Source organism: Streptomyces tritici (assembly GCF_048500665.1).
In the GTDB taxonomy this organism is placed as follows: Bacteria; Actinomycetota; Actinomycetes; order Streptomycetales; family Streptomycetaceae; genus Streptomyces; species Streptomyces tritici.
This window is the reverse complement of the sequence record NZ_CP183183.1, coordinates 6,658,727-6,770,558: the sequence shown is the minus strand read 5'-3', so window position 1 is coordinate 6,770,558 and position 111,832 is coordinate 6,658,727. Positions and strand designations below refer to the sequence as shown.

The 111,832-nt window shown below is 74.1% G+C and carries 101 protein-coding genes and 2 pseudogenes; 57 read left to right on the top strand and 46 right to left on the bottom strand.

The annotated features are described in order from the left end of the window. Positions 1-35: 35 nt before the first annotated feature. Both ACNJ93_RS31100 and ACNJ93_RS31095 read right to left on the bottom strand, forming a co-directional pair. Complete coding sequence (locus ACNJ93_RS31100) at positions 36-317, bottom strand: hypothetical protein (RefSeq protein ID WP_418960796.1); 282 nt, start codon at positions 315-317, stop codon at positions 36-38. A gap of 298 nt (positions 318-615) precedes the next feature. Next, a complete protein-coding gene (locus tag ACNJ93_RS31095; protein WP_418960795.1) occupies positions 616-786 on the bottom strand; it encodes a hypothetical protein in 171 nt (56 codons plus the stop codon). Between the two features lie 132 nt (positions 787-918). Here ACNJ93_RS31095 and ACNJ93_RS31090 point away from each other — a divergent pair, with 132 nt between their 5' ends. After that, on the top strand, positions 919-1,122 hold the full coding sequence (locus tag ACNJ93_RS31090) for a hypothetical protein (protein ID WP_418960794.1): 204 nt from the start codon (positions 919-921) through the stop codon (positions 1,120-1,122). A 77-nt stretch (positions 1,123-1,199) separates the two neighbouring features. Continuing rightward, positions 1,200-1,436, top strand: coding sequence for a DUF6480 family protein (locus tag ACNJ93_RS31085; protein WP_418960793.1), 237 nt, complete (start codon positions 1,200-1,202; stop codon positions 1,434-1,436). A 91-nt stretch (positions 1,437-1,527) separates the two neighbouring features. Here the strand turns inward: ACNJ93_RS31085 and ACNJ93_RS31080 are convergent, their stop codons facing one another. The 3 genes from ACNJ93_RS31080 to ACNJ93_RS31070 all read right to left on the bottom strand — a co-directional run bounded on the left by ACNJ93_RS31080 (position 1,528) and on the right by ACNJ93_RS31070 (position 4,526). Further along, positions 1,528-2,223, bottom strand: coding sequence for an HAD family hydrolase (locus ACNJ93_RS31080; RefSeq protein WP_418960792.1), 696 nt, complete (start codon positions 2,221-2,223; stop codon positions 1,528-1,530). Between the two features lie 108 nt (positions 2,224-2,331). Then, positions 2,332-3,435, bottom strand: a complete 1,104-nt coding sequence (locus tag ACNJ93_RS31075) for a carboxylate-amine ligase (RefSeq protein WP_418960791.1) — start codon at positions 3,433-3,435, stop codon at positions 2,332-2,334. Between the two features lie 161 nt (positions 3,436-3,596). Beyond that, positions 3,597-4,526 (bottom strand): SigB/SigF/SigG family RNA polymerase sigma factor, encoded by a 930-nt coding sequence (locus ACNJ93_RS31070; RefSeq protein WP_418960790.1) that lies wholly within the window; start codon positions 4,524-4,526, stop codon positions 3,597-3,599. Positions 4,527-4,809: 283 nt separating this feature from the next. Between ACNJ93_RS31070 and ACNJ93_RS31065 the strand changes: the two genes are divergently transcribed. From ACNJ93_RS31065 to ACNJ93_RS31040, 6 genes are all read left to right on the top strand, one after another. Continuing rightward, a complete protein-coding gene (locus tag ACNJ93_RS31065) occupies positions 4,810-5,355 on the top strand; it encodes a DJ-1/PfpI/YhbO family deglycase/protease (protein WP_418961588.1) in 546 nt (181 codons plus the stop codon). 33 nt (positions 5,356-5,388) lie between these two features. Beyond that, the gene (locus ACNJ93_RS31060; protein ID WP_418960789.1) at positions 5,389-5,577 is read left to right on the top strand and encodes a CsbD family protein; all 189 of its coding nucleotides are present in this window, start codon (positions 5,389-5,391) and stop codon (positions 5,575-5,577) included. 124 nt (positions 5,578-5,701) lie between these two features. Then, entirely contained in the window at positions 5,702-6,115 is a 414-nt protein-coding gene (locus tag ACNJ93_RS31055) for a nuclear transport factor 2 family protein (protein WP_418960788.1), read from the top strand. Further along, positions 6,112-6,612, top strand: a complete 501-nt coding sequence (locus tag ACNJ93_RS31050; RefSeq protein WP_418960787.1) for a nuclear transport factor 2 family protein — start codon at positions 6,112-6,114, stop codon at positions 6,610-6,612. Before ACNJ93_RS31055 ends, ACNJ93_RS31050 begins: the two co-directional genes overlap by 4 nt. Beyond that, entirely contained in the window at positions 6,609-7,505 is an 897-nt protein-coding gene (locus ACNJ93_RS31045) for an alpha/beta hydrolase (RefSeq protein ID WP_418960786.1), read from the top strand. Before ACNJ93_RS31050 ends, ACNJ93_RS31045 begins: the two co-directional genes overlap by 4 nt. Continuing rightward, positions 7,502-8,365 (top strand): NAD(P)H-binding protein, encoded by an 864-nt coding sequence (locus ACNJ93_RS31040; RefSeq protein ID WP_418960785.1) that lies wholly within the window; start codon positions 7,502-7,504, stop codon positions 8,363-8,365. The genes ACNJ93_RS31045 and ACNJ93_RS31040 overlap by 4 nt, the downstream gene beginning before the upstream one ends. 6 nt (positions 8,366-8,371) lie before the next feature. Here the strand turns inward: ACNJ93_RS31040 and ACNJ93_RS31035 are convergent, their stop codons facing one another. The 5 genes and pseudogenes from ACNJ93_RS31035 to ACNJ93_RS31015 form a co-directional block, all read right to left on the bottom strand. After that, positions 8,372-8,839, bottom strand: coding sequence for a discoidin domain-containing protein (locus ACNJ93_RS31035; RefSeq protein WP_418961587.1), 468 nt, complete (start codon positions 8,837-8,839; stop codon positions 8,372-8,374). Beyond that, positions 8,822-9,610: pseudogene (locus tag ACNJ93_RS31030) on the bottom strand (Tat pathway signal sequence domain protein); the annotation flags it as partial. The gene ACNJ93_RS31035 and the pseudogene ACNJ93_RS31030, both read right to left, overlap by 18 nt. A gap of 118 nt (positions 9,611-9,728) precedes the next feature. Beyond that, complete coding sequence (locus tag ACNJ93_RS31025) at positions 9,729-10,427, bottom strand: DUF6766 family protein (RefSeq protein WP_418960784.1); 699 nt, start codon at positions 10,425-10,427, stop codon at positions 9,729-9,731. Between the two features lie 76 nt (positions 10,428-10,503). Beyond that, the gene (locus ACNJ93_RS31020; RefSeq protein ID WP_418960783.1) at positions 10,504-10,935 is read right to left on the bottom strand and encodes a hypothetical protein; all 432 of its coding nucleotides are present in this window, start codon (positions 10,933-10,935) and stop codon (positions 10,504-10,506) included. An 81-nt stretch (positions 10,936-11,016) separates the two neighbouring features. Beyond that, positions 11,017-12,198: an amidinotransferase gene (locus ACNJ93_RS31015; RefSeq protein WP_418960782.1), complete on the bottom strand. Its 1,182-nt coding sequence runs from the start codon at positions 12,196-12,198 to the stop codon at positions 11,017-11,019. A 136-nt stretch (positions 12,199-12,334) separates the two neighbouring features. Between ACNJ93_RS31015 and ACNJ93_RS31010 the strand changes: the two genes are divergently transcribed. The 3 genes from ACNJ93_RS31010 (at position 12,335) to ACNJ93_RS31000 (ending at position 13,932) form a co-directional block, all read left to right on the top strand. Next, on the top strand, positions 12,335-12,985 hold the full coding sequence (locus ACNJ93_RS31010) for a UdgX family uracil-DNA binding protein (RefSeq protein ID WP_418960781.1): 651 nt from the start codon (positions 12,335-12,337) through the stop codon (positions 12,983-12,985). 186 nt (positions 12,986-13,171) lie between these two features. After that, complete coding sequence (locus tag ACNJ93_RS31005; protein WP_418961586.1) at positions 13,172-13,726, top strand: SRPBCC family protein; 555 nt, start codon at positions 13,172-13,174, stop codon at positions 13,724-13,726. Between the two features lie 50 nt (positions 13,727-13,776). After that, complete coding sequence (locus ACNJ93_RS31000) at positions 13,777-13,932, top strand: hydrophobic protein (RefSeq protein WP_418960780.1); 156 nt, start codon at positions 13,777-13,779, stop codon at positions 13,930-13,932. Positions 13,933-14,024: 92 nt separating this feature from the next. Here the strand turns inward: ACNJ93_RS31000 and ACNJ93_RS30995 are convergent, their stop codons facing one another. Beyond that, positions 14,025-14,363: a DUF3040 domain-containing protein gene (locus tag ACNJ93_RS30995; protein ID WP_418960779.1), complete on the bottom strand. Its 339-nt coding sequence runs from the start codon at positions 14,361-14,363 to the stop codon at positions 14,025-14,027. Positions 14,364-14,469: 106 nt separating this feature from the next. Next, positions 14,470-14,858 (bottom strand): annotated as a pseudogene (locus ACNJ93_RS30990) (zinc-binding dehydrogenase); the annotation flags it as partial. Positions 14,859-14,943: 85 nt separating this feature from the next. On the opposite strand from ACNJ93_RS30990, the gene ACNJ93_RS30985 reads away from it, so the two are divergent. Beyond that, positions 14,944-16,293, top strand: coding sequence for a nicotinate phosphoribosyltransferase (locus ACNJ93_RS30985; protein WP_418960778.1), 1,350 nt, complete (start codon positions 14,944-14,946; stop codon positions 16,291-16,293). Further along, positions 16,290-17,165, top strand: a complete 876-nt coding sequence (locus tag ACNJ93_RS30980) for a potassium channel family protein (RefSeq protein ID WP_418960777.1) — start codon at positions 16,290-16,292, stop codon at positions 17,163-17,165. Before ACNJ93_RS30985 ends, ACNJ93_RS30980 begins: the two co-directional genes overlap by 4 nt. 19 nt (positions 17,166-17,184) lie before the next feature. Here the strand turns inward: ACNJ93_RS30980 and ACNJ93_RS30975 are convergent, their stop codons facing one another. Next, a complete protein-coding gene (locus ACNJ93_RS30975; RefSeq protein ID WP_418960776.1) occupies positions 17,185-18,015 on the bottom strand; it encodes a class I SAM-dependent methyltransferase in 831 nt (276 codons plus the stop codon). 240 nt (positions 18,016-18,255) lie between these two features. Between ACNJ93_RS30975 and ACNJ93_RS30970 the strand changes: the two genes are divergently transcribed. The 22 genes from ACNJ93_RS30970 (at position 18,256) to ACNJ93_RS30865 (ending at position 52,290) form a co-directional block, all read left to right on the top strand. Then, positions 18,256-18,459: an MbtH family protein gene (locus tag ACNJ93_RS30970; protein ID WP_418960775.1), complete on the top strand. Its 204-nt coding sequence runs from the start codon at positions 18,256-18,258 to the stop codon at positions 18,457-18,459. Positions 18,460-18,633: 174 nt separating this feature from the next. After that, entirely contained in the window at positions 18,634-19,629 is a 996-nt protein-coding gene (locus tag ACNJ93_RS30965) for a LysR family transcriptional regulator (RefSeq protein WP_418960774.1), read from the top strand. Positions 19,630-19,830: 201 nt separating this feature from the next. Beyond that, the gene (locus ACNJ93_RS30960) at positions 19,831-20,625 is read left to right on the top strand and encodes a thioesterase II family protein (protein WP_418960773.1); all 795 of its coding nucleotides are present in this window, start codon (positions 19,831-19,833) and stop codon (positions 20,623-20,625) included. Continuing rightward, positions 20,622-22,286 (top strand): condensation domain-containing protein, encoded by a 1,665-nt coding sequence (locus ACNJ93_RS30955; protein WP_418960772.1) that lies wholly within the window; start codon positions 20,622-20,624, stop codon positions 22,284-22,286. Before ACNJ93_RS30960 ends, ACNJ93_RS30955 begins: the two co-directional genes overlap by 4 nt. Next, complete coding sequence (locus tag ACNJ93_RS30950) at positions 22,276-24,165, top strand: amino acid adenylation domain-containing protein (RefSeq protein WP_418960771.1); 1,890 nt, start codon at positions 22,276-22,278, stop codon at positions 24,163-24,165. The genes ACNJ93_RS30955 and ACNJ93_RS30950 overlap by 11 nt, the downstream gene beginning before the upstream one ends. After that, the gene (locus ACNJ93_RS30945; RefSeq protein ID WP_418960770.1) at positions 24,162-28,778 is read left to right on the top strand and encodes a beta-ketoacyl synthase N-terminal-like domain-containing protein; all 4,617 of its coding nucleotides are present in this window, start codon (positions 24,162-24,164) and stop codon (positions 28,776-28,778) included. Before ACNJ93_RS30950 ends, ACNJ93_RS30945 begins: the two co-directional genes overlap by 4 nt. Continuing rightward, positions 28,775-30,043: a MupA/Atu3671 family FMN-dependent luciferase-like monooxygenase gene (locus tag ACNJ93_RS30940; RefSeq protein ID WP_418960769.1), complete on the top strand. Its 1,269-nt coding sequence runs from the start codon at positions 28,775-28,777 to the stop codon at positions 30,041-30,043. The genes ACNJ93_RS30945 and ACNJ93_RS30940 overlap by 4 nt, the downstream gene beginning before the upstream one ends. Continuing rightward, positions 30,040-34,170, top strand: a complete 4,131-nt coding sequence (locus ACNJ93_RS30935; protein ID WP_418960768.1) for a non-ribosomal peptide synthetase — start codon at positions 30,040-30,042, stop codon at positions 34,168-34,170. Before ACNJ93_RS30940 ends, ACNJ93_RS30935 begins: the two co-directional genes overlap by 4 nt. Continuing rightward, positions 34,163-35,419: an MFS transporter gene (locus ACNJ93_RS30930; protein ID WP_418960767.1), complete on the top strand. Its 1,257-nt coding sequence runs from the start codon at positions 34,163-34,165 to the stop codon at positions 35,417-35,419. Before ACNJ93_RS30935 ends, ACNJ93_RS30930 begins: the two co-directional genes overlap by 8 nt. Then, complete coding sequence (locus ACNJ93_RS30925) at positions 35,416-38,709, top strand: condensation domain-containing protein (protein ID WP_418960766.1); 3,294 nt, start codon at positions 35,416-35,418, stop codon at positions 38,707-38,709. Before ACNJ93_RS30930 ends, ACNJ93_RS30925 begins: the two co-directional genes overlap by 4 nt. Continuing rightward, positions 38,706-40,316, top strand: coding sequence for an AMP-binding protein (locus ACNJ93_RS30920; protein ID WP_418960765.1), 1,611 nt, complete (start codon positions 38,706-38,708; stop codon positions 40,314-40,316). Before ACNJ93_RS30925 ends, ACNJ93_RS30920 begins: the two co-directional genes overlap by 4 nt. Beyond that, on the top strand, positions 40,313-42,817 hold the full coding sequence (locus ACNJ93_RS30915; protein ID WP_418960764.1) for a non-ribosomal peptide synthetase: 2,505 nt from the start codon (positions 40,313-40,315) through the stop codon (positions 42,815-42,817). Before ACNJ93_RS30920 ends, ACNJ93_RS30915 begins: the two co-directional genes overlap by 4 nt. Before the next feature lie 48 nt (positions 42,818-42,865). Next, on the top strand, positions 42,866-44,119 hold the full coding sequence (locus ACNJ93_RS30910) for an ATP-grasp domain-containing protein (protein ID WP_418960763.1): 1,254 nt from the start codon (positions 42,866-42,868) through the stop codon (positions 44,117-44,119). Then, entirely contained in the window at positions 44,106-44,861 is a 756-nt protein-coding gene (locus tag ACNJ93_RS30905) for an HAD family hydrolase (RefSeq protein ID WP_418960762.1), read from the top strand. Before ACNJ93_RS30910 ends, ACNJ93_RS30905 begins: the two co-directional genes overlap by 14 nt. After that, positions 44,858-46,012 (top strand): hypothetical protein, encoded by a 1,155-nt coding sequence (locus tag ACNJ93_RS30900; RefSeq protein WP_418960761.1) that lies wholly within the window; start codon positions 44,858-44,860, stop codon positions 46,010-46,012. The genes ACNJ93_RS30905 and ACNJ93_RS30900 overlap by 4 nt, the downstream gene beginning before the upstream one ends. A gap of 34 nt (positions 46,013-46,046) precedes the next feature. Beyond that, positions 46,047-46,967: an NAD-dependent epimerase/dehydratase family protein gene (locus ACNJ93_RS30895; RefSeq protein WP_418961585.1), complete on the top strand. Its 921-nt coding sequence runs from the start codon at positions 46,047-46,049 to the stop codon at positions 46,965-46,967. 97 nt (positions 46,968-47,064) lie between these two features. Next, complete coding sequence (locus ACNJ93_RS30890; RefSeq protein WP_418960760.1) at positions 47,065-47,703, top strand: GNAT family N-acetyltransferase; 639 nt, start codon at positions 47,065-47,067, stop codon at positions 47,701-47,703. A 342-nt stretch (positions 47,704-48,045) separates the two neighbouring features. Next, positions 48,046-49,464 carry a sensor histidine kinase gene (locus ACNJ93_RS30885; protein ID WP_418960759.1) on the top strand — a complete coding sequence of 473 codons (1,419 nt, stop codon included), beginning with the start codon at positions 48,046-48,048 and terminating at the stop codon, positions 49,462-49,464. A gap of 1 nt (position 49,465) precedes the next feature. After that, complete coding sequence (locus tag ACNJ93_RS30880; protein WP_418960758.1) at positions 49,466-49,873, top strand: roadblock/LC7 domain-containing protein; 408 nt, start codon at positions 49,466-49,468, stop codon at positions 49,871-49,873. After that, positions 49,870-50,226, top strand: a complete 357-nt coding sequence (locus tag ACNJ93_RS30875) for a DUF742 domain-containing protein (RefSeq protein WP_418960757.1) — start codon at positions 49,870-49,872, stop codon at positions 50,224-50,226. The genes ACNJ93_RS30880 and ACNJ93_RS30875 overlap by 4 nt, the downstream gene beginning before the upstream one ends. Beyond that, positions 50,207-50,827 (top strand): GTP-binding protein, encoded by a 621-nt coding sequence (locus tag ACNJ93_RS30870; protein WP_418960756.1) that lies wholly within the window; start codon positions 50,207-50,209, stop codon positions 50,825-50,827. Before ACNJ93_RS30875 ends, ACNJ93_RS30870 begins: the two co-directional genes overlap by 20 nt. After that, on the top strand, positions 50,824-52,290 hold the full coding sequence (locus ACNJ93_RS30865; protein ID WP_418960755.1) for a cytochrome P450: 1,467 nt from the start codon (positions 50,824-50,826) through the stop codon (positions 52,288-52,290). The genes ACNJ93_RS30870 and ACNJ93_RS30865 overlap by 4 nt, the downstream gene beginning before the upstream one ends. 137 nt (positions 52,291-52,427) lie before the next feature. On the opposite strand, the gene ACNJ93_RS30860 is transcribed toward ACNJ93_RS30865, so the two are convergent. The 9 genes from ACNJ93_RS30860 to ACNJ93_RS30820 form a co-directional block, all read right to left on the bottom strand. Beyond that, on the bottom strand, positions 52,428-53,060 hold the full coding sequence (locus ACNJ93_RS30860; RefSeq protein ID WP_418960754.1) for a DUF305 domain-containing protein: 633 nt from the start codon (positions 53,058-53,060) through the stop codon (positions 52,428-52,430). A 94-nt stretch (positions 53,061-53,154) separates the two neighbouring features. Beyond that, positions 53,155-54,663, bottom strand: a complete 1,509-nt coding sequence (locus ACNJ93_RS30855) for an ABC transporter permease (RefSeq protein ID WP_418960753.1) — start codon at positions 54,661-54,663, stop codon at positions 53,155-53,157. Continuing rightward, positions 54,660-55,337: an ATP-binding cassette domain-containing protein gene (locus ACNJ93_RS30850; RefSeq protein WP_418960752.1), complete on the bottom strand. Its 678-nt coding sequence runs from the start codon at positions 55,335-55,337 to the stop codon at positions 54,660-54,662. Before ACNJ93_RS30850 ends, ACNJ93_RS30855 begins: the two co-directional genes overlap by 4 nt. 41 nt (positions 55,338-55,378) lie before the next feature. Further along, a complete protein-coding gene (gene pspAB, locus ACNJ93_RS30845; protein ID WP_418960751.1) occupies positions 55,379-55,957 on the bottom strand; it encodes a PspA-associated protein PspAB in 579 nt (192 codons plus the stop codon). A gap of 20 nt (positions 55,958-55,977) precedes the next feature. Further along, positions 55,978-56,901, bottom strand: coding sequence for a zinc metalloprotease HtpX (gene htpX, locus ACNJ93_RS30840; RefSeq protein WP_418960750.1), 924 nt, complete (start codon positions 56,899-56,901; stop codon positions 55,978-55,980). 13 nt (positions 56,902-56,914) lie between these two features. Continuing rightward, positions 56,915-57,193: a PspA-associated protein PspAA gene (gene pspAA / locus ACNJ93_RS30835; protein WP_418960749.1), complete on the bottom strand. Its 279-nt coding sequence runs from the start codon at positions 57,191-57,193 to the stop codon at positions 56,915-56,917. Further along, positions 57,190-57,954 carry a PspA/IM30 family protein gene (locus ACNJ93_RS30830; protein WP_418960748.1) on the bottom strand — a complete coding sequence of 255 codons (765 nt, stop codon included), beginning with the start codon at positions 57,952-57,954 and terminating at the stop codon, positions 57,190-57,192. The genes pspAA and ACNJ93_RS30830 overlap by 4 nt, the downstream gene beginning before the upstream one ends. Positions 57,955-58,207: 253 nt before the next feature. Beyond that, a complete protein-coding gene (locus ACNJ93_RS30825; RefSeq protein WP_418961584.1) occupies positions 58,208-58,453 on the bottom strand; it encodes a DUF2933 domain-containing protein in 246 nt (81 codons plus the stop codon). 58 nt (positions 58,454-58,511) lie between these two features. Further along, positions 58,512-58,706 (bottom strand): SHOCT domain-containing protein, encoded by a 195-nt coding sequence (locus ACNJ93_RS30820; protein WP_418961583.1) that lies wholly within the window; start codon positions 58,704-58,706, stop codon positions 58,512-58,514. Positions 58,707-58,979: 273 nt separating this feature from the next. Here ACNJ93_RS30820 and ACNJ93_RS30815 point away from each other — a divergent pair, with 273 nt between their 5' ends. The 3 genes from ACNJ93_RS30815 (at position 58,980) to ACNJ93_RS30805 (ending at position 63,352) form a co-directional block, all read left to right on the top strand. Continuing rightward, complete coding sequence (locus ACNJ93_RS30815; protein WP_418960747.1) at positions 58,980-61,790, top strand: heavy metal translocating P-type ATPase; 2,811 nt, start codon at positions 58,980-58,982, stop codon at positions 61,788-61,790. Between the two features lie 163 nt (positions 61,791-61,953). Continuing rightward, complete coding sequence (locus ACNJ93_RS30810) at positions 61,954-62,424, top strand: MarR family winged helix-turn-helix transcriptional regulator (protein ID WP_418960746.1); 471 nt, start codon at positions 61,954-61,956, stop codon at positions 62,422-62,424. A gap of 52 nt (positions 62,425-62,476) precedes the next feature. Further along, on the top strand, positions 62,477-63,352 hold the full coding sequence (locus ACNJ93_RS30805; protein WP_418960745.1) for an oxygenase MpaB family protein: 876 nt from the start codon (positions 62,477-62,479) through the stop codon (positions 63,350-63,352). On the opposite strand, the gene ACNJ93_RS30800 is transcribed toward ACNJ93_RS30805, so the two are convergent. Beyond that, positions 63,300-63,881 carry an SgcJ/EcaC family oxidoreductase gene (locus tag ACNJ93_RS30800; RefSeq protein WP_418960744.1) on the bottom strand — a complete coding sequence of 194 codons (582 nt, stop codon included), beginning with the start codon at positions 63,879-63,881 and terminating at the stop codon, positions 63,300-63,302. The genes ACNJ93_RS30805 and ACNJ93_RS30800 overlap by 53 nt on opposite strands. 205 nt (positions 63,882-64,086) lie before the next feature. Between ACNJ93_RS30800 and ACNJ93_RS30795 the strand changes: the two genes are divergently transcribed. After that, positions 64,087-64,350 carry a hypothetical protein gene (locus ACNJ93_RS30795; RefSeq protein WP_418960743.1) on the top strand — a complete coding sequence of 88 codons (264 nt, stop codon included), beginning with the start codon at positions 64,087-64,089 and terminating at the stop codon, positions 64,348-64,350. A gap of 78 nt (positions 64,351-64,428) precedes the next feature. On the opposite strand, the gene ACNJ93_RS30790 is transcribed toward ACNJ93_RS30795, so the two are convergent. Beyond that, on the bottom strand, positions 64,429-65,808 hold the full coding sequence (locus ACNJ93_RS30790; RefSeq protein ID WP_418960742.1) for a TerD family protein: 1,380 nt from the start codon (positions 65,806-65,808) through the stop codon (positions 64,429-64,431). Positions 65,809-65,970: 162 nt separating this feature from the next. Between ACNJ93_RS30790 and ACNJ93_RS30785 the strand changes: the two genes are divergently transcribed. Further along, positions 65,971-67,170, top strand: coding sequence for a cytochrome P450 (locus ACNJ93_RS30785; RefSeq protein ID WP_418960741.1), 1,200 nt, complete (start codon positions 65,971-65,973; stop codon positions 67,168-67,170). 14 nt (positions 67,171-67,184) lie between these two features. Beyond that, the gene (locus ACNJ93_RS30780) at positions 67,185-67,403 is read left to right on the top strand and encodes a ferredoxin (RefSeq protein WP_418960740.1); all 219 of its coding nucleotides are present in this window, start codon (positions 67,185-67,187) and stop codon (positions 67,401-67,403) included. Between the two features lie 61 nt (positions 67,404-67,464). On the opposite strand, the gene ACNJ93_RS30775 is transcribed toward ACNJ93_RS30780, so the two are convergent. The 4 genes from ACNJ93_RS30775 to ACNJ93_RS30760 all read right to left on the bottom strand — a co-directional run bounded on the left by ACNJ93_RS30775 (position 67,465) and on the right by ACNJ93_RS30760 (position 72,487). Next, complete coding sequence (locus ACNJ93_RS30775) at positions 67,465-68,331, bottom strand: NAD(P)H-binding protein (protein ID WP_418960739.1); 867 nt, start codon at positions 68,329-68,331, stop codon at positions 67,465-67,467. Between the two features lie 55 nt (positions 68,332-68,386). After that, positions 68,387-70,081, bottom strand: coding sequence for a serine/threonine-protein kinase (locus tag ACNJ93_RS30770; protein ID WP_418960738.1), 1,695 nt, complete (start codon positions 70,079-70,081; stop codon positions 68,387-68,389). 78 nt (positions 70,082-70,159) lie between these two features. After that, positions 70,160-71,884, bottom strand: a complete 1,725-nt coding sequence (locus ACNJ93_RS30765) for an acyl-CoA dehydrogenase family protein (protein WP_418960737.1) — start codon at positions 71,882-71,884, stop codon at positions 70,160-70,162. 36 nt (positions 71,885-71,920) lie between these two features. Further along, on the bottom strand, positions 71,921-72,487 hold the full coding sequence (locus ACNJ93_RS30760) for a PadR family transcriptional regulator (RefSeq protein WP_418960736.1): 567 nt from the start codon (positions 72,485-72,487) through the stop codon (positions 71,921-71,923). Between the two features lie 111 nt (positions 72,488-72,598). Here ACNJ93_RS30760 and ACNJ93_RS30755 point away from each other — a divergent pair, with 111 nt between their 5' ends. Further along, positions 72,599-73,330 (top strand): hypothetical protein, encoded by a 732-nt coding sequence (locus ACNJ93_RS30755; protein ID WP_418960735.1) that lies wholly within the window; start codon positions 72,599-72,601, stop codon positions 73,328-73,330. 12 nt (positions 73,331-73,342) lie between these two features. On the opposite strand, the gene ACNJ93_RS30750 is transcribed toward ACNJ93_RS30755, so the two are convergent. Then, a complete protein-coding gene (locus ACNJ93_RS30750) occupies positions 73,343-74,377 on the bottom strand; it encodes a PucR family transcriptional regulator (RefSeq protein ID WP_418960734.1) in 1,035 nt (344 codons plus the stop codon). Positions 74,378-74,486: 109 nt separating this feature from the next. Here ACNJ93_RS30750 and ACNJ93_RS30745 point away from each other — a divergent pair, with 109 nt between their 5' ends. The 3 genes from ACNJ93_RS30745 to ACNJ93_RS30735 all read left to right on the top strand — a co-directional run bounded on the left by ACNJ93_RS30745 (position 74,487) and on the right by ACNJ93_RS30735 (position 77,376). Continuing rightward, positions 74,487-75,386 carry an alpha/beta hydrolase gene (locus tag ACNJ93_RS30745; protein WP_418960733.1) on the top strand — a complete coding sequence of 300 codons (900 nt, stop codon included), beginning with the start codon at positions 74,487-74,489 and terminating at the stop codon, positions 75,384-75,386. A 126-nt stretch (positions 75,387-75,512) separates the two neighbouring features. Then, positions 75,513-75,998, top strand: a complete 486-nt coding sequence (locus ACNJ93_RS30740) for a VOC family protein (RefSeq protein WP_418960732.1) — start codon at positions 75,513-75,515, stop codon at positions 75,996-75,998. Between the two features lie 22 nt (positions 75,999-76,020). Then, on the top strand, positions 76,021-77,376 hold the full coding sequence (locus ACNJ93_RS30735) for a radical SAM protein (protein ID WP_418960731.1): 1,356 nt from the start codon (positions 76,021-76,023) through the stop codon (positions 77,374-77,376). Between the two features lie 29 nt (positions 77,377-77,405). Here the strand turns inward: ACNJ93_RS30735 and ACNJ93_RS30730 are convergent, their stop codons facing one another. Then, positions 77,406-78,068: a DUF998 domain-containing protein gene (locus tag ACNJ93_RS30730; RefSeq protein ID WP_418960730.1), complete on the bottom strand. Its 663-nt coding sequence runs from the start codon at positions 78,066-78,068 to the stop codon at positions 77,406-77,408. Between the two features lie 159 nt (positions 78,069-78,227). Here ACNJ93_RS30730 and ACNJ93_RS30725 point away from each other — a divergent pair, with 159 nt between their 5' ends. The 3 genes from ACNJ93_RS30725 to ACNJ93_RS30715 all read left to right on the top strand — a co-directional run bounded on the left by ACNJ93_RS30725 (position 78,228) and on the right by ACNJ93_RS30715 (position 81,005). Then, positions 78,228-78,770: an HD domain-containing protein gene (locus tag ACNJ93_RS30725; RefSeq protein ID WP_418960729.1), complete on the top strand. Its 543-nt coding sequence runs from the start codon at positions 78,228-78,230 to the stop codon at positions 78,768-78,770. Positions 78,771-78,824: 54 nt separating this feature from the next. Further along, positions 78,825-79,049 (top strand): twin-arginine translocase TatA/TatE family subunit, encoded by a 225-nt coding sequence (gene tatA, locus ACNJ93_RS30720; RefSeq protein WP_418960728.1) that lies wholly within the window; start codon positions 78,825-78,827, stop codon positions 79,047-79,049. Positions 79,050-79,352: 303 nt separating this feature from the next. Continuing rightward, positions 79,353-81,005 (top strand): adenosine deaminase family protein, encoded by a 1,653-nt coding sequence (locus ACNJ93_RS30715; RefSeq protein ID WP_418960727.1) that lies wholly within the window; start codon positions 79,353-79,355, stop codon positions 81,003-81,005. A 64-nt stretch (positions 81,006-81,069) separates the two neighbouring features. On the opposite strand, the gene recQ is transcribed toward ACNJ93_RS30715, so the two are convergent. Next, entirely contained in the window at positions 81,070-83,061 is a 1,992-nt protein-coding gene (recQ, locus tag ACNJ93_RS30710; protein ID WP_418960726.1) for a DNA helicase RecQ, read from the bottom strand. A 181-nt stretch (positions 83,062-83,242) separates the two neighbouring features. On the opposite strand from recQ, the gene ACNJ93_RS30705 reads away from it, so the two are divergent. Next, positions 83,243-83,737, top strand: coding sequence for a GreA/GreB family elongation factor (locus ACNJ93_RS30705; RefSeq protein ID WP_418960725.1), 495 nt, complete (start codon positions 83,243-83,245; stop codon positions 83,735-83,737). A gap of 131 nt (positions 83,738-83,868) precedes the next feature. On the opposite strand, the gene ACNJ93_RS30700 is transcribed toward ACNJ93_RS30705, so the two are convergent. From ACNJ93_RS30700 to ACNJ93_RS30690, 3 genes are read right to left on the bottom strand one after another with little or no spacing between them, the layout of a single operon-like run. After that, the gene (locus ACNJ93_RS30700) at positions 83,869-84,495 is read right to left on the bottom strand and encodes a DUF1345 domain-containing protein (protein ID WP_418960724.1); all 627 of its coding nucleotides are present in this window, start codon (positions 84,493-84,495) and stop codon (positions 83,869-83,871) included. Positions 84,496-84,521: 26 nt separating this feature from the next. Beyond that, positions 84,522-85,334, bottom strand: a complete 813-nt coding sequence (locus ACNJ93_RS30695; protein ID WP_418960723.1) for a family 1 encapsulin nanocompartment shell protein — start codon at positions 85,332-85,334, stop codon at positions 84,522-84,524. Beyond that, on the bottom strand, positions 85,334-86,326 hold the full coding sequence (locus tag ACNJ93_RS30690) for a Dyp-type peroxidase (protein ID WP_418960722.1): 993 nt from the start codon (positions 86,324-86,326) through the stop codon (positions 85,334-85,336). The genes ACNJ93_RS30695 and ACNJ93_RS30690 overlap by 1 nt, the downstream gene beginning before the upstream one ends. A 214-nt stretch (positions 86,327-86,540) precedes the next feature. Here ACNJ93_RS30690 and ACNJ93_RS30685 point away from each other — a divergent pair, with 214 nt between their 5' ends. Further along, positions 86,541-87,263, top strand: coding sequence for an SMI1/KNR4 family protein (locus tag ACNJ93_RS30685; RefSeq protein WP_418960721.1), 723 nt, complete (start codon positions 86,541-86,543; stop codon positions 87,261-87,263). 11 nt (positions 87,264-87,274) lie between these two features. On the opposite strand, the gene ACNJ93_RS30680 is transcribed toward ACNJ93_RS30685, so the two are convergent. Further along, positions 87,275-89,818 carry an ATP-dependent Clp protease ATP-binding subunit gene (locus ACNJ93_RS30680; RefSeq protein ID WP_418960720.1) on the bottom strand — a complete coding sequence of 848 codons (2,544 nt, stop codon included), beginning with the start codon at positions 89,816-89,818 and terminating at the stop codon, positions 87,275-87,277. Between the two features lie 369 nt (positions 89,819-90,187). Here ACNJ93_RS30680 and ACNJ93_RS30675 point away from each other — a divergent pair, with 369 nt between their 5' ends. After that, positions 90,188-91,474 carry a YhgE/Pip domain-containing protein gene (locus ACNJ93_RS30675; RefSeq protein WP_418960719.1) on the top strand — a complete coding sequence of 429 codons (1,287 nt, stop codon included), beginning with the start codon at positions 90,188-90,190 and terminating at the stop codon, positions 91,472-91,474. Positions 91,475-91,486: 12 nt separating this feature from the next. Here the strand turns inward: ACNJ93_RS30675 and ACNJ93_RS30670 are convergent, their stop codons facing one another. Next, positions 91,487-92,245, bottom strand: coding sequence for a TetR/AcrR family transcriptional regulator (locus ACNJ93_RS30670; RefSeq protein WP_418960718.1), 759 nt, complete (start codon positions 92,243-92,245; stop codon positions 91,487-91,489). Positions 92,246-92,370: 125 nt separating this feature from the next. On the opposite strand from ACNJ93_RS30670, the gene ACNJ93_RS30665 reads away from it, so the two are divergent. The 3 genes from ACNJ93_RS30665 (at position 92,371) to ACNJ93_RS30655 (ending at position 96,313) form a co-directional block, all read left to right on the top strand. After that, entirely contained in the window at positions 92,371-93,570 is a 1,200-nt protein-coding gene (locus tag ACNJ93_RS30665; protein WP_418960717.1) for an FAD-dependent monooxygenase, read from the top strand. A 58-nt stretch (positions 93,571-93,628) separates the two neighbouring features. Next, complete coding sequence (locus ACNJ93_RS30660) at positions 93,629-94,378, top strand: class E sortase (RefSeq protein ID WP_418960716.1); 750 nt, start codon at positions 93,629-93,631, stop codon at positions 94,376-94,378. 309 nt (positions 94,379-94,687) lie between these two features. Continuing rightward, positions 94,688-96,313, top strand: a complete 1,626-nt coding sequence (locus ACNJ93_RS30655) for an ABC-F family ATP-binding cassette domain-containing protein (protein ID WP_418960715.1) — start codon at positions 94,688-94,690, stop codon at positions 96,311-96,313. A 16-nt stretch (positions 96,314-96,329) separates the two neighbouring features. Here ACNJ93_RS30655 and ACNJ93_RS30650 read toward each other — a convergent pair whose 3' ends face one another. Then, entirely contained in the window at positions 96,330-97,955 is a 1,626-nt protein-coding gene (locus tag ACNJ93_RS30650) for a poly(3-hydroxybutyrate) depolymerase (RefSeq protein WP_418960714.1), read from the bottom strand. Between the two features lie 130 nt (positions 97,956-98,085). Between ACNJ93_RS30650 and ACNJ93_RS30645 the strand changes: the two genes are divergently transcribed. Further along, on the top strand, positions 98,086-100,212 hold the full coding sequence (locus ACNJ93_RS30645) for a protein kinase domain-containing protein (protein WP_418960713.1): 2,127 nt from the start codon (positions 98,086-98,088) through the stop codon (positions 100,210-100,212). On the opposite strand, the gene ACNJ93_RS30640 is transcribed toward ACNJ93_RS30645, so the two are convergent. Next, positions 100,094-101,371, bottom strand: a complete 1,278-nt coding sequence (locus ACNJ93_RS30640) for an MFS transporter (RefSeq protein ID WP_418960712.1) — start codon at positions 101,369-101,371, stop codon at positions 100,094-100,096. The two genes, ACNJ93_RS30645 and ACNJ93_RS30640, sit on opposite strands and share 119 nt — an antisense overlap. Before the next feature lie 55 nt (positions 101,372-101,426). Between ACNJ93_RS30640 and ACNJ93_RS30635 the strand changes: the two genes are divergently transcribed. Together ACNJ93_RS30635 and ACNJ93_RS30630 are read left to right on the top strand one after the other, a co-directional pair. Continuing rightward, positions 101,427-102,170: an AraC family transcriptional regulator gene (locus ACNJ93_RS30635; RefSeq protein WP_418960711.1), complete on the top strand. Its 744-nt coding sequence runs from the start codon at positions 101,427-101,429 to the stop codon at positions 102,168-102,170. A gap of 25 nt (positions 102,171-102,195) precedes the next feature. Then, on the top strand, positions 102,196-103,671 hold the full coding sequence (locus ACNJ93_RS30630; protein WP_418960710.1) for an oxidoreductase: 1,476 nt from the start codon (positions 102,196-102,198) through the stop codon (positions 103,669-103,671). On the opposite strand, the gene ACNJ93_RS30625 is transcribed toward ACNJ93_RS30630, so the two are convergent. The 8 genes from ACNJ93_RS30625 to ACNJ93_RS30590 form a co-directional block, all read right to left on the bottom strand. Further along, entirely contained in the window at positions 103,622-104,407 is a 786-nt protein-coding gene (locus ACNJ93_RS30625) for a pyridoxamine 5'-phosphate oxidase family protein (RefSeq protein ID WP_418960709.1), read from the bottom strand. The two genes, ACNJ93_RS30630 and ACNJ93_RS30625, sit on opposite strands and share 50 nt — an antisense overlap. A 156-nt stretch (positions 104,408-104,563) precedes the next feature. Then, positions 104,564-105,106 carry a flavoprotein gene (locus ACNJ93_RS30620; protein WP_418960708.1) on the bottom strand — a complete coding sequence of 181 codons (543 nt, stop codon included), beginning with the start codon at positions 105,104-105,106 and terminating at the stop codon, positions 104,564-104,566. A 70-nt stretch (positions 105,107-105,176) separates the two neighbouring features. After that, complete coding sequence (locus tag ACNJ93_RS30615; protein ID WP_418960707.1) at positions 105,177-106,550, bottom strand: aldehyde dehydrogenase family protein; 1,374 nt, start codon at positions 106,548-106,550, stop codon at positions 105,177-105,179. Beyond that, positions 106,547-107,551 carry a proline racemase family protein gene (locus ACNJ93_RS30610; protein ID WP_418960706.1) on the bottom strand — a complete coding sequence of 335 codons (1,005 nt, stop codon included), beginning with the start codon at positions 107,549-107,551 and terminating at the stop codon, positions 106,547-106,549. The genes ACNJ93_RS30615 and ACNJ93_RS30610 overlap by 4 nt, the downstream gene beginning before the upstream one ends. Before the next feature lie 16 nt (positions 107,552-107,567). Next, a complete protein-coding gene (locus ACNJ93_RS30605; protein ID WP_418960705.1) occupies positions 107,568-108,479 on the bottom strand; it encodes a dihydrodipicolinate synthase family protein in 912 nt (303 codons plus the stop codon). A gap of 42 nt (positions 108,480-108,521) precedes the next feature. Further along, positions 108,522-110,210: an FAD-dependent oxidoreductase gene (locus ACNJ93_RS30600; protein WP_418960704.1), complete on the bottom strand. Its 1,689-nt coding sequence runs from the start codon at positions 110,208-110,210 to the stop codon at positions 108,522-108,524. Continuing rightward, positions 110,191-110,511 (bottom strand): (2Fe-2S)-binding protein, encoded by a 321-nt coding sequence (locus ACNJ93_RS30595; protein WP_418960703.1) that lies wholly within the window; start codon positions 110,509-110,511, stop codon positions 110,191-110,193. The genes ACNJ93_RS30600 and ACNJ93_RS30595 overlap by 20 nt, the downstream gene beginning before the upstream one ends. A gap of 138 nt (positions 110,512-110,649) precedes the next feature. Further along, a complete protein-coding gene (locus ACNJ93_RS30590) occupies positions 110,650-111,813 on the bottom strand; it encodes an NAD(P)/FAD-dependent oxidoreductase (protein WP_418960702.1) in 1,164 nt (387 codons plus the stop codon). Positions 111,814-111,832 lie beyond the last annotated feature (19 nt).

The window sequence follows — 111,832 nt, the reverse complement described above, 5'->3', positions numbered from 1 at the left end:
GGGGTCCGCTCAGTGTGTCCGAGCCGGTCCCCGGGTCAGGGTGCCGCCCCGCTCTGCGGACGGTGGAGGGCGGTCAGCGGGCCGACGGCGGTGAGCGGTATGCCCAGTTCCTCACAGATCCGGCGGGCCCGCGACAGGGCGCTCAGGGACGCGGGCGAGGGATCGGAGGTGGGCAGCTGGACGCGGACGAGCCGGGGGCGGTGCGCCTGGACGAGGGCCTCGGCCTCCAGAACGGCCGCGGCCCTGCTCGCGACGTCGAGGTCACGCAGGAGCGACAGATGGAGGACGCCGTCCTCGACGACGTGGCTGATGAGCATGACGGTCTCCTTCCGCCGGCCGGCGGCACGGGGCCGTACGGCGTGCTCGGGGCAGGGCGGCCCGAGGCCGCTCGCCCGGTGTGCGGAGAGGCGTGCTGCATGCGTCCTTTCGGGAACGAGTCCGGGATCGGTTCCGGGGCGGACGGATCGCGTCCCCGGCGGCCGACCGGTGCCCGCTCGACGGGCACCCGGTGTTCCCGGCGCTGCGCCCCGGCTCGTAACGAACAGGCTAGGCAGACACAGGAGTGATCGCATGCGGACGCATGCGATCACTCCTGTGGGCGTCTTCTGCCGTCGGCTAGGACTCCTCGTCCTCCTTCTGGTAGGGAGGCGGGTCCACCGGGGGTTCGGGGTCATGCCATTCCTCGGCCCGCGTGGGGTGCCCGGAACGGACCTGACCCTCGACCTCCTTCTTGCGTTCGTCGTCCAGCCGGGGCCCGGACTTGTTGCTGCCGCGCTGACGCGTCATCGCCGTCCTCCTGCTCTTCGATGGCTCGCGGATGGCTCACTCCCCACGCGGCTACCCGGACGGGACGAATGAAACCGGCCGGGCGGGTCAGACGCCCCACGGAACCTTTTCGTCGGACGGCAGGAGACCGCGATGAGCAATCCGCAGACACCCCAGCAGCGGCGCAGCGGCCGCGGCGGCGCGACCCCTCAGGAGAGCGCGTCGCGGAAGGCCGGACAGTCGTCGGGCCCGCCGGAGAAGCGCGGCCGTCCGCACGGCACGGACAAGGGCGAGCGCGGCGGCGGCGAGGGCGGCGGAGTCCCTCCCGACCAGCGGGGACGCCCGGACTCCGACTGACCACGGGGCGCCGCCCGGTTCCCCGTCAAGGCGTGCGTGCCCGGCACGCCGGGCACGTGCTCTGAGAGGTGATGGTCATGACCGTCCCGAGCAATCCCGACCCCGACCCCCGCACCACTCCGGGCCTCGAGCCCGGCGGCGGCGTGCCTCCGGGCGAGACGCCGCCCGCGGAGACGGGGACGAGCACAGGCGTCGGCCCGCACCGGCGCCCGACCCGCGGCTGGGCCGGCGGCCCGCTGTTCGTCCTGGGTCTGATCGTCGTCGCCGTGGCGCTCTTCTTCGCGGTGTACGCCATCGTCCTGGCCACCCGCTGATCTCCCGCGCGGCGCACGTGCGGCCGGCCCGGTTCCGCCCGGGCCGGCCGCACGTGCGCCGCGGCGATCCGCGGTTTCGGGGCGAGTGGTCTCAGGACCGCGACGGCGGCCTGGACAGCGGGCCGGCGTCGATGCGCCGGAGCAGCTCACGGGGGTTCTGGCAGACGAGGACCGCGCCCGCGGCCTCCAGTTCGGCGCGCGAGATGCCGCCGGTCAGCAGGGCGATGCAGCGGACGCCCGCACGGCCGGCGGCCTCGACGTCCCACACCGTGTCGCCGATGAAGAGGGCGTCGTCCGGGTCGGCGCCGACCGTCCCGAGCGCCGCCTCGACGAGGTCGGGGGCGGGTTTGGTGGTGTCCACGTCGCCGCCCGAGGTGGCCGCCGCGATGACGTCCTCCGCGTCGAGCCGGCGGCGGATCGCGGCCACCTCCTCCTCGGAGGCGGAGCTGGCCAGGACGACCTGCCAGCCGCGTGCGGCCACCGCGCGCAGCAGCTCGGCGGCTCCGTCCAGCGGCTGCAGGACGTCGTACCAGGTCGCGTAGAGAGTGCCGTGCGCGTCGGAGAGGGCCTTGTCCTCGTCGCGCCGGCGCCCCTCGCCGAGCACCTCGTCCAGGAGGCGGTCGGAACCCATGCCGATGGCGCGGTGGATCCGCGCCATCGGCACGTCGTGGCCGTACCGGCGCAGCGCCTGCCACCAGGTGAGGGTGTGCAGGTAGTTGGTGTCGACGAGGGTTCCGTCGAGGTCGAACAGGGCGACGCCGCGGTCCGCCGTGCGGTCACCGGTCATCGCGTCCTCCTTCAGCGGACGTCATGGGCTTCTCCTTCTCCGGACGTCAGGGTCGTGGTGGTCGTGGGGCCGTGGTGGAGCGTCGCCGTCGCGTCCGCTCCGGGAGCGTCACGCGGCCGTGCTCGTCAGCGCGGCGAGCCCGTCCACCACGTCGGTGAACCGCCCGTGCCTGCGGTAGGCGGCGCGCTGCCGGGCCGCCCCGGCGCCGTGGGCGCGGATCCGCTGCCACTCGCGCCGTACGTGCTCGGTGTCGCCGACCGCGTCGAGGCCCGGCCGGGCCCGGGCGAGGAGCCGGTCGACCAGCTCGACGGCCGGCCGCGCCTGGCCGGTGTACGGGTCGATGCCGAAGCCGGACAGTCCGTGCCGGGCGGCCAGTTCGTGGGCCAGCATGAGGCGGCGGAGCGGGACCCGGGGCACGCGTCTGCCGTCGAGCACCTCGGCGAGCAGGGACGAGGCCAGGCCGCGGACGAGCGCGGCGAGCAGGACGACGGTGTGGACGTCGGCGTTGGCGTCGGCGACCCGGATCTCCAGGGTGGGCACGTGCTCGGAAGGCCGGGCGTACCAGTACAGCATGCGCCGGTCGAGCACGGCGCCGGTGCGCACCAGCTCGGCGACATGCGCGAGGTACTGCGCCTCGTCGAGGTGCGGGGCGGGGCCCACGGTGGGCCAGCTGGCGTACTGGACGGAACGCCAGCTGTCGAAGCCGGTGTCGCGGCACCGGGCGAAGGGCGAGTTGGCCGTCAGGGCCTGGAGGACCGGCAGCCAGGGCGCCATCCGGCTGGACAGCGCGAGGGCGAGTTCCCGGTCCAGGGTGCCGACGTGGACGTGGCAGCCGCAGACCACGCCGTCCGTCCTGCTGAAGCGGGACGCGAACCGGTCGGCCATGGTGTGGTAACGCTCCGTCTCGGTGATCGTCAGCGGCCGCTCGGGCGGTACGGCGGGCACCCCTGTGGCGACGGGGCGGCAGCGTTCCCGCGTCGCGCTCCGGGCGACGACCCCCCGCATCCAGGTCAGCTCGTCGTACAGGTCGCGGCAGGCGGCCGTGGGCCGGGAGGCCGTCTCGACCTGGGCGTTGAAGAACTCCGTCTGGACCTGTGCGCCGAGTTCCCCGCGCGCCGCGGCGATGACCTCCGGGCCGCGGTCGACCGGGGCACGGCTGCCTCGATCCACGAGGATGAACTCCTCCTCGACTCCCATCGTCAGGATCTTCATGGCTGCTCCTCGTGTCGGCCTGCGACTACCCGCCCTCGGCGGCCCCACCCGTCCCGCGTGCCCTCTCCTGCGGCTCCGGTCGCGACGGCCGGGCGCACGACGGCAAGGGGCCGGCCCGCGGAGACCGCGGGCCGGCGGGAAGGCGGGCCTGGGGGCTGCGGTCAGCGACCCGTCGCGCCCGCCGAGGAGGGGCGGCAGGGGCCGTCGTCGAGGAGGCCCGCCCGGAGCTGCTCGAGGATGCGGATGAGCAGCCGCGAGATGTGCATCTGGGAGAGTCCGAGCCGTTCCCCGATCTCGCTCTGCGTCAGCCCCTCGCCGAAGCGCAGGGAGAGGATGCGGCGGTCCCGCTCGCCGAGCTGGGCGATCAGGGGCTTCAGGGAGGTGAAGTCCTCGATCAGCTCGTACGCGGGCTCGGCGCGGGCCAGGCGCCGGGAGCCCTCCCGGGGGCCGTCCTCGGCGTCCTCGGAGACCTCCAGGGAGCGCGCCGTGTAGGCGCGCGAGGCGAGCTCGCCCTCGGCGACGCGTTCCTCGGGCAGGCCCAGGTGGGCGGCCACCTCGGCGCGGGTCGGGCGGTGTCCGAGCCGCTGTTCCAGGACGTCGGCGGCCTTGGCCATGTCGACGCGGAGTTCCTGGAGGCGCCTCGGGACGCGCACGGCCCAGCTCGTGTCGCGGAAGAACCGTTTCATCTCCCCGACGACCGTGGGCAGGGCGAACGCGGAGAACTCGACGCCGCGCAGGGGATCGAACCGGTCGATGGCCTTGATCAGGCCGATCGTGCCGACCTGGACGATGTCCTCACGCTGCTCGGGGCGGTTCCGGAAGCGGCGGGCGGCGAAGCGCACGAGGCTCAGGTTGAGCTCCACCAGGGTGTTGCGGACGTAGGCGTGCTCGGGGGTGCCTTCCTCCAGTTCCCGCAGGCGGAGGAAGAGGGCCGCGGAGAGGGTCTGGGCCCGGTCCGTGGACACCTCCGTCGGCTGGTCGATCTCGGGCAGGCCGTTCAGCGCCTCGCGGCGGATCTCCGCGGCCGGCACGTCGGCCTCCGGCGGCCCGGTGGACTGCTGGGCGGTGGGGCGAACCCTTGCAGGGGACATGAGGCTCCTTCGACGGTGGCGATGGGCTGCGCCGCGGCGAGGGCCGCGGCGGGGTCCGTCGGTCGAGCGTCCTGACGGAACCATTCCCGATACCGGGTGGTTTGACACGGTTCCTCCGGATTACTTCGCCGGTCGCACGACCGGACACGTTCCGCGCATGAACCCCGCCGATGCGGGCAGCGGCGCACGGAAAGTACCTTTTGTTCCGTCCCCACGGCACCTCGGATGCGCCCGGTGCCCGGCTCGGTGACCCGGAAGGAGTGACATCGTGACGCTCGAAGGAATGAACGTTCTGGTCCTCACCACGAATTACGGCACGGAGCAGGACGAGCTCAGCAAGCCGATGGCGTCCCTGCGCAAGGCGGGCGCCCGCGTCACGGTCGCCGCACCCCGCAACGAGCCCGTCCTGACCCTGGTCTCGGACCGGCGGCCGGGAGCCGTCGTCGAACCGGACACCGTTCTCGACGACGCCGACGCACGGGACTACGACGCCGTCGTGGTGCCCGGCGGCACGGTGAACGCCGACCGGCTGCGCACCGACGACCGGGCGCGGAAGCTCGTGGCGGACTTCGCGGAGGCGGGCAAGCCGGTGGCGGCGGTGTGCCACGGCCCCTGGCTCCTCGTGGACAGCGGGGTGGTCCGGGACCGCGAGCTCACCTCGTACCCCTCGCTCCGTACGGACCTGGAGAACGCGGGGGCGAACTGGCGGGACGAGGAGGTCGTCGTCGACACCTCCGGCGGCCACCCGCTGATCACCTCCCGCAGGCCCGGCGACCTCGACGCCTTCACCACGGCGATCACCAAGGTCCTGGAGGACCGCGTCCATTGACCCACGGATCGGCAGCGACGAAAGGAACCGGTCATGCGCAAGGGCGACGTCCAGAAGAACAAGGGAAAAGCGAAGGAGGCCACGGGCAAGGCCACCGACGACACCACCCAGGAGATGGAGGGCAAGGCCGAAAAGATGACGGGCAAGGCACGTGAGGGCATGGAGAAGGTCGCCCGCCGTGCCAAGTCGGCAGGCCACGACACCAAGAAGCGCGCGTCCTAGACCCGCGCTCCCCGGGAAGGCGCGCCCTCGGACGTGCCTTCCCTCTCGTGCCTGCATGATCCTGCACGGGACCGTGCAGCCTTTCCCGCCCCATGGCGCCGGGCCGCTGGCGATGATGGCGCGCATGGAGCGAATGGACCGACTGGACGTCGTCGACACCTGCACCCGCATGGCCTGGTACGCCGATCACCGCGACTGGGACGCCCTCGCCGGAGTGTTCGCCGACAAGACCACCCTGGACTACACCAGCCTCGACGGCGGCGAGCCCGTCACCCTCACGCCGGCCCAGATCGTGGACGGCTGGCGGGCGGGGCTGGGCGCGTACGCCGCCACCCAGCACCTTCTCGGCAACCACCTGGTCACCGTCGACGGCGACCGCGCGGAGTGCACCGCGTCCTTCCAGGCGACGCACCGCAAGAGCGACGACTCGCTGTGGACGCTCGGCGGCACCTACCGCTTCGACCTGGCCCGCACCGCCGACGGCTGGCGCATCACCGGCGTGGTGATGACGGCCGTCTGGAGCGACGGCGAGCGATGAGCGCCCGGCGCCTCGCACTGACGGCGGCGGCGGTGCTGCTCACGGCGGGGACGGCGGGCTGCACCACGACGGGCGACGGCACGCCCGGGCCCTCCGGGAAGGGGCGGGGCGCCGCCGGGCCCGTACCGTCGTCCGGCGCGCCGGCGCCTCCGTCCGCCGCGACCGGCGCGCCGCGCGGCCCGCTGGATCCGGCCGCGCGGCGGTACCTCGACGCCGTGGCGAACCGGGACGCCGACGCCGTCGCGGCCGCCTTCGCCCCGGACGGGCTGGTCGTCGACGTCGGACGGGAGATCCGCGGCCGAGACGCGATCCGGAACTGGGCCGCGGCCGAGGTCGTCGGCGGCGCCTACACCCTGCTCGACCACACGCCCCACCCCGGCGGAACGACCCTGCTGGTCCGCTTCCGCCCCGGCGGCGCCGGCGACGGCTTCCGCGCCCGGTACCGCTTCGACATCACCGACGGACTGATCACCCGAGCCACGTTGGAGTACGCATGACGCGCACGAACAAGGTCACCTTCGACAGCGAGGGCGTCGAGCTGACCGGCAACCTCTTTCTGCCGGACACCGCGGACGCCGCCGGACCGCTGCCCGGCGTCGTGGTCGCCGGCACCTGGACCAGCGTCAAGGAGCTGATGGCCGACCGGTACGCCGAGCGGCTCGCCGCCCGCGGATACGCCGCGCTGTCCTTCGACTTCACCGGCTTCGGCGAGTCCGGCGGCGAGCCCCGGGACGTCGAGGACCCGGCCCGCAAGGTCCGGGACATCCACCACGCCGTCACCTTCCTCGCGGCGCACGACGCCGTCGACGGCGGCCGGCTGGGCGCTCTCGGCATCTGCGCGGCCGCGATGTACATGTCGGACAACACCGCGCACGACCCCCGGGTCCGCTCGCTGGCGCTCGTGGCCCCCTGGCTGCACGACGCCGCCGTCTGCGAGGACGCCTACGGCGGCGCGGAAGCGGTGGCCGAACGGGTCAAGGCCGGTCGCGAGGCCCGTGCCCGCTACGAGGAGACGGGCGAGGTCGACTACGTGCCGGTGGTCTCCGCCACGGACGAACGCGCCGCCATGCCCTACGACATCGACTTCTACCTCAACCCCGAGCGCGGCGGCATCCCCGCCTGGCCGAACCGCTTCGCCGTCATGTCCTGGGCGGACTGGCTCACTTACGACGCCGTCGCCCTCGCGCCGCGGATCGACCGGCCGACCCTGCTCGTGCACAGCGAGGACGCGGCGATCCCGGAGGGCGCCCGCCGCTTCCACGCGGGTCTCGCGGGGCCGAAGGACATCCTGTGGACGCAGGGCACCCAGTTCGACTTCTACGACACCGAGCCGCAGGTCTCCGTCGCCGTCGACGCGGTGGCCGCCCACTTCGGCCGGACGCTGTCGTGATCCTCGTCACCGGGGCCACCGGGAACGTCGGCGCGGAGGTCGTCCGGGCACTGGTGCGCGCCGGCGAACCCGTCCGCGCGCTGGTCCGCCGCCCGTCCGGGTCCTCCGGTCCGGCGGGGTCCGCCGACCCGGCCGGGCGGCCGGCGGCCGTCGAGGAGGCCGTCGGCGACCTGGACCGGCCCGACACGCTGGAGCCCGCCCTCGACGGCGTCCGCGGGGTGTTCCTGCTCCCGGGCTACCGCGACATGGACGGTCTGCTGGCCCGGATGCGAGGGGCCGGAGTGGAACGGGTCGTGCTGCTCTCCAGTCTCGCCACCGTCGCGAGCGACACCGACAACGTCCTGTCGCGGTACATGATCGACTCCGAGCGGGCGGTCCGGGATTCCGGCCTGGCCTGGACGTTCCTGCGGCCCAACGCCTTCATGTCGAACGCGCTGCGCTGGCTGCCGCAGCTCCGCGCCGGCGCGACCGTCAGGGACTCGTTCGGCACCGTGCCGGTCGCCTCCGTCGACCCGTACGACATCGCCGCCGTCGCCGTCCGTGCCCTGCTCGACCATGGCCACGCCGGGCGCGTCCATCCGCTGAGCGGCCCCGAACCGCTGCTGCCGGCGCAGCGGTTGGAGGTGCTGGGCGACGTGCTCGGGCGCGAGCTGCGCTTCCGGGCCCTGTCGGACGAGGAGGGCCGGGCCGAGATGGCCGCGTCGGGGGTGCCGGAGCCGTACATCCACGCGTTCTTCCGCTTCTACGGCGACGGCACCCTCGACGAGTCCCGGGTGTACCCGACCGTCGAGGAGGTGACCGGGACTCCGCCCCGCAGTTTCCGGGACTGGGCCCTCGCCCACCGCTCGGCGTTCGAGTGACGGGCTCTACGGCGCGGCGGCCGCGGGGGTCCCGTACACCTTGAACTCCCAGAGGGAGTAGCCGTACGGGGTGCCGCGCTGGGTGCCGAGCACGCGGACGTAGCGGGCGGTGCCGGTCACGGTCACCTCGTCGGTCCCTCCGTCGCCGGTGGTGGTGGAGTGGAGGTCGGTCCAGGCGGCGCCGTCCGGGGAGCCCTGGATGCGGTACGCCCGGGCGTGGGCCGCCTCCCAGTCGAGCCGGACCCGCGCGAGGGCGGCCGGGGCGCCGAGGTCGACGCGCAGCCACTGCGGGTCGGCCCCCTCGGCGGAGGCCCAGCGGGTGCCGGACGAGCCGTCGACGGCGCGGCCGGGCTCGAAGCCGGCGGCCTCGACGGACGAGGCGGTGGCGGGCCTGCCCTGGGAGAGCAGGGTCGGGGCGGGCGTGGGGCCGGGCGTCGGGGCGGGGCCGGTGCCGGTCAGCTGGTAGGCGCGCATGTCGCGCAGCAGCAGGTAGGTGTCGCGCAGCGAGCCCGAGGTGTCGCCGAGGGAGCGGTAGATGCCCCACTTGGGGCGGACCCGGTCGGCGAGGAAGGTGTCCACGCCGGTCTTCCTGGCGTCCACGACGGTGGTGCCGCCGTCCTTGACGACCCAGCGGACGGAGCCGGCCGTGCCGTCGCCGATCTTCATCTCGTACTCGATGTCGATCCACTTGTTCTGCAGCGGCGCGAGGTCCGTGCGGCCGACGAGGATGTCGCCCTCGAAGATCTTGTGCTCGATGGTCTGCACGCCGTTCACCCGGCGCAGCGAGGTCACGGTGATCGGGGAGGTGCCGGGTCCGGGCTGCTTGGTCTGCATGACGTGGGTGAACGTGGTGGTCGCCATGAGGGAGCTCGGGATGTACATGGAGTACGTGACCCGCCAGGTCTCGCCGGGCTTCCAGGAGAGGTACCCGGACGGGGTGCGGTTGCCGGTCACCTCCTGGCGCTGCCGGTCGGTCGCGATGTCCCGGTCTACCATGTGCATGTCAAATCGATAGTTGTCGCCGGAGACCTTGATGTGCGGCTGACCGCCGGGATGGGAGTCCGCGCGGTCGTCCTCGACGGTCTCGAAGGCCCCCAGCCCGTCGCTCGCCGCACTGGGCGACCAGCGGAGCGTCCAGGTGGCCGTCTCCCCGGCGCCGGCCGGGGCGGGGAGCAGCGCGAGCAGGGTGAGGGCGAATGCGGACAGGGCCGCCAGAGCGACCGGGATCACGCGCCGGGGCGTCATGCGCCACCTCCGGTGAGGGAGTCGTTGGGGACGCCATACTGCCGGGCCCGGACCCGGTTAGTAAAGGTTCCTGACAGTTGGCGCGGGAACGGGCCGGGCCTCCCACGGCCCCCGCGTCTCAGCCCTCGACACCCGTGGCGGTGTGCGGCGAGCCCACCGGCTTGGACTCCGGGGAGCCGCGCTGGCGCAGGTAGACGGAGAGAATCGCCATGGTCGCGACGGCCAGCAGCTCGGACTGCCAGTTCTGCAGCGAGCGGTTCCAGAAGTCCGCCGAGCCGAGGTACGTGACCCAGTCGAGGGGTTCCTGCAGTTGCCTCAGGCGCACGTCGTTGTACGCGGCGACGCCGGCGACCGACTGCGCCAGCCAGGACAGCAGGAACAGCGCGGCCATGGTCAGGCCGAGGGAGCGCGAGTACAGGGTCTGGCGCCAGTCCTTGGTGCCGGCCCAGCGCGGCGAGTCCTCCCGCGCGTGATCGCCCATGCGCTGGTACTCCTCGCTCTCGATGCCCGCCCGGTCCAGCGGCTTCGACTCCGGCGAGCCGTGCTGCAGCAGATGGACGGTGGCGAAGATGAAGAGGAAGAACTGCAGGAACTCGGACTGCCAGTTCTCGGTGACGTCGACGGCGAAGTCGGAGGACATCAGATAGTCCCCGAAGCCGATCCGCTGGAGCCCCTCGACGGCGAGCTGTTCGTTGAACTCGGCGTACCCGGCGACCGCCTGGGCGGCGACCACGAGGAAGAACCCCGCGCCGAACGCGAGGGACAGGGCGTTCGCCCCCCAGAAGCCGATGTGCTTGCCGTCGGCCTTCGGGCTCACCGGTGCATCAGTCCCATCGCCGTGAAGTAGGCGAGCCCGGCCAGGATCGTCACCAGACAGCCCACGAACATCACCTTCATCCGCTTCCCTTCAGCAGACAGTCGTACGGCTGGTCCCCGCCCTGCCGGTCGCAGCCGGCGGCGGTGATCCGCCATCCGTCGTCGAACAGGGAGAGAAAGAGCGTGTCGCCCTTCATGCGCAGCAGCGCCTGCCGGCCGTAGACCTCCACCCCGTCCGCCGCACCCGGCGCCGGCAGGCCCAGGGAGCGCAGCGCCGGGCCGCAGGGGTCCTGCTCGTCCGCCACGAGCTGCTCCCGGCTCACCGGAGCGAGCAGCCGGCAGGCGGCGGGGTAGTCCCGGGCGGACAGCGCGGCCGCGTAGGCCCGGCCCGTGCGCAACGCCCCGTCCTCACGCGCCGCCGGTGCGCCGCAGGCGCACAGGGCGGCCAGGGCGAGCACGCCGCCCGCCCGCACCGCTGCTTTTCGCATCATCGCCACGGTGCCATGCATGCCCGGAGGCGGGCCGCGCACGCGCACCGGTCGGCCGAACGGGTGGCCCCGCCGTGCACGGGACCGCCGCGGCGGCCGCGTTCAGTCGGTGTACGACTGCAGTTCGCCCCGGCGGCGGATGTCGAGCGTGGCGCAGTGGAACGAGCCGCCGAACGGCGCGTAGTGCATCAGGTCGCAGGGGATGGGCTCGAACCCCCAGCGCTCCAGCGCGCGGAGCATGTCGGTGTGGTGGCGCTCGGCGATCACCCGGTGCTCGTCGATCATGAGCACGTTCAGGCTGAGCCACTTCCCGCACATCGAGGTGAGCCGCAGCAGCGGCTCGTCGATCGGCTGCGGCTCGGGGGCGACCAGGACGTCCCAGGAGCGCAGCACCTCGGGGAGCCGGTCGACGTCGAGGTACTCGGGGTTGACCAGGACCTTGCCGGGCGCGAGCGGCAGGAAGGTGGTGTCGATGTGCATCGGGGTGGGGCAGCGGCTCTCGAACTCGTGGATGCGGTAGCCGGGGCCGAGGTGGCGGCGCAGCCACTCGATGCCCATGCGGTTGGTGACGTTGCTCGGCGTGACGAAGAGGTCCCGGCCCGCGCGGACGAAGTCCGCGGCGTCGAACACCGGCTCGAACTCGGTGACGAGGCGGCGCGGGGGCTCCCCCGGCCGCGGCGGCCGGTAGTCCGGGTCGTACAGCTCGTCCGTCAGCTGCGGTCGCGGCGCGGCCGTCCAGCGCGCGCCGCGCCGGAAGTAGTCCTTGAGGAGCGAGCGGTACGCGTGGGTCTCGAAGTAGCGGCACGGCCAGGCCATCGGGGTCTCGATGATCTCGTCGCCGATCACCAGCATGCAGTCGCGCGGGCAGGCGGTGCAGAAACCGCGCGAGGACCAGTCGGGGGTGCCGAACCGGCGCCGCTGGTCGACCGGATCGGGCCGGCGCACGGTGACGCCCAGCGAGCCCAGCAGCTCGATGAAACCGTCGAGTTCCTCCTGCGCCGGGCCGGTCAGCACCCGGGGGTAGCGGAACCCCGAGGCCAGTCCCGTCGCCCGCGCGGCCCGGGGCGGGATGTTGCAGGTGACGGCCGGATGACGGCCCGGGATGATCGCGCCGTCCAGCCGGCCGACGACGACCTCCTCCAGCGGATCCCACTCGTTGTGCGAACCGACCGGGGAGACGAGCGCCTCGGTGGTGCCGGTCGGCTCCGGCGCCTCCTGAGGGCCGGGCGGCCGCGCGGGGGCGGCGGTCGAGGGTGCGAAGGGCTGGTTCCGAAGGGCCGGCATGAGGGCCTCCCGCCGTCGGTCGGCTTCCGGGTACGCCACGGCGACTACCCCGCGCGCCGCGGGCCAGGCATGCGGTCCGGCAGTCCGGGCACCCGCCCCGCAGAGACCCGACCGGGCGGCGGAGGAGGCGACGCCCATGACCGGTGAACGGGACCAGACGGGCGAGCGGTACGACGCGACGCCGTACTTGCCGGCGCGCGGCGGACTGCCCGCGCACCAGCGGGCCGCGGCCGACTGCCGCGGCTGTCCGCTGTACCGGGACGCGACCGGGACCGTCTTCGGGCGGGGCGATCCGCACGCCCGGGTGATGCTGGTCGGCGAACAGCCCGGCGACCAGGAGGACCGCGAGGGCCTGCCCTTCGTCGGCCCGGCGGGGCGGCTGCTGCGCAAGGCGCTCGACGAGGCGGGCATCGACCAGGACGGCGTGTACGTCACGAACGCCGTCAAGCACTTCAAGTTCACCCGCAAGGAGACCGGCAAGCGACGGATCCACAAGCAGCCCAGCCTGCGCGAGACCCTGGCCTGCCGGCCCTGGCTGATGGCGGAACTCCGGCTGGTCGAACCCGAGTTGGTGATCGTCCTGGGAGCGACCGCGGGCCGCGCCCTGCTGGGCCCCTCGTTCCGCGTCGGCACCGACCGCGGCACGCCGATGCCGCTGCCGGACTCCGAGGACGGCACGCTGGTGCTGGCGACCGTGCACCCGTCGGCGGTGCTGCGGGCCGAGGACCGGGAGGCGATGTACGCGGGACTGCTCGCCGATCTGCGCACCGCCGCGGGGGTCCTGTGACGCTCGCCCCGACGATTCGCGGCTTCTGTCCGTGCCGGACTGCATGGGCCTGCCCTACCCGGGTACCCGCACTGTCGCCGGGCCGTGTGCAGGGGCCCGCACCATGGCCCCGCACGACGGCAACGCGCGGAGCCGGCCGTCCTCGTGACGGGCCGTGCTCCGCCAAGGCCGAGGGAGATGAACGAGATGGTGCACGACACGATCAAGGTGGACGCCCCGCTGCGCGAGGTCTACGACCAGTGGACCCAGTTCGAGGAGTTCCCGCGCTTCATGGACGGCGTGGAGTCGGTCGAGCAGCTGGACGACACGCACTGCCACTGGAGGACGAAGATCGCCGGGGTGACCCGGGAGTTCGACACGGAGATCGTCGACCAGCTTCCCGACGAGCGGATCTCGTGGCGCACGGTCGGCGGCGACACGAAGCAGAAGGGCGTCGTCACCTTCCAGCGCCTGGACGACATGCACACGCGGGTGACGCTGGCGATGGAGGTCGAGCCGGAGGGTCTGGCCGAGAAGGCGGCGTCGGCCGTCGGCATGATCGACAGCCGGGTCGAGGGCGATCTGCACCGCTTCAAGGAGTACATCGAGGGCCGCGGCGAGGCGACGGGCGGCTGGCGGGGACGCGTACGTCCCGGGGACGCGACGAGCGGCTCCGCGGACACGGGCCCGATGGGCCGCGGCGGGACGTCACCGGGTGGTCCTCCGGCGGAGCCCGGGCCGAAGGATCTGCCGCCGATGTGAGCGGGCGTCGTCGACGTCCGTCCGGGCCGGAGACACAAGGAGGTTCCGTCATGGTCCCGCTTCTTCTCGTCCTGTTGGTGATCCTGGTGCTGTTCGGGGCGGGGTTCGCCGTCGAGGTGCTGTGGTACCTCGCCATCGCCCTGCTCGTCCTGTGGCTGCTCGGCTTCCTGCTGCGCAGCGGATCGGGCCGCTGGTACCGATGGTGAGCGACACCGGCACCGCCGGACCGAACGCACCGCACGACGCCCGCCGTCCCTCCTTTCGGGAGGGACGGCGGGCGTCGCATTGCTCCGCCGGTTCAGGGACCGCGGCGGGGTGCGGAGCAGCGCCGGCACCAGCGGACCAGCAGGCAGGTCAGCCAGCCGACCGTGAGCGCCCAGACGACCGCGAACGCCCACACCAGCGCGGGCGAGCCGGTCTGGACGGCGCGCACCATCAAGGTGGCGGCCGTCGCCAGCGCGGCGGCCACGCCGAAGGCGAGCAGCCGGCGCCGCGCCCGGGGCGGCCGGGACCGCGTGGCCGTCAGACTGCGGCGCATCGTGCGCAGCTCGCGGTCGAGCGTCGTGTCGCGCCCGAGCGACTCCTCGATCTCGGACAGGATGCGCCGCTCGCGCGGCGAGAGCCGGACCTCGCCCATCACCCACACCTCCGGTACGGCCCGATCTCGGTCACGAGGCGGATACCCAGCCGCCCCGGCGCCAGACGTCCCCTCCCCCGGCCCCTCCCCCGGCCCCGGCGGCGGGTCACCCGGACTCCGGAGCCTCGGAGAGCTGCACGGCGGTGTGCTCGGGGCCGCCGAGGGCGACCTTGAGGGCGCCGGTGTCCGCCGCGCGGCCGAACACCTCGTACGCCTCCTCCATCCGCGCGAGTTCGAAGCGGTGGGTGATCAGTTCCCCGGCCGGCAGCCGTCCGGCCGCCGGCATGCGCAGCAGCATCGGCGCGGAGGAGGTGTCCACCAGTCCGGTGGTGATGGTGACGTCCTTGATCCACAGGTCTTCGAGGTGCAGCTCCGCGGGCTTGCCGTGGACGCCGATGTCGGCGACCCGGCCGCCGGCCGGACGGTCCGGGTGCACAGCTCGAAGGTCGCCGGGATGCCGACCGCCTCCATGGCGACGTCCGCGCCGAGTCCCTCCCCGCTCCCGGGCCGCCGCAACCCGGGCGGGGCGTCGCGGGCCCGTCCCCGTGCGGACCGCGGGACGGCCGCGCATGCTCGAAGCATGTCCGAGGTCACCAGCACCGACCTGTACGAGGTGACGATGGCGCTGTCGTACCTGCGGGAGGACATGCGGGCGCAGGCCACCTTCGGTCTCTTCGTGCGCGAGCTGCCGCCCGGGCGCGGCTTCCTCGTCGCCGCGGGGCTGGAGCCGGCCCTCGACCACCTCGCCCGCTTCCGGGTGGGCCGTTCCGACGTGGAGGCGTTCGCCGAGGTGCTGCGCCGGCCCGCGGCGGACCTCGAACCGCTGCACGGCCTGTCCTTCGACGGGGAGGTCCGCGCCGTGCCGGAGGGACGGCTGGTCCTGGCCGGGGAGCCGCTCCTGGAGGTCACCGCGCCGCTGCCGCAGGCCCAGCTCGTGGAGACGTCCCTGCTGTCCCTGGTCTGCCATCAGACCGCGGTGGCCTCCAAGGCGGCCCGGTGCGTGCTCGCCGCCGCCGGGCGGACGCTCGTGGACTTCTCGCTGCGCCGCACCCACGGCCCCGAGGCGGGGCTCCAGGCAGCGCGCCTCGGGGCGCTGGTCGGTTTCGCCGGGACCAGCAACGTCGCCGCCGCCCGCCGCTTCGGCATCCCGGCCGCCGGCACGATGGCGCACTCGTACATCGAGGCGTTCCCGTCGGAGGAGGCGGCCTTCCGGGCCTTCGCCCGCGCCCACCCCGGGCCGGTGACCTTCCTGGTCGACACGTACGACACCGACGCCGGCGTGGCGACGGCCGCGCGCGTGCTGCGCGACCTCCGGCTCGGCCCGGGCTGCGCGATCCGCCTCGACAGCGGCGACCTGGACGCGCAGGCCCGGCGGGCCCGTGCCGCGCTGGACGCGGCGGGGCTCGCGGACGTGCGGATCATCGCGAGCGGCGGCCTCGACGAGTACGCCGTCGACCGGCTCGTCCGGCAGGGGGCGCCGATCGACGCGTACGCCGTGGGCACGAAGGTCGGCACGGCCGCGGACGCGCCGTACCTGGACGCGGCGTACAAGCTGGTCGAGTACGACGGGCGGCCGGTGATGAAGCTGTCGCCGGGAAAGGCGACGGCGCCGGGCCGCAAGCAGGTCTTCCGCGGCCCCGGGCTGCGGGACGTGATCGGTCTGGAGAACGAGGAGCCGCCCGAGGGCACCGAACCGCTGCTGCGCACGGTGATGCGCGGCGGTCTGCGCACCGACGCCCCGGACACCCTGGCCGCCGCCCGCGCCCGCTTCGAGGCGGACCTCGCCGAACTGCCCGACGAGGCGCGGCGCGTCGACGGTCCGACACCGCCGGCGGCCACCCCGTCGACACGGCTGTCCGCGCTGACGGCCGTCGTCCGGCACCGGGTCGAGGCGCGCACGGGCCGCCCCGGAGGGCGGGCGCTCGCATGACGTGGCTGTCGACGTGCGCGGGCGCCGTGCTGGTCCTGTTCGTGCTGCGGGACGTCTTCCACACGCTCTGGCATCCGACGCGGCACGGCGGCCTGAGCCGGCTGGCGATGCGGACGGTGTGGCGGCTGTCGTCCCGCTTCGGCCGGCGGCTGCGGCCGACGGGCCTCGCCGGGCCCATCGGCATGATGACGGTCGTCGCGCTGTGGACGCTGACCGTGGCGGTCGGCTGGGCGCTTCTCTACTGGCCGCGCATGCCGGACGGATTCACCTACAGCGCGGGCCTCACCCCCGAGGAGCACTCCGGCCCGCTCGACGCCCTGTACCTGTCCCTGGTCACCCTGGCCACCCTCGGCCTCGGCGACGTCGCGCCGGCCACGGGCTGGCTGCGCGTCCTCGGGCCCGTGGAGGCGCTCGTGGGCTTCGCGCTGCTGTCGGCGACGGTGGCCTGGATCCTCGGGATCTACCCGGCCCTCGCCCGTCGCAGGGCGCTCGCCCTGCGGCTGTCCCATGTGCGCCGCAGCCCGGCCACGGCGCAGGCCCTCGACTCGGACGGGGGCGCGGCCCTCCTGGACGGTCTCGCCTCGGCCCTGTCGACGGTGACGGTCGACTTCCTCCAGTACCCGGAGTCGTACTACTTCTACGACGTGGACGAGCGCACCTCCCTGCCGGGGCAGCTCGGCTACGCCGTCGGCCTGGCGGACCAGGCGGCGCGCGCCCGCCATCCCGACGTCCGGCTGTCCGCGGCCGTGCTGCGCACGGCCCTGGAGGACCTGGCGGCCGTCATGGACGAACGGTTCCTGGGCGCGGGCCTGCCGCCCGAGCGCGTCTTCGCCGCCTACGCCGCCGACCACGGCCGGGACCGCCTGTCGTGAGCGGCCGAGGCGTGAGCGGCTACTCCGTGGGGCCCGCGGTCCCGCCGGGCTTGCGGCCCCAAACGGTGAGGAGGCCGGCGGAGAGGGCGGCGCAGTCGTCGGAGTCGAGGTAGCGCAGCGCCTCGTCGACGGCCGCGTCGTCGACCTCGCCGGTGGCGAGCATCGCCTCCCTGCTGCGCTCCCAGGTGTCCGCCCAGAACCGGCTGATGGGGCTGCCCGGCGACAGGGGCGGCACGTGGATCTCGGCGGCGACGGGCCTGAGGCCTGCAGCGCGCAACAGCCGCGGGTAGGAAGGCACCCAGGAGACGTCGGTGCCGATGGCGGTGCGCAGCCCCTGCCACATCGCGGGCATCACCGCGGTGTACGGGGTGCCCGGCGTCCGGTCGCTCGTCAGGTCCACCGCGTCGCCGAGCACCAGCAGCCCGCCGGGCTCGACGAGGTCGGCCAGCCGCGCGACGAGCCGTTCGTGGTCGGGCAGGTGCATCAGGACGAAGCGGGCGTGGACGAGCCGGAAGCGGCCGGGGGCGAAGTCCGGGTCGGTGAGGTCGGCCTCCAGCACCTCCAGGCCGGGCATGGGCCGCTCGGCGAGGAAGCGCACGTCGCGGTCCACGGCGAGCACGCCCGCCACGCCGGCCTCGTCCAGGAGCCGGCGCGAGACGGTCCCCGTCCCGGCGCCGACGTCGAGACAGCGCCAGCCGGGCCCGACGCCGAGCGCCCGGAGCCGGGCCAGGGTGAGGTCGTCGTAGGCGAGGGCGCCGTAGTCGATGCGCGCCCCTTCGCCGGCGCGTTCGGGCCGGAAGACGGCCTCGCCGTAACGCCCGGGCGCGGGAGTGCCCTCCCGTGGTGTCATGGCCGAACCTCTTCACGCGGTGGGGGCGGTGCGGGGCGGGCGTCCGGGCCCGCCAGACCGATCCTGCACGCCGGTCCGCCCGCGTGGCCGAGGCGCGCCGCCGCGCGCACCGATCGGCGCAAGGAGACGCGGGCGGCCGCCGGACCCCGGGCTTTGCTGAAAAGGATCTTGTGGGGGGCGGTGCCGGGCACGCAGGCTGAGGGCGTTTCGCAAGCCAGTCCAGTCGCGCAGGGGGTCACGGTGCAGAGCACGGATGTCGAGGGCCGGTACGTGGTCGTGGTGAACGACGAGGAGCAGTACTCCATCTGGCGCGAGGGGCGCGAGCTTCCCGCGGGCTGGCGGGAGGCCGGATTCGCCGGGGCGAAGGAGGAGTGCCTGGCCCACGTCGAGGAGGTCTGGACCGACCAGCGGCCGCTGAGCGTCCGGGGGCACTCCGCCGGCTGACGGACGGCCCCGCCTCGCGCGGGAGGGGTTCGCGCGGGTGCGTCCTCGGCGCACCCGCGCCTTTTACCGCCCGCCCCGATTGTTTTCGGCCATTCGACAGTATTGAGGTTTCGTCATGTTCCAGGTTCGTTTCTCCGGAGCGTCCGCGGCGGTCACGGGCGGGCGGCCACGCCCGTGAGCCGGCCCGGCCGCGTCGCGGGGTCGCTCGATCTGCGGCAGCTCGCCACCTTTCACCGCGTCGCCACGCTGCGGAGTTTCACCAAAGCCGCATCCGCGCTGAATTACGCCCAGTCCAGCGTGACCAGTCAGATAAAGAATCTCGAAGTGTCCCTGGGCGTGGATCTCTTCGAACGCACCCGGGGACAGGTGCGGCTCACCCCGGCCGGTGAGGAGCTCGTCCCGTACGCGGAGCGCATCCTGTCGCTCGTCGACGAGGCCCGGGAGAGGACGGCCGGCTGGGCGGAGCCCTCGGGCGTGCTGACCGTCGGGGCGATCGAGAGCCTCACCTCGTACCGGATGCCGCCGGTCCTGGAGTACTTCCACCGCCGGTTCCCGCTGCTGCGGCTCTCGCTGCGGCCGGGGTCGGCCGCGCAGATCTGCGAGGCGCTGCGGCAGGGCACGCTGGACATGGGCCTGTTCATGGACGCGCGCACGGAGCACGCGGGGCTGCACACGGAGGTGCTGCGCGACGAGCCGCTCGTCGCGGTCGCCGCGCCCGACCACCCGCTCACCCGGCTCTCCGGCGTCAGTACGGGGGACCTGGCGACGGCCCCGGTCCTGGTGCCCGAGCCGGGGGCCTGCTACCGGGGCCTGCTGGAGGCGGAGCTGACGGGGACGGTCGGCCCGCCGGGGCCCTCGATGCTGGAGTTCGGCACCGTCGAGTCCATCAAGCGCGGGGTGGCCGCGGGGCTGGGCGTGAGCGTGCTGCCGGAGTTCGCGGTGGCGGACGGCCTGGCGGCGGGCAGCCTGGTGGAGCTGGAGTGGCGGGCGCCGTTCACCGTCCGCACGCAGATCGCCTGGCGGCGCAGTCAGCGGGTCAGCCGGGCCATGCGGGCCTTCATCGAGCAGACGGGCATCGCCTCGGCGGGGAGCACGGCGGCCCCGGCCGCGGTCCCGGCGGCGGCCCCGGCGAGGAGAATTCGGGCCGATCGAATTCTTCGATGCCTCTGATCGGAAACGCCGGTCCGGGACCGATTGACCCTGTCGATCGTCATGATCAAGGCTGGTGCCGTCTCATGATCGACGAGGGACCGCAGACACATTCGGGGGCACGATGCGGCGGACGGTCAGGCATTTCAGGGTTGTCGGGCCCGAATGGGGCGGCGGCGCACACGACGGCGGAAAAACGGACGTCCTTACGGGAGTCCCGCGATGACGCGCGAGAACGCGCCCGAATTCGCCCGCTGGATCCGCCGTTTTCACCCCCGGCCGGCCGCGGAGCACACCCTGGTCTGTTTTCCGCACGCGGGCGGAGCGGCCAGTTACTACCACGGGCTGTCGGCGGCGCTCGGCCCCGACGTGGAGGCGCTGGTCGTCCAGTATCCGGGGCGGGAGAACCGTCTCTTCGAGGACCCGGCGCCCTCCGTCGAGTGGCTGGCGGACGCCGTGGCCGGCGTGCTGGAGGCCGGGGCCGTGGAGCGCCCGGTGTTCTTCGGGCACAGCATGGGGGCGATCGTCGCCTTCGAGACGGCTCGGCGCCTGGACCGTACGTCCGCCCGGCCCGCGGCCCTGGTCGCGTCGGCGTCCGCCGCGCCCTCGCACCCGGAACCGCGCGCGCCGCTTCTCGACGCGCTCGCGGACGAGACCGACACGGAGATCCTGGCCGGGATCATGGGGCTGGGCGGCACCGACACGGACGTGGCCGAGCACGCCGAGCTGATCCGGCTGGTCCTGCCCGCCGTGCGGGCGGACCTCTCGGCCCTGGCCCGGTACCGGGTCGCCCCGGACGCGACGGTGCGGTGCCCGGTCGTCGTGTACGCGCCGGAGGACGATCCGAGCGCTCCGGCGCGGGACGCGGCGCTCTGGGGGCGTCACACGGCCGGCGGCACAGCCGAGGTGCACCGCTTCGCGGGCGGTCACTTCTACTTCGCGTCCCTGGCCGGCCCGTTCCTCGACCGGCTGCGGCTGACGGTGCGCGCCGCCGGGACGGGGGTCGCGTTCGCATGACCTCCGGTGGATTCGTCGCCGAGGAGCTGGCCCGGTTCTGGTCGGAGCTGCTCGGCGTGCCCGAGGCGGAGCCCGGCGCGCGGTTCACGGCGCTGGGCGGGGACGGAGCGACCGCCGAGCGGCTCGTCGAACGCATCGACGAGGAGCTGGGCGTGCGGGTGTCCGCGGCCGAACTCCTCGACGCCGACACGCTGGAGGCCATGGCGGCGGCCGTCGGCAGCGCCATGCGGGCCCCGGCCTCCGGGCCCGGCGGCTCCGGGACGGCCGCTTCCCCGTCGGACGGCCCCCGGCCGCTCCCCGACGGGCCCGGGGACCGGCCCGCGCTCTCCTTCGCCCAGCAGCGGCTGTGGTTCATGCAGCAGATCGACCCCGAGAGCACCCTGTACAACGTCCCGACCGTGCTGCACCTGCGCGGCTCCCTGGACCGGGCGGCGCTCGGGCGGGCGCTCGACGCGCTGGTGGCCCGGCACGGCGTGCTGCGCACCACGTATCCGGCCCCGGCCGGCGTACCGCACCAGCTGATCGCCCCGCCCGCTCCGGTCCCGCTGCCCTGCTCCGACGTGTCGGGCGCGGGCGACCCCGAGGCGGAGGCGCGGCGGATCGCCGCCGAGGAGGCCCGGCGGGTGTTCGACCTCGCCGCCGGTCCCCCGCTGGCGGCCCGGCTCGTACGGCTCGCGCCCGACGACCACCGGCTCGTCCTGACGTTCCATCACATCAGCGTGGACGGCGCCTCGGTGGAGCTGCTCGTCCACGAGCTGGGCGCGCTGTACGGCGCGCCCGGCGGGCTGCCGGCCCCCGCCCTGCAGTACGCCGACTTCGCCGTCTGGCAGCGGGACCGGCTCGCCGGGGAGGCGCTCGACGCCCTGGTGGCACACTGGCGCTCCGTCCTCGGCGACGACCCGCGCGCCACGGAGCTGCCGACGGACGGGTCGCGGCCGCGCCAGAAGAGCTTCCGGGGCGCGGTCGCCCGCCGGTTCCTCGCCCCCGAACTGGTGCGGGCCGTACGGGGCTTCGCGCGCGACGCGCGGGCCACGGCGAACATGACGCACCTGGCCGCCCTGTACGCGCTGCTGGCCGGCTGGTCCGGGGCGGACGACGTGACGGTGGGCATACCTGCGGCCGGGCGGTCCCGGGCGGAGCTCCAGGACCTGGTCGGCTGTCTGATCAACATGGTGCCGGTGCGCGCCCGGCTGGACGGGGCGCCGGGCTTCCGGACCCTGGTCGGCCGGACGCGGACGGCGGTCCTGGACGCCGTCGCCCATCAGGACCTGCCGTTCGACAAGCTCGTCGAGGCGCTGGTCTCGCGGCGCGGCCGGGGGGATTTCCTGCCGGTGTTCCGGGTGATGTTCAGCTATCTCGGCGAGCGCCGTCCGCCCGTGTTCGCCGGACTCGGTCCGTGCGCCCTCGATCTGACGGGGCCTCAGGACACCGCGAAGTACGACCTCAGCCTGTACGTGGAGGAGCGCGGCGGGGACGCCGTGGAGCTGTCCCTGGAGTACGACACCGACCTGTACGGGGCGGCCACGGCGGCCCTGCTGCTCGACGCGTACGAGGGGATCCTCGCGCAGGCCGTCGCCGCGCCGGACGAGCCGGTCGCCGCCCTGCCCGCCGCCCGCGCCCTCGCCCCCGGCCACGAGAGGAAGACCGACCTTGACCGCTGACGCACGCGTCCCCGGCCCGGCCGCGGCCGCCGACGGCGAGCCCGGCACCCTGCACCGGTGGTTCGCGCACCAGGCGGCGCTGCGCGGCGAGGCCGTCGCCGTGACCGGCCCCGACGGGCAGCTGACGTACGCCGCGCTGGAGCGGGACGCCAACCGCCTGGCCCACCACCTGAGGTCGCTCGGCGTCGGCCCCGAGGTCCCGGTGGCGGTCTGCATGGAGCGGACCACCGGCCTGGTGACGGCGCTGCTCGCGGTGCTCAAGGCAGGCGGGGCCTACGTGCCCGTGGACCCGGCGAGTCCCGCGGAGCGCCGCGCGTTCCTGCTCGCCGACGCCGGGGCGGCGGTGCTCGTCACCGACCGCGCCGACGGTCCCGCGGGCGCGGCCGCCACGGTGGTGACCGGCCCGGGCGGCACGGACCTGTCGGGGTACCCGGCCACCGCCCCCTCCGACGGGGGCGCGCTGCCGGCGAACCTCGCGTACGTGATCTACACCAGCGGCTCGACGGGCACGCCCAAGGGCGTCATGGTGGAGCACCGCCAGGTCACGGCGCTGCTCACGGGCACCCGCGGCCGGTTCGGCTTCGGCCCGGACGACGTGTGGTCGATGTTCTCGTCCGCCGCGTTCGACGTGTCGGTGTGGGAGCTGTGGGGCGCGCTGCTCCACGGCGGCCGGCTCGTGGTCGTCCCGGACGACACGCGCCGCTCGCCGCAGGACTTCCACGCGCTGCTGCACCGCGAGCGGGTCACGGTGCTCAACCAGACGCCGGCCGCGTTCCGTCAGCTCGTGCGGTACGAGGAGGAGTCGCTGGAGCGGGGCGTGAAGCCCGCCGGACTCGCGCTGCGCGTGGTCGTGTTCGCCGGCGAGGCGCTGCCCCCGGAGACGCTGCGGCCGTGGCTCGACCGGCTCGGCGACTCCTGTCCCGAACTGGTCAACATGTACGGGATCACCGAGACGACGGTGCACTCCACGTACCGCCGGATGACCGCCGCCGATCTGGCGAGCCCGGCGAGCATGATCGGCGAGGCCCTCGACGGCTGGTCGCTGCGCGTGATCGGCCCCGACGGCGTCGAGGCCCCGGCGGGGACGCCCGGCGAGCTGTACGTGGGCGGGGCGGGCGTCGCCCGCGGCTATCTGGGCCGCCCGGCGCTGACCGCCGAGCGGTTCCTGCCGGACCCGGACGCCGCCGTGCCCGGCGCCCGCCGCTACCGCTCGGGCGACGGCGCCCGGCGCTCGGCGGAGGGCGGGGACCACGCGTACCTGGGGCGGCTCGACCACCAGGTGAAGATCCGGGGTCACCGGATCGAGCCGGGCGAGATCGAGCACGCGCTCGCCCGGCACCCGGCGGTCCGCGACGCGGTGGTGGCCGTGGACCGGGACACGGCCGGGGACCCGCGCCTGGTGGCGTACTGGGTGCCGGTCGCGGCGGGCGCCGGGGACGCGGCCGACGCCTCGGACCTGCGCGAGCACCTGACGCGGACGCTGCCGGCCTACATGCTGCCGAACCTGTTCGTCGTCCTGGACCGGCTGCCGCTGACCGTGAACGGCAAGGTGGACCGGCGGGCGCTGCCGGCGCCGGAGGCGGTGCGGCCGGACCTGGCCACCGGTTTCGCGGCGCCCGCGGGGCCGGTGGAGGAGGCCCTCGCCGGCATCTGGGCGGAGCTGCTGGCCGTCGACCGGGTGGGCCGCGACGACGACTTCTTCGAGCTGGGCGGTCATTCGATGCTCGCCACCCGGGCCGCGGCCGTGGCCAAGGAGCGGCTCGGCGTGCCGGTGACGCTGCGGATGCTCTTCGACCGGCCGACCGTACGGGAACTCGCGAGCGGTCTGGAGGACCTGCTCGCCGCACGCCACGACGACACCGACGAGGGGACCGCATGACCGAGGGGACCTACGGGACGGAGCTGCCGGAGCAGAGCGTCGCCATCATCGGGATGAGCGGACGCTTTCCCGGTGCCCCTGACGTCGACGCGCTGTGGCGGCTGGTCGTGTCGGGCGGCGACGGCGCGACCCGGTACACCGACGAGGAACTGCTCGCCGCCGGCGTGCCGCAAGCGGTCCTGGAGGACCCGGCGTTCGTCAGGTCCGGGTATCCGCTGGCCGGTCACGACCGCTTCGACGCCGCCTTCTTCGGGATGTCGCGGTCCGAGGCCGAGTTGACGGACCCTCAGCACCGGCTGCTGCTGGAGACCGCGTGGCAGGCGCTGGAGCGGGCCGGGTACCCGGCGGGCTCCTGCGAGGCCCGCACCGGGGTGTTCACGGGCGTGGCGGCCAACGGCCATCTGCGGGAGCGGGTTCCTCAGGACGGGCCGGACGGGCGGGTGTCGGACGAGATCCAGGCGGGGATCGGCAACGACCCGGGGATGCCGGCGCTGCGCGTCTCGTACAAGCTGGGGCTCACCGGCCCGAGTCTGACCGTGCAGACGGCCTGCTCGTCGTCGCTGGTGGGCGTGCACCTGGCGGTGCAGTCGCTGCTGTCGCGGGAGTGCGACCTGGCGCTCGCGGGCGGGGTGGCGGTCCGGGAGCTGGAGCCGAGCGGCTACCGGTACGAGGAGGGGGCGATCCTCTCCGCGGACGGGCGCTGTCGCCCGTTCGACGTGCAGGCGGGCGGCACCGTCTCCGGCGACGGGGTGGCCGTGGTGGTGCTGAAGCGGCTGGAGGAGGCGGTCGCGGACGGCGACCACATCCACGCGGTGATCCGGGGCTCGGCGGTCAACAACGACGGCTCCGACAAGATCGGGTTCACGGCCCCCTCGGCCCGCGGCCAGGCGGAGGTGATCTCCGAGGCGCTCGCGGTGGCCGGGGTCGAGCCGGGCTCCGTGCAGTACGTCGAGGCGCACGGCACGGCGACCCCGCTCGGCGACCCGATCGAGGTGCAGGCGCTGACCGAGGTGTTCGGCCCCGGGCTTCCCGCGGGCTCCGTCCACCTGGGCTCCGTGAAGTCCAACGTGGGCCACCTGGACGCGGCCGCCGGGGTGACCGGCCTGATCAAGGCGGCCCTGGCGCTGGAGCACCGGCACATCCCGCCGACCGCCCACTTCACCGCCCCGAACCCCCGGCTCGCCCTCGACAAGGGCCCGTTCCGGGTGGACGCCGAGGGCCTGCCCTGGCCTCAGACGCAGGAACCGCCCCGGGCGGGGGTGAGCGCCTTCGGCATCGGCGGCACCAACGCCCACGTCGTGCTGGAGGCCCCGCCGCGTGCCGAGACCGCCCCTGAGCCCGGCGGCTGGCAGGTGCTGCCGCTGTCGGCGCGGACCCCCGAGGACCTGCGGGCGGCCGCGGACCGGCTGGCCGACGCGCTCGACGCGGGATCCGGTCCGGGCCTCGCGGACACCGCGTACACGCTGCAGGTGGGGCGGGCGGCCCTCCCGCACCGCCGTACCGTCGTCGCCTCCGGCCGTGCCGAGGCCGTGGCCGCGCTGCGCGGGGCGCCGGCAGCGACGGAGCCCGCGGTGGCCGACGGGCAGGCCCCTTCCGTCGTGTTCCTCTTCCCGGGGCAGGGCGCGCAGTACCCGGGGATGGGCGCGGAGCTCTACCGCACCGAGCCCGTGTTCCGCGAGGCGTTCGATGCCTGCGCGGAGATCCTCAAGCCGCTGACCGGCTGGGACGTCCGCGAGGTCGTCTTCGCGACGGACGTGGAGGACCAGGCGGAGGCCGGCGCGCGGCTGCGGCGGACGGGGTACACCCAGCCGGCCGTGTTCTGCGTGGACTACGCCGTGGCGCGGCTGCTCGCCTCGTGGGGGGTGCGGCCGGACGCGATGACCGGACACAGCCTCGGCGAGCTCGTCGCGGCCTGCGTGGCCGGGGTGTTCGGGCTTGAGGACGCGTTGCGGGTGGTGGCGCGGCGGGCCGAGCTGATGCAGGAGCTGGCGCCCGGCCGGATGCTGTCCGCGCTGCTCGACGAGAAGGCCGCGGCCGAGCTGGTCGCGGGGACCGGCGCCGTGATCGCCGCCGTCAACGCGCCCGGTTCGTGCGTGGTGGCGGGCACCCCGGAGGAGGTCGCCGCGGCCCGGCGGCTCCTGGAGGAACGCGGCGTCGCGGTGAAGGAGTTGGAGACCTCCCACGCCTTCCACACCCGCCTGGTCGAGCCCGCGCTGCCCGGACTCGCCGAGGTGCTGCGCTCGGTGACCCTGCGCCCGCCGTCGGTGCCGTTCCTGTCGAACGTGACCGGCACCTGGATCACCGACGAGCAGGCCACCGACCCGGAGTACTGGGTCGCGCACACCCGGGAGCCGGTCCGGTTCGCGGACGGCCTGTCGACGCTGGCCCGGCGCGGCCCGGCCGTCCTGGTCGAGGCCGGGCCCGGCAGTCAGCTCACCGGCCTGGTGCGCAGCCATCACGAGCCGCGCCCCGTGGTGACGCTGCTGCCGCGCCCGCGCGGCGGGGCGCCGGCCGCCGAGGGCCGCACGCTCCGGGAGGGCCTGGGCGAGCTGTGGCGGCACGGGGTCGCGGTCGACTGGGCCGCGCTCCACACGGGCCGCGCCCCGCGCCGGGTGCCGCTGCCCGCCTATCCGTTCCAGGGGCCGGGCCACCTGCTGCCCCGGCTCGGCACGACGGCCGCGGCCGGAATCCGCACGGACCCGGCGCGCTGGACGTATACGCCGGTGTGGCATCCCGCTCCGCCGCCCGGTGAGCCGGCGGACACCCCGCAGTGCTGGCTGGTGCTCGCCGACGGACGCGGGATCGCCGGGGAGGTGGCCGCGGGGCTGCGCGAGCGGGGGCTCACGGTCGTCACCGTGGCGCGGGGCGACGTGTACGCCCGGACCGGGGAGCACGCGTTCACGGCCGACCCGGCGCGGACGGACGATCTGCCCCGCGTCGTCCGCGAGTTGCGCGCCGAGGGCCTGGACGTCGACCGGGTCCTGCACGCCTGGCTGGTCACCGGGCCCGGCGAGGACGGCCGGGACGCCGACGCCCGCCACGCCGACGCCCTGGACCGCGGTTTCCACGCCCTCGTGGGGCTCGTGCAGGAGCTGGACGCGTCGGGCGAGGACCGCCCGGTGCGGATCGACGTCGTCACCGACGACCTCCAGGCGGCGTACGGCACGGCCGTCGTGCGGCCCGAGCGGGCCACGGTGCACGGCGCGGTGACGGTGCTTCCGCAGGAGTACACCTGGCTGACCTGCCGGACGGTGGACGTGAGCCCCGGCGCCGGTCCGGACGCCCCGGCGGCGCTCGCCGGGCGGCTCGTCGCGGAACTGACCGGCCCGGGCGCCGAGTCGCCGGTCGCGTACCGGAGCGGGACGCGGCTGCGGCGGGCCTTCGCGCCGGTCGCGCTCGAGCCGGTGCCGGCGGAGCGGGCGTGGCCCGAGGGCGGCGGCTACCTGGTGACGGGGCTGCCCGGAGAGGCCGGCCTGGTCTTCGCCGAGCACCTGGCGCGGTCCGGGGCCCGGCTGCTGCTGGTCGGCGAGCCGGAGCCGCGGGCGGACGCGGCCGGGGACGGGGAGACGCCCGCGGACGTGGACGCGGCGCGGGAGCGGGCCGCGCGCCTGGCCGCGCTGCGGGAGGAGCGGAGCGACGCCGTGGCGTACCGGGCGGCGGACCTCGCGGACCCGGAGCAGGTCCGGGCGGTCGTGCGGGAGGCGCGGGAGCGGTTCGGGCCGGGCGGGCTGCGCGGGGTGCTGCACTTCCCCGAGGCCCGCGGTTCGGGCCTGGTGGCCCTGAAGGCGCGGGAGGACTTCGACGCGGTGCTCGCGGCGCGGGTCCGGTCCACGCTGCTGCTGGACGAGGCGCTGGCGGACGAGCCCGACACGTTCCTGCTGGCGGGCTCGGCGACCACGGGCGTCACCGGGGGCTTCGGCCAGTCGGAGAACGCCGCGGCCGCCGCCTTCCTGGACGCCTACGCGCACGCCGCGACGGCGGGCGGCCGCCGGGCCGTCGCGTTCGACGTGACCCAGTGGGCGTGGGACGACTGGTTCGAGCGGCAAATGGCCGGGCTGCCGGACGTACGGGCGCTGTACGAGCGGCTCCGCCGCGAGCAGGGCGTACCGGCGGACGAGGGTGTGGCCCTCGCCCGGGCCGCGCTGGCGGGCGGGCTGCCGCAGGTGGTGGTGTCCCGGGCGGACTTCCAGGACGTGCTGGCCGACGGGGCGAACCTCTCGGCGTCGGCGTTCACCGACGCGCTCGGCGGCGCGGAGGGCACGGACGACGCGTGGGATCCGGCGTCGGTGTGGCCGGACGACGAACTCGCCCAGTCGGTGGCCCGGATGTGGCGGGACATGCTCCGGGTCTCCCCGATCGGCCCGGAGGACGACTTCTACGAGCTGGGCGGGAACTCGCTGTTCGCCATCCAGATCGTGAGCCGGCTGCGCCGGGAGCACGGCGACTTCCCGATGAGCGCCGTGTTCGAAGCGCCGACCGTGGAGGGGCTCGCGGCGGCGATCCGGGCGCACCAGGCGGAGGCGATCGGTCTGGACGAGTTCGAGGCGCTGCTGCGCGAGGTGGAGGGCCTGTCGGCCGACGAGGCCGAGGCGAAGCTGCAGGAGGAGGCGTGAGCGTGCCGGAGGGAACGGCGGGGGCGGACGACGCCCGCGCGATGCGGGAACGGCTGGCGCGGCTGTCACCGAGCCAGCGGGCCGTGCTGGAGCGGTCCCTGCGGGAGCGGAAGCTGCGGGCGCCCGAGGAGCTGGACACCGGGAACCGGGCCCGCGGGCCGGTGCGGCCGGCGGCGCCGCGCCGGTCGCGGCGGCCGGGCAGCACCATGGACTTCAGCCTGTTCTTCTTCTCCGGCGACGGCACGGCGGCCGGACCGGGCAAGTACGAGCTCCTGCTCGACTGCGCCCGGTTCGCGGACCGCAACGGTTTCGGCGGGATCTGGGTGCCGGAGCGGCACTTCGTGGACTTCGGCGGCCTGTACCCGAACCCGTCGGTGCTCGCGGCGGCGCTCGCGGTGGTGACCGAGCGGATCCAGATCCGCGCGGGCAGCACGGTGCTGCCGCTGCACCATCCCGTCCGCGTGGCCGAGGAGTGGGCGGTCGTGGACAACCTGTCGGGCGGCCGGGTCGGCATCTCGGCGGCCTCGGGCTGGCACCCGGACGACTTCCTGCTGGCGCCGGGCGACGGTCAGGAGCGCTATCCGCGCCGCAAGGACGAGATGTTCGAGGCGATCGACGTGATCCGGCGGCTGTGGGCGGGCGAGACCGTGGACCTGCCGCGGGCCGACGGCAGCCCGCAGAGCGTGCGGTCGCTGCCCCGGCCGCTCCAGCCGGAGCTGCCGGTGTGGGTGTCCACCCAGGGCAGCACCGAGACCTTCGTCCGGGCCGGGGAGATCGGCGCCCATCTGCTGACGGGTGTGGGCGCGCAGTACCCGGCGCATCTGAAGGACAACATCGCCGCGTACCGCGAGGCGCGCGCCCGCGCCGGGCACGACCCGGCGGCCGGGCGGGTGACGGCGATGGTGCACGCCTTCGTGTGGCCGGACGACGAGGAGGCGCGGGAGCTGGTCCGGGGTCCGCTGACCGGCTACCTGAAGTCGTTCCTGGCGCAGCAGGACAGCTTCGACAGCGAGTTCGCCAAGCTGGACGAGGCGGAGCGCGACGTCATGCTCGACCGGGCCTTCGCGCGCTACTTCGACTCGCTGGCGCTGCTCGGCACCCCCGACAAGTGCGAGTCGCTGATCGAGGACCTGGTGGACCTGGGCGTGGACGAGGCCGCCTGCCTGGTCGACTTCGGCGTCGCGCCGGAGAAGGTGCTGAAGGGCCTGGAACTCCTCACCGAACTCAAGGACCGGTACCGGTCCGAGGAAGGGCGGCAGCCGTGACCGACCTCTCGTCCCGGCTCGCCGGACTCACCCCGGCGCAACGGGCCCTGCTGGACCGGAAACTGCGGGAGCGGGCCGCGCGGAGCGCGCCGGCGAAGGGCGCGGGCCCCGTCACAAGGCGCTCCGGCGGGAACCGGGTGCCGCTCACGGTGGATCAGGAACGGATCTGGCTCATCCACCAGTTCGACCCCGAGGACCCGGTCTACACGGTGTACTTCGCGTCGCGGTTCCGCGGCGACCTCGACACCGGGGCGCTGCAGCGGGCGGTGGACGCGTTCGTCCGGCGGCACGAGGCGATGCGCACGACGTTCGCGCAGGACGGCGAGAAGCCGGTGCAGGTGGTGCACCCGTCGATGGAGGTGCCGATCCGCCACGTGGACCTGCGGTCCGTGCCCGAGGCGGACCGCGAGGCGGAGATGCTGCGGCTGGCCACGGCGGAGCTGCGCGTGCCCTTCGACATCGTGACCGGCCCGCTGCTGCGGCTGACGCTGCTGAAGCTCGCCGAGGACGAGCACGTCCTCGTGGGCGCGGTGGACCACCTGGTCTGGGACCGGGGCTCGATGGGCATCTTCAACACCGAGATCGCGGAGCTGTACTCGGCGTACGCCACCGGCCGCGAGCCGAAGCTGCCGGACGTCGAGGTCCACTACCCGGACTACGCGGTGTGGCAGCCGGGCTGGCTGCGCGAGGAGATCGCCGACCGGCATCTGCCGTTCTGGAAGCGGCAGCTCGACGGCGCCGACCTCGTGCTCGACCTGCCGACGGACCGGCCGCGCCCGCCGGTGATGACCTCCCGCGGCGCCCGCCACCAGTGGCCCTTCACCCCCGAACTGACCCAGGGAGTAAGGGACTTGGCGAAGCGGGAGGGGGTGTCCGTCTTCGTCGTGCTGCTCGCGGCCTGGCAGGTGCTGCTGCACCGGCTCTCCGGGCAGGACGACATCGTCGTCGGCACCACCTCGTCCACCCGCGGCCGGCCCGAACTCGAGTCCACGATCGGCTACTTCCTCACCATGCTGCCGCTGCGCTCCACGCTGCGGCCCGCGACGACGGTGCGGGACATGCTGCGGGCGACGCGGACGACCATGCTCGGCGCGGTCGACCACAACGACATCCCGTTCGGCACGCTCCTGGACGAGCTGGACCTCGACCGCGATCCGAGCCGGACGCCGGTCTACCAGTCGTCGTTCGTGCTGGTGGACTTCCTCCACGAGGAGCAGGCGTCCATGGCGGGCCTGACGGTGGAGGAGCTGACCCTCGACAACGCGACCGCCAAGGACGACGTGATGCTGGCCGTCGCCGACGATCCGGCGGTGGCCGAGGACCACTTCCACTGCCTGCTGGAGTACAACACCGACCTGTTCGACGAGAGCACGATGGCGCGGACGGCCCGCCAGTACACCCGGATCGTCGAGCAGATGGTCGCGGACCCGGGCCTGGCCGTGGCGGATCTGTCGCCGGTCGGCCCCGAGGACGCGCACCGGATGCTGGTCGAGTGGAACCGCACCGGGGCGGAGCGCGAGCCGGGGCTGCGCCTGGAGGACCTGATCAGGCGTCGCGCGCTGGCCACGCCGGAGGCCACCGCGGTGACCTGCGGCGACGAATCGGTGACCTACGCCGGGCTGGTGGAGCGGGCCGGGCGGCTCGCCTCGTACCTGCGGGAGCGGGGCGTCGCCGAGGAGTCCGTCGTCGGCGTGTGCCTGGACCGGTCGGTGGACCTGGTGGTCGGGCTGCTGGGCGTGCTGATGGCGGGCGGCGCGTATCTGCCGCTGGACGCCGCCCATCCGCCCGCCCGGCTCGCGGACATGACCCGCGACGCGGGGGCCCGCCTGGTGCTGACCCGCTCGGAGTTCCTCGACGCGCTCGCGGACTGCCCGGGCGAGCGGGTCTGCCTGGACGCCGACGCGCGAGCCGTCGCGGCCGCCGCGCCGGAGCCGCCGCGGCTCGCCGGGTCCGAGGACGGGCTCGCGTACGTCATCTACACCTCCGGCTCCACGGGCCGCCCCAAGGGCGTGGAGGTCACCCACCGCAATCTGGTGAACCTGCTCCTGGCGATGGTCGACGAGGTGGGGCTGCGGCCGGGCGACGTGCTCGGTGCGGTCACCCCGGTCACCTTCGACATCGCCGGCCTGGAGCTGTACGCGCCGCTGGTCGCCGGGGCCCGGACGCACGTCGTGCGCAAGGAGGAGACGGTCGACGGGCGCCGGCTGGCCGAGGTGCTGGCCGAGACGGGTACGACCGTGCTCCAGGCGACCCCCGCCACCTGGCACCTGCTCGTCGAGGCCGGCTGGGAGAACGACGGCGGCCTGCGCGCCCTGGTCGGCGGCGAGGCACTGCCGCCCGCGCTGGCCGAGCGGCTGGTCCGCGGGCCCGGCCGCACCTGGAACGTGTACGGCCCGACGGAGACCACGATCTGGTCCACCGCGCACCGGCTGGACAGCGGCACGGAGCAGATCTCCATCGGCCGCCCGCTCGCCAACACCCAGGTGTACCTGCTCGACGAGCGGCTGCGCCCGGTGCCGGTCGGGGTGCCCGGCGACCTGTATCTGGGCGGCACCGGCGTGGCCCGCGGCTACCGCGGCCGGCCCGGTCTGACGGCGGAGCGGTTCCTGCCCGACCCGTACGCGGACCGGCCGGGCGCGCGGATGTACGCCACCGGCGACCGGGCGCGGTGGCGCGAGGACGGCACGCTGGTCTTCCTGGGCCGGGACGACGGCCAGGTGAAGCTGCGCGGCTTCCGGATCGAGACGGGCGAGATCGAGGCGCGCCTGGAGCGGCATCCGGCGGTGGCCCGCGCGGTGGCGCTGGTCCGCGAGGACCGGCCGGGCGACCGGCGTCTCGTCGCCTATGTGGAGCCCGAAGGCGAGGCCCGTCCGGCGCAGGAGGAACTGCGCGAACACCTGCGCGAGTTCCTGCCGGACTACATGGTGCCGTCGGCGATCGTGCGCCTTGACGCCTTCCCGCTGAACACCAGCGGGAAGATCGACCGGCGGGCGCTGCCCGTGCCGGTGGTCGAGCGCGGGGCCGGCGGCTACGTGCCGCCGCGCGATCCGCTGGAGCTGGAGGTCGCGCACGTCTGGGAGGAGGTCCTCGGCGTCTCTCCGGTGGGGCTGCACGACCGGTTCTTCGACCTGGGCGGCCACTCGCTGCTGGTGCTGCGCCTGATGGCCGAGATCGAGCGGCGGTTCGGCCGGCAGCTGCCCATGGCGGCGATCTTCCGCGGCGCGACCGTGGAGCGGTTCGCGCGGATGCTGCGCGAGGGGTACGAGGAGGAGGACGCGGTCCACCTCGTCGAACTGGGTCCCGGCACGGGCGCGGACGGCGACGGCACGGCGAAGGGCGCCCCGGTCTTCTTCGCCCACCCGGCGGGCAGCGAGGTCGTCTGCTACATGCCGTTCACCGAGCTGCTGGAGGGCGGCCGGCCGCTGTACGCACTCGCCTCCCCGCCGCCCGTGGACGGACGGCTGCCGTTCGACGGCTTCGGCGAGCGGGCCGCCGCGTACGCGGAGCTGATCCGCGGGGTGCAGCCCGAGGGGCCGTACACCCTGGTCGGCTGGTGCTACGGCGGCGCCAACGCGTACGCCGTCGCCGCCGAGCTGGAGCGAGCCGGGGAGCGGGTGTCCGTGGTCATGATGGACGCGCACCCGCCGGCGGTGGTGCCGGAGGGCGAGGAGCCCGACCGGGCCGACATCGTGGAGGCCGTCGCCGCCAACCTCCAGTGGGACTACGGCGAGGGGCTGAAGCCGGCCGCGGAGCTGCGCGGGATGACCGACGAGGAGCACCTCGACCATCTGCTGGGGCTGGCCCGCGCCTCGGACTATCTGCCGCCGGACGCCGGCCGGGAGCAGATCGCGCACGTGCTGGAGCTGTGGGAGGCCAACCTGCGGCTGCTGTGGAACTTCCGCCCCCGCCCGGTGTCGGGCCGCGTCACGCTGATCCGGGCGGCCGAGGAGACGCACGACCCCGCCGGGGCGTGGCGGGAGCTGACCGGGCGTGACCTGGACGTCCGCACGGTGCCGGGCAACCACTACTCGATGATGCGCCGTCCCCACATCGAAGGGGTCGCGCGCGTGCTCGACGAAGTGCTGCGGGACCAGGACGCCGCGACGGAAGGCCGCACTCATGCTTGAACTGCTCAAGGACCGGATGTACATCCGGTACTGGCTGGCCGTCGTGGCCTCGTTCCTCGGTGACGCCATCACCAAGATCACCCTGATCTACGTGGTGGCGACCGAGACGGAGAACCCCGTCCTGTACGTGTCCTTGGTCGTCATCGCGCAGATGCTGCCGTCCGGGGTGCTCGGCGCGTTCGTCGGCCCGCTGGCCGACCGGATGCCGGCCCGGGTGCTGATGGTCGGCTCGGACCTGGTCCGCGCCGTCCTCGCCCTGATGATGATCGCCGTGCGGGACTCGCCCGTACTGCTGCTCGTGCTGATCCTGCTGAGCGGTATCGGCAAGTCGTTCTTCGAGACCGCCCGGCTCACCGCGATCCCGCTGATCGTGCGCGGCCACAGCATCCCCACGGCCGTGGCCCTGTTCCAGTCGACGAACCACACCCTGAACCTGGTCGGCCCGGCGATGGGCGGACTGCTGCTCGCCTTCGGCAGCGTCACGACGGTGTTCGTCATCGACGCGGCGACCTTCGTCGTCTCGGCGCTGCTGCTCGCCAGCATGACGGTGCTGCGCGAGGTTCCCGTGGGCGGCGGCCCGCGCGAGCCCTACTGGCGGTCGCTGCGCACCGGTCTGCACGGGGTGCTGGCCGCGCCCTCGCTGCGCTTCCTGGCCGTGGTGCTCGTGCCGGTGATGCTCGCGCTCGGCCTGTTCAGCACCAACCTCAACTCCCAGCTGCTCACGGTGTTCGAGCTGGAGCCGTTCGACTTCGGCCTGGCCCAGGCGGCGTTCGGCGCCGGCTCGGTCGCCGGAGCCCTGCTCGGGCCGCCGCTGGTACGCCGCACCTCCGACCGGAAGCTGCTGATCGGGTCGATCGTGCTGTTCGGCGTCTCCCTGCTGCTGCTCGACCCGACGGGCCGGCTGCGGGACACGCTGGGCGTGCCGGTCGTGCTGGTGTGGTGCCTGATCGCCGGTCTGGGCTCGGGCCTCTTCCAGGTGCCGGTGGCCAACACCCTGCTCAGCGACATGCCGGAGCACCTGCGCGGCCGGGGCGTCGGCCTGTTCAACGCCCTGATGGTCAACTTCACCGTGCTCGGCGTGGTCCTCGGCGGTGTCACCGCCGACCTGGCCGGCGTCGCCGAGTCCATCGTCCTCACCGGGGCGCTGCTGCTGCCCGCCGCCCTCCTCATCGCCCTGTCCCCGCTGGGCCGTCCCCGCCCCGAGGCGGCGGGCCGACCGGCGCCCGTCGAATCGGACGTGACCTCGTGACCACGAGCCCCGAGGAGCTGCGCCTCCCCCTCACCCCCGCCCAGACGAGACTGTGGACCGCGGCGCAGCTGCGCCCGCGCGACCCGTTCCTCACGGTGCCGTTCGCCGTGGACCTCGACGGTCCGCTGGACCGGGAGGCGCTGGGCCGCGCGCTGGCGGAGCTGATCCGCCGCCACCCGGCGCTGCGCACCCGGATCACCCGGGGCGCGGACGGGGAGCCGGTGCAGTCAGTACGGGCCGCGGCCACGTCCGGCGGGGCCGGGTCCGGACGGGCCGAGGCCGCGGTCGCGTCCCGCGAGGCCGCGTCCGACCCGGCCGAGGCCGCGTCCGGCCTGCCCGTCGAGTCCGGCCTTCCGTCCCCGGAGTCCGTCACGCCTGCCGAAGCGGCCGCGCTCGCCGAGGAGTTAGCGGCCGAGCCGTTCGACCTCGACGGCGGCCCGCTGACGCGGCTGCGGCTGCTCCGCCTCGGCGACACGGCCCACCGCCTGCTCGTCGCCGTCCACCACCTGGTCTTCGACGGCGCGTCCCTCGCCCTCTTCGTCTCCGAACTCGCCGCGCTGTACGAGGCGTTCGCCAAGGGCGAGCCGTCGCCGCTGCCGGAGCCGCCCGTGGCGTACGGGGACTTCCTGGCCGCCAGGACCGCCGAGGACCTGCGGGACCGCGCGGAGCACCTGCGGTACTGGACCGGCCGGCTCGCCGGCGCGCCCGAGGTGCTGGAGCTGCCGGTGTCCGCGCCGCGCGGCCCTGCCGCGGGGCACGCCGGCGACCGGCGCACCACGCTCGTGCCCCCGGCCGTGGTGGACCCGCTGCGGAAGCTGGCGCGGGCGCGGCGGTGCAGCCTGTACATGGTGCTCAAGGCCGCCGTCGACGCGGTGCTGTCGGGGTACGGCACGACGGACGTGCTGACCGGCATGGCGCTGTCCGGCCGGGACAGCACCGAGGCCGCCGGGGTCGTCGGCTATCTGACCCGTCCGGTGGTGCTGCGCTCCGACCTGTCGGACGACCCGCAGTTCGGCGAGCTCCTCGGCCGGGTGCGCGGCGACCTGCTGGACGCCCTGGACCACCCGGACCTGCCGATGGACGAGGTGATCGACGCGCTCGCCGTCGGCCGGGATCCGAGCCACCACCCGCTGTACCAGGTCGCGTACACCCACCAGCCGGCCGCGCCCGCGCACCGGGCGGGCGAGCTGGTGTTCCGGGCGGAAGAGCTGCGGCTGCCGACGACCAAGGCCGATCTGGCGATCGACACGCTGGAGACCGACGACGGCGGGCTGCTCGCCCTGGCCGACTACCGCACCGACCTCCTCGACGGCGCCGACGTCGAGTTGCTGCTCGCGCGGCTGCGGACGGTCCTGGAGCGGGTGGGCGCCGATCCGGGCCTGCGGGTGTCCGCGCTGCTGCGGCCGGACGAGGCGGAGGTGCGGCGGTCGCTCGCGCGCTGGAACCCGCCGCGCGCGGCCGCCACGGCGGAGGCGTGCGTGCACGACCTGGTGGCCGCCCAGGCCGCCCGCACTCCGGACGCGGTCGCGGTGGCCTCCGGGCCGCGCACCTGGTCGTACGGCGAACTGGAGGAGCGGGCGGAGGAGTTGGCGGGACGGCTGCGTGCCCTCGGCGTGGGGCCGGAGGTCCTGGTCGGGGTGTGCGTGCCGCTGTCCTTCGACCTCGTCGCCGCCGAGCTGGCGGTGTGGAAGGCGGGCGGCGCGTGCGTGCCGCTGGATCCCGCGCTGCCCGCGTTCCTGCTGCGGATCGCGCTGGACGACGCGGGGGTGGACACGGTGCTCGCCGACCCGGTGGCCGCCCCGTTGTTCGACCGCACGAGGGTGCGGGTGCTGACCTCCGACCTCTCCGACGCGGTCCCCGCACCGACACCCGCACCGGCTCCCGCGTCCCCGGCGGCGGCCGGGCCGCGGAACGCCGCCGCGGTGCTCCGCACCTCCGGGACGACCGGCGAGCCGCTGCCGGTGGTGCTGGAACACCGGCAGCTCGCCTCCCGGTTGGCCTGGGCGGCGCGCGAACTGCCCGCCGACGTGCTGGAGTCCGTGGTCCCGCTGGGCGTCCCCGACGCGCCGGGCGCGGTGTTCGAGCTGTTCGCGCCGCTGGTGCGGGGCGGCCGCGTGACGCTGCCCACCGGTGAGGCGTCCGGCACGGTGTACGCGGCGCCCTCGCTGCTCGCTTCCCCCGACGGGACCGGCATCGGCGCGGCGCATGTGCTCGCGGCCGGGGAGCCGCTGGCGCCGGCGCAGGTCCGCGAGACGTACGAGGCCGGGGCGACGGGCGTGCACCACGTGTACGCGGCGGCCGAGACCGGCGGGCCCGCGCTGGCCGGACCGGTGGCGCCCGGCGCGGACGGGCCGGTGCCCCTGGGCCTGCCCGCGGACGCCACGGTGTACGTCCTGGACGGCGCCGGGGAGCCGGTGCCGCCGGGCCGCGTGGGCGAACTCCACATCGGCGGCGCGGCCGTGGCCCGTGGCTACGCGGGCCGGCCCGGACCGACCGCCGAGCGGTTCCGGCCCGACCCGTACGGCGCCGAGCCCGGCGGCCGGCTCTTCGCGACCGGCGACCTGGCGCGCTGTCTGCCCGACGGGCGGCTGGTGTTCGCCGGGAGGCGCTCCGAGAGGATCCGGGTGCGCGGGGTCCCGGTGGCGACCGTCGACGTCCGGGCGGCGCTGCTCGCGCATCCGGGCGTGGCACGGGCCGAGGTCGTCGTGGACGAGGAGGCCGCGGGGACGGTGGCCGCCGTGGTGGCCCGGTCCGGCGCGGTGCTCACCGCCGGCGTCGTGCGCGCGCACCTGGCGGGGACGCTGCCCCGCCGCATGCTTCCGGAGCGGCTGGAGGTCCTGGACGGGCTGCCGCTGCTGCCGAGTGGCCGGACCGACCGCCCGGCACTGCTGCGGGCGGTCGCGGAGGCGGCCGGGCGGCGGGCGGAGCAGGCCGCGGCCGGCGCGGCCGACCGGCCGGTGAACGAGACCGAGCGCCTGGTCGCGGACGTCTGGCAGCGGGTGCTCGGCCGGAGCGTCGGCCCGGAGACGGGCTTCTTCGACGCGGGCGGCAACTCGCTGCTGCTGATCCGGCTGCGGGACCGGCTGCGCGAGGCGCTGGGCCGCGAGGTCGAGGTGGTCGACCTGTTCCGGCACTCCACGGTGCGGGCGATGGCCGCGCACTTCGGCGGCGCCGAGGTGCCCGCGCCGCGGTCCGCCCCGACCGGCTCGGACCGGGGACTGGCCCGGCAGCAGGCCCTGCGGACACGGGCACGGGCCCGTGCGACACGTACCGGAGAGAGGAACCGATGACCGCCCGCCCGATGTCCGTACCCGATCCCGGCGACGCCGCGAACCAGCGCACGCTGTACCAGTGGTTCGAGGAGGCGGCCCTGAGCGTGCCGGACCGCCCGGCCCTGGAGCTCGGCGCCCGGGTGCTCACGTACGCCGAGCTGCGCGCCAGGGCACTGGCGCTGGCCGGGCGGCTCGTCCGCAAGCACGGCGGGGTGCCGCGCCGGGTGGCCCTCGTCGCCTCGCGGACCGTCGGCGCGTACGCGGGCTACCTGGCCGTGCAGCGGCTCGGCGCGAGCGTGGTGCCCCTGAACCCCGACCACCCCGCGCCGCGGAACCTGGACGTGGCGCAGCGCGCCGGCGTCGAGGCGGCGCTCGTGGACCCGCGGGCCGACGGGCTGTTCCGGCTGCTGCCCGAGCGGTACCGGCCGACCGTCCTCGAACTGTCCGACGACGACACGGAGGGCGACGAGCCGTTCGACGCGGACCTCCCTCCGGTCCCGGACGACCTGGACGCCGAGGCGTACCTCATCTTCACCTCCGGGTCGACCGGTCAGCCGAAGGGCGTGCCGATCCGGCACCGGCACGTGTCGCCGTACCTGGCGTACAACATCGACCGCTACGAGCTGGCGCCGGGCTGCCGGCACCCCCAGGTGTACGGGCTCACCTTCGACGTGGCCTGCTACGACCTGTTCGTCACCTGGGGCGGCGGCGCGACGCTGGTCGTGCCGTCGGTGGAGGAGCTGTTCCGCCCGGTCGACTTCATCGTGGACCGCGAGCTCACCCATTGGTCGTCGGTGCCGTCGGTGGTGCGCGAGGCGCAGCGGCTGGGCCATGTGCCGCGGGGCCGGGCGGTCACGCTGCGGCACACGTCGTTCGGCGCGGAGACGGTGACGCGGGAGAACGTGGAGCTGTGGCGCGAGGTCGCCCCGCACGCGCAGATCCACAACGTGTACGGGCCCACGGAGGTGGCGATCGGCTGTGTGGACCACCGGCTGACCGGGCCCAGCGCCGACTGGCCCGAGTACGCCGGCGGAGCCGTGCCGATCGGCCGGCCGTACCCGCACATGGAGGCGGTGCTGCTCGGCGAGGACGGGCTCCCCGCCGACGACGGCGAGCTGTGCCTGCGCGGTCCGCAGCGCTTCGACGGCTACCTCGACCCGCGGGAGAACGCGGGCCGGTTCCTCACGTACGAGGAGGGCGCGGGCCCCGCCGTGGTGCACGACGGCACCGGCCCGCTGACGGACCGCCACTGGTACCGCACCGGCGACCGGGTGCGCCGCGAGGGCGGGGTGCTCGTGCATCGCGGGCGGCTCGACCAGCAGGTCAAGGTGCGCGGCCACCGGGTGGAGATCGGCGAGGTGGAGGCGGTGCTGCGGCGGCACCCGCACGTGGTGGACGCGGCCGTGGTGCCGGTGCCCGCCGAGGACGGGGAGACGGAGCTGGCCGCCGCGTACGCCGGGCGCCCGGTGGACGCCGAGGCGTTCGACGCCTGGCTGCGCGACCGGATGCCGCTGCACATGGTGCCGTCCCGGCTGCGGCTGATGGACGGGCTGCCGCTCAACGACAACGGAAAGACGGACCGCAACGCGCTCGTGCGGATCCTCGGCACTCGGGAGACGTCATGACGGAAGCGCTGGACGCGACGGCCTGGTGGCGGGCCGCGCTGGACGGACTGGAGCCGCTGGAGCTGACGGCGGACCGCCCCCGCCCCGCCGGTCCCGGCGCGGAGCCGGGCACGGCGGAGCTCGTCCGCGCCGTGCCGGCGGCCACCGCGGACGCCGTGCGCAAGGCGGCGGCGGAGCACGGCGTCGGTCTGCCGGCGGCGCTGCTCGGCGGGTTCCGGGCCGTGCTGGGCCGGTGGGCCCGGAAGGACGACGTGGCGGTGGGCGTCCCGGCCGACGGGAACCTCGTGGTGGTCCGCACGCGCCTCGGCGACCTGTCCTTCGGGCCGCTGGCGGCGGCCGTGGACGCGGCCCTGGAGCAGGCCCGTGCGCGGGCCGGGGTCCCGTTCCCGGAGCTGGCCGCCGCGCTCGGCGCCGGGCCGGAGGGGTCGGGCGGTCACCATCCGCTGGTGCAGGCGGTGTTCGGGGCGGAGCCCGGGGAGTCCGGCGCGTACCGGGCTGCCGCCGGGAGCTGCCCGCCGGACCTGGCGCTGACCTGGGCGGAGGAGGAGGACGGCGGGCTGCGGCTCCGGTTGGAGTACCGGACCGCGCTGTTCGCCGCCGGGACCGCCGCGCGGTTCGCGGACGGGCTGCTGACGCTGCTGGCCGCCGCCGGGGACCGGCCGGACCGGCCGGTGCGGGAGCTGGACGTCGTCCCGGAGGAGGAGCGGGAGACCCTCCGGGCCTGGGGCCGCAACCCGGTCGCGTACCCCGAGGGGCGCACGGTCTGGGGGCTGTTCGCCGCGCAGGCGGCCCGGACGCCCGACGCGGTCGCCGTGGTCTTCGGGGACGAGGAGGTCACGTACCGGGAGCTGGAGGCGCGGGCCGGGCGGCTCGCCCGGCGGCTGCGGGGTCTCGGCGTGGGCCGGGACGTGCCCGTCGGGGTGTGCCTGACGCGCGGGTCGGGGCTCGTCGTGGCGCTGCTCGCGGTGCTGCGGGCGGGCGGGGCGTACGTGCCGCTGGACCCCGAACACCCGGTGGAGCGGCTGGCGTTCGTGCTCACGGACACGGCGGCCCCGGTCGTCGTCACCGAGGAGTCGCTGCGCGGGCGGCTGGCCGGGGAGCGGACCCTGGTCGTGGTGGACGCGCCTGAGGAGGCCGCGCCCGCCGACGGGGGCACTGAGGCCGAGCCGGCCGGCGCCGGTCCGGACGACCTCGCGTACGTGCTGTACACCTCCGGATCCACCGGCACCCCGAAGGGCGTGGCGGTGACGGTCGGTTCGCTGACCGGTCTGCTGCACGGGATGCGCGACGTGTTCCCGGCGCCGGAGAGCGACCGGGTGCTGTTCGCCACCTCGGCCGGCTTCGACATCGCGGCCGTCGAGGTGTTCCTGCCGTTGATCACCGGCGGGCGGATCATCGGCGCCGACCGGACGCAGGCGCGCGACCCGCGCGCCCTGGCCGGGCTGATCGACCGGCACGCGGTGACGCTCGTCCAGGCCACGCCGTCGGCGTGGCGGCCGCTGCTGGACGCGCTCGGGGACGGCCCGCGCCGGTTCACGGTCTTCACCGCCGGCGAGGCGCTGCCCGCGGAACTGGCGGCGCGGATGCTCCGCACCGGCCGCCGCGTCGTCAACGGGTACGGCCCGACGGAGACCACGGTGTACGCGACGCTCGCCGAGATCCGCGAGGCGTCGACGCCGGTCCCGATCGGGCGGCCCACCCCGAACACCGAACTGTCCGTGGTGGACGGGCACGGGCTGCCCGTCCCTGTAGGCGTGCCCGGCGAACTGCTGGTCGGCGGCGCGGGCGTGGCCCGGGGCTACCTGGGGCGGCCGGACTTGACCGCGGAGCGCTTCGCGGACGGGGTGTACCGGACCGGGGACCTGGTGCGCTGGCTGCCCGACGGGAACCTGGAGTTCCTGGGCCGCCTCGACCAGCAGGTCAAGCTCCGCGGCTTCCGCGTCGAGCCGGGCGAGACCGAGGCGGCGCTCCTCGCCCACGAGGACGTGGCCGCCTGCGCGGTGACCGTGCGGGACGACGCCGTGCCCGGGGAGCGGGTGCTCGTCGCCTATTGCGTACCGGCGGCCGGGCGGACGCCCGCGGTGACGGCGCTGCGCGAGTGGTGCGGGCGGACCCTGCCCGACTACATGGTGCCGGCCGTGTTCGTGTTCCTGGACGCCCTGCCGCTGACCGGCAGCGGCAAGACCGACCGTGCGGCGCTGCCCGCGCCCGGCGGGGACCGGACCGGCGCGGAGGCGGAGTTCACCGCGCCGCGCAACGCCGCGGAGCGGGCGGTCGCGCGTGTGTGGGCCGAGGCGCTGTGGGCGGACGAGGTGGGCGCGTACGACGACTTCTTCGCGCTGGGCGGCGACTCGCTGACCGCCACCCGGGCGGCCCTGAAGCTGCAGGAGGAGTTCGGTCTGGAGATCCCGGTCCAGGTGCTGTTCGCCTGCACGACGGTGGAGTCGCTCGCGCGGGCCCTGATGACGGTGCGCCGCGGCGGCGACTGGCCGGCGGTATGAGCGTCGTCCCCGTCCTGCCCTGCTCTCGCCCCTACAGAGGTGGAACCCATGAGTGACCGACCGGTGCTGCTGACCGTGTACGACACCGGCAGCCTCGCCCCGACGCGGCTGGCCGAGGCCGCCCGGCGCGCGGACTGCGCCCTGGTGTTCGTGGTGGCCGACACCGCGCACGCCCGGGAGATGATCCCGACCCTGGAGATCCTCGGCACCGTCGTCGACACGGCGGGGCGTTCCGAGGAGGAGACGGTGACGGCGCTGAAGGCGCTCGGCCCCTCCGGGATCATCACCTTCAGCGAGTTCCAGATCGCCCGCACGGCCCGGTTGGCCGCCGCGCTGGGTCTGCCGTACCACTCCCCCGCCGACGTGCCCGCGATCACGCACAAGGACCTGCAGCGGGAGCGGTTCGCCGAGGCGGGTGTGGACGCGGTCCGCTTTCGCACCCTGACCGCGCCGGACCAGGTCGACGAGGCGCTCGCGCACGTGGGCCTGCCGGCCGTCATCAAGCCGGTGGTCGGCGCCTCCAGCCGCAACACGCGGGCGGTCACCACCCCCGAGGAGTGCCGGGCGGCCGTCGCGGAGGTCTTCGACGGCTCGGGCGGCGGCCCGGTGGAGACGGCCGTGATGATCGAGGAGCTGCTGGTGGGCCGTCCCACGCCCGCCCCGTGGGGCGACTACATCGCGGTGGACTGCGTGGCCGTCGGCGACGACGTGCGTCCGGTCTTCGTGACCAGCAAGTTCGCGCTGGCCGAGCCGTTCCGGGAGCGGGGCGGCTACGGCGGCTGGTCGGTGGTGCCGGAGGAGGACGAGCGGGCCGTGCGGGACCTGGCCTGCCGGGCGGTGCGCGCGCTGAACGTCCACGGGGTGGCGGACGTCGAGATCAAGCTGACCGCCGACGGCCCCCGGGTCATCGAGGTCAACGGCCGGCTCGGGGCGTGGGTGGACGACCTGGCCGTCCGCTCGGGCACGTCCGATCCGGCGTACGTGGCGGTGGCGGCGGCCCTCGGACTGCCGTACGAGACGCCGGACGTGAAGCGGGACGGGCCGATCGCCTTCCACTATCTGATCGTGCCGCCCGCCGGGGCGCGGCGGGTGCGGGAGATCCGCAACGTGTCCGCGCTGCGCCGGCTGCCGCAGGTCGCCGGCGTCACGGTGCTCACCGAGCCCGGCGCGTGCGTGGACTGGCGGATCGGGGCGCGCGGCAACGTGGCCGCGGTCCTGGGCAGAGCGGCCGGCCACGAGGAACTGGCCGCGGCAATAGCCGCCGTCGAGGACGTCGACTGGATCAGCTATGACGCCGACTGAGCGCGAGGGAACGTTTCTCGTCTTCGACCTGGACGGCGTCCTGGTCGACACGCAGGACGCCGAGAACGGCGGACTGGCCCACGTGGGCGAGCTGATGGGCGTCACGCTCGGCAAGGAGCGGCGGGACGAGCTGTTCTCCGGCAAGAAGCTCCAGGAGTGCCTGGACCTGCTGGAGGAGCTGGCCGGGACCCCGCCGCCGCCGGACGCCGTGGCGCTCGCCCGGGCCCGGTGCGAGGAGCTGATCGGCGGCCGGCTCGAACCTCTCGCGGGCGTGGCGCGGGCGCTGGACCTGCTGGCCGCCCTGCCGGGTGTGTCGGGCATGTGCGTCGCGTCCAACAGCCCGCTGGAGCTCATCGAGCGGCGCCTCGCCCAGGCGGGGATCCTGCACCACTTCGGGCGGCGGCTGTACTCCGCGTACGAGGTGGACGCGTGGAAGCCCGATCCGAAGCTGTTCCTGGCCGCGGCCGAGCGCTCGGGAGCGGCCGTCGCGGACTGCCTGGTGATCGAGGACAGCCCGGTCGGCGTGGCCGCCGGCGTCGACGCCGGAATGCGGGTGCTGCAGTACGCGCCCGATCCGGCGGTCGGCGCGCACCGGGAGGGCGCACGGGTGTTCCGCTCCATGGCGGACCTCCCGGATCTGGTGGCCGAGGCCGTCTCCCGACGGTCCGCAGCCGCCTCCCTCGGCGCCCCCGGCTCTCCCTTCTCCCCCGACGTCGTCGTGACCCCGGAAAGGATCCGATGAACCACCCCGCGCACGAGGCACGCAAGGTCATGGTCCTGGGCGCCGGCGACATCGGCCGCCGCGCCTTCCACGAGCTGGCGCACAGCGACCGCCCGCGCGAACTGCGGCTGGTGGGCCGGGACGAGGAGGCGGTGCTCCGGGCGGCCAACCTCGCCCGGTTCTGCGCGATGCAGCGCGGTCACGCGCCCCGGGTCGGTCATGCCGTGACCGATCTGCGGGACGTGGCGCGCACCGCGGAGCAGATCGCCGCGTTCCGGCCGGACGTGCTGTTCCTGGCGGCGAGCTACCAGTCGTGGTGGGTGATCTCGACGCTGGAGGAGTCGGCGTTCCGGAGGCTGTACGCCGCCAACTACGGGCCGTGGCTGCCGATGCACCTGGTCCCGGCGATGAAGGCGATGGAGGCGGTGCGGCAGTCGGGGCTGAGACCGGTCGTGGTCAACGCCGCCTACCCGGACGCGGTGCACCCCGCGCTGCGGGGCGCGGGACTCTCGCCGGACCTGGGCATCGGGAACGTCGCCAACAACGTGCCGGGCATCACCGCGGCCGTGGCGGACGAACTCGGCCGCCCGGTCGAGGCGGTGGAGGTGCGGCTCGTGGCCCACCACTACGTCTCGCACCGCCTGTCCCGGCACGGCGACAGCGGACCGGCGGACCTGGGCCTGGGCGTCCGGGTGGACGGGCAGGACGTCACGGACCGCCTGGACGTGCCGGCGCTCCTGAAGCGGCTGCCGGAGCGGTACCGGCGCACCGGCGGGCTGCCCGGCCAGGCGATGACGGCGGCCTCGGCGCTGAGCGTCCTGGAACCGCTGGCCGACGGGCGGGCCGCGCTGGTCCACGCGCCCGGCGCGGGCGGTGCGGTGGGCGGCCAGCCGGTCGCCCTGCGGGCGGACGGCTCCTTCGAGCGCGTGCTGCCCGAGGGGATGACGCCGCGGCGGGCCGAGGACATCCTCCGCTCGGGTCAGGTGCAGGACGGCATCAGCGAGATCCGCGACGACGGGACGGTGGTCTTCGAGCCGTCGTCGATGGCGGTGCTGACGGAGGAACTCGGCTACGCCTGCGCCGAGATGAAGCTGTCGGAGGCGGAGGACCGGGCGCTGGAGCTCGCCGAGCGGTTCGCCGCGTACCGGTCGGCGGCCGGGACGGTCGCGTGACCGTGCGGGGAACGGGATCTCGGGGGTGGGCGTGGTGAGGCTGCTGGTGCTCGGCGGCACCGATTTCGCGGGCCGGGCGGTCGCGGAGGAGGCGCGGGACCGCGGCTGGGACGTGACGGTGTTCCACCGGGGCGAGCATCCGGCGCCGCCGGGCGTGACGGTGCTGCGCGGCGACCGTACGGCGCCCGGCGGGCTGGAGGCGCTCGGGCGGGGCGAGTGGGACGCGGTCGTGGACACGTGGAAGTCGGCGCCCCGGGTCGTCCGGGACTCCGCGCGGCTGCTGTCGGGACGGGCCGGGCGGTACGCGTTCGTGTCGAGCCGCTCCGTGTACACCTGGCCCGTGCCGGCGGGGCTCGGCGAGGACGGGCCGCTGGTGGACGGCGATCCGGACGCGGAGGCGACGGACTACGCGGCGGACAAGCGGGGCGCAGAGCTGGCGGTGGAACGGGAGTTCGGCGACGGGCGGTCGCTGCTGGTGCGCGCGGGCCTCCTGCTGGGGCCCCGGGAGAACGTGGGCCGGCTGCCCTGGTGGCTGGAGCGCACGGCGCGCGGCGGCCCGCTCCTGGCGCCCGGCCCGCGGGACACGCCCCTGCAGTACGTGGACGCACGGGACATGGCGCGCTGGATCCTGGACGCCCTGGAGTCGGGGCTGAGCGGCCCGTACAACATGGTGGGGCCGCCGGGTCACACGACGATCGGCGAGCTGCTCGACGCCTGCGTCGCCGCGACCGGCGGGCGGGCGCGGCTGGTGTGGGTCGGTCCGGAGACGCTGGCCGAGGCCGGGGTCTCGGGCTGGGAGGACCTGCCGATCTGGTGCCCGCCGGGCGGCGAGCTGCACGACGCGGTCCACCGCGCGGACGTGTCCCGCGCCCTGGCGACGGGCCTGCGCTGCCGGCCGGTCACGGAGACGGTCGCGGACACGTGGGCCGCGATGCGCGCCACGGGCGGGCACTGACCTTCCCTCCGTCGCCCTCCGTCGCCCTCCTTCGCGCACTTCCACGCCTTTTTTCGCACAACCCCAAGGCTTTTTCGTACACATGAGGAGATTCACCGTGCCCACCGACCGCACCGCCTACGCCCCCGGCGCCGACGCCGCCCCGGAGACGCGGGTGCCGACCGAGGTGCAGCGCCGGCCGCTGACCCGGGACGAAGCCCGGGTCGTCGTCGCCGAGATCAGGGACTCGCCGAAGATCACCGGGTACAGCCCCGCCGAGTGGACGGGCGGGCGCGACACGTTCGCACTGGTGCACGGCGACACCGGCGAGCTGGTGGGCGCGCTCCTCGTCCACCACCTGCTCGGCGACTGGTGCGAGGTCGCCGTCATGTACATCCTGAAGGAACACCAAGGGCAGGGCCACGGGCGGCGGTTGATGCGGGCCGCCCTCGACGCCCTGGCCACGTCGGGCAAGCGGCAGCTGATGTTCTTCACCCCCGGGCCCATTGCGGTGCTGGCCCGCGACTACGGCTTCCGGGTCTACGAGGACGAGGCCGCGTACTGCGCGCAGGGGCCGTCGCGGTGGTTCTTCCTGAAGGTCGTCTACAAGCTGCAGTGGCGCTGGAGCCTGTACCGGCTGCGGGAGATCCGGCGCAAGCGCCGGGTGCTCGACTGCGACTTCACCTTCCAACTGGGGGTGCTGGAGCCAGAGACGGCCCGGCGCAAGGCCGAGGAGTTTCGCAACGTCACAACCTGATCGCTCGATGACTTTTTCTGCCCATTGTTTTTTCGCTTTATTGGAAGGGATTGACTGAACGGAGCTTCCCTTTCAGCAACGGCACACACCAAACACGAACTGACTATGCTCCCCACATGTGTTGCGGTGCGCTCACAGCGAGTGAGCGACGCGGGCCGGCGCCTGGTTGCGAAACCGTGTTCCCGTCGGCGCATCGCGGCACCTCAGTCCGCTCATTCCTGACTGTCGAGGGACCCATTGATGGTTCGTGCAGGTTCGCCTTCCAGAGCTCGGCCGCGTGCGGGCTCCCCGGTGTGGCTCATTCCCCCGGGAGCCCTGGCCCTCGCTCTCGCCATAGGGCTGATGTTCTTCCCCGCTCAGATACGGACAGAGCTCGCCTGGTACGGCGTCACCGCGGTCGTCCTGACGGTCGTCACCTCCGCCGTGAGCGCGCGTCTGCTCAGCGCGGCGGACGCGGACCGTCATGCGCGGGCCCGCGCCGAGGTCCAGGCGTACTACGCGCAGCGGGAGGCCGCCCTCATGGGAAGCCTGTCCGACCAGCGGGCGACCGCCGTGTGGTTCGCCGAGGAACTGCTGCCCGCCGCCGTCGCCCGGCTGCACAAGGGCGATCCGGCCTCGGACATCATGCGCTCGGTGACCTTCGGCGAGCACCTCGACCCCGTGTTCACCGAGGCGCTCGAGAACGCCCTGCAGACGCTCCTGGAGGCCGTGCAGGCCGAGGAGAACACCCGTGACTCCTCGCAGCGCGCGCTCGTCGCCGTCGCCCGCCGGGTCCAGGCGATCGTGCACCAGCTCGCCAAGGACCTGCGGCAGATGCAGATCGTGCACGGCACGGACGTGGTGGTCTCCCGCGGTCTGCAGGACATCGACCACCGCAACGCCCTGATCGGCCGTCTCGCGGCCAGCATCGCGGTCCTCGGCGACGCCCGCCCCGGACGCCAGTGGTCCAAGGCCATCCCCCTGTACGACATCCTGCGCGGGGCCATGTCGCGCATCGTGGACTACCCGCGCGTGAAGCTGCAGTCCGTGACCGAGGTGGCGGTGGTCGGCCCCGGCGCAGAGCCGCTGATCCACCTGCTCGCCGAACTGCTCGACAACGCCACGACGTTCTCCCCGCCGCACACCCCCGTGGAGGTGACCGCGAGCGAGGTGCCGTCCGGCATCACGATCGAGATCGAGGACCGCGGCGTGGGGCTCACCGAGGAGGTCCGCCAGCGCATCGACCGCGTGATGACCCAGGCCGCCTCCGGCGTGTTCCTCGCGGGCCTGGGCGAGGTGACCCAGATCGGCCTGCCCGTCGTGGCCAGGCTCGCCCGCGAGCACGGCTGCGAGGTCGAGCTGCGCACCTCCGCCTACGGCGGCGTCCGGGCGGTCGTGCTCGTCCCCCGGCGCCTGATCACCACCGTGCAGAAGCCCGTCGTCCGGGCCATTCCGGAGCCCGCCCGCAGGCGGGTCGGCGGCCCCTCCCGCCCCGTACCGGTCACCGCTCCCCCGCCGCCGGCGCCGCTCTCCATGGCCGACCTCCCGGCCGGCTCCGGCGAGCCCGGGCGGACCGTCAACGGCCTCCCGCAGCGGCGCCGGGAGTCCCCCGTGCCCCGGCCCGTCGTGCGTACCTCCCCCACGCCCCCCGCCCCGCCGGCCTCCTCCCGCACCGGCACGACCCGTCAGCCGGGACTGATGTGGGAGGCGTTCAACGGCGAGAAGAAGCCGGCCGCCGAACCGTCAACTCCACACGTCGAGCCGTCAGATGAGGTCGAGTAACATGCAGCCACTGCCCAACATGGACTGGATGCTCAAGGAGCTCGTGGGCGGCGTCCCGTACGTACGGCACGTGGTCGTCCTGTCCGCCGACGGCCTGTGCATCGGGCAGGCCAACACGGCTCCCGACACCGCCGACGCCATCGCGGCGGCCTGCTCCGGCCTGCAGAGTCTGGCGCGGGCCATCGCCCAGATGTTCCCGCACGGTGACGGCACGACGCGGATGGTCGGCATCGAGGCCGACGGCGGCTACTTCTCCCTCATGGCGGCCGGGCCCGGCGCCTACCTCGCCGTGCTCGCCGACGAGGAGGTGGACGCCGGACTGCTCGGAGACCGGATGCGCACCCTGGTGGTCCGGATCGGCCAGCACATGACCAGCCCGCCCCGCGATGACGTCGGGCAGGCGATGTGACGTCTGAGAACCACGACGACTGGGACGAGGGAACTCCCGTTCCCCTGTACGTCATCACCGGGGGTTCGGGCCCCTCGGTGAAGACCTTCGACCTCGTCACCCTGATCGCCTCGCGGTCGGAGCCCGAACCCTCGATGCAGCCCGAGCAGGCGGCGATCCTCACGATGTGCCGCTACCCGCTGTCGGTGGCCGAGGTGTCGGCGTACCTGAGCCTTCCCTTCAGCGTCGTCACCGTCCTGCTGTCCCGGCTCGTCGACGACGAGCGGGTCGAGGCCATCGCACCGGTGCCCGTCGCGGCATTCCCCGAACGCAGCCTTCTGGAGGCGGTGATCCATGGACTACGCAAGCTCTGACGCGCCGCCGATGGGCCCACGCGACACCGACATGCTGCTGCCCCACGGCGCCCGGGGCGTCAAGGTCGTGATCGTCGGCGGCTTCGGGGTCGGCAAGACGACCATGGTCGGTTCGGTGAGCGAGATCCCGCCGCTGACCACCGAGGAGACCATGACGCAGGCCGGCGTCGGGATCGACCACAATCCCGGCGCCGAGGGCAAGAACACCACGACCGTCGCGATGGACTTCGGCCGGATCAGCATCAACCGGGAGCTGATCCTCTACCTCTTCGGCACACCGGGCCAGGAGCGCTTCTGGTTCCTGTGGAACGGGATCTTCGAGGGCGCCCTCGGCGCCGTGGTCCTGGTCGACACCCGCCGGATCGAGGTCTGCTTCGAGGTCATCACCCGTCTCGAGGACCGCCGCGTCCCGTTCGTCGTGGCCGTCAACGCCTTCCCCGAGGCCCCACACCACCCTGTCGAAGAACTGCGCACCGCTCTGGCCCTCAGCGACACCGTGCCCATCGTCACCTGTGACGCGCGCGACCGGTCGTCCTGCCGTGACGCCCTGCTGTCGCTGATGGTCTACCTGTGCACCCTCGCCGCCCAGGAGACCGTATGACCGTCCCGTCCCGACCCCACACACCAGACGCCGCCGGCCCCTCCGCCGCCGTGCCCCCGCCGGGGTGTCCGGCGCACGCGGCCACCGGCCCCGACGGCACGACCCGGCTCTACGGCGAGCTCGCGGCGACGGACCCCATGGGCCTGTACGAGAAGCTGCGGGCCGCCCACGGACCGGTGGCGCCCGTCCTGCTCGACGGCGACGTCCGCGCCTGGCTGGTCCTCGGGTACCTCGAGAACCGCGACGTGGCCACCCGCTCCACCCAGTTCTCCCACGACCCGCGGGTCTGGCACGGCTGGCGCAGCGGCGAGATCGACGCCGAGAACTCCCCGCTGATGCCGTTGATCGGCTGGCGTCCCGACTGCGTCTGCGCGGACGGCGAGGAGCACCAGCGGCTGCGCGGCGCCGTCACGGCCGGACTGAACCAGTTCGACCACCGCGGACTGCGCCGTCACATCACCCGCTTCGCGCACCAGTTGGTGGACTCGTTCTGCGAGAGCGGCAAGGCGGAGTTGGTGAGCCAGTTCACCGAGTACCTGCCGATGCTCACGCTCACCCACCTGCTGGGCATGTCGGAGGAGGACCGTCCGGAGCTGGTGCACGCGGCCCGCGACCTGTTCAAGGCCACGGAGACCTCGCTCGCCAGCAACGCGTACGTGCTGGAGAGCCTCGAACGGCTGGTCGTCGTGAAGCGGTCCCGGCCCGGTCAGGACATCGCCTCCGCGCTGATGGCGCATCCGGCCGGACTCACCGACGAGGAGGTCAAGCACCACCTGTGGCTCATCCTGCTCGCCGGGTACGAGACCACCACCAACCTCATGTCGAACGTGCTGCGCATGGTGGTCACCGACGAGCGGTTCCGCGGCTCGCTGGCCGGCGGTCAGATGACCCTGCCGGAGGCCGTCGAGCAGGTGCTGTGGGACGATCCGCCCCTTCTGGTGTGCCCGGCGCGCTGGGCCAACGGGGACACGACCTTGGGCGGACAGCAGATCAAGGCGGGCGACATGCTCCTGCTGGGCCTGGCCGCCGGCAACGTCGACCCGGCGATCCGGCCCGATCCGTCGGCCCCCGTCTACCACAGCCGGGCGCACCTGTCCTTCAGCGCCGGCAGCCACGAGTGCCCCGGTCAGGACATCGGCCGTGTCATCGCGGACACCGGCATCGACATCCTGCTGACCCGGCTGCCGGACATCGTGCTGTCCGTCCCCGAGGAGGAACTCGGCTGGCGCTCCACCACGTGGGCGCGGCATCTCACGGCGCTGCCCGTGACGTTCGCCCCGCGCTCCGCCCAGGGCCAGGAGGTCACGACGCCACTGCCGGCCCCGCCGCCGCCCACCGCGGGGCTGCCGCCTGAGCCGCCCGCCGGGCTGTGGGCACAGGCCGGCCCCGAGGGCGGACAGGTGCCCGCGCCCCGCGCCGCCTCGTGGTGGGTGCGCCTGGGACGGCTCCTGCGGGGGCGGTAGATCGTCGTGGCCGGGCACCCCGGTGGGCCTCTCAGGGGAGGCGTGGCGGGGTGCCCCGGTGTACCAGGCGCGGAGGCCGGACCGGAGCTGCGGCCTTCTGCCCGCCGCATGGGCACGGTCGCCTGCACCCGCCGGGCTCAGTCGGTGCCGAGCATCTCCTTCATCTGGGTGATCTCCGCCTTCTGGGCGGTGATGATGTCGTCGGCGAGTTCCTTGGCGGGGCCGTAGGCGCCTTCCTTCGTCTCGGTCTCGGCCATGGCGACGGCGCCTTCGTGGTGCCTGATCATCTGGGTCAGGAACATGGTGTCGAAGGCTTTGCCGGATGCGCCTCGCATGTCGTCCATCTGCTGGTCGTTCATCATGCCGGGCATGGACGAGGCGTCGCCGTGGTCCATGCCGTCCATCCCGTCCATGCCTCCAGGGACCTTTTCGCCCCAGGCCGTGAGCCAGGCGGACATCGTGGCGATCTCCGGTTCCTGGGCCTTCTTGATCTTCTCGGCGAGGGCCTTGACATCACTGGAGGAGGCCCGGGTTTCGGCCATGCCGGCCATCATGACGGCCTGGCGGTGGTGCGGGATCATGCCCTGGGCGAAGTCGACGTCCGCTTGGTTGTGCTCGCCTGCCGGGACCGAGACGGACGTGGTGGGGTTGGGAGAGGTGGCGGGAGAGCCGTTGCCGTTGTCTCCACAGCTGGTCAGGAAGAGCGCGGAGGCGGCGACTGCTGCGGCGGCCAGGGCGGTACGGCGGTACAGGGAGCGGGTGGTCTTCATGCGTGGCTCCTCAGGATGGAAGGGGACCAGGACATACCTGTACGCGCTGGGCAGCTCGTGTCGGCGGGTGCCACGCCGCCGAGGCGTCCGCCGGTCATGACGGCCGCCTGGTGCGGGCCGGGGCGATGGTGTGGCGGAACAGTGCGGTGGCGGTGAGGGTGAGTCCGGCCAGCCAGGCCAGGGCGATGAGCAGGGGGCCGGTTTCGTCGAAGCCCGGGGTGACGGCGGCGTCGATGAGGACGCGGCTGGAGCCGTAGCCGGGCAGGGCGTGCGCCCAGGTGGGCGGGTCGGGGTGGAGCATGGGGCTCTGTTCGATGCCCAGGTCGACGAAGGGCAGCAGGAAGGCGATCAGCACCCCGCCGACCCGTCCGAACAGCGGGCCCAGAAGGACGCCGATGAGGCCGTAGGTGAGGGCGAGCAGGACGTTCGCGGCGACGTAGAGGCCCCATTGGCGGGCGTCGAAGACGGTCGCGGTCACCGCGAGGGAGGCGGCGGTGGCCAGCAGCGCGCCGAGGACGACGACGGTCAGGCGGGAGGCGAGCAGGCTGCCGGGGCGGAACCCGGCGATGGCGAGGCGCTGGTCGCCTGTGCGGGCGTTGAGGACCGTGAAGAGTCCGGCGAGGGTGGCCAGGGAGGCGGTGGCGATCGGTGCCATGGTGCCGCCGTGGATGTCGGGAAGCCACGCCCGCTGGACGGTGGTGCGTCCGCCTTCGCGGACGGTCAGAGACGTGGACTGCTCGGGGGTGGTGACCACCGAGAGGAGGACGAAGACCGTCGGCACCGCGATGATCAGCACCCACAGCACCCTGTTGCGGCCGGCCTCTCTGAGCCCCGCGCGCACCCCCGCGGCCAGTTGGGCCCACGCCGAGCCGGGCCTGCCACCGTGTCGGGCACGGGCCGTGCGGCTGGTCGCGGAGATCACCGTCCAGCCGACCGCGGCGGCTGCCGCGGTCCAGGCCAGGGCCCAGCCGAGATCTCCGGGCCGGCCGCTGTGGCCGGAGGGCACGTCGACCATCCACAGCGTCACGAAGTGCGTCGGGAGCACCCGGGTCGCCGCTCGGTCCGCAGCGCCGAGGACAGGGCCGAAGAAGACGTCCAGGATCCACACGAACAGCACCAGTACGGTGCCGTTGACGGGGCTGGTCACCGTCGCGCCGATCAGCGCCCCGATGGCCAGGTAGATCACCGCGTACATCAGCGTTCCTGCCAGCACCCGCCCCGGATCATCGCCGAGCCCGGTTCTCAGCTGGAGGGCCAGCAGAGCTGCCGCCGCGGCCGTCACGGCCAGGACCGAGCCGGCGCCCATGCGTGCGGCCACCAGCCGGCGGGGCGCCAGGCCGGCGAGGATCAGCCGGCGATCAGCCGCGTGCGAAGCGCGTATCTGGAAGTACATGGCGATCGCCGCGATGAATCCCGCGGCCCAGCCTGCGGTGGCTGTCTGTACGGCGGGCCCGCCGGTGCCGCCGAGCAGCTCGGCCGCGTCCGCCAGCGGGCGTGCGGCCGCCACCACGAACACCACCGGAACCAGCACAAGCACAAGGAGGTTCACCGGCGTCCGGGCGGACTCGGCGAGAAAGCGACGCGCGAACGCCAAGACGGTCATCCGTGCACCGCCCTGCCGTCACGCAGTTCGACAATGCGGTCGAAGCGTTCTCGGTCCGTGACGAAGTGGCTGACGATCAGCACCGAGCGGCCCGCCTTGCGACGCCCGGCGACCAGGTTCCAGAACTTGAGGTACGTGTCGAAGTCGAAGCCCGCGTACGGCTCGTCCAGCAGAAGCACATCGGGATCGGCGAGGAGCGCCAGGCCCAGGTTCAGCTTGGCCAGGGTTCCGCCGGACAGCTGGTCCGCGCGGGTGCCGGCGTAGCGTTCGAAGCCGAGGGCTGCGTAGATCTCTCGGCGCGAACGTCGTTCCGCCTCGCGCGTCATGGCGTAGGCGTGGCCGAACAGCTCGAAGTGCTCGTCGCAGGTGAGGCGTTCGTAGACGACCGGTTGCTGCGGGCAGTAGCCCAGCCGTCCGGTGCGGGTCACGGTTCCGGCGTCGGCGGCGAGCGCACCGACCAGGATCTTCATCAGGGTGCTCTTCCCGGATCCGTTCTCCCCGACGATGCCGACCGCCTCGCCGGGAAACAGGGTGAGATCCACGCCCCGCAGCACCGGAGTCGTGCGGCGTACCGGCCACGGGCCGCGCCGGTACGCCTTCTCGATGCCGGCCGCCGCCAGCAGCGGGCGGGCGGTTCGCGGGTCGTCCCCGGAGCGGGGCTGGGGTTTGTTCACGTGGTCACCTCCCCGGGTCGGGTGGGCAGGCTTGCGTCGGATCACAGGCCGGGGGCGCCCCAGAGGGGGAACCAGCGGCTCAGGTCCTGCTCGATGCGCAGGTCGTCCTTGAGTACGGCCTTGACCTGGAGTTCCAGCGGGTTGTCGCGTGTGTTGCCGGGCAGCGGGGCGAACGGGTAGAAGGTGCCGCGCTTGTAGAGGTAGACGAGCGCGAGCGAGCGCAGTTCGGCGTCGTGGAAGGTGACCAGGGAACAGAGGAGGTGCGGGCCAAAGCCGCTGTCCTGCAGGGAGGTGTTGACCGCGTGGAGGTCGCTCACGAGGGCGGGCAGGTCGTCCGGTGGGCGGCGGGAGAGCAGCCAGGAGTAGCCGTAAGTGTCGTGGCTGAACTCCAGCGGGGCGCCGCCGCGTTCGGAATCGGCGGCCAGGAGGGCTCCCACCTCTTGCTGGACCTGGGCGAAGGCGCCGCCTTCGATCGCGGCGAAGCAGACCGAGCCCTCGCCGGTCGGGGTGAAGCCGATGGCGGCCTGGAGGGTGATCGCAGCCGAGGGCAGGGCGAAGAGCTGGTCCAGGTCGGGCCGGACCGGCTTGCTCCGGCCGAACAGCACATCCCAGAAACCCATAGGACCACCGTCTCCTTCGCTCAGTGCCTGCCGGGTTCGCCGCCCGCTTCGCCGAGCTGTGCGGAGAGCTCCGCGAGCGCCTCCAGCCGGCGTTCCAGGGTGGGATGGGTGGAGAACAGGTTGCCCACCGCGGTGCCGGGCCCGAGGGCGGGGGTGAAGAAGAACGCGTTGAACGCCTGGGCGGTCCGCAGGTCCTCGGTGGGGATGCGCGCGATGTCGCCGCTGACCTTGGTCAGCGCCGAGGCCAGCACGGACGGCTTGGCGGTCAGCATGGCCGCGGCCCGGTCAGCGGCCAGTTCGCGGTAGCGGGACAGGGCCCGGATGAGCAGGAAGCTGACGGCGTAGACGAGGGCGGACACGGCCATCACGGCCAGGAAGACGACGGCGGTGTTCTGGTCGCGCTGGCTGCGCCCGCCGAACAGCTGGGAGTAGAAGGCGAACCGGACGATCAGCCCGGCGATGACGCCCAGGAACGAGGCGATGGTGATCACCGCCACGTCGCGGTGGGCGACGTGGGAGAGTTCGTGGGCGAGGACGCCTTCGAGTTCCTCGGTCTCCAGGCGGCGCATGAGGCCGGTGGTCACGCAGACCACGGCATGGTCGGCGTTGCGGCCCGTGGCAAAGGCGTTGGGCAGGTCCATGTCGGAGACCGCTACCCGCGGCTTGGGCATGTCCGCGCTCGCGCACAGCCGGTCCACGACCCCGTGCAGCCGCGGCTGTTCCTCGACCGTGACGAGCCGGCCGCGCATGGCGTACAGGGCGATGCGGTCGGAGTACCAGTACTGGGCGCTCAGCAGGGCAGCGGCGATCACGACTACGAGGACGACGGACTTGAGCAGCACGATCAGCGCGGCGATGAACGCCACGTAGAGCAGTCCGAGCAAGAACATGGTGACCGCCATGCGGGCGGTCAGCTGCCGGTCGGGCTCGAACCTGCTGCGCATCGCCATCACCCCGTCAGCCTGGGATCAGGCCCTCGTCAGACAGCAGCTCGCGCACCTGCGGCAGGCTGGTCGACTCGTCGGGCAGCACCAGATCCGATGGAGTGATCCGCTCGTCGGGAAGCGGTGTGCCGAGGCGGCGTACGGCATCCAGCAGAGCCGACAGGGCAGACGCGAAAGCCGTCTCCTGACCCGCGTCGGCGGCCTTCTGCAGGGCGGAGTCCAGGTAGTTGAGCTGTTCGAGGTGCTCGTCGGCGATGTCGTACTGGCCCTCGCCGAGAATCCGCATGATCATGACTTCTCCTCCCGCTCCGGCCGTCGTGCACTGGCCACCGCCTGCGGAGCGGATCCCGCCGGCAGCTGTGTTTTCATCCTGGCCAGTTCGAGCTCCACGTCCCGACCTGCGGTGACACGCTCCAGTTCGGCCTGGATGTCGTCCCGGCCGGCCGGCAGGGTGGCGTCGTCCAGTGCTCCGGAGGCGATCAGTTCGTCCAGGGCGCCGGCGCGTGCCTGCAGCTGTTCGGTCTTGTCCTGGGCGCGCTGCATGGCCAGGCCCACGTCGCCCATCTCCTCGCCGATGCCGGTCACGGCTTCGGTGATGCGGGTCTGGGCCTCGGCTGCGGTATAGCTGGCCTTGATGGTCTCCTTGCGGGTCCGGAAGGCGTCCACCTTGCCCTCCAGGCGCTGGGCGGCGAGCGTGAGCTTGTCCTCCTGCTCCTTCAGCGACGTGTGCTCGGCTTGCAGGTCGGTGATCTGCGCGGCCACAGCGGTACGGCGGGTGAGCGCCTCGCGGGCCAGGTCCTCACGCCCGGCGGCCAGCGCCTGCTCGGCCTGGCCCTGCAGTTTGTCGGTGGACTGCTGGAGCCGGCTGAGCTGGAGTTCGACCCGCTTGCGGCTGGTCGCCACGTCGGCCACCCCGCGCCGCACGCGTTGCAGCATCTGCAGCTGCTGCTCGTAGGAGTAGTCCAGGACCTCGCGCGGGTCCTCGGCCTTGTCCAGCGCCTTGTTCGCCTTGATCCGGAACAGGGTGGTGATGCGTTGGGTGATGCTGGTCATGGTGACTCCTTGCTCGCCATGCATCCGTCGGGTGTGGCGGTTCAGGCCCCGGGCGCGCGGCTGCGTCACCGGCTCGTCCGCTGGTCACCGGCAGCCGAGCACCACTTCCCTTGTCCGGGCATGGATCCCGCGTGGCCGTTCGATCGTGTGCCGTCGGGCTCTTGCCGGTCACGGTCTGCTCCCGGAATGAGGTGCCGCTCGGTTCGCCGGGACGTCCCGGAGGGGTCTGCCGTGGCGTACACGGCCGGCCCGGTCAGGGCCGGCCGGATCCGGGGTGCTGGTGGTCGTGCTTGCGCATCGGATCGCGATCGTCCATGGGCCCGTCATCGCCGTGACCGCCCCCGTGCATGCCGCGCATCATGAAGAACATCATCAGCGGGCAGACGGAGACGACAGCCAGGAGAGCGAGCGTGCCCACGGGCACGCCGAGCGCCAAGGCGCCCACGAAGGCGATGGCGAGCGCGACCGCGTACAGACCGTAGTTCTTGTTGTTGTTCATCACGGCGCCTTCTTCCCGAGACAGCCGGTCCGGCCGGGCGCAGTTGAGTCGGCCGGGGTCAATGCTTGGTGGGTGGGCCGGAGCCGTGCAGCGCATCCAGGCGCCGCCGGTAGTCCTCCTCGTCGATGTCGCCGCGGGCGAACCGCTCAGCGAGCTGCTGCTCAGGCGAGGCGCAGCAGGGCGGGGAGTGGGCTCGGTGGCTGGGCTCAGTGTCCGCAGGAGCAGGACGGCGGCGGCGATGATCAGAGCCCAGAACGCGATCATGCCGGCCGACATCGCGAACCAGCCCCAGCCGCTGACGTCGTGGTCGAACCAGAACATCATCACGATCGCCTCCCCGGTGACCGGAAGGGCGGGGCTGCGAGCCCCGCTGCCCGCCTGGTCGTTCACCATCATGGTCACCCGGTCCCAGTCGTACGGTGCAGGGCCGGGTGGTCCCCGGCTGGTGGGCCGGTCAGCCCCTACCTGGTGCGGGTAGGGCAAGGGACGCTGGGAGGGAGCGCACACGCAAGGAGGGCGATCTGCCATGGGTGTCGCCGATGTCGTGGTCGTGATCCTGACCGCGGTCCTGATCGGAGGACTGGGCTGGTTCTTCTTCGGCCCGCGCAAGGCCCGCACCGCGCAGTTGGAGGGCGGCGTGCAGCGGGTCGAGGTGACCGTGCGGGGCGGCTACAGCCCCAACGTCATCAAGGTCCGCCAGGGCGTGCCGGTGGAGCTGGTCTTCGACCGGCAGGAGAGCGGGGAGTGCACCAACCGGGTCGTCTTCCCCGACCTGCGGGTCAGCGCCGGGCTGCCGGCCCATGCCCGCACCACCGTACGGATCAGCCCGGAACAGGCGGGCTCTTACGGTTTCGCCTGCGGGATGAACATGATCCACGGCACCCTGCTGGTCGAACCCGCGGACGGCCCCAGTGCCACGGAGGCCACGCCGGGCGGAGAGGGCCGGGGCGAGGCTCCCTCCGCCGCTGCCGGGCACGGTCTCGGCGAAGGCAGTGGAGCCGAGGCGGAGGCGGCCGAGGCCGCCGAGCGGCGCGCCGAGATCACGGACCTCACCCGCCGGGTCGCCGTCGGCGCGGTGCTCACGCTGCCGGTGCTCTTCGCCGTCATGGCCCACGAGCTGTTCGGCGCGGACTGGGTGCCGGGCTGGCTGCTGGACCACTGGCTCCAGCTGGCACTGATCACGCCGGTGATGTTCTACACCGGCTGGCCGATCCACTCCACCGGCTGGCTGACCCTCAAGCACCGCGGCGCCGACATGAACTCCCTGATCACCCTGGGGACGACGGCCGCCTACGGCTACAGCCTGCTGGTCACCCTCGCGCCCGGTCTGCTTCCGGAGGACGTGCGGGAGGTGTACTTCGAGGCGGTCGGGGTCATCCTCACCCTCATCCTGCTCGGCCGCCTGCTGGAGGCCCGCGCCAAGGCCGGCACCGGCGAGGCCATCCGTTCCCTCCTCGGTCTCCAGGCCCGCACCGCCCGCGTGATCCGCGACGGCACCGAGACGGAGGTCCCGGTCGAGGACGTGACGGTCGGCGACACGGTGGTGATCCGGCCCGGGGAGAAGGTCCCGGTCGACTCGGTCGTGCTGTCCGGGTCCTCGGCGGTGGACGAGTCGATGGTCACCGGCGAGCCGATGCCGGTCACCAAGCACGCAGGGGACACGGTCATCGGCGCCACCGTCAACACCACCGGCTCCCTGCGGGTCCGGGCGAGCAAGGTCGGCGCCGACACGATGCTCGCCCAGATCATCCGCCTGGTGCAGCAGGCCCAGGCGTCCAAGGCCCCCATCCAGCGGCTCGCCGACACGGTCTCCGCCTACTTCGTGCCCGCCGTCATCGCCATCGCCGTCGCTGCCTTCGCCCTCTGGTACACCGTCGGGCCCGCCCCAGCGCTCACCCTGGCGCTGGTCTCCGCCGTAGCGGTACTGATCATCGCCTGCCCCTGCGCCCTCGGTCTGGCCACACCCCTGTCCGTCATGGTCGGCACCGGGAAAGGCGCGCAGGCCGGCATCCTCATCCGCTCCGCCGAGGCCCTGGAGACCGCCCACAAGCTGGACACGATCGTGCTGGACAAGACCGGCACCGTCACGGCAGGCAGGCCCGCCCTCACGGATGTGCGCACCGCCAACGGCTTCCAGGAGAGCGAGCTGCTGGCGCTGGTGGCCGGGGCCGAGGCGGACAGCGAGCACCCGCTCGCGGGCGCGATCGTCGCCGGGGCCCGCGACCGCGGCCTCACCCCGCCTGCGGCAAGTGGCTTCGACTCGGTCACCGGCAAGGGAGTCCGGGCCAGCGTCGACGGCCGCACGGTCCTCGTCGGCACCGCCCGGCTGCTCGCCGACGCCGACGTCGACACCGGCGCCCTCACCGAGGTGGCCGCCGGCTTCTCCGCCGAGGGCAAGACTCCGGTCCTGGCCGCCGTCGACGGCCGGCCCGCAGGCGTCCTCGCCGTCGCCGACACCCTCAAGGACGACTCGGTCCAGGCCATCGCGGCCCTGCACCGGCTCGGCCTGCAGACGGTCATCATCACCGGTGACAACGCCCGCACCGCCGCCGCCATCGCCGCCCGGGTCGGCGTACGCCGGGTCCTGGCCGAGGTCCTGCCCGAACACAAGGCCGACGAGATCCGCCGCCTGCAGGCCGAGGGCCGCACCGTGGGCATGGTCGGCGACGGCATCAACGACGCCCCCGCGCTCGCCGCCGCCGACGTCGGCCTGGCCATCGGTACCGGAACCGACGTCGCCATCGAGGCCGCCGACATCACCCTCATCTCCGGTTCCCTGACCGGCGTCGTCACCGCCATCCGGCTCTCCCGCGCCACCATGCGCAACATCAAGCAGAACCTGTTCTTCGCCCTGATCTACAACGCGATCGGCGTACCGCTCGCCGCAGGCGCCCTCTACCCGCTGTGGGGCATCCGCCTCAGCCCGATCATCGCCGCCGGCGCCATGGCCCTGTCCTCCCTGTCCGTCGTCACCAACGCCTCGCGCCTGCGCCGCTGGCGCACCAGCCCGCTCCCGGCCGCCACCTCAGAGCCCGTGGAGCCCGAGGTGGAATCCGCAGCCGACCGCACCCCGGCCCCCACCACTGCCGCCGCACACGCACACCACCAGCCCGAGCCCACCATCGGCGAGGGACCCCAGCCCGGCGTCGAGGACAGTGCGGTCGATCCGGTGTGCGGCATGCGCCTGAACCCGTCAACCGCCGCCGAACGGCGCGACACCGACCACGGCAGCTACTTCTTCTGCTCCGCGCAGTGCGCATCCGCCTTCGACGCCCACCCGGACCACTACCTCACACCGGCAGGGAACAGGCCCCCGGAAGGAGGCGAGAACCGATGATCACGGCCGCCGCTCACGCGCCGCCGTCGCCGCCAAGTACCCCGCAGCCCGAGGGACCGGGACCACTCGCAGGCACTTGCAGGCGCTTTCTACCGGATCTGGCGGTTATTTTCCCCTGTGGCGTATCCTGGGCGGCAGACGCACCGGAAGGAGGCTGGGCCCGATGGCCGCCACCGACCCCGCGCTCACCGCCCTGGCGGACGGCTGGGACGCCCTCTCCGTGCTGCACGACCGGATCGAGACGCATCTCGAACGCGCCCTGCAGGCCCGGCACGACCTGAGCGCGCGGGAGTACGCGCTCCTCGACGTCCTCGCCCGCCAGCACGGCGGGGAGGGCGGGCACCTGCAGATGAAGCAGGTCGCCGATGCCGTGGTGCTGAGCCAGAGCGCCACCACCCGCCTGGTCTCCCGGCTCGAGGACCGGGGCCTGCTGACCCGGTACCTGTGCCCGACCGACCGGCGTGGCATCTACACCGACGTCACCGAGCAGGGCCGGAAGCTCCTGGAGGAGGCCCGGCCCACCCATGACGCCACGCTCCGTGAAGCCCTCGCCGAAGCCGCGCGGAACCCGGAGCTGGCCCCGCTGGTCGAGGCGGTGCGGACGATCGAGGCGCCGACGGCCGGCCGCCGGTAGCCGTCCCGTCCGCACCCTCCCGGGGAGGGAAGCGCAGCGCCATACTGGGGGCGTGAGTCGGTCTCTGCTGTCTCCGGGCGAGCTGCGCGAGCGGGCCGGCGACGTGCTGCTGCACCACGTCGCGGGTCCGACGGCGCACGAGAAGCGGGCCCGCATCCACGGGGCGCCCGGACCTCGTTGGTTCGGACCGGAGCGGCCGGTGCGGGTGGTGCACGCGGACGCCTCGATGTACGTCGGCGGGCTGGCCGCCCTGCTGCTCCAGTCGCTGCATCCGCTCGCGATGGCGGCCGTCGCCGCCCACTCCGGATTCCAGGGCGACCCGTGGGGCCGCCTCCAGCGCACCAGCACCTTCCTCGCCGTGACCACCTTCGGCACCGCCGAGGACGCGGCCCGGGCGGTGGAGCGGGTCCGGCGGGTGCACGCGAGCATCAGCGGGACGACGTCCGAGGGCGTGCCGTACCGCGCCTCCGATCCGCACCTGCTCGGCTGGGTCCACCTCGCGGAGGCCGAGTGCTTCCTGCGCGCGCACCTGCGGTACGGGCGGCGGCCGCTGGACGCGGCGGGCCAGGACAGGTACGTGGCCGACATGGCGCAGGTGGCGCGCCGGCTCGGCGTGGAGCGGCCCCCCGAGACCCGCGCCGAGCTGACGGCGCTGCTCGCCGCGTACCGGCCCGAGCTGCGGGCCACGCCGGAGTCCCGGGCGACGGCCCGGTTCCTGCTGTCCGAACCGCCGCTCCCGGCTCCCGCCAGGGTGCCGTACGCGTTCCTGGCGGCCGCGGCGGTCGAACTGCTGCCGCCCTGGGCCCGCGCGGAGGTCGGCCCGCCGCGCACCCTCCGCCTGATCCTCCCGCTGGCCCGCCCCGGCGGCCACGCGATCACCGCGGCCCTGCGCTGGGTGATCCCCCCGCCGCCGGTCCCGACGGGGTGACGCCCGCCTTCGCGGAGGGCGACCGTACGGGCTGAGGCAGCGTCACGGCGCGGGCGCGGCCCACGCCGAGGCGCTGGGCGAGCCGGGTCATGCCCTGCGACATCCGCGAGGGCATCGAGTCCGGCTCGGGGATGCCGACCGGCCGCTGCCGGCCGTTCTGGATCGCGGCGATCCGCCAGCCGTCCGGCGTGCGCACGCAGACGATGATCTGCCGGGACAGCCGCCGCCTGGGGAGCGTGCTGCGCCAGGGCATGAGCACCGAGCCGTTGCCGACGACCACGGCCACGGAGTCGGTGACGAAGCGGAGCGACTCGATCTCGCCGACCATCGCCGAACCGGCGATGACGCCGCGGAAGAGCTTGTCGTGGTTCTCCTGCAGCCGTTCCACCCCGGCCGCCCAACTGCCGTCGTACGACACGTAGTCGGCGTCCTCGGTGAACAGCCGGCCGAAGCCGACGGAGTCCGCCTCGGTCCAGGTCCTGCAGTACTCCGCGAAGAGGGCGCGGATCTCGGTCTCGCGAGTGTCCATGGGTACGTCACTCCCCCGCTCACGGCCCGTCCGGGCCCGGCTCGGCGTCCAGATATATTTCGTTCGTCCGAACGAAATATATGCACGCCCGACGGCCGGGTCAAGGGACGCCCGCAGGTTCGTGCGCCCCCTGGGCCGCTCGTAGGATGACGGCGCACGCGCCGTGCCACAGGGGCGAACGCGCGTGCCAGGAGAGGGGTGGGGCATGGCGCTGCCGGAGAAGCTGGCCCAGTGGGAGGACTGGGACGGTGCCGCCTTCGAGGTGGGGCGGGCGCTGGGAATCTTCGACGAGGAAGACTCCTTCACCTCCGTGAAGCGGGTGTTCTGGACGAACAATCCGCTGGGGAACGCCCTGCACGAGGTACTGCACCAGCTGACGGCCGCCGGTGTGCTGGAGTTGCAGGACGAGCCGGACATGCAGTTCCGCTGGTCGGCGTCGGGCGCGGCAGAAGCGAAGAAGGCGGGCTGACCACGCCGGGGGCACCGCCCCGGCGTGGCCGCCCGCCTCGCTGCTGTCGGTTTCAGGTCGCGGCGCCTCGGGTGCCGCTCACCACGACTCGTCGTCCGGGAGGTGCCCTCGGTCTCCCGTCCAGGGCTGTACCCGGGTCAGGCCCGCCGTCCACGGGCCGTCGGCCATCTCGAACTGGACGACCAACGGGCCCTCGGGCAGCGGGACGACCTCGCGTCGCCGGCCGATCTCGTTGACCACGTTGTCGTCGTCGGGCAGGGCCGTCGGGTCCTCGTGACCGGCGAGCTCGAAGGTGTTGACGATGAGGTTGTCCTCGCCTCGGTACTGGATGACCAGGTCCGCCACCCCCGCCGTGTGCAGCAGGACGTCGGGGCCGCGGAACTCCGCCTGCTCCTCCGTCAGGACGCGCGCCGCCGACAGCGGCAGCACCGCCACCCGCCACGGGCCCTCCGCCTCCAGCCGCATGCGCAGGGAGCCGTGCTTGGGGACATGGGTGAGCAGCCGGCCGTAGAAGTCGTCCTCGGTGCTGTTGACCAGGTAGTCCTGCTCCTTGTTGCGCCGGTTCAGGGTCGTCAGGCCGGTGTATCCGTCCCCGCGCACGGAGAGTTCGACGACGACGGGCCCCGGCGGGAGCCCGTCGACCGTGAGCACGTCGTTGTCGCGGCCGCTGAACAGGTGCGGCTCGAAGACCGCGCCGTACGTCCACGGGGCCGCGGGCCCGGGAGGCACGGGAGCGGACGGCGGTACGGGCGGCACCGAGGCCACGGGCGGGACCGGCGGCACGGGGGCCACAGGTGGTACCGGCGGCGCCGAGGCCACAGGTGGTACCGGCGGCACCGAGGCCACGGGCGGGACCGGCGGCGTGGGCACGGCGAAGGCGGGTGCCGCCGACGGCACCGGCACCTGCACCGGAACCGAGACCGGCGGCGGCACGTGCTGCGGTACCGGCCCCGCATGGGCCGGCGCCTCCGCCTGCGCGACCTCGACCCCGTGGTCCGTGGCCAGGCCCTCGATGCCGTTCTCGTAACCCTGGCCCACCGCGCGGAACTTCCAGCCGCCGGCCCGCCGGTACAGCTCGGCCAGGACCATCGCCGTCTCCCCCGCGGCGTCGGTCACCTCGTACCGCGCCACCGACGTGCCGTCGGGCGCGAACGCCTCGACGGCCAGTCCGGAGGCGTCCCGCATCGCCCGGCCGCCGTCCGTCGAACCGACGACCAGCACCCGGTCGATCTGCTCCTCCACAGCCGGCAGCGCCACGTCGAGCCACGCGCTCCCGGCGTCCTCGCCCGACAGCTGTACGGCGCCCGTCGGATGCGCGGGGGCGCCGTGGAACACCACGTCCGCGTCGCCCCGCACCGTCCCGGCCTCCGTGAGCAGCAGCGCCATCGCGTCCACGCCGCCCGTCACGGCGATCCGCAACGGCACGGACGGCACAAAGCCGTTGGCTCCCTTGATCATCGCCCCCACCGCGCCGCACCGGCCCTTTCCTCGAAGTCCCCACCCTTGTCGATCACGAGGTGATCCTCCATTCCTGTGGGACTCCGGGCAAGTGCCCCCGTTCCGGTGGTTTGGCCGAACTGCATGTAGACCGCATGGGTGCCTGAGGCATGTAGTGGAGGCATGTCGAAGGCCGTGGCGTTCCCCCAAGACCGCAGCTGTCCCTACCATCCCCCGACCGGCTATCCGCAGACCGACGACGAGCGCCCCCTGTCCCGGGTGACCCTGTGGGACGGGCGGGAGGTGTGGCTGGTGACCGGACACGGCACCGCCCGCGCGCTCCTCGCGGACCAGCGCCTCTCCACCGACAGCACTCGCGACGACTTCCCGATCCCGACCGAGCGCGCCGCGGGCCTGCGCCGACGGCGCCGGGCGGCGCTGCTCGGCCTGGACGACCCGGAGCACAACGCCCAGCGCCGGCTGCTGATCCCGAGCTTCACGCTCAAGCGGGCCGAGCGCCTGCGCCCGCGCATCCAGGAGATCGTGGACCGGCTGCTGGACGCCATGGTGGCCCAGGGGCCGCCGGCGGAGCTGGTGAGCGCGTTCGCGCTGCCGGTGCCGTCCATGGTGATCTGCGAACTGCTCGGCGTGCCGTACGAGGACCACGACTTCTTCGAGGAGCGGTCCCGCCGGCTGCTGCGCGGGCCGACGGCCGCGGACACCGAGCAGGCGCTCGCCGACCTGGAGGGGTACCTCGGCGAACTCGTCGACCGCAAGCGGAAGAAGCCCGGCGAGGGCGTCCTGGACGACCTGGTGGCGCGGGCGGAGGAGGAGGGCGGACCCGGGCGGGAGGAGCTGGTGGACCTGGCCACCATCCTGCTCGTCGCCGGGCACGAGACCACGGCGAACATGATCTCGCTGGGCACGTACACGCTGCTGTCCCACCCCGAGCGGCTGGCCGAACTGCGGGCGGACCCGGCCCTCGTCCCGGTCGCCGTCGAGGAGTTGCTGCGGTACCTGTCGATCGCGGACGGGATGCTGCGCGTGGCCCGCGAGGACATCCCGGTCGAGGGCGCGCCCGGGACGGTGGTGCGCGCCGGCGAGGGCGTGGTGTTCTCCACGTCCGTCATCAACCGGGACGCCGCCGCGTTCAGCGAGCCGGACACCTTGGACTGGGGCCGGTCGGCCCGGCACCACGTGGCCTTCGGCTACGGCATCCACCAGTGCCTGGGGCAGAACCTGGCCCGCGCGGAGCTGGAGCTCGCGCTCGGCACGCTGCTGCGCCGGCTGCCGGGGCTGCGGCTCGCGGTGCCCGCGGACGAGGTGCCGTTCAAGCCGGGCGACACCATCCAGGGGCTGATCGAACTGCCCGTCGCCTGGTGAGAGGAGCCCGTCGTATGCCCGCTCCCGTCACGATCGCCGTCGACCGTTCGGTGTGCATCGGCGCCGGCCAGTGCGCCCTGACCGCGCCGGACGTCTTCACCCAGGACGACGACGGCTACGGCACCGTACGGCCGGGCCGCGAGACCGCGGGCGGCACGATGCTGCGCGAGGCCGTCCGTGTCTGCCCGGTACGGGCGATCACCGTCCACGACGCCCGCGACCCCGGCGCCTGACGGCCCGCCGCACCCGGCCCCGGCACGAACTCCGGGACCGGGCGCGGCACTTCGCGCACGGCTACGCCGTGAACGCGTGCGCGTGCCGGGCGGCCCATGCGGCGAAGGTCCTGGCCGGGCGACCGGTGACCTTCTCGACGGTGTCGACGACCGTGTAGCCGACCTCCGGCGTGTTCCCGTACGCCTCCAGGAGGAAGCCGACCACCTCGTCGTCGTGCCCCGCCGCCCGCCACTGCGCGACGGCCTCGTCCTCGCTCAGCTCCACGAGCGCGACCTCGCGGCCGCGAGCGGCGCCGATGGCGGCGGTCTTGTCCGCGAGGGTCAGCACCTCGGGACCGGTGAGCACGTACTCCCGGCGGCCGTGGCCCTCCTCGGTGAGCGCCACGGCGGCGACCGCGCCGATGTCGCCCTCGTGCACCATGGCGCTGATCCGGTCCGCGAAGGGTTCGCGCACCTCGTCGTTCTCGACGATGCCGGGCGCCCACGCGAGGGCGTTGGCCATGAACTCGACGGGCATCAGCACCGTCCAGTCCAGCTCGTCGTCGGCCCGTACCGCGTCCTCCAGCAACGACGGCCCGCCGCCGTGCAGCACGGTGACCCGCCGTACGCCGGCGGCCCTGGCCAGTTCCAGGATGCGCGGCCCGGTCTCCAGCGGGGCGAAGTACGCGCCGCCGAAGGTGATCAGGTGGAGGCCGGTGACGCCCTCCAGTGCCGGGACCAGGGTGTCGGGTTCGGTCAGGTCGCCCCGCACCACCTCGACGCCGTCGGGGAACGCGGCCTTCTCCGGGTCGCGGGTGAGGGCGCGGACCCGGTGGCCGCGGTCGAGGAGTTCGGCGACGACCTGGCGGCCGACGGTCCCGGTGGCACCGGTGACGAGAAGCGTCAGGGCGTGGGGATCGGTCTGCGTGTGCTGCTGTGTCTGCGTCATGATCCGACCGTATGAGCCCTTGCGGACAGGTTCGGTCCGCAAGGGCGGGGCGGTTTCAGGAGGCGGGAAGCGTCGAGACGACCTTGCCGGTGGCGTCGACGGCGAGGTAGCCGCTGGCGTGGTACGCGTTGCTGAGGTAGAAGCGCAGCGTCGGGCGGTCCTCGTTGAACGTCCAGCGGTCGACGACGACGTACCGCATGGTGGGGTCGTCGACCTTGAGGTCGCGTTCGCCGCGCTTCATCAGCGCGGGGAGGTCGTCCCACGGCAGGGCGGCGGCGTCGAACGGCTGCTCGTCGGGATCGTCGGCGCTGATGGTGCCGCCGGGCCCGGTCTTCCGGGCCACGCCCCCGCGGTACTCGTACGCGTCGTAGGTCTTCGCGCCGGGCCGGGTGGGGATGTCGGCGAGGGCGTACTCCTCGTAGATCGTCAGGTCCTTCACCGTCGTGGTCCCGGCGGCCTCGCGGAACGCCGCGAGGACCGCGCGTACGTTGGCGGGGGTGAGGAGGCTCCCGCGCACCTCGGGCGCGGCGGACGGGGGCGTGGCGGAGCCGCTCCCGGAACCCGAGCCGGAGCCGGGGACGCGGGCCGAACTCGTCGGCGTCGCACGGCCCTTGGCTCCGGTCGTTCCGTCGCTGCCGTCGTCCCCGTCGGGGAGCAGCTTCACCAGGCCGACGCCCAGCACCGCGGCGAGCACGACGGAGGCAGCCACCATGGCGCCGCCCAGGCGCGGCCGCGCGGACCCGGCCGGCGGCACCGGGGCCGGCACGGTCGGCGGCCCGAAGCCGCCACCCGGCGGGGTCGGCGTCGCGTAGGCGGGGTGGGGGTACGGGCCGGGGACCGGGGGCGCGGGAACGGGCGCCGGCGCACCGGCCGCGGCGTGGGCGGCACCGGCCGGCGCGCCCTTCGTCGCCGCCTCCGCCTCGGCCAGCAGCCGGTCCAGGAGCGCCCCGTCCGGCCGCTGCGCCGGATCGCGGACGAGGAGCCGGGTCAGCACGGGCCCCAGGGCGCCGGAGCGCACCGGCGCGGGGATCGGGTCGTCGAGCACCGCGACCACGGTCGCGAGGCCGGTGGCGCGGCGCAGCGGGTGGTGGCCCTCGGCGGCCACGTACAGGAGCATGCCGAGCGACCACAGGTCGGAGGCCGGGTTGCCCTCCTCGCCGCGCACCCGCTCGGGGGCGATGAACTCGGGCGAGCCGATCAGGTCGCCGGTGGAGGTGAGCCGGGAGGTGGCCCCGTCGAAGGCGGCGATGCCGAAGTCGGTGAGCACGGCGCGGCCGTCGCGGCGGAGCAGCACGTTGGCGGGCTTCACGTCGCGGTGCTGGATGCCGGCGGCGTGGGCGGCGCGCAGGGCGGAGAGGACCTGGCGGCCGAGGGCGAGCACCTCGGGCACGGGCATCGGGCCCTCGGCGAGCCGGTCGTACACCGAGCGGCCCTCGACGAGTTCCATCACGATCCACGGGTGCGAGCCGTCCAGCGGGTCGACGATGTGGTGGATCGTCACCACGTGCGGGTTCGACAGCCGGGCCAGGGCGCGGGCCTCCCGGACGGCGCGTTCGCGCAGCTGGACGGCGAGGCCGGGGTTCGCCTCCTCGACGGCGGGGTCGGGCGGGCGGACCTCCTTGAGGGCGACCTCGCGGTCGAGGGCGATGTCGCGGGCGCGCCAGACGGTGCCCATGCCGCCGCTGCCGAGGCGGGATTCCAGTCGGAAGCGTCCGTCGACCAGGGGTCTTCGGTCGTCACTCGTGCTCATGAGCGGTCATCGTAGGCCGTGCCGGTGACGGGCCCGAGGGGGCCCGGCCCGTCACCCGGCACGGCCGCCCGATCCTGCTTACGGCGCCATCTCGTAGGCGCCGGACAGCGCCTCGACGCGCTGCCAGACGCGCGCGGAGCGCTCGGTGTCGACGACGGGGCGGCGGACCGCGCCGAGCGCCCACTCCTGCTGCGCCTCGGTCGCGGAGTCCTTGCCGTGCAGCTCGACCGCGTGGGCCGAGTAGTCGCGGACGAGGACGGCGAACAGCTCGTCGAGCACGTCGGCGTCGAGCCCGGTCAGGGCCGCCTGCTCCAGGACGAGCTGGGCATGGACGACCAGCGCGAACAGCTGGCCGACGGCGAGCAGCAGGTCGAGGTCCCGGCTCTGCTCCTCGTCGGGGGCGACGGTGGCGACGAACGTGCACAGCGCGTCGGCCTGCTCGCGGAAGCGGGCGACGTTGGGCAGGTGCGCGTACGCGTCGAAGGCGGGCCGCCAGTCGTGGAAGCGGACGGAGCCGAGGCCGCGGGCGGGGCCCTGGCGGAAGAGGAAGTCGTCGTCGGCCGCGTCGAGGCGGGTGGGGACGGCGGGGTACTCGACCGGCTCCAGGAGGTGGTTGCGCATGAACTTGAGGATCAGGGCCAGGTTGACGTGGACCGTGCCCTCCAGCTTCGGCAGGCCGCGGATCTCGACGGCGGCCTGGGCGAAGTAGTTGTCCTTCTCGAAGCCCTTGGCGGCGATGACGTCCCACATGAGGTCGATGACCTTCTCGCCCTCGGTGGTCACCTTCATCTTCGTCATCGGGTTGAAGAGCAGGTAACGGCGGTCGTCGGGGCCGGCGGTGCGGAAGTAGTCGACGGCGCGGTCGCTGAACAGCTTCATCCCGACGAGCCGGACGTAGGCGTCGGTGAGTTCGCGGCGCACGTGCGGGAAGGCGGTGACGGGCCGGCCGTACAGGATGCGGTTCTGCGCGTGGGTGACGGCCTCGTACATCGCGTGCTCGCAGATGCCGATGGAGGCGGTGCAGAGGTTGAACTTGCCGACGTTGACGGTGTTGAGGGCGGCGTCGAAGGCGGCGCGGCCGGTGTGCAGGACGTCCTCGGCGGCGACGGGGTAGTCCTCGAGCCGGAACTCGCTGACGTACTTGGACGAGTCGACGACGTTCTTCACGAGGTGGTAGTTCGGGTGCCGGCTGTCGGCGGCGAAGAAGACGTACGCGTCCGGGCCCTCCACGTCGGTGCGGCGGCCGAAGACCGAGACGAGACCGGCGGCGTTGCCGTTGCCGATGTAGTACTTGGAGCCGGTGGCGCGGAAGCCGCCGTCGCCGTCGGGCTCCAGGAGCATGTCGGTGGAGTAGATGTCGGCGCCGTGGGTCTTCTCGGACAGTCCGAAGGCGAACACCTCGCCCTGGGAGAGGAGTTCGGCGGCGCGGGCGCGGGCGGCGGGGTTCTCGCTCTGCCAGACGGGGCCCAGGCCGAGGATGGTGACCTGCCAGGCGTACCAGTAGTCCAGGCCGTAGAAGCCGAGGATCTCGTTGAGCGCGGCGATGCGGGCGGTGTCCCAGCGCTTGTCGCCCTCGTCCTCGCCGGCGGCGGAGGCCGGGGTGAGGAAGGTCGCGAACAGCCCCTCCTCGGCGGCGAAGGCGAGGAAGTCGCCGAGCCAGGCGCGGGTGCGGTAGTCCTCGATGAGCTGCCGCTTGCCCCGCTCCTCGAACCAGTCGACGGTGGCCCGCAGCAGCCGGCGGGTCTCCGGGTCGAAGTGCGCGGGGTCGTAGGTCCGCGGGTTGAACAGCAGCGCGTCGGCCATGGAAGGGTGCCGCCTTTCGGGGTGGGAGGTCGGGGTTCAGCTCTCGGAGCGGAACCGGTGGAGGGTGGCGAGCACGTCGTCGAGCCAGGCGGTCATCATGCGTTCGTACGCGATGCCGCCGCGCAGCACGACGTGCTGCAGTTCCCGCTCGGCGTCGTCCGGCCCGTAGGGGCCGCCGTCGGGGGCGTCCCCGAAGTCGCGGGCCTCACCGGCGAGATAGTGGTCGAGCCGTTCGGCGTGCGCCTGCCGGTGCCGCTCGACCTCGCGGATCAGGGCGCTCGGATCGTCGAAGGCGGCGCCCCGGATCTTGACGGCGAGGTCGTGCCGCACGGTCTCGGGCTCGATCGGGTCGTGCAGCCAGCTGGTGAGCGCGGCGCGCCCGAGGTCGGCGACGGAGTACTCCTTCTTGTCCGGCCGGCCCTGCTGCGGCACCTCGCGCACGTCGATCCAGCCGTCGTTCTCCATCCGCTTGAGGACGCGGTAGATCTGCTGGTGGGTGGCGGTCCAGAAGTAGCCGATGGACCGTTCGAAGCGCCGGGCCAGCTCGTAGCCGGAGCCCGGCTTCTCCAGGAGCGACACGAGGATCGCGTGTTCGAGCGCCATGCCCCGGGATCTTGCTATGCAACTCGTTGCATAGCAAGTCCGGGCCGCCCCGGTGAGACGCGGCTCACCCCGTAGGCTCGGTTTCGGCAACGTCGCGACGAGGAGGGAAGCATGAACTCCGCCGATGCGGACCGGCAGCAGCTGGACGCGGTCAGCGTGCTCAACGCGAAGACCACGCTCGTCCAGCTCCTGAGCCGGGCGGGGGTCTATTCGGGGGACGCGGAGGAGCTGATCGGGATCGTCGAGGCCGGGGCGCTGGCCGTTGCGCACCGTGAGGCCCGGGAGATCAAGAAGCAGGCGCCGCGGCAGAAGGGGGAGCTCTACGAGTCGGGGTGGCACGACGGGGCGCGGGCCGTCGCCGAGGAGCTCGGCGAGCTCTCGGAGCGGACACTGCGGCAGGCGGTGCGGGCGGACCGGGCGGACCCGGACGCCGGGGGCCGTACGCGGGTCGGCCGGATGGAGGTGGAGCGGGCGAAGGTGGCGGTGACGCCGCTGCATCTGACGTTCGCCGCGGAGTCCGAGCTGGACCCGGAGGTCTCCGAGCAGGTGCTGGTCGCCGTGCTCGCCACCATGACGGCCCGGGAGCGGGCCGGCTACCCGGGGCGGCTGACGGAGTACGCGGCGGCCCACCGGGCCCGGCTCGAGCGGCTGTTCGCGCAGTACGGGCCGGGCAGCGCCATCGCGATCCACGGCCGGTACTCGCTGCTCCACTCCCCCACCTGCATCGCCGTCCTGGAGAGGCTGGGCAGCGCGCCCGAGCCGCTGCGGGAGGAGTGGGACGCGGCCGAGCTGCCGCCGGCCTGGCTCGACGGTCTCGGCAGTGCCTGGGAGGCGGCCGCCTGACCGCGCGCCGGCTCAGCCGTCGAGCAGGCGCCACACGCACAGCGCCAGCCGGGCCCGGGTCAGCCCCGCCGGCGCGGTGAGGTCGACGCCGAGAGCCCTGCCCAGCGCGTCCACGCGCCGGGCGACGCTGCTGTGGTGCAGGTGGAGGAGGTCGGCGGCGCGGCGCAGGGACCCGGTGGCGCAGTACGCCTCCAGGGTCCGCAGCTCGTCGTCGTTCGCGGCGATGCGGGCGATGGCCGCCACGTCGGCGTTCTCCCGGCAGAGGGACTCCGGTACGGCGTCGAGCAGCGCCAGCGCGCCCAGGTCGGCGTAGCGGACGACGGGTTCGCGCGGGCCGGTGAAGCGGAGCGCGGCGCGAGCCTCGCGCCAGGACCGGTCGGGGGTGTCGGCGGCGCCGATGCCGGCGCGTACTCCGGCGGGGAAGCGCCCCGCGTCCACGGCGGTGGCCAGGATGACCCCGACGCCGGCGAGCGGCGCGGCCTTGACCGGGCGGGACGGGCAGATCTGCGCGCCGATCCGGTCGAGCGGCAGCTCGGAGCGGACGGCGACGACGCGGACGGGCAGGCCGGCGGCGAAGCCGAGGAGCCGCAGCGCCCGCGCCCGCGCCGCCTCGTCGCCGCCCTCGCTGATGACCAGTTCGACGAGCGCGGGATCGGCCATGGTCGTGCGCGCCGGGCCGTAGCGCTCGACGGCCGCGGCGGCGGCGATGGCGAGCCGGTCGAGGAGCACGTCGTCCAGCGGGCCCGGCGGGCCCGGGCGCTCCAGCCAGACGGCGCCGATCTCCTCGTCGTCGAGCGTGACCGGCGCGGTCGTCGACGCGGGCGCCGCGGGACTCTCGGCGGGCGTGCCCTGGGGCGCGACGCGGATCACCCGTCCCGTGCCGTGCAGCCGCAGCCCGGCCACGCACTCGGCGAGGCCGGCCGAGGAGCGGACGAGCGCGGGGAGGTCCACCCGACGGCGCATCAGCGTGTCGTAGAACGCGACGATGCGGAACGCGCCGTCCACGTACGGATCGAGTCCCGACAGACGTACGGCCAGTGCCTCCATGTCCGGAAGGATAGAGCGGGGTGCGCGCGCCGGACGGCGCGTTCTCCGGGCCGGATGCGCGACGGCCGTCGGCCGCGATGGCACCCGTCCGGCGGGCACGATGGCCGGCATGGATCCCGAACTCGAAGCCTTCCTCCCGTTCCTGCCGGACGTCGACCTGCGCGACCCGGCCGCCGCCCGCCGGGTGCTCGCCGAGCGCGCCGCCGCCATACCCCCGCCGGACCTCTCGCACCTCGACGTCGAGGACCTCACGGTGCCCGCCGACCCGGGCGTGCCGGTGCGGATCTACCGCCCGCGCGAGGGCCGGGGCGGCGCGATCGTCTGGCTGCACGGCGGCGGGGGCGTCTTCGGCGACCTGGACACCGAGCACCCGTGGGCGGGCCGGCTCGCCGAGGGCTCCGGGGCGACGGTGATCTCGGTCGGCTACCGGCTCGCCCCCGAGCACCCGTTCCCGGCCGCGCAGGACGACGCGTACGCGGTGCTGGCCTGGGCGGCCGGACACGCGGCGGAACTGGGGCTCGACCCGGACCGGATCGCGGTCGGCGGGCACAGCGCCGGCGGCGGAATCGCGGCCGCCGTGGCGCTCCGGGCCCGCGACGAGAAGGGCCCGGCGATCCGCTTCCAACTGCTGAACCAGCCGGGCCTGGACGACCGTCAGGAGACGTGGTCGGCGCGGAACTTCACCGACACGCCGTGGTTCGACAGCCACAAGGTCTCCCTCGCGTGGCGACACGTCCTGCGCGGGCGTCCGGCCACCGCGTACACCGCGCCGGCGCGGGCGACGGACCTGTCCGGGCTGCCGCCCGCTTACGTCGCGACGGCGGAGCTCTGCCCGAACCGCGACGAGGACATCGCGTACGCGCTGCGGCTCATGCAGGCGGGCGTCTCGGTGGAGCTGCACCAGTGGCCGGGCACCTTCCACGGCTCCCAGGCGCTGCTGTCGGCGGAGATCTCGCAGCGGCAGAACGCCGAACTGTGCGCGGCGCTGCGCCGCGGCCTCGCGGACTGACACCGCCTCCGGCCCCGTCCTGCCGCCGTTCGGGTCAACCGGCCCGCACGGCGGCGCGGGCGGCGCGGCCCGGGGATATCCATGGCCGCAGTCACTGCGCGAACCCGGAGCCGAAAGAGGAGTCCCATGGCGGTCAAGCCCGTTCCCGAGGAGTACCCGCGCGTCACCCCGTACCTGTGCGTCGACGGCGCGGCCGACGCGATCGACTTCTACGTGTCCGTGCTGGGCGCGCGGGAGCGGACGCGGATGCCGGCGCCCGGCGGGAAGGTCGGGCACGCCGAGCTTGAGCTCGGCAACGCGGTCGTCATGCTCGCCGACGAGTATCCGGACATGGGCTTCCGCTCGCCGAAGGCGGTCGGCGGCACGCCGGTCACCCTGCACGTGTACGTGGAGGACGTCGACGCGGTGTTCGCGGAGGCGCTGGCGCGGGGCGCCACGGAGCTGTCGGCGGTGAAGGACGAGTTCTACGGCGACCGGGTCGGGCAGTTCGAGGACCCCTTCGGCCACCGCTGGAGCGTCGCCTCGCACATCGAGGACGTCTCCGCGGAGGAGATGGAGAAGCGGGCGGCCGAGGCCATGCGGGGCATGGACCCCGGCGCGGGAAACGGCTGAGCGAACAGATAGGTTGTCCTGCATGAATGCGACGCCCACGCACAAGGACAGCCCGAGTCGGACCGCGCTGGTCGAGGAGCTGATGGGGCGGTTCCCGCACGTGCCGCGGGAGGCGGTGATCAAGGAGGACCTGCTGCGCGGCGGCATGGCCTTCGACGAGTCCGCGCTCAGCGGCACCGCGGACGGCGGCTCCGGGGACGTCAAGCCGAAGTCGTACTTCATCTTCTCCTTCGACCACCGCACGCTGCCGGAGCTGGGCGCCGCCGCGCTGAACCGCCCGCCGGAGGAGATCGTGCTCACCGGCGGCCCGTACGACCTGCGCCGCACGGTGGTGTCGGTGCGGGTCAACCCGGACTCGCCGTACGTGGTGCGCGGCGACGAGGAGGGGGCCCTCGGCCTCTACCTGGACGGCCGGCGGATCGCCGACGTGGGCCTGCCGCCGATGCCCGAGTACTACCGGCACACGCTGTCCAACGGGAAGTCGGTGATGGAGGTCGCCCCCACCATCCAGTGGGGCTACCTGATCTATCTGACGGTCTTCCGGGTCTGCCAGTACTTCGGCGCCAAGGAGGAGTGCCAGTTCTGCGACATCAACCACAACTGGCGCCAGCACAAGGCCGCGGGCCGGCCGTACACCGGGGTGAAGCCGGTGGAGGAGGTGCTGGAGGCGCTGGAGATCATCGACCGGTACGACACGGCCGGGACCTCCCGCGCGTACACGCTGACCGGCGGCTCGATCACCTCGAAGGTCGCGGGCCGCGACGAGGCGGACTTCTACGGCCACTACGCGCAGGCCATCGAGGAGCGCTTCCCGGGCCGGTGGACCGGCAAGGTCGTCGCGCAGGCGCTGCCGCGTGACGCGGTGCAGCGGTTCCACGACCACGGCATCCGGATCTACCACCCCAACTTCGAGGTGTGGGACCGCCGGCTGTTCCAGCTGCACTGCCCGGGCAAGGAGCGGTACGTCGGGCGCGACGAGTGGCACCGCCGGATCCTGGACTCCACGGAGGTGTTCGGACCGCGCAACGTGATCCCGAACTTCGTGGCCGGTATCGAGATGGCCGAGCCGTTCGGCTTCACGAAGGTCGACGAGGCGATCGCGTCGACGCAGGAGGGCCTGCGGTTCTTCATGTCGCACGGCGTGGTGCCCCGGTTCACCACCTGGTGCCCGGAGCCGACGACGCCGCTGGGCAAGGCCAACCCGCTGGGCGCGCCGCTGGAGTACCACATCCGGCTCCTGGAGACGTACCGGGCGACGCTGGAGGAGTTCGGTCTGAGCTCCCCGCCCGGGTACGGGCCGGCGGGTCCGGGGCGGGCGGTGTTCTCCGTCAGCTCGTTCATGGACAGCCTGGAGGGGCTGGAGCAGCCGGAGTCCTGAGGCGCACCCGGGGCGGGGCGGCCGGGGGCCTACTGTCTGCTGTCGGCCCCGTCGCGGTCGTCCCGTCCGTCCCGCTCCGCGGACCCGGCCGCCGACGCCGCGCCGTTTCGGGGCCGCTGCAGGCAGGAGGCGACGACGACCAGCGGCCACACGGCCTGGATGCAGGTCACGACGCGCTCCGCGACCCCGGCGAAGCCGTCGCGGTTCATCTCGTACACGAACCAGACCGCGGTCAGGCCCATCAGCGCCGTCGCCAGGCCCGACGGGGCGGGCCTCAGGCCCCAGGGCACGGACGCGCCGCCGCCGCGCACGGCGGCCAGCACCGGCCAGACGGCCAGCAGCAGGAAGCCGACCGCGGCGACCGACCCGTGCCGCAGCGAGCCTCCGCTGCTGGGCGCGGGGACGAGCGAGACGACCAGCGCCGCGACTCCCCCGCCGGCCAGGGCCAGCCGTCCGGCGCGTTCGGCGACGCGCAGTCCGTACGCGGTGAAGAGGTGGCAGACGCCCAGGCCGAACAGCGCGCCGGACATCACCCAGAACCCGGCCGCCCCGTACGCCGCCAGGACGCTGATCGTCTGCCGTACGGGGTCGTACGCCGCCCCCTCCAGATGCCCCGCGATCAGCCAGCCGCTGATCAGCAGCACGGGGGCGGACCCCGAGGAGACCAGGGCCCAACGTGGTACGGAATGCACCGAAACACGATAGAGCGCCGCAAACCTCTCCGGCGTGACGCGCCGAGGTGTGGCGTCCGGGGTTCTCAGGGCGCTGTCGCTGTGACAGCCTGCCGGTCAAGATCGTCCGCGTGGGCACGGCCGTGGTCCGCCCGGACAGCCGCTGAACGAGGAGTCCTCATGCGTCCGCTGCCCGACGAGGCCGCCGTGCTGCTGCGCGCCTTGGACGCGCCGCCGCGTCTCGTCGCCCATCTGCGCGCCGTGCACGACGTCGCGGCGCAGCTGGTGGAGTGGCTGGAGTCGGAGTGTCCGGCCCTGTCCTTCGACCGGGAGGCCGTGCTGTTCGGCGCGGCCACCCACGACATCGGCAAGACCGTGCACCGGTCCGAGCTGTCGGGTCCGGGTTCGGCGCACGAGGAGGCCGGGCGCGCACTGCTGCTGGACCACGGGGTGAGCCCCGCTCGCGCGCGGTTCGCCGGGACCCATGCGCGCTGGGACGCGGAGGGCGTGGCGATCGAGGACCTGCTCGTGAGCCTGGCCGACAAGGTGTGGAAGAACAAGCGGGTCGCCGAGCTGGAGGACCGGGTGGTGGCCGAGCTGGCCGGGGCGGCCGGACTGCCCGCGTGGGAGGCGTTCCTGCGGCTCGACGAGGTGCTGACCCGGATCGGGGACGGCGCGGAGGAACGGCTGGCCTACCAGGCGGCGCACCCCGTCGGCGGCTGACGCGGACGGGACCGGTAGATTCCGGGTGGCAGCGGCACGAGGAAGCGGAGAACGGTGTTCGGTATCAGTGAGCTGGCGATCCTCCTGGTCGTGGTCGCCCTGGTGTTCGGGGCGAAGAAGCTGCCGGAACTGGCCCGCAGCGCGGGCAGGGCGGCCCGCATCCTGAAGAGCGAGGCGCGGGCCATGAAGGACGAGGACGGCGCGCCGCAGCAGGCGACGTACACGGTGAAGGAGACCCGGCCGCTGACCGGACCCGAGTCGACGACCGCCGGCTCCTGACGTCGTCACCGGCCGGAACGCCGGTGCCTGGGTGAACGGGACGGCCGGCGGCGGAGGTCGAGTGCGCGGCCGACGAGCCCCGGACGTGGGGGACGGCGGTTCTCGTACGGGGCGGTGACTGTCTGAACGGGACGGCCGACGGCGGAGGTCGAGTGCGCGACCGACGGGGCCGCGGACGTGGCGGACGGCGGTTCTCGTACGGTCGGCGGACCCGTGTCCCGCGGGTCACTCGGTCGGGTGGTCAGGTCGTACACGCCGGGCGGCGAGCCGCCGGGGCGGGCGGACCGAGACGATCATGCTCGGGTGATCCACTCCCGAATCGCCGCGCGCCGACGGGCTGTTCCCGTCGCCGTGGCCGCTCTCAGCCTGTTGTCCCTGTCCTGCGCCCTGCCGGCGACGGCCCGGCCGGCCGCGCCGGGGCCCGCCGCGCCCGGTCCCGCCGCGCCCGGTCCCGCCGCGCCCGGTCCGGCCGCGCCGCAGCGCCCGCTCACCGCCGGAGAGGCCCGCGCCGACGCGTACCTGTCCGCCGTGCGCGAGCAGCCGGCCGCGGCCGCGGACTTCTTCCGCCGGCTGCCCAAGGGCGGCGAGCTGCACAACCACCTCTCGGGCGCCGTGTCCACGGAGTACCTGATCCGGCTCGCCGGCGAGGACGGTCTGTGCATCGACACCGCCACGATGACCGCGGTCGTCCCGCCCTGCGGGCCCGGCAAGCGGCCCGCGGCCGAGGCGCAGACCGACCCGGCCTTCCACGAGGCGCTGCTGCGGGCCTGGTCCATGGAGGACTTCCCGCCGGACGGCAACGGCCACGACCACTTCTTCGACACGTTCGGCAAGTTCGGCGAGGTGACCTGGCGCCATCGCGGCAAGCTGCTCGCGGAGGTCGCCGACGACGTGGCGCGGCAGAACCAGTTCTATCTGGAGACGATGGTCAGCCCGGCCTCCGACGGAGCGAAGAAGCTGGCCGCGGAGGTGGGCTGGGACGCCGACCTCGCGGCCCTGCACGGCAAGCTGCTCGCCGGCGGCCGGCTGGACGCGCTGGTGGCCGAGGCCCGCAAGGAGGCGGACGCCGGCGACGCCGAGTTCCGGGAGGCGGCGCGCTGCGGCACCGCGGAGGCGCGGCCGGGCTGCGGTCTGGCGGTGCGCTGGATCTCGCAGGTGTCCCGGTCCTCCGCTCCGGAGCGTGTGTTCACGCAGATCGCGCTCGGGATGCGGCTCGCCGAGCGGGACGGGCGGTTCGTCGCGATCAACCTGGTCCAGCCCGAGGACTGGGACGTCTCGCTGCGGGACTACAGCCTGCACATGCGCATGGTCGCCTATCTGCGCACCGTGTACCCGAGGGCCCATGTGACCCTGCACGCCGGTGAGTTGTGGCCGGGCCTGGTGAAGCCGGAGGACCTGGCGTTCCACATCCAGGAGGCCGTGGACGTCGCCCGTACGGAGCGCGTCGGGCACGGCGTCGACCTGGTCCACGAGACGGACTGGCGCAGGACGGCCCGCACGATGGCCGCCCGGGAGATCGCCGTCGAGGTGCCGTTCACCAGCAACGCCCAGATCCTGGGCGTGAAGGGCGCGGACCACCCCTTCGAGACGTACCGCGCCCACGGCGTCCCGGTGGTGCTGGCGACCGACGACCCGGGGATCTCCCGGATCGACATCAGCCACGAGTACGCGTACGCCGCCCGGACGTACGGGCTGTCGTACCCGGAGCTGAAGGACCTGGCCCGCGCCTCCCTGGAGTACGCCTTCCTGCCGGGCGAGAGCCTGTGGCGCGGCAACCCCACCGCGCAGGGCTACCGCCTCACCGGCGCCTGCCGGGGCGAGCGGCCCGGCGCGCCGGTCGGCTCGGAGGTGTGCCGGCGTCTGATCGAGGCCAGCCCGAAGGCGGCGACCCAGTGGCGCCAGGAGGCGGCCTTCGCCGCGTTCGAGCAGCGGGTGGCGCGGCCGGCGCGCGGCTAGGTCCGGCGTCGGTCGCGGAGCCCGGTCCGGGGTGGGACGCCCCGGACCGGGCTCCTTCGTCGTGTCACTCCCAGTCGTCCCACGGGGGGTCGATCTCCTCCGGGTCGAACGGCGGTTCGTCGTCGTCCGGCGGCAGTACGGGCCGCTTCCCGGCGGCGGGCGCGGGCTCGGTTGCGTCCCGTGCCGAGGCCGGGGCTTCGCCGCGGGCCTCGGCGAGGGTGTCGAGGACGCCCTGGGCGTACTTGGCGAGCTTGGCCTCGCCGACGCCGCCGACCGTGCCGAGCTCCGCGACGGTGGTCGGCACGGTGGTGGCGATCTCGCGGAGGGTGGCGTCGTGGAAGATCACGTACGCCGGGACGCCCTGCTCGCGGGCCGTGGCCGCGCGCCAGGCGCGCAGCGCCTCGAAGACCGGCACGGCCGCCTCGGGCAGGTCGACCGGGACGCGGGCGCCCTTGCCGCCGGAGCGGGAGCCGCCGGACTTCCGGGCGGCGGGGACCGGGGCGGTCTCCTTGCGCATCGGGACGGTGCGGCGGCCGCCGAGCACCTCGCCGCTGGCGTCGGTCAGGACCAGCGTGCCGAAGTCGCCCTCCACGGCCAGCAGCCGCTGGGCGAGGAGCTGGCGGATGACCCCGCGCCACTCCGCCGTGCCGAGGTCGGACCCGACGCCGAACACGGACAGCGAGTCGTGGTCGAACTGGATGACCTTGGCGGTCTTCTTGCCCTGGAGGATGTCGATGATCTGGGCGGCGCCGAACTTCTGCCGCCGCTCGCGGGCCAGGCGCCACACGGTGGACAGCAGCTTCTGCGCCGCGACCGTGCCGTCCCAGGACTCGGCCGGGGTCAGGCACGTGTCGCAGTTGCCGCAGGGCTCGGCGGACTGCCCGAAGTACGCGAGCAGGCGCACGCGCCGGCAGTCGACGGTCTCGCAGAGCGCCAGCATCGCGTCGAGGTGGGCGGCGAGGGAGCGGCGGTGGTTCTCGTCGCCCTCGGAGGAGTCGATCATCTTGCGCTGCTGGACGACGTCCTGGAGCCCGTACGCGAGCCAGGCGGTGGCGGGCTCGCCGTCGCGCCCGGCGCGGCCGGTCTCCTGGTAGTAGCCCTCGACGGACTTCGGCAGGTCGAGGTGGGCGACGAAGCGCACGTCCGGCTTGTCGATGCCCATGCCGAAGGCGATGGTGGCGACCACCACGACGCCGTCCTCGCGCAGGAAGCGGGCCTGGTTCGCAGCGCGGTCCCGGGCGTCCATGCCCGCGTGGTACGGGACGGAGTCGACGCCGTGCTCGACGAGGAAGGCCGCGGTCTTCTCGACCGAGGCCCGGGACAGGCAGTAGACGACGCCGGCGTCGCCGGCGTGCTCCGTCCTGATCAGTTCGAGCAGCTGCTTCTGCGGGCTGTTCTTGGGGACGATGCGGTACTGGATGTTGGGCCGGTCGAAGCTGGCGACGAAGTGCTTGGCGTCCTCCAGGGCGAGGCGCTGGGCGATCTCCTTGTGCGTGGCCTCGGTGGCCGTGGCGGTCAGCGCGATGCGCGGCACCTTGGGCCAGCGCTCGTGGAGCATCGACAGGGCGAGATAGTCGGGCCGGAAGTCGTGGCCCCACTGGGCGACGCAGTGGGCCTCGTCGATCGCGAAGAGCGAGATCCGGCCCCGGTCGAGCAGCCGCTGCGTCCCCTCCGTGCGCAGCCGCTCCGGGGCCAGGTACAGCAGGTCCAGCTCGTCGGCGAGGAAGGCCTGCTCGACGGCCTGCCGCTCGTACGGGTCCTGCGTGGAGTTGAGGAAGCCGGCCCGCACGCCGAGGGCGTTGAGCGCGTCCACCTGGTCCTGCATGAGCGCGATCAGCGGCGAGACGACGACGCCCGTGCCCTCTCTGACCAGCGCCGGGATCTGGTAGCAGAGCGACTTGCCGCCGCCGGTCGGCATCAGCACGAGGGCGTCGCCGCCGGCGACGACCTGCTCGATGATCTGCTGCTGCTCGCCGCGGAAGGAGTCGTATCCGAACACGCGGTGGAGCACCCGCAGGGCGTCGGAAAGGTCGGGTGAGGCGTCGGTGAGGGCCATTCGAAAAGCCTATCCGGCTCCGCCGACACCCCGGTCCGGACGACCGGGAACCTGTGGAAAACCCGGGGTCTCCACCGGCTGCCGCCGCCCCCGGGCCGTCACACGGTGCGCCTGATACGTTACGAAATGCCGGATTCCGATCCGGTGCGACGACCCTGCCGCCTGCACGACGGGAGCTGCGATGACCGGTGGACCCGAACCCATGAGCGCCGCCGACCGTACGGCCATCGAGCGGGAGCTCGCCGACCTGCGCCGGGAGCGCGACGACGTCGCCGCCACCCTGAAGGGCGGCGGCGGTGACGAGACCGGCGACCGCGCCGACCAGGCCGACGAGCTGATGCGCGGCACCGAGGCGGACCGTCTGGAGCGCCGCATCAAGGAGCTGGAGGCCCGGCTGGAGGAGGCGGCGGTCGCCGGTCCCCCGGCCGAGGACACGGTCGGCGTGGGCAGCACCGTGACGGTGCGGTTCGACGACGGCACCGAGGCGACCGTGCACATCGGCGAGGTCGCCGAGATGTACGACCCGGACATCGTGACCGCCGACAGTCCCCTGGGCAGCGAGCTGATCGGCCGCCGCGCCGGCGACACGGTCACGTACCGCGCGCCCGACGGGCCCCGCAGCGCCTTCGTGGTCTCCCTGGGGGAGCAGGGCGGCGGCCCGGCCGCCGCCTCCTGAGGCGCCGTGGCCGCGACGCGCGGCGCCTCTCCGACGGCGAGGCGTGCACCGCCGAGGAGAGCCTCTACGTGCGCGAGCCGTGGTGGCGCTCCTGAGCCCGCCTCTCGGTGCCGTCCCGGGCCGCGGATCCGTCAGCCGCCGAAGATGCCCACGACCAGGTTGATGGCGGTGGCGAGGGTGCTGGTGCCGAAGACGTACGACAGCAGGCAGTGGCGGAGGATGACGGCGCGGAGCGCGGCCGTGGCGACGCTGGTGTCGGAGACCTGGTACGTCATGCCGAGGTTGTACGAGAAGTAGAGGAAGTCGACGTACCGGGGGCGGTCCCGGTCGTTGAAGTCGATCCCGCCCTCGGGCGGCCGATAGTAGATGTACGCGTAGCGGGCCGCGTACATCAGGTGCAGCGAGGCCCAGGTCATGAAGACGCCCAGCAGCGCGAGCGCGGCGGCGGCCTGGCTCAGCGCCGACTTGTCGGAGACGAGCAGCACGCCGATGGCGCCGAGTCCGCACACGGCGGTGCTGACGACCGCGATCTCCTCGACCACCGGCCGGAACTCCTCGCGGCGGGCGTTGCGCTGGGTGGCGGCGGCGTCCATCGGCCACAGGGCGAACCAGCCGGTGACGACGAAGAAGGTCTCCGCCGCGGCGACGCCGGCGAGGAAGCCCAGCGCGGCGCTCTCGGTGGGCAGCGCGACCGCCGCGCCGACGGCGCCGCCGAAGAGCAGCGCGCCGACACCTCGGGCGACGGTGGACAGCGGCATGGGACCTCGCGGGGGTGAGGGGCGGCTCAGGCTTCGAGGACGACGACGGCCTCGTCCGTGTAGGGCAGGAAGGTCAGCGTCTCCTGCAGGTAGAGCTCGATGCCGTGGGCGTCGTGGGACGTGTAGCCGATGGCCACGTCCTGGCCGAGGAGCAGTTCGAAGTCGCCGCCGCGGGTCGACAGGACGAACGCGCCGCGCAGGGCGGGCGCCCAGATCGGGGCGCCGTCCAGCATCCGGCCGAGGTGGGCGGCGATCGGATAGCCGTGGTCGGAGGTCTCGCTGACGGCGGCGTACTCGTCGGCACCGAGCAGCAGCGCGTACGGGCCGTCGACGCCGGCCAGGCGCAGCGAGGTCAGCGCACGGCTGAGGGCGTCGGGGTAGTCGCGCGGTTCGGCGGGCAGACGGAGGACCGGGTTGGAGGAGCGCTCGCGGAGGCCCTCGACGCCCGCCGAGGCGTAGCCGTCGAAGATCATGCGGTCCTCGACGAAGGCCAGGCTGCGGGCGGCGTCCTTGACGGGCTGCCAGTCGGAGTCCTTCGCGCCACGCTCCACGTCGTCGACGGCGGCCCGGGTGACGGTGAACGGCACCCGCAGCTCGACGAGCGGCCGGGCGTCGCGGAGCCGGGCGGCCACGCCGGGCGCGGGCGGCGACAGCTCGGCGAGGTGTCCGGTGCCGGCGGCGGCGAACTCGGGTCCGGCCGCGTCGGGGACGTCGACGACGCGTCGGCCCGCGCTGTGGCGGCGGAAGGTGCGGCGGGCCTCCTCCTCGATCTCGGCCCAGGCCTCGGGGGTGATGGGGGCGAGTTCGCGGTGGAGGTTGTTCGTGCTCGGGGGCGTCATCAGGACCGGGCTCCTTTCAGGCTGCCGATGCCCAGGGAGACCTCTCCCTGGCGGGCGGCCGCGGCTGGCGGGGCGGGGAGGTCGTCGAGGAGGTCGGCGTCGGGCACGAAGAACAGGCCGCCGGTGACGGCCCGGGAGAAGTCGAGGATGCGGTCGGTGTTGCCGGGCGGGTCGCCGAGGAACATGTTGCGCAGCATCTGTTCGAGGACGTCGGGGGTGCGCGCGTAGCCGATGAAGTACGTGCCGAACTCGGCGCTGCCGACCTCGCCGAAGGGCATGTTGTCGCGCACGATCTCCCGCTCGGTGCCGTCCTCGTCCTCGACCTGGGTGAGGGCGACGTGCGAGTCGGTGGGCTGGACGCCCTCGGGCAGTTCGACGTTGGAGAACTTGGTGCGGCCGATGACGTGCTCCTGCTGCTTGACGGTGAGCGAGTCCCAGGCCGTCATGTCGTGCAGGTACTTCTGGACGAGCACGTAGCTGCCGCCGGCGAAGTCCGGGTCCTCGTCGCCGATGAGGACGGCGTCGGCGGCGGCGTCGCCCTCGGGGTTCTCGCTGCCGTCGACGAAGCCGAGGAGGTCGCGTTCGTCGAAGTACTTGAAGCCGTGCACCTCGTCGACGACGGTGAGCGCGGAGCCGAACCGGTCCACGATCAGCCGGGCCAGCTCGAAGCAGAGGTCCATGCGCCCGGCACGGAGATGGAACAGCAGGTCGCCGGGGGTGGCGGGGGCGCGGTGCCGGGGACCTTGCAGCGGCTGGAACGGGTGCAGGTCGCGGGGGCGCGGTCCGCCGACCAGCCGGTCCCAGGCGTCCGAGGAGATGCCGGTGACGAGCGTGAGCGTGTCGTCGGGGCTGCGGAAGGAGACCGACCGGGCGAGCCCCGACAGGTCCGCGAGGCCCTCGCGGACGGCGCGCTCGGCGCCGGGGGCGACGGTGGCCACGAGGAAGACGGCCGCCTTGGCGGGCGGCATGAGGACGGTCTGGGTGGCGGCCATGGGACTCCCGTCGGACCACGAGTACACGAACTGCGGGCAAGGCGCACGAAAGGGATGCACGGGGCGTGATCACCCTAGTCGGGGCACGGCGCGGCCGCAGCCCGACGGGCACCGCACGAGCCTCCGGCCCCGGTCCGATGTGACCTGCGCGGGCATGGGCCGACCTCCTCCCCTGGCTCTCCGCACCGCTGGGCGAGGCGGTAGCGTCCTCCGTGTGACGGACAGTCCTGATGTGGCGGTGGCTCTGCGAGGCGGAGTGCGGACGCGCTTCCACGCGTGGGAGTTCGTGCGCTGGTTCGCCGACGCATGGCTGGGCCGTCCGGTGGAGCCGGAGGACGGCTGCACCGCTGCCGAGTTGGCCGCGGTGGAGGCCGATCTCGGCTTCGAGCTGCCGGCCGCTCTGCGCGAGGGGTACGCGCTCTTCGGACGCCGTGACGACCTGACCCGGCAGCAGGACGCCCTGGTCGGGCTGTCCGGCCTCTCCGTCGACGACGCCGAGGGCGGCGTCCTGGTCTTCCGCCACGAGAATCAGGGCTGCGCCGCCTGGGGAATCCCGCTCACCCGGGTCGAGCAGGACGATCCACCGGTGGTGGTGGAATCACAGCAGGGCTGGCTTCCCTTTCTCGACCGGATGTCCCAGGCGTGGGTCGAATTGGTGCTGAGCGAGTCGCTCGTCGCCGCGGACCGCCTCTATGACGCCTGCGAGCTGCCCGACGCGCTGACGCACGAACTCCACTCCCGATACGCCCGGGTCGACCTGCCCGACCATCCCTTGTGGGTGAGCGAGGAGGACTCGCCGGTGCGCTGGTACGCGGCTCCCGGCCGTTTGGTTCGCCGGGACGGCCTTCAGGACCAGTCCTGGATCCACGCGCGCGGGCGCACGGTTCTCGATTTCGAGACCATCCGTGCGGAGCTCCCGGGCCCCTGGGTCGGCTGAAGGCGGTAACGTCACTCCTTTCCTGCGACGGCCCCGGCGGCCTCGGCGGCCTCGCCGTCCGCTCCTTCCCCCCTGCGGATCGTGCAGTGGAGGGAGTCGTCCTTCACGTCGGCGACGATGGTGTCGCCGGGGTTCGCCTCGCCGCCCAGGAGCAGGGAGGCGATGCGGTTGTCGAGTTCGGTCTGGATCGTGCGGCGCAGCGGCCGGGCGCCGAACTCGGGCTGGTAGCCGTGGGCGACGAGGAGCTTCTTGGCCGCCTCGGTGACCTCCAGCTTCAGGCCCTGGGCGTGGACGCGGTGTTCGCTGCGGTCCAGGAGGTGGTCGACGATGCTCGACAGGTTCTCCTCGGTGAGGCTGTGGAAGACGATGATGTCGTCGATCCGGTTGAGGAACTCGGGCAGGAACCGGCCGCGCAGGTCCTCCATGAGCTCGTCCTTCAGCTCGGCCGCATCGCCCTGGTGGGCCAGGATGCGGTGGGCGCCGATGTTGGACGTCATGATGACCACGCAGTGCCGGAAGTCGACGGTGCGGCCCTGGCCGTCGGTGAGGCGGCCGTCGTCGAGGATCTGCAGCAGCGTGTTGAACACGTCGGGGTGCGCCTTCTCCACCTCGTCGAACAGCACGACGCTGTAGGGGTTGCGGCGGACCTTCTCGGTGAGCTGCCCGGCCTCCTCGTAGCCGACGTATCCGGGAGGCGCTCCGACGAGGCGGGCGACGGTGTGCTTCTCCTGGAACTCGCTCATGTCGAAGCGGATCATGCGGTTCTCGTCGCCGAACAGCAGCTCCGCCAGGGTCTTGGCGAGTTCGGTCTTGCCGACGCCGGTGGGGCCGAGGAACAGGAACGAGCCGACCGGCCGGTTCGGGTCGCCCATGCCGGCGCGGTTGCGGCGCACGGCCTCGGAGACGGCGGTGACCGCCTCGTCCTGGCCGACGATCCTCGCGTGCATCTCCTGCTCCAGCTTCAGCAGCCGCTCCTTCTCGCTGGCGGTGAGCTGGGAGACGGGGATGCCGGTGCGGCGGGAGACGATGTCGGCGATGTCGTTGGCGGTGACCGAGACGACGCCCTCGCGGCGTTCCTCGATGCCCGCGAGTTCGGCCTCCACCTCGGCGATCTTCTGCTTCAGCTCGGACGCCTTCTCGAACTGCTCGCCGGCCACGGCCTGGTCCTTCTCGCGGCGCAGTTTGGCGAGCTTGTCCTCGCGGCTGACGATCTCGGTGGAGCGGCTCGCGCTGCGCAGCCGGACCCGCGCGCCGGCCTGGTCCATCAGGTCGATGGCCTTGTCGGGCAGGAAGCGGTCGCTGATGTAGCGGTCGGACAGTTCGGCCGCGGCGGCCAGCGCACCGTCGGCGAAACGGACCTGGTGGTGGGCCTCGTAGGCGTCGCGGAGCCCTTCGAGGATCTGAATGGTCTCCTCGACGGTGGGCTCCGGGATCATGACGGGCTGGAAGCGCCGTTCGAGGGCGGCGTCCTTCTCGACGTGCTTGCGGTACTCGTCGATGGTCGTCGCGCCGACGACGTGCAGCTCGCCGCGAGCCAGGGCGGGCTTGAGCATGTTGCCGGCGTCCATCGAGCTCTCGCCGCTCGCGCTGGCGCCGACGACGGTGTGCAGCTCGTCGATGAACAGGATGATGTCGCCGCCGGCCTGCTGGACGTCCTCGATGACCTTCTTCAGGCGCTCCTCGAACTGGCCGCGGTACTGCGCTCCGGCCACCATCCCGGACAGGTCGAGGGCGACGACCCGCTTGTCCTTCAGGGTCTCGGGTACCTCGCCTGCGACGATCCGCTGGGCGAGGCCCTCGACGATGGCGGTCTTGCCGACACCGGGTTCGCCGATGAGGACCGGGTTGTTCTTGGAGCGCCGGGAGAGGATCTCGACGGTCTGCTCGATCTCGTCGGCGCGTCCGACGACCGGGTCGAGCTTGCCGGCCTTCGCCTCCTCGGTGAGGTCCCGGCCGTACTCGTCGAGGGTGGTCGCGGGCTGCTGCGGCTTCGCCGCCGCAGCGGGCATGCCCTCGGAGCGGGCGGCCTGCTCGGTCAGTCCGCGCAGCTTGCGCACGTCCATGTCCTCGGCGCGCAGCAGGCGGGTGGCGCCGGAGTCGGGGTCCTCAAGGAGCGCGGTGAGGATGTGCTCGGGTCCGATGTAGGAGACGCCGGCGCCCTGCGAGTTGGCGTAGGCGGCGGCGAGGGTGCGCTTGGCGGCCGGCGTGAGGCCGGGCTCGGCGGAGGGCTCGCCGGACTCCTTGGGCAGCACCTCGGCGATCTGCTTGCCGAGGGTGTCCGGGTTCACCCCCGCCCGGGCGAGCAGTCCCCGGGACGGCTCGACCTGGGTGGCGGCCCACAGCAGGTGCTGGGTGTCGAGGTCGGACGTGCCGTCCTCGACCGCCTTCCGCGTCGCCAGGTTGAGGAGTTCGTGCGAGGACTCCGTCAGCAGCCGCCCGATCGGCACCCGCTGGACCGCCGGCGGCGAGGAGGCGGGCGACATGCCGAAGAACCTGTTGAGCAGCTCGCTGAAGGGGTCGGACGAACCGAAGGGGGAACCGAATGCCATCGACATGCAAAGCTCCTGATGAGCGAGTGGGGGCCCTCACCACTGAAACCCGAGGCCCGCCGCTCCGCAAACGGTGCGGACCACCGGGCTCCGCGCAGGCTCGGACGCCCGGCTCCGCGCGGGCGCGGGCGGTGGGTCAGCCGGGCAGCCGGGCGAGGAACTTCTGCGGGGAGACGGCCGGTCCGCCCGCTTCCGGGCCGGACCGGCGGCGCGGCGGCGCCCGACCCGGACCCGCAGCACGACCGGGCGTCAGCGGCGGCGCGACCGAGCCCGACCGGCGGCACGACGGAACGGCAGCGGCGGCACGACACGCCCGACATGCCCTTCTCCTCCCGGTTCGCCGGTCGGCGCGGTCCGCGCGCCGACGATGGCCGGATGAGCTCCACGACTCCCCCGCACTCCCCCGGCCGTCCTCAGGTCCGCGCCGCGGCCCTGCTCCGCCGTCCCGCGCTGTGGCTCGTGCCGACCGTGCTGTGCGCCCTGGTCACGCTGCTGCTGTCGCTGCTGTACATGGGCGGCATCGTCAATCCGAGCGACAGCCTGAACCGCCTGCCGATCGCGCTCGTCGACGAGGACGAGGGCCGGCCGCTCCCCGGTCAACGGGAGACCCTCGGGAAGCAGATCACCGACGCGGTCGCCGCCACGGAGGCCCGGGACGACACCGTGGACTGGCGGCGGCTCGACCGCGACGGGCTGGCGGACGCGCTGGCCGCCGGCAAGGTGTACGGCGCGTTCGTCGTCCCCGCGGACTTCACCGCGTCCGTCGCGGCGCTGAGCACCGAGCGGGCGAGCGCCCGGCCGTCGATCCAGGTGCTCACCAACCCGGGCGTGGGCAGCCTGGGGTCCAGCATGGCGACGCGGATCAGCGAGGAGGCGGCCCGGCAGGCATCGAAGAAGCTCGGCGGGCAGCTCACGGCGGCCGCCCGCGACGCCGATCCGCGGGCGCGGCTGCTGCTGTCCGACCCGGTCGAGGTGGAGACCCGGGTCGGCCACCCGCTCGGCGGCCACAGCGGCCTGGGTCTCTCCGCCTTCTACTACGCGCTGCTCCTGGTCCTCGCCGGTTTCATCGGCGGCAACACGATCAGCATGGGGGTCGACACCTCGCTGGGCTACGCGGACAGCGAGCTCGGCCCCTGGCACACGCGCCGGCCGACGGTGCCGATCAGCCGCACCCAGACGCTGGTCCTGAAGATGGCGATGACGGCCGGGATCTCCCTGGTGACGACGTCGCTGGTCATGCTGGGAACCGTGGTGATCCTCGGCATGGACGCCTCGCACCTGCCGATGCTCTGGCTGTTCTCGTACTGCGCGGTCCTCGCCGTCGGCCTCGGCGTGCAGGCGATCAACGCGGCCTTCGGGGGCATCGGGCAGCTGGTGTCCATGTTCGTGTTCATCGCCCTGGCCCTGCCGTCCTCGGGGGCCACGGTGCCGCTGCAGGCCACCCCCGGCTTCTTCCGGTTCCTCAGCACCTTCGAGCCGATGCACCAGCTCAGCTCCGGGGTGCGGGCCATCCTGTACTTCGACGCCCGCGCCGACGCGGGTCTCGCCCGCGGCTGGATCATGATCGCGGTGGGCACCGTCGGCGCGCTGCTGTTCGGCTTCGCGATGACGCGGTACTACGACCGCAGGGGCCTGCACCGGCTGACCCCGCAGCCGGAGTGACGCGCCGCGGGCTCAGCCGGCCGACCGCCCGTCGATGAGCAGGCCGAGTCCGTCGAGGATGCGGGCGAGGCCGAACTCCAGGGCCTGGTCCTGCCCGCCGTCCTGCGCGACGGAGGCGAGGGCGGCCCGGACCGCCGGGTACCGCTCTCCGTGCACGCGCATCAACGCACCCATGGTCGCGCCGAGTTGGGCCTCGGGTCCGCCGGGCTCCGGGCCGGCCGCGCGGGACTGCTGGACGATGCCGCGCACGTGCCCGGCCAGCAGGACCACCGCGTCCATCCGTTCGGCGCCGGTCAGTCCGGTGGCGTCCAGGGCGGCCAGGGCCCGTTCCATCCAGGCGAGTTCGCGCGGCCCGAGGACCCGGGGGCCGACGGTGGCGTCGAGGAGCCAGGGGTGGCGCCGGAAGACCTCGGCCATGTGGCGGGCCCACGCGTCGAGCCGGTCTCGCCAGCCGGTTCCCTCCGGGTCCGGGGCGGGGGCCTCGCCCAGCGCCGATTCCACCATCAGCGCGACGAGTTCCGCGCGCCCCGGGACGTAGCGGTAGAGCGCCATCTTCGTGACCCCGACGAGGGCGGCGACGCGCTGCATCGTCAGCGCGGCGAGCCCGTCGGACTCGGCGATCTCGATGCCGGCGCGCGCGATCCGCTCCAGGCTCAGCGCCCGCTTCGGCCCGCGCGCGGGCTGTGGCTGCGGCTCCCACAGGAGCCGTGCGGCGGCGCCCAGTCCGGCCTCTCCGGGCACCTCCGCGGCCCCGTCGCGCAGCTCGCCCATCGTCCGCTCCCCTCGTCCGCCTTCCCCGGGCCCCTGACCGTCCGCCCTTGCCAGGCGCCCAAAACTGCGTCTACCGTACACAGAAGAAAACAGCGTCCGTCGGACACAGTTTCAAGGGGGCTCCCATGCTCAACAAGAACGTGCTGATCTCCGGCGCCGGCATCGCCGGCCCGGCCCTGGCCCACTGGCTCGGCCGCCACGGCTTCCGGCCCACCGTGGTCGAGCTCGCCCCGGCCCTGCGCGAGGGCGGGCAGGCGGTCGACTTCCGCGGCGAGACGCATCTGACCGTCCTGCGGCGCATGGGCGTCCTCGACGAACTGCGCCGCATCCGCACCGGCGGCAGCCCGATGCGCTTCGTCGACGAGCGCGGCCGCACCTTGCTGCACCTGCCCGGCGAGTTCGCCGGCGGGGACGTCGAGGTGCTGCGCGGGGACCTGTCGCGCGTCCTCCACGAGCACAGCGCGCCCTGGACCGAGTACGTCTTCGGGGACTCGGTCACCGCCCTGCACGAGACCGCCGAGGGCGTGCACGTCACCTTCCGGCACGGCGCCCCGCGCACGTTCGACCTGGTCGTCGGCGCGGACGGACTGCACTCCCAGGTGCGCCGGCTGGCCTTCGGCCCCGAGGAGGACTACGTGACCCACCTCGGGTACTACGCAGCGACCTGGTCCCTGCCCAACCACCTGGGCATCCGCGAGGGCTCGGTCGGCTTCAACGCCCCGGGGCGGCTCGCGAGCGTGGGCGTCGACCACCGGGACCCCGCGAGGGCGGGGGCCTTCTTCGTCTTCGCCTCACCTCAGGTGGCGTACGACCGGCACGACCAGGAGCGGCAGAAGGCGCTGGTCGCCGAGGCGTTCGACGGGCTCGGCTGGGAGGTGCCGGGGCTGCTCGACTCGCTGCGGCAGGCCCCCGAGCTGTACTTCGACTCGATCAGCCGGGCGGACGTGCCGTCGTGGTCGGCCGGGCGCGTCGCCCTCCTCGGCGACGCGGCCTGCGGGGCGACGATCGGCGGCATGGGGACCGGTACCGGCGTCGTCGCCGCGTACGTGCTCGCAGGGGAGCTGGCACGGGCCGGCGGCGACCACCGCACGGCCTTCGCCCGGTACGAGCGCCTGCTGCGCGGCTACGCGGAGCAGTGCCAGAAGGGCGGCGACCGCACCGGCGCGTTCCTCGCCCCCGCCACCCGCACCGGGCTGCGCCTCCGCAACGGCCTGCTGAGCCGTCGCACCCTGCTGAACCTGATGCTCAAGGAGGGCGAGAAGGTGAGCACGGTCGTGCTCCCCGACTACGAGGCGGGGCCCCGGCCGGCGCCGGCGGGGGTGTGACGCGTCCGGCGCGGCCCGGGGTTTCCCGCCGGCGGTTTTCGGCGCATCCTGGAAGACCATGCTCCGTACACGCACCGCCGCCACCGCACTCGCCGCCCTGACCGTGGGTCTCGTCGTCGGATGCGCCGGCACGAGCGACGCCGGACGGCTGCCGGACGCCTCGAAGAACGTCCTGGCCTCGGCCTCCGTCCCCTCCATGTCCACGACCACGACCACGACCGCGCCCGCGGTCGCGGCGCCCTCCTCCACCCCCGCGGCGAAGCCCTCGCCCGAGCCCTCCCCGACGGTGCGGCCGCGCGCCGCCGAGCTGGACATCCCGTCGATCGGCGTGCGGGACCTGAAGGTCGTGCCGTACGAGGGGACCACGGACGACCGGCCCGGCACCGTCATCCAGGACCGCGGCGTCGCCGCCAGCCCGTACGGGAAGCGGGGCGGGGTCGGCCCCGGGGACGTCGGGAACTACCTGGTCACCGCGCACCGCCTGTCCGCCGGCGGCCCGCTGCGCGAGCTGCCCGCCGTCGAGGTGGGCGACTCGGTGCTGGTCACGGCGGGCGACACGGTCTACGAGTACGAGATCACCGCCACCCGCGAGACCTCGTTCCGCTCGGCCGCCTCCCTGGCCGCGCAGCGCGCGGCGGTCCCGGGCGAGCCGGGCGAGAAGCCGGCCAGGGCCATGATCACCCTCTCCACGTGCGCCACCCCCGAGGACAACGCGGAGGGCAACTTCTGGCGGGACGCCAACGGCAACCCGGAGCACCGGATCGACAAGATCGGCGTCCTGAAGGCGACCCGCCCCGCCGCACCGTAGCCGGGGGCCGTAGCCGGGGTCTGTCGCCGAGGCGCGCCGAAAAGGAGAGGCGGCCGCGCCCGGGGATGTCGTAGGGTCGGAGCGACCCCGTACGGCGGCAGGACCCGTACGCGACCGAGGAGCGAAACGTGGCAGGTGACGTAGACATCTCGGGGTGATCCCCGCGGTGCAGGCCACCGGCCGGCGCGTGAACGACGCGCTGCCGTGGGTGGCCGATTCCCGTCTGCCCTTCTTCCGCCTCCCGCAGTGCCGCGCGCCCCGGCAGAGCCGTACGCGGCGCGCCCTGCGGCGCACCCGAGGTCTCCCACCATGTCTCAGCACGCCACTGTCACCTGTTCCCGGCTGTCCTTCGCCTGGCCGGACGACACCCCCGTCTTCACCGACCTGTCCTTCAGCGTCGGCCCCGGCCGCACCGGCCTCGTCGCGCCCAACGGCGCCGGCAAGAGCACGCTGCTCGGGCTGATCGCCGGACGGCACCGGCCGGCCGCCGGCACCGTCACCGTGTCCGGCGTCCTCGGCCACCTGCCCCAGGACCTGCCGCTGGCCGCCGCCGAGCCCGCGCCGACCGTCGCCGAGGTGCTCGGCATCGCGCCGATCGTACGCGCGATCGACGCCATCGAGGCGGGCGACGCCGACGCGCGGCACTTCGAGGTCATCGGCGACGACTGGGACGTCGAGGAGCGCAGCCGGGCCGAACTGGACCGGCTGGGCCTCGGCGACGTGGCCCTCGACCGCCGGCTCGGCACGCTCAGCGGCGGTCAGATCGTCGCCCTCGGTCTCGCCGGGCAGCTCCTCAAGCGTCCCGACGTCCTGCTCCTGGACGAGCCCACCAACAACCTCGACCGGCGCATGCGGGAGCGCCTCCACGACGTGCTCGCCGACTGGCAGGGCTGCCTGCTGGTCGTCAGCCACGACCGTGAGCTGCTCGACCGGATGGACCGCATCGCCGAACTGGACCGCGGCGAACTGCGGCTGTACGGCGGGAACTTCACCACGTACGAGGAAGCCGTCCGCGTCGAGCAGGACGCCGCGGAACGCGGGGTGCGCGCCGCCGAGCAGGAGCTCAAGCGTGAGCAGCGGGCCATGCGGCTGGCACGGGAACGGGCCGAGCGCCGCGCCGGGAACGCCGCCCGGAACCTCAAGGACGCGGGACTGCCCCGGATCTTCGCCGGCACGATGAAGCGCGGCGCGCAGGAGGCGGCCGGGCGGTCGGGCCGGATGCACGCCTCGCGGGTCGACGAGGCCCGGGCCCGGCTGGACGAGGCGGGCCGGGCGGTCCGCGACGACCGGCGGCTCGTCCTGGACCTGCCGGACACCGACGTCCCGGCCGGCCGGACGCTGTTCACGGGGACCGGCCTGGCGGCCTCGCGCGGCGGCCGGGAGCTGTTCGCCGACGCCGACCTCGTCGTCCGGGGCCCCGAGCGCATCGCGCTGACCGGGGCGAACGGGGCGGGCAAGTCGACGCTGCTGCGGCTGCTCGGCGGGGAGCTGGAACCGGACCGGGGCGAGGTGCGCCGGGCCGAGGGCCGCGTGGCGCACCTGACGCAGCGGCTCGACCTCCTGGACCGGGAGCTGACGGTGGCGCAGAACCTCGCGGCCGCCGCGCCCGGGACGCCCGAGGCGGACCGGCTGAACCTGCTGGCCCGCTACCTGTTCCGGGGGGCGCAGGCGCACGTCCCGGTCGGTGTGCTGTCCGGCGGGGAGCTGCTGCGCGCCACCCTGGCCTGCGTGCTGCACGCCGAGCCGGCGCCCCGGCTGCTGCTGCTCGACGAGCCCACGAACAACCTGGACCTGGTGAGCGTCGGGCAGCTTCAGAGCGCGCTGACCGCGTACCGGGGCGCGTTCGTCGTGGTCAGCCACGACGAACGCTTCCTGGACGGGATCGCGCCGACCCGCCGGCTCGAACTGCGCGACGGCCGGCTGCGGGAGGCGTGACGCCTCCCGCGGAGCCTCACGCGTACACGACGGTGAGCGTCGCCCGGGTGTCGCGGTTGACGAACAGATAGGCCGCCGCGGTCTGGTTCTGTTCGAACCGCAGCCGCAGCTGGGTCCGCCCCGACCTGTCGATCGCCGCGAGCCCGGCGGCCGACAGGTCGGTGGAGGACCGGGAACCCGAGGCGAAGGCGGCGACCTCGGCCGCGCCGGGCGCGGTCGGGGCCGCGCCCCAGTCGCCCGGTTCGGGCGCGCAGCCGCCGAGGCAGCCGTGCTGGACGTCGACGAGGAGCCGGTTGCCCGGCGGGCTCGCCCACGGGTCGCCGGAGCCGGCGGACCGGGTCAGCGTGACGTACGCCCGGGCGATCCGCCGGTCCGCCGGGATGCGGGAGGTGTCGAAGGACAGCACCGTGCGGTTGTACCGGCCGTCGCTGCCGCGGCCGACGGCCAGTCCGTACGTGCCCTCCAGCGTGCCGAGAGCCGCACCGGAGCCGTCCGCGCCGGCCTTGACGTACCCGTCCTCGGCGTCGAGGCTCGGCAGGCTCACGCTGCCGGCGGGCGGCGGTCCCGGCTCGCCGCCTCCGCCGAGGGCGCGGACCATCGCCATGATCGTCTCGATCTGGTCGCCGCCGTGCCGGGCGTAGTCCGCGTCGCCGAGGTAACCCCACCAGTTCCAGCAGCCGTTGGGGTTCTCCAGGGAGGTGGTGGCGACGGCCTGCGGGTAGAGCACGATCAGTCCGTTGGTGTCGGCGTACTCGTTGAGGTACGCCTTGTCGACAAACGTCGTGCCGAACCCCTGGTACGAGTAGCCCTGCTTGCAGCCGTGCAGGGCCACCACGATCCGGCACACCGCCCCCTGCTCGCAGGAGTCGGGCGTGTAGACGAAGCCCTGGTCGTCCATGGAGATCGCGCGGGCGGCGCCGCCGGGCGCGTACGGGTTCTGGTCGAACCGGGTCAGGGTGCCGCCGGGCGCGGCGGCCGGCGCGGCGGGCGTACGGCCCAACAGGTGGCCGAGCATGTCTCGTTGGGGGTCGATCCCGCAGTCGTTGAGGAACGGGGTGGCGGTCGCGGTGCAGGCGTTCGGGCCGAGCGGACTGATCCAGGCGTGCCCGGCGGCGGTGCTGCGGTCGTAGCGGACGTCGGCGCCGAAGTGGGCGAAGTACTCGGCGAGGGCGGTGACGACGGGGCGTTCGACGGTCGAGTCCGACGCGCCGCTGAAGGCGTACACCCGGTCGCCGGCGAGCTGGGCGACGTCGTCGACCAGCCCCTGGGCCGACCAGTCGGCGGTGAGCTGCCGCAGCCTGGCCGCCTGAAGGTCCTGGGTGACCTCCATGCAGGCGTTGAGGGCGGTGGCGAGGCTGTTCTGGGCGCAGTACTGCGGGCCGGACGCGAAGGCGGCCGAGCCGTCGAACGTGCCGGAATAGGCGACATGGAGCTGCGTGGCCATGTAGCCGCCGGACGAGATGCCCGCGCTGTAGACCCCGTCGACGGGGTAGGACTTCAGCGTGCCCGGGACGGGGACGACGGAGGCGGCGCCGGAGACGGAGTCGGAAGCGGAGGCGGCGGGGCCGGGCGGGGCGAGGCCGAGGAGCGGGACGAGGAGCAGTCCGGCAAGGGTCCGGGCGAGGGTGCGCAGTGGGGGCACGGGTCCTCCCTATGGGGTGGCGGAGGGGTGACCGTACTGGCGTGCAACGCCTCGCGCGGATGGCGCGGAACGCCACAACAAACCGGATTGCCATGGGCGTTGCCGACCTGGACGGAGCATCGGCAGTCCGGTGGAGCGCACGGTCCCGGAGTTCGTAGGCTGGGTCACCGCAACACGACGACAGGGGGTCCTGGTGGCGGGTCGGGTGCTGGCTCGACGGTACGAGCTCCGGCAACTGCTGGGCAGGGGCGGGATGGGAGAGGTCTGGGCCGCTGACGACCGGCGCCTGCAGCGGCGGGTGGCGGTGAAGGTCATCCCCGACCACGCGTCGTCGCAGGAGATGCTGGACCTGTTCTTCCGTGAGGCGCGGACCGCCGGCGGGCTGTCGCATCCGGGCGTGGTGACGGTGTACGACCTGGGGCAGGAGGACGACGGCGCGGTCTTCCTCGTGATGGAGCTGGTCTCCGGCCGCGATCTGCGCTCGGTGCTGCGGCAGGACGGGCCGCCCGAGCCGGCCGACGCGGTCGACTGGATCGCGCAGGTCGCGGACGCCCTGGCCGCGACGCACGCGGCAGGCGTGGTGCACCGGGACCTGAAGCCGGACAACCTCATGCTGACCGGGTCGGGCCGGGTGAAGATCCTCGACTTCGGCATCGCCCGCTATCTGTCCACGGTCACGATGGCCAGCCGGGTCATCGGCACGCCCGCGTACATGCCGCCCGAGCGGCTGAAGGGGAAGACCGGCGACGGCCGCTCCGACCTGTACTCGCTGGGCTGCGTGCTCCACGAACTCCTCACCGGGCGCACGCCGTTCGGGGTGCTGGACTACCACGCGCAGATCTTCGCGCACATCAGCGAGACCCCGGAGCCCCCGAGCGCGTTGCGCCCCGGCCTGCCCGCCGCGCTGGACCGGCTGGTGGCGGACCTGCTGGCGAAGGACCCGGACCTGCGGCCGGCGTCGGCGGCGGAGCTGCGGGACCGGCTGCGCACGTGCCTCGCCCCGGCCCCAGGAGACGGCCGGGACGCGGCGGGCGGCGCGCGGACCGCCGATCCGGCGGATCTGGAGGCCCGCGGGCAGGCCGCCACCGCGGGCGAGCGGTGGAGCGAGGCGGCCGCGCTGTACGCCGAGCTCGCGGAGTACCGCGCCCAGGCGCTCGGCGAGGCGCATGCGGACACCGTCGACGCGCGCTACCACCACGCCTGGGCCCTCGGGAAGTCGGGCCGGCACGCGGAGGCCGTGCCGCTGCTCAACCGGGCCGTCGGCGATCTCACGCGCGTGAAGGGCCCCGAGCACCCGACGACGCTGACCGCCCGCCACCACCTGACGTGGAATCTGGGCAAGGCGGGCCGGCACGCGGAGGCGGCCCGCCAGTACGGAGAGTTCGTCGACGCCTACGTGCGGGTCTGCGGCCGGGACAACTCCGACACCCTCGCCGCCCGCTACGACCGCGGCTGGAACCTCAGCAAGGCCGAACGGCACGCGGAGGCGCTGCTGGTGTTCGACGACGTCCTGCCGGACCTCACACGGGTCAAGGGCGCGGAGCACCCGGACACCCTGGCCGCCCGCCACGACCAGGCGTGGAGCCTGGGGCAGACCGACCGGCACGCGGAGGCGGCCCAGCGGTACGACTCGTTCATGCGCGCGTACATCCGCGTGCGCGGCCCGGAGCACGAGGACGTGCTCGCCGCCCGCCCCGACCACGCCTGGAACCTCGGCAAATGCGGCCGACACGCCGAGGCGGTCCGCGAGTACGAGGACTTCATCGAGGCATTCCTGCGGGTCCGCGGGCCCGAGCACCCCAAGGCGCTGATCGCCCGGCACGACTACGCCTGGAACCTGGGCAAGTCCGGACGGCACGCCGAGGCGGCCGCCGAGTACGAGAGCTTCCTCGACGCGTACCTCCGGATGCGCGGGCCGGACCACGGCGACAGCCTGTCCGCCCGCCACGACCACGGCTGGAACCTCGGCAGATCGGGCCGGCACGCCGAGGCGGCGCGGCTGCTGGCCGCCGCCGCCCCGGACTTCGCCCGGGTGAAGGGCCCGGAGCACCCCGAGACGCTGGCCGTCCGCCACGACCTCGCGTGGAACCTGGGGCAGACCGGCCGGCACGAGGAGGCGGTCCGCGAGTACGACGCCATCATGGACGCGTACGTCCGGGCGCGCGGCGCGGACCACCAGGACGTCCGGGGGGCGTTCCAGGAACGGGAGTGGAATCGCGCCCGGCTTCCTTCCAGGTCCCGGATGTGGTGGCACTAGGGGCTGTCCGACGCAGGGCCCCGGGTGGGGTGGGTTCGGGCAGGGTCCGGAAGAGGAGCCAGCTCAGGGCGGGCATGGCGATCAGGGGGGTGAGGGCCGTCCTGAGGTCGGTGGTGTCGGCGAGGTGTCCCAGCAGGGGGCTGACGAGGCCGCCGACGCTGACGGTGAGGCCGAGGGTGACGCCGGCGGCGGTGCCGACGCGGGAGGGCAGGTAGTCCTGGCCGAGGGTGACCTGCAGGGAGAAGGGGACGTACAGGCCGGCGGAGGTGAGGGCCACGAAGAGGAACATGGCCGGTCCGGGTGCGTGGATCACTCCGGTGACGGCGGCGACGGAGAGCAGGTAGGACCAGCGGGAGACGCGGACGCGGTCGTAGCGGTTGGCCAGGGATCCGCCCAGGACCGAGCCGAAGGCGCCGCCCAGGAACAGCAGGAACAGGGCGACGGTCCCCGCGGTGGCGCTGCCCTCCATGCGCTGCTGGGCGTGGAGGGAGACGAAGGTGCTCAGGCCGGTGAAGACGACGGAGCGGAAGACGACCGCCAGGGACAGCCTTACGAACGAGGCCATGTCGTCCGCGCTGCGAGGCGCCCGCGTCCCGGCCGTGCCCGTCCGGGGCCGGTCGAGCATGCGCAGGACGGGGAGGCACAGGGCCGCGCCGGCGAGCGCCGGGAGGACGAGGACGGGCGTCCAGCGCAGGGAGCCGTGTCCGATCGCGGCCGCCACCATGAGCGGGGCGAGCGCGAAGCCGATGTTGCCGCCGAGGGAGAACCAGCTCATCGCGCTGTGGCTGCCTGCACTGGCCAGCCGGGCCAGGCGGGCGGACTCCGGGTGGTAGGCGGCCACGCCGACGCCGGAGACGGCGACGAAGAGCAGGGTGAGCCCGTAGGAGCCGCTCAGGCCGCTCAGCGCGATGCCCACGCCGCCCAGCAGGGTGCTGACCGGCAGCAGCCACGGCATCGCCCATCGGTCGGTGAGCGCGCCGAACACCGGCTGGGCCACCGAGGACAGCAGGGACGCGGCCAGCACGATGCCGGACGCGACCGCGTAGGTGTAGTCCCGTTCGGCCACGAAGAACGGGATCAGCGCCGCGACGGCGCCCTGATAGATGTCGACACAGGCGTGCCCCACGGCCAGCAGGGAGATCGATGTGTTCCTTCGCACCCGTCCCATGCTGGGAGAACCAGCCGGTGTCGCGCTTTCGCTAGATTGACAGGTGATGCAGAAAATCCGCCACACCCCGGTGGCCCCGACCCGGACCCAACGCCTGGCGCCCGGCGGGGAGATCGACGCGCACCGCCACGACGACCACCAGATCGCCTACGCCAGCCGGGGCACCATCGCGGTGACCACCGACGCCGGCTCCTGGGTCGCCCCCGCCACCCGCGCGCTCTGGATCCCCGCCGGCACCGTCCACCAGCACCAGGCCCACGGCGAACTCGACCTCCACCTCGTCGGCCTGCCCGCCGGCGAGAACCCCCTCGGCCTGGACGAGCCCGCCGTCCTGGCCGTCAGCCCGCTCCTGCGCGAACTCATCGTCGCCTACACCCGCGACCCCGACGACGACAGCCCGGCCCACCGACGCCTGCGCGCCGTCATGCTCGACCAGCTCACCCTCTCGCCCGAGCAACCCCTGCACCTGCCGGCCCCGACCGACCCGCTCCTGCGCGAGCTGCACGAGATCCTGCGCGCCGACCCGGCCGAGAACCGCTCCCTCCACGACCTCGGACGCCAGATCGGCGCCGGCGCCCGCACCCTCTCCCGCCGCCTGCGCGCCGACCTCGGCCTCACCTACCCGCAGTGGCGCACCCAGATCCGGCTCCACCACGCCCTGGTCCTCCTGGCCGACGACACCCCCGTCACCGTCGTCGCGCACCGCTGCGGCTGGTCCTCCGCCAGCACCTTCATCGACGTCTTCCGCCGCACCTTCGGCCACACCCCCGGCACCCGCCCCACCGTCTGACGCAGGCGCGGCCTACCCTCAAGGGGTGCTGAACCACGACCAGTTGACGCCGCCCGAGCGGGAGCTGTGGGACGCCTTCCCGGAGGGCCGTACCGTCGATCTGCGGTCGGGCGACCCGCGGGCCGACGATCCGGCGGGCGACGCCGAGTGGGGCGACGGACGGTCGGTGCGCGCGGCCGTGGTGGCGGCGCTGCTGCTCGGTGCGCATGCCGGCTCCTCCGGCTCCGTGCCGGCGCTGCGGCTGGCCGGGGCGCGGATCACCGGACGACTCGACCTGTCGGGCGCGGAGTTGACGCACGCGCTCTCTCTGGAGGGCTGCCGGCTGGACGAGACCGTGGTTCTCGTCGGGACCTCGGCGCGGACCGTCCGGATCAAGGGAAGCCGGCTGCCCGGCCTGGACGCGCGGCTCGCCCGGATCGAGGGCGCGGTCCGGCTCCAGGGTTCCGTGCTCGACGGCGAGGGCCTGGTCCTGTCCAACGCGACCGTGGCCGGTGAGGTCAGCCTGGTCGACGCGCGGATCTCCGGCCCCGGGGAGTGGGCCGTCATGGCGGGCGGGCTCGCCACGGAAGGCGCGGTGTTCGCCCAGCGGCTGACCACCGCCGGCGGGCTGCGGCTGCCCGGCGCGGTCCTCCCTCGCGGCCTGTTCCTCACGGGCGCCACCTTGCGCAATCCCGGCGGGGACGCGCTCGTCGCGGGGCAGCTGTCCGCGTCGGCCGTCGACTGCTCGGGCGGCTTCACCGCCGAGGGCGCGGTACGGCTGCGCAAGGCGCGGATCGAGGATCTGCTCACCTTCGAAGGCGCGCGCCTGGAGGGCGAGTTGGTCGCCACGGCGCTGCAGGCGGGCGATCTGGACCTGCGCACGGCCGCGCCGCCCGCAGGGACCGTCGACCTCAGGGCCGCCCGGGTCACGTCGTACCGGGACGCGGAGGACGTCTGGCCGGAGCGGCTCCTCCTCGACGGCTTCGTCTACGACGCGCTCGACTCCGGGACGACGTTCGACCGGGGCGACCTGCACCGCCGGCTCGCGTGGCTGGCGTGCACGCCGGGGTACGCCCCGCAGCCGTACGAGCAACTGGCTGCATGGTACAGGCAGATGGGCCACGAGACGTACGCGCGCCGGGTGCTCCTGGGCAAGCAGCGCCGACACCGCCGCACGCTGCACCTCACGGGACGGCTCTGGGGCGGCATGCTCGACGCGACCGTCGGTCACGGCTACCGGCCGTGGCTGGCCGGCGTCTGGCTGACGGCGCTGACCCTGTGCGGCACGCTCGTGTTCCGGGCGCACTCCCCCACGCCGGTGAAGCCCGGCGAGGGGGCGCCGTTCCAGCCGTTCGTGTACACGCTCGACCTGCTGATCCCGTTCGGCGGGCTGGGCCACCGCACGGCCTGGTACTGGACGGACGACCTCAGCCAGTGGCTCGCGTACGCGCTGATCGCGGCCGGCTGGCTGCTCACGACAGCCGTCGTCGCAGGCGTGACACGAATCCTGAGCCGGAACTAGCGCGGGCCGGCTCCGCGGGCGGCTGCTCCCGCCAGGGCGCGGCTCCGGTGCGGGGCGGCGGGGCGTACGGGCCGCGTTCGGCGGCCTCGGCGGCGGCGCCGAAGAAGTCCCCGCCCTTGCGCCGGAAGTCGTCGGTGCCCCAGGCGCGGGCCGGACCGGTGAGCGGCATCTTCTGCAGGTGCGGGATGTGCTTCGCGCAGTGCACGTACGCCTCGTCGACGGTGACGACGACCCATGCCTCGGCCCGCCGGCCGGGCACCGGGTCGACCGGCAGTCCGGGGTGGTCGCGGCGCAGCTCCGCGTCGGTGAGGACGCGGGCGCTGCCGTTGACGTGGAGTCCGATGCGGTCACGCAGGAAGTCGACCATGAGGATGCCGACGTGGGCGTTCTCCTCCAGGTTGCCGAGGCTGGCGTGGACCCCGTTGCCCCGGTACTCGGGGTAGGCGAGCGTCCGCTCGTCCAGGACGGTCAGGAAGCCGGGCGGGCCGGCGCGGAAGGTGCTGTCGCAGTGGCCGTGCCGGTCGGCGGTGGCGAGGAAGAACATCTCCTGCCGGGCGACGAACTCCCGCATCCGCGCGTTCAGCCGGTCCAGGACCTGCTCGGCGTAGAACTTGTCGGCGCGCCCGGCCGTACCGGTGCGCACCTGCACCAGGTGCTCGCCGTCGCTCCCGGGCCGGGCGGTGCGCAGGGGCACGGGCCGGGCGGGCGGGGCGGTCCGGGTCGTCGGTGCATCCATGGGTCGCCTCGCCGTCTGTGGGTCTCGGGACATCCCGTGCGGTCTTCGTACGCGGAGTCCGAGTGTGCGCCGATTGCCCCCTCCCCGGCGGAATTCCCGCAATTCGTACGCCGGCCTTTCGGCGCGGTGGTATACGCCCCGAGCCGGCCGGCCGGCTCAGGCGGCCCTCCGCTCCTCGAGGACGGGCGCGAGGAGGTCCAGGGCCTCCACCCACGGGAAGGCGTCGGGTCGCGGGGACGCGCCCGCGCCGATGAGGACGCCCATCTCGCGGAGGCGGTCGAGGCTGCGGGGGTAGGCGGGGTGGGCCGCCATGGCGTCGTTGACGCAGGGCAGGACGGCCGTCGGGATGCCGAGGCCGTACGCCTCGCAGAGGATGCCGAGGGCGAGGGTGTCGGCGATGCCGGCGGCCCATTTGTTGATCGTGTTGAAGGTGGCGGGTGCGACGGCGATGGCGTCCGCCGGGGGCAGCGGGCGCGGTTCGCCGGGGGTGCGCCACGCGGAGCGGATCGGGTGGCCGGTCCGCGCGACGAGCGCCTCGGTGTCGAGGAAGCCGAGCGCCGTCGGCGTCGCGACGACGCCGACGGCCCAGCCGCGGTCCTGCGCCGCGCCGATCAGCCGGTCGACGCCGGAGGCGATGCCGGCGGCGCAGACGACGACGTACAGGAACGGTTCGGCGGTCGGTGCGGGCTGCTCGGTCACGGGGGCTCCTGGGCGGGGCGACGGCGGGGCGACCCGGGAAGCGTACGGGGGCGTCCCGCCGTCACCCGTCTCAGGGTGTGAGCGTGTAGGTGCGGCTGGAGGTGTAGAAGTCCAGGGCGGCCCGGCCCTGTTCGCGCGGGCCGTGGCTCGAGTCCTTGGTGCCGCCGAAGGGCAGGTGGAAGTCGACGCCGGTGGTCGGCGCGTTGATCCTGATCATGCCGGTGTCGAGCCGGTCGAGGCCGTGCAGGGCGGCGGTCAGGTCGGCCGTGTGCACCGAGGTGACCAGCCCGTACGGCACGGCGTTGGCGAGGCGCACCGCGTGGTCGAGGTCGTCGGCGGGCAGCAGCACCGCCAGGGGCCCGAAGACCTCGGTGCGGAGCAGCCGGTGGCCGGGCTCGGCCTTCTCGACGAGGGTCGGCGGCGCGTACCAGCCCGGGCCGTCGGGCGGTGCGCCGCCGCCGGCCAGGACGGGCAGGCCCTGGGCGGCTTCGGCGACCCGGTCCCGGGCCGCGCGGTCGATGAGCGGGCCGCACACGGTGGTCTCGTCGGCGGGGTCGCCGACGGGTAGGGCGTGCAGGGCTTCGCGGAGCGCCTCCCGGAGGGGTTCGAGGGCCGCGCCGACGGCGATGACGCGGCTGGTGGCGGTGCACTTCTGCCCGGCGTACCCGGCGACGGCGGCGGCGAGGTGCGCCGCCGCGCGCGCGAGGTCGGCGTCGGGCAGCACGATCGCCGCGTTCAGCCCGCCCATCTCGGCCTGGACGGGGACGCCCCGGCCGGTGGAGGCGCGCACGACGGTCCGGCCGACGGCGGTGGAGCCGGTGAAGGAGACGACGTCGGCGCAGGAGACGAGCGCGTTGCCCTCCGTGGCCCCGCCGGGCACGACGGTGAACACGCCGTCGGGCAGGGCCCCTTGGACCAGTTCGGCGAGGCGCAGGGCGCAGGCGGTGGCCTCGGGGGCGGGCTTGAGGACGACGGCGTTGCCGGCGGCGAGCGCCGGGGCGGCCTTCCAGCTGGGGATGGCGTAGGGGAAGTTCCACGGCGTGATCAGTCCGGCGACGCCGTGCGGCCGTCGCCGGGTGAGCAGCAGCCCGGCGCCGGCGGCGGGCTCGTGGACGGCGCCGGCGGGCTCGTACGGGGCCTGGGCGTAGTACCGCCAGATGGCGGAGGTGCGGGCGATCTCGGCGCGCGCCTCCGTGATCGGCTTGCCGACCTCGCGGACGGCCAGCGCGGCCAGTTCGGGCGCGGCCGCGTCGACGGCGTCGGCGACGGCCGCGAGCGCGGCGGAGCGGGCGGCGGCGCCGGCGTGCAGCCACTCCTGCTGGGCGGCGCGGCCGTGCTCGACGGCGTCGGCGACGGCGAAGGCTCCGGGGGCGGGGAGCTGCACGACGACGTCGGCCGGGTCGGCGGGGTTGTGGGACGTGAGCGTCGCGGGGGTCGCGGTCACAGGAGGAAGCCTCCGGGGAAGGGGTCGTCCGGGTCGAGGAAGTACTGGGCGGTGCCGGTGATCCAGGCGCGGCCGGTGACCGTGGGCACGACGGCGGGCAGCCCGCCGACGGTGGTCTCCTCGGTCAGCCGCCCGGTGAACCGGGTGCCGATGAAGGACTCGTTGACGAAGTCCCGGCCGAGCGGCAGCAGTCCGCGGGCGTGCAGCTGGGCCATCCGGGCGGAGGTGCCGGTCCCGCAGGGCGAGCGGTCGAACCAGCCGGGGTGGATGGCCATGGCGTGCCGGGAGCGGTGGGCGTCGGAACCGGGCGCGGCGAGGTAGACGTGCTTCACCCCGGCGATCTCCGGCTGCTCGGGGTGGACGGGCCGCTGCGGCGAGGCGTTGATCGCGTCCATGATCGCGAGCCCGGCGGCGAGCAGCTCGTCCTTGTGGGCGCGGTCGAACGGCAGCCCCAGGGCGTCGAGTTCGACGAAGGCGTAGAAGTTCCCGCCGAAGGCGAGGTCGTACGTGACCGTGCCGAGTCCCGGCACCTCGGCCTTGGCGTCCAGGGCGACGCAGTACGCGGGCACGTTCGTGAGGGTGACCTCGCGCGCCGCGCCGTCCTCGACGCGGACGTCGACGGAGACGAGACCGGCGGGGGTGTCGAGGCGCACGGTCGTGACGGGTTCCGTCACCGCCACCATGCCGGTCTCGACGAGCACGGTGGCGACGCCGATGGTGCCGTGGCCGCACATCGGCAGCAGGCCGGAGACCTCGATGTAGAGGACCCCGTGGTCGGCGTCGGGGCGGGTCGGCGGCTGGAGGATCGCGCCGCTCATGGCGGCGTGGCCGCGCGGCTCGTACATGAGGAGGGTGCGCAGGTGGTCGAGGTGCTCGGCGAAGTACGTCCGGCGTTCGGCCATGGTGGCGCCGGGGACGACACCGACGCCCCCGGTGATCACCCGGGTGGGCATGCCCTCGGTGTGCGAGTCGACGGCGTGGAAGACGTGGCGGGTGCGCACGGGCGCGCTCCTTCCCTCAGCGGGTCTCGGCGAGGACCTTCTCGGTGGCGGCGCGCACGACGGCCTCGGTCTCCGCGTCGAGCGGGAGGCGCGGCGGCCGGGTGGGGCCGCCGGGCCGCCCGGCGAGGTCCATGGAGAGCTTGATGGCCTGCACGAACTCGGTCTTCGAGTCCCAGCGCAGCAGCGGGTGCAGGGTGCGGTACAGGGGCAGGGCGGTGTCCAGGTCGCCCGCGACCGCGGCGCGGTAGAGCTCCGCGCAGGCGGCGGGCAGCGCGTTGGGGTAGCCGGCGATCCAGCCGACCGCCCCGGCGAGGGCGAGTTCGAGCAGGACGTCGTCGGCGCCGATCAACAGGTCGAGGTCCGGGGCGAGTTCGGCGAGCTCGTAGCCCCGGCGGACGTCGCCGCTGAACTCCTTCACGGCGACGACGCTTCCGTCGCGGTGCAGCCGCGCGAGGAGCTCGGGGGTGAGGTCCACCTTGGTGTCGACGGGGTTGTTGTACGCGACGACGGGCACGCCGGCGCCGGCGGCCTCGGCGTAGTGGGCGCGTACGGCGGCCTCGTCGGCGCGGTAGGCGTTGGGCGGCAGCAGCAGCACGGAGCCGCAGCCGAGCTCCGCGGCCTGCTCGGCCCAGCGGCGCGCCTCGCCGCTGCCGTACGCGGACACGCCGGGCATCACGCGCGCGCCGCCGGCGACCTCGACGGCGGTCCGCACGACGCGCTCGCGCTCGTCGTCGGTGAGGGTCTGGTACTCGCCGAGGGAGCCGTTGGGCACGACGCCGTCGCAGCCGTTGTCGAGCAGCCAGCGGACGTGGGCGGCGTACGCGTCGAAGTCGACCGAGCGGTCGGCGCGCAGGGGCAGCGCGGTGGCGACCATGATGCCGCGCCAGGGGCGCTCGGGGGTACAGACGGGGGCGGTGCGGAGAGCCATGTGCGGGAACCTTTCGGGAGGAACAGGTGTCGCGGGTCCGGTTCAGCGGGTCGGATCGGGGTCGGTCGGTGTGGGGGTGGCGGGCGTGGGAGCGTCGGGCGTGGGGTCGGTGGGCGCGGAGTCGGTGGACGCACGGTCGCCGGGCGTGGCCTCCGGCGGCTCGTCGAGCGTGGCGAGCACGGAGAGCGGAACGGGTACGGCGAGCAGCCGGCGCTCGGGCGGCGCGGCCGCGGATGCGGCAGACGGCGCGGTGGCTGTCGACGGGGCGGAGGCGCCCGACGCCCCAAAATCGGCCGACCGCCCGGAATCGGCCGACCGCCCGGAATCGGCCGACCGCCCGCTATCGGCCGACGGCCCGGAGGCCGCCGCGGGCGCGGGCTGGGAAGGCCCCGAGGGTTCGCCCGCGGTCGCGAGGCAGGCGACCGCCTGGCCGCACATGCGGCCCTGGCACCAGCCCATGCCCGCGCGGGTGAGGAGCTTGACGGTGCGGGGGTCACGGGCGCCGAGGGTGCCGGTCGCCTCGCGGATGCGGCCGGCGGTGACCTCCTCGCAGCGGCAGACCTCCGTGTCGTCGGTGAGCCAGTGCGGCCAGCCGGGTCCGGGGGCGTGCGCGGCGGTCATGACGGCGGCGAAGGCGCGCAGGTGGTCGCGGCGGCGACGCGTGGCACGGTCCGGGCCGGGGCCCGACCCGAGCCGGGCGGCGATCGCCGCAGCGGCCACCTCGCCCTCCACGCGGGCGAGTTCGGCGCCGCCCACGCCCCCGGTCTCCCCCGCCGACCAGATGCCGCGCACGCTCGTCTCCTGGCCGTCGTCGAGGCGCAGGGCCGTCGTGCCGTCCGCCAGGGTGCGCGTGGCGCAGCCCAGGGCGGTGGCCAGGTCGATCTGCGGGGCCAGGCCGTGGCCGACGGCGACGGCGTCGCAGGCGATGCGCCGCTCCGTGCCCGGGACCGGCCGCCAGTCGCGGTCGATCCGCATGACGGTGACGGCCTCGACGCGGTCGGTTCCGTGCGCCTCGGTGACCGCGCCGGCCGTCCGCACGGGCACCCGGTGCCGCAGCAGGGCCCTGCCGTGCAGCAGCGCCTCGGCCGCCTTGCGGGGGTTCGCGGCGAGGGCCCGGGGGCTGCGGGCGTACCGCAGGTAGCCGGCGGCCTCGACGAGCGCCGGGACCCGCGCGCCCGCCGCGGTCAGCGCCGTCGCGACGGCGAGCAGCAGCGGCCCGCTGCCCGCGACCACCACGCGCCTCCCGGGCAGCACCAGACCGGACTTGAGCATCGCCTGCGCGCCCCCGGCGGCCACCACTCCGGGCAGCGTCCAGCCGGGGAACGGCAGGTGCCGCTCGTACGCGCCGGTCGCGAGCAGGACCGCGCGGGCCCGGACGCGTACGGGCGTCTCGTCGCCGTCGGCTCCGGTGACCGCGTGCACGGACCAGCCCGCGTCGGCGTCGTCCCGCGTCACGGTCCACACGTGGTGGCCGGGCAGGTGCTCGGCCCCGCCGCGGACCAGCCGGGCGCGCAGCTCGGCGTAGACCGGCCAGTCGTGGTGCAGGGCCTCGGGGCGGGTCGCGCCCAGGGCCGGTGCGGGGTGGCGGTAGTACTGGCCTCCGGTCTGCGCGGAGGAGTCCAACAGGGCGACCCGCAGTCCCCGTTCGGCGGCTGTCACGGCCCCGGCCAGCCCCGCCGGACCGGCTCCGACGACCGCCAGGTCGTACCGCTCAGACGGCGTGGCGGTCATGGCCGTGGCCCTCCTGCGTGGTGACCACGTCGCCGGGACGGGCCGGGGTGAGGCACGTGCGACGGTTGGGACGGTCGTTGACGGTCGCCAGGCAGTCGTGGCACTGGCCGATGCCGCAGAACGCGCCCCGCGGCCGGCCGCCGACGCGGGTGGTGCGCCAGGCGAGGATCCCGGCCGCCCACAGCGCCGCGGCGACGGACTGGCCGGGCCGGGCGGTGACGGTGCGGCCGTCGAAGGTGAAGGCGAACTCGTACGGCGGTCCGGGCTGCGCGCCGACCAGTTCGGCGGGGGTACGGGCCACAGGGCTCTCCTCTCATGACGACGTGACGACGGACGAAGGAAGACGGACGACGGAACGGACGGCGGGGCTAGGACAACACTGCGGGCCGGCCGTGTCGGCGCGGACGCCGCCGGCGGACGCCCCGTCCCCGAGCCGCCGTCAGGCCGACATCGCCTCCGCCGGGAACCGCTCGGGGCGGAACGGGCCGAGGTCCAGCGGCGGTTCCCCGCCCGTCAGGCAGTGCGCCACGACCAGTCCCGTGGCGGGCGCGAGTCCGACGCCCGCGCCTTCGTGGCCGCAGGCGTGCACCAGCCCCGGCGCCCTCGGGTCCGGGCCGATCGCGGGCAGGTGGTCGGGCAGGTACGGGCGGAAGCCCGCGTACGTGCGCATCGCCCGCACCCCGGCCAGCACCGGGAACAGCGCGAGCGCCCCCGCGGCGAGCCGCCGCAGCGCCGGCACGGAGAGCGTGCGGTCGAAGCCCACCCGCTCCCGGCTGGCGCCGATCAGGACCGGCCCGGCCGGGGTGCCCTCGACCACGGCCGAGGTCTGCAGCGCCGCGGAGCCGCTCGCCACGTCCGCGACGTAGTCGGCGGCGTACACCTTGCGGCGGACGACGCGCGGCAGCGGTTCGGTGACCAGGACGAAGCCGCGGCGGGGCATGACGGGCAGGTGGACGCCGGCGAGCCGGGCCAGTTCCCCGCCGTGCACTCCGGCGGCGTTCACCACGTACGGGGCGTGGATCTCGCCCCGCGGGGTCCGCACGCCGCGGACCTCCCCGGCCGGGCCGCGCAGGACGGCGGTGACCTCCTCGCCCAGGCGCAGGGTGACCGCGTCGCCGGCCTCGCGCAGCAGGTGCGCGGCGGCCAGGGCGGGCATGACCTGGGCGTCGCCCGGGTAGTGGACGCCGCCGGCGAGGCCCGGCGCGAGGTGCGGCTCCAGGTCGTGGAGCCGGTCCGCGGGGATCTCCTCGGCCTCGACGCCGGCCTTCCGCTGGCCCGCGGCGAACGCGGCCAACGCGTCGGCTCCTGCGTCGTCCTGCGCGACGACGAGTCCGCCCTTGGCCTCGTACTCGACGGCGGCGGGCAGCCCGGAGGCCAGTTCCGACCACAACCGGGTGGAGAGCAGGGCGAGTTCGAGTTCGGGGCCGGGCGCCTTGTCGGAGACGAGGAGGTTGCCCTCGCCCGCTCCGGTGGTGCCGCCGGCGACCCCGCCGCGGTCGATCACGGTGACGCGCAGTCCGGCGCGCGCGGCGTACGCGGCGCAGGCCGCGCCGACCACGCCGGCGCCGACCACGATGACGTCCGAGAGGTTTCTCGTGAGCACGTCAGTAATATTTCACATT

Excerpts from the sequence above, each read along its gene's own strand:
- ACNJ93_RS31100 (WP_418960796.1), bottom strand. The coding sequence starts at position 317 with ATGCTCATCAGCCACGTCGTCGAGGACGGCGTCCTCCATCTGTCGCTC.
- ACNJ93_RS31095 (WP_418960795.1), bottom strand. The coding sequence starts at position 786 with ATGACGCGTCAGCGCGGCAGCAACAAGTCCGGGCCCCGGCTGGACGAC.
- ACNJ93_RS31090 (WP_418960794.1), top strand. The coding sequence starts at position 919 with ATGAGCAATCCGCAGACACCCCAGCAGCGGCGCAGCGGCCGCGGCGGC.
- ACNJ93_RS31085 (WP_418960793.1), top strand. The coding sequence starts at position 1,200 with ATGACCGTCCCGAGCAATCCCGACCCCGACCCCCGCACCACTCCGGGC.
- ACNJ93_RS31080 (WP_418960792.1), bottom strand. The coding sequence starts at position 2,223 with ATGACCGGTGACCGCACGGCGGACCGCGGCGTCGCCCTGTTCGACCTC.
- ACNJ93_RS31075 (WP_418960791.1), bottom strand. The coding sequence starts at position 3,435 with ATGAAGATCCTGACGATGGGAGTCGAGGAGGAGTTCATCCTCGTGGAT.
- ACNJ93_RS31070 (WP_418960790.1), bottom strand. The coding sequence starts at position 4,526 with ATGTCCCCTGCAAGGGTTCGCCCCACCGCCCAGCAGTCCACCGGGCCG.
- ACNJ93_RS31065 (WP_418961588.1), top strand. The coding sequence starts at position 4,810 with ATGAACGTTCTGGTCCTCACCACGAATTACGGCACGGAGCAGGACGAG.
- ACNJ93_RS31060 (WP_418960789.1), top strand. The coding sequence starts at position 5,389 with ATGCGCAAGGGCGACGTCCAGAAGAACAAGGGAAAAGCGAAGGAGGCC.
- ACNJ93_RS31055 (WP_418960788.1), top strand. The coding sequence starts at position 5,702 with ATGGAGCGAATGGACCGACTGGACGTCGTCGACACCTGCACCCGCATG.
- ACNJ93_RS31050 (WP_418960787.1), top strand. The coding sequence starts at position 6,112 with ATGAGCGCCCGGCGCCTCGCACTGACGGCGGCGGCGGTGCTGCTCACG.
- ACNJ93_RS31045 (WP_418960786.1), top strand. The coding sequence starts at position 6,609 with ATGACGCGCACGAACAAGGTCACCTTCGACAGCGAGGGCGTCGAGCTG.
- ACNJ93_RS31035 (WP_418961587.1), bottom strand. The coding sequence starts at position 8,839 with ATGCGCGCCTACCAGCTGACCGGCACCGGCCCCGCCCCGACGCCCGGC.
- ACNJ93_RS31020 (WP_418960783.1), bottom strand. The coding sequence starts at position 10,935 with ATGCATGGCACCGTGGCGATGATGCGAAAAGCAGCGGTGCGGGCGGGC.
- ACNJ93_RS31015 (WP_418960782.1), bottom strand. The coding sequence starts at position 12,198 with ATGCCGGCCCTTCGGAACCAGCCCTTCGCACCCTCGACCGCCGCCCCC.
- ACNJ93_RS31010 (WP_418960781.1), top strand. The coding sequence starts at position 12,335 with ATGACCGGTGAACGGGACCAGACGGGCGAGCGGTACGACGCGACGCCG.
- ACNJ93_RS31005 (WP_418961586.1), top strand. The coding sequence starts at position 13,172 with ATGGTGCACGACACGATCAAGGTGGACGCCCCGCTGCGCGAGGTCTAC.
- ACNJ93_RS31000 (WP_418960780.1), top strand. The coding sequence starts at position 13,777 with ATGGTCCCGCTTCTTCTCGTCCTGTTGGTGATCCTGGTGCTGTTCGGG.
- ACNJ93_RS30995 (WP_418960779.1), bottom strand. The coding sequence starts at position 14,363 with ATGGGCGAGGTCCGGCTCTCGCCGCGCGAGCGGCGCATCCTGTCCGAG.
- ACNJ93_RS30985 (WP_418960778.1), top strand. The coding sequence starts at position 14,944 with ATGTCCGAGGTCACCAGCACCGACCTGTACGAGGTGACGATGGCGCTG.
- ACNJ93_RS30980 (WP_418960777.1), top strand. The coding sequence starts at position 16,290 with ATGACGTGGCTGTCGACGTGCGCGGGCGCCGTGCTGGTCCTGTTCGTG.
- ACNJ93_RS30975 (WP_418960776.1), bottom strand. The coding sequence starts at position 18,015 with ATGACACCACGGGAGGGCACTCCCGCGCCCGGGCGTTACGGCGAGGCC.
- ACNJ93_RS30960 (WP_418960773.1), top strand. The coding sequence starts at position 19,831 with ATGACGCGCGAGAACGCGCCCGAATTCGCCCGCTGGATCCGCCGTTTT.
- ACNJ93_RS30955 (WP_418960772.1), top strand. The coding sequence starts at position 20,622 with ATGACCTCCGGTGGATTCGTCGCCGAGGAGCTGGCCCGGTTCTGGTCG.
- ACNJ93_RS30945 (WP_418960770.1), top strand. The coding sequence starts at position 24,162 with ATGACCGAGGGGACCTACGGGACGGAGCTGCCGGAGCAGAGCGTCGCC.
- ACNJ93_RS30930 (WP_418960767.1), top strand. The coding sequence starts at position 34,163 with ATGCTTGAACTGCTCAAGGACCGGATGTACATCCGGTACTGGCTGGCC.
- ACNJ93_RS30920 (WP_418960765.1), top strand. The coding sequence starts at position 38,706 with ATGACCGCCCGCCCGATGTCCGTACCCGATCCCGGCGACGCCGCGAAC.
- ACNJ93_RS30915 (WP_418960764.1), top strand. The coding sequence starts at position 40,313 with ATGACGGAAGCGCTGGACGCGACGGCCTGGTGGCGGGCCGCGCTGGAC.
- ACNJ93_RS30910 (WP_418960763.1), top strand. The coding sequence starts at position 42,866 with ATGAGTGACCGACCGGTGCTGCTGACCGTGTACGACACCGGCAGCCTC.
- ACNJ93_RS30905 (WP_418960762.1), top strand. The coding sequence starts at position 44,106 with ATGACGCCGACTGAGCGCGAGGGAACGTTTCTCGTCTTCGACCTGGAC.
- ACNJ93_RS30900 (WP_418960761.1), top strand. The coding sequence starts at position 44,858 with ATGAACCACCCCGCGCACGAGGCACGCAAGGTCATGGTCCTGGGCGCC.
- ACNJ93_RS30885 (WP_418960759.1), top strand. The coding sequence starts at position 48,046 with ATGTTCTTCCCCGCTCAGATACGGACAGAGCTCGCCTGGTACGGCGTC.
- ACNJ93_RS30880 (WP_418960758.1), top strand. The coding sequence starts at position 49,466 with ATGCAGCCACTGCCCAACATGGACTGGATGCTCAAGGAGCTCGTGGGC.
- ACNJ93_RS30870 (WP_418960756.1), top strand. The coding sequence starts at position 50,207 with ATGGACTACGCAAGCTCTGACGCGCCGCCGATGGGCCCACGCGACACC.
- ACNJ93_RS30865 (WP_418960755.1), top strand. The coding sequence starts at position 50,824 with ATGACCGTCCCGTCCCGACCCCACACACCAGACGCCGCCGGCCCCTCC.
- ACNJ93_RS30860 (WP_418960754.1), bottom strand. The coding sequence starts at position 53,060 with ATGAAGACCACCCGCTCCCTGTACCGCCGTACCGCCCTGGCCGCCGCA.
- ACNJ93_RS30855 (WP_418960753.1), bottom strand. The coding sequence starts at position 54,663 with ATGACCGTCTTGGCGTTCGCGCGTCGCTTTCTCGCCGAGTCCGCCCGG.
- pspAB (WP_418960751.1), bottom strand. The coding sequence starts at position 55,957 with ATGGGTTTCTGGGATGTGCTGTTCGGCCGGAGCAAGCCGGTCCGGCCC.
- htpX (WP_418960750.1), bottom strand. The coding sequence starts at position 56,901 with ATGCGCAGCAGGTTCGAGCCCGACCGGCAGCTGACCGCCCGCATGGCG.
- pspAA (WP_418960749.1), bottom strand. The coding sequence starts at position 57,193 with ATGATCATGCGGATTCTCGGCGAGGGCCAGTACGACATCGCCGACGAG.
- ACNJ93_RS30830 (WP_418960748.1), bottom strand. The coding sequence starts at position 57,954 with ATGACCAGCATCACCCAACGCATCACCACCCTGTTCCGGATCAAGGCG.
- ACNJ93_RS30825 (WP_418961584.1), bottom strand. The coding sequence starts at position 58,453 with ATGAACAACAACAAGAACTACGGTCTGTACGCGGTCGCGCTCGCCATC.
- ACNJ93_RS30815 (WP_418960747.1), top strand. The coding sequence starts at position 58,980 with ATGGGTGTCGCCGATGTCGTGGTCGTGATCCTGACCGCGGTCCTGATC.
- ACNJ93_RS30810 (WP_418960746.1), top strand. The coding sequence starts at position 61,954 with ATGGCCGCCACCGACCCCGCGCTCACCGCCCTGGCGGACGGCTGGGAC.
- ACNJ93_RS30800 (WP_418960744.1), bottom strand. The coding sequence starts at position 63,881 with ATGGACACTCGCGAGACCGAGATCCGCGCCCTCTTCGCGGAGTACTGC.
- ACNJ93_RS30795 (WP_418960743.1), top strand. The coding sequence starts at position 64,087 with ATGGCGCTGCCGGAGAAGCTGGCCCAGTGGGAGGACTGGGACGGTGCC.
- ACNJ93_RS30790 (WP_418960742.1), bottom strand. The coding sequence starts at position 65,808 with ATGATCAAGGGAGCCAACGGCTTTGTGCCGTCCGTGCCGTTGCGGATC.
- ACNJ93_RS30785 (WP_418960741.1), top strand. The coding sequence starts at position 65,971 with ATGTCGAAGGCCGTGGCGTTCCCCCAAGACCGCAGCTGTCCCTACCAT.
- ACNJ93_RS30780 (WP_418960740.1), top strand. The coding sequence starts at position 67,185 with ATGCCCGCTCCCGTCACGATCGCCGTCGACCGTTCGGTGTGCATCGGC.
- ACNJ93_RS30775 (WP_418960739.1), bottom strand. The coding sequence starts at position 68,331 with ATGACGCAGACACAGCAGCACACGCAGACCGATCCCCACGCCCTGACG.
- ACNJ93_RS30770 (WP_418960738.1), bottom strand. The coding sequence starts at position 70,081 with ATGAGCACGAGTGACGACCGAAGACCCCTGGTCGACGGACGCTTCCGA.
- ACNJ93_RS30765 (WP_418960737.1), bottom strand. The coding sequence starts at position 71,884 with ATGGCCGACGCGCTGCTGTTCAACCCGCGGACCTACGACCCCGCGCAC.
- ACNJ93_RS30760 (WP_418960736.1), bottom strand. The coding sequence starts at position 72,487 with ATGGCGCTCGAACACGCGATCCTCGTGTCGCTCCTGGAGAAGCCGGGC.
- ACNJ93_RS30755 (WP_418960735.1), top strand. The coding sequence starts at position 72,599 with ATGAACTCCGCCGATGCGGACCGGCAGCAGCTGGACGCGGTCAGCGTG.
- ACNJ93_RS30750 (WP_418960734.1), bottom strand. The coding sequence starts at position 74,377 with ATGGAGGCACTGGCCGTACGTCTGTCGGGACTCGATCCGTACGTGGAC.
- ACNJ93_RS30745 (WP_418960733.1), top strand. The coding sequence starts at position 74,487 with ATGGATCCCGAACTCGAAGCCTTCCTCCCGTTCCTGCCGGACGTCGAC.
- ACNJ93_RS30740 (WP_418960732.1), top strand. The coding sequence starts at position 75,513 with ATGGCGGTCAAGCCCGTTCCCGAGGAGTACCCGCGCGTCACCCCGTAC.
- ACNJ93_RS30735 (WP_418960731.1), top strand. The coding sequence starts at position 76,021 with ATGAATGCGACGCCCACGCACAAGGACAGCCCGAGTCGGACCGCGCTG.
- ACNJ93_RS30725 (WP_418960729.1), top strand. The coding sequence starts at position 78,228 with ATGCGTCCGCTGCCCGACGAGGCCGCCGTGCTGCTGCGCGCCTTGGAC.
- recQ (WP_418960726.1), bottom strand. The coding sequence starts at position 83,061 with ATGGCCCTCACCGACGCCTCACCCGACCTTTCCGACGCCCTGCGGGTG.
- ACNJ93_RS30705 (WP_418960725.1), top strand. The coding sequence starts at position 83,243 with ATGACCGGTGGACCCGAACCCATGAGCGCCGCCGACCGTACGGCCATC.
- ACNJ93_RS30700 (WP_418960724.1), bottom strand. The coding sequence starts at position 84,495 with ATGCCGCTGTCCACCGTCGCCCGAGGTGTCGGCGCGCTGCTCTTCGGC.
- ACNJ93_RS30695 (WP_418960723.1), bottom strand. The coding sequence starts at position 85,334 with ATGACGCCCCCGAGCACGAACAACCTCCACCGCGAACTCGCCCCCATC.
- ACNJ93_RS30690 (WP_418960722.1), bottom strand. The coding sequence starts at position 86,326 with ATGGCCGCCACCCAGACCGTCCTCATGCCGCCCGCCAAGGCGGCCGTC.
- ACNJ93_RS30680 (WP_418960720.1), bottom strand. The coding sequence starts at position 89,818 with ATGTCGATGGCATTCGGTTCCCCCTTCGGTTCGTCCGACCCCTTCAGC.
- ACNJ93_RS30675 (WP_418960719.1), top strand. The coding sequence starts at position 90,188 with ATGAGCTCCACGACTCCCCCGCACTCCCCCGGCCGTCCTCAGGTCCGC.
- ACNJ93_RS30670 (WP_418960718.1), bottom strand. The coding sequence starts at position 92,245 with ATGGGCGAGCTGCGCGACGGGGCCGCGGAGGTGCCCGGAGAGGCCGGA.
- ACNJ93_RS30665 (WP_418960717.1), top strand. The coding sequence starts at position 92,371 with ATGCTCAACAAGAACGTGCTGATCTCCGGCGCCGGCATCGCCGGCCCG.
- ACNJ93_RS30660 (WP_418960716.1), top strand. The coding sequence starts at position 93,629 with ATGCTCCGTACACGCACCGCCGCCACCGCACTCGCCGCCCTGACCGTG.
- ACNJ93_RS30655 (WP_418960715.1), top strand. The coding sequence starts at position 94,688 with ATGTCTCAGCACGCCACTGTCACCTGTTCCCGGCTGTCCTTCGCCTGG.
- ACNJ93_RS30635 (WP_418960711.1), top strand. The coding sequence starts at position 101,427 with ATGCAGAAAATCCGCCACACCCCGGTGGCCCCGACCCGGACCCAACGC.
- ACNJ93_RS30625 (WP_418960709.1), bottom strand. The coding sequence starts at position 104,407 with ATGGATGCACCGACGACCCGGACCGCCCCGCCCGCCCGGCCCGTGCCC.
- ACNJ93_RS30605 (WP_418960705.1), bottom strand. The coding sequence starts at position 108,479 with ATGGCTCTCCGCACCGCCCCCGTCTGTACCCCCGAGCGCCCCTGGCGC.
- ACNJ93_RS30600 (WP_418960704.1), bottom strand. The coding sequence starts at position 110,210 with ATGACCGCCACGCCGTCTGAGCGGTACGACCTGGCGGTCGTCGGAGCC.